The organism is Roseovarius sp. SK2 (assembly GCF_028807495.1).
GTDB classification, from domain to species: domain Bacteria; phylum Pseudomonadota; class Alphaproteobacteria; order Rhodobacterales; family Rhodobacteraceae; genus Roseovarius; species Roseovarius confluentis.
The window spans coordinates 56,721-171,812 of record NZ_JARAMK010000007.1 but is presented as its reverse complement, the minus strand read 5'-3'; the positions used below and the strand labels follow the sequence as shown (position 1 = coordinate 171,812).

The 115,092-nt window shown below is 63.6% G+C and carries 101 protein-coding genes, 2 tRNA genes, 1 pseudogene and 1 riboswitch (2 of these 105 running past the window's edge); of the genes and pseudogenes, 44 read left to right on the top strand and 60 right to left on the bottom strand.

The window, feature by feature from the left end:
* Both PVV74_RS14490 and PVV74_RS14485 read right to left on the bottom strand, forming a co-directional pair.
* Positions 1 to 1,280: the 5' portion of an MFS transporter gene (locus PVV74_RS14490; protein ID WP_274593696.1), read on the bottom strand. It extends 100 nt beyond the left edge of the window; 1,280 of the gene's 1,380 nt are visible here — the first part of the coding sequence; the start codon lies at positions 1,278 to 1,280; its stop codon lies beyond the left edge, outside the window.
* Between the two features lie 73 nt (positions 1,281 to 1,353).
* Positions 1,354 to 1,890: an acyl-CoA thioesterase gene (locus PVV74_RS14485; RefSeq protein WP_274593695.1), complete on the bottom strand. Its 537-nt coding sequence runs from the start codon at positions 1,888 to 1,890 to the stop codon at positions 1,354 to 1,356.
* A 240-nt stretch (positions 1,891 to 2,130) separates the two neighbouring features.
* Here PVV74_RS14485 and PVV74_RS14480 point away from each other — a divergent pair, with 240 nt between their 5' ends.
* From PVV74_RS14480 to yaaA, 3 genes are all read left to right on the top strand, one after another.
* The gene (locus PVV74_RS14480; RefSeq protein ID WP_152473387.1) at positions 2,131 to 2,439 is read left to right on the top strand and encodes a YggT family protein; all 309 of its coding nucleotides are present in this window, start codon (positions 2,131 to 2,133) and stop codon (positions 2,437 to 2,439) included.
* Between the two features lie 253 nt (positions 2,440 to 2,692).
* Complete coding sequence (gene recQ, locus PVV74_RS14475; RefSeq protein WP_274593694.1) at positions 2,693 to 4,732, top strand: DNA helicase RecQ; 2,040 nt, start codon at positions 2,693 to 2,695, stop codon at positions 4,730 to 4,732.
* A gap of 135 nt (positions 4,733 to 4,867) precedes the next feature.
* Positions 4,868 to 5,626: a peroxide stress protein YaaA gene (yaaA, locus tag PVV74_RS14470; RefSeq protein WP_274593693.1), complete on the top strand. Its 759-nt coding sequence runs from the start codon at positions 4,868 to 4,870 to the stop codon at positions 5,624 to 5,626.
* 427 nt (positions 5,627 to 6,053) lie between these two features.
* Here yaaA and PVV74_RS14465 read toward each other — a convergent pair whose 3' ends face one another.
* Complete coding sequence (locus PVV74_RS14465; RefSeq protein WP_274593692.1) at positions 6,054 to 8,234, bottom strand: response regulator; 2,181 nt, start codon at positions 8,232 to 8,234, stop codon at positions 6,054 to 6,056.
* 154 nt (positions 8,235 to 8,388) lie between these two features.
* Here PVV74_RS14465 and PVV74_RS14460 point away from each other — a divergent pair, with 154 nt between their 5' ends.
* The 3 genes from PVV74_RS14460 to pbpC are packed head-to-tail and all read left to right on the top strand — an operon-like array spanning position 8,389 to position 16,457.
* A complete protein-coding gene (locus PVV74_RS14460; RefSeq protein ID WP_274593691.1) occupies positions 8,389 to 13,830 on the top strand; it encodes an alpha-2-macroglobulin family protein in 5,442 nt (1,813 codons plus the stop codon).
* A gap of 13 nt (positions 13,831 to 13,843) precedes the next feature.
* Positions 13,844 to 14,422, top strand: coding sequence for a putative glycolipid-binding domain-containing protein (locus PVV74_RS14455; protein ID WP_274593690.1), 579 nt, complete (start codon positions 13,844 to 13,846; stop codon positions 14,420 to 14,422).
* A complete protein-coding gene (gene pbpC / locus PVV74_RS14450; protein WP_274593689.1) occupies positions 14,409 to 16,457 on the top strand; it encodes a penicillin-binding protein 1C in 2,049 nt (682 codons plus the stop codon). Before PVV74_RS14455 ends, pbpC begins: the two co-directional genes overlap by 14 nt.
* A 113-nt stretch (positions 16,458 to 16,570) precedes the next feature.
* On the opposite strand, the gene PVV74_RS14445 is transcribed toward pbpC, so the two are convergent.
* The 6 genes from PVV74_RS14445 to PVV74_RS14420 form a co-directional block, all read right to left on the bottom strand.
* Positions 16,571 to 17,746 carry an acetyl-CoA C-acyltransferase family protein gene (locus PVV74_RS14445; protein ID WP_274593688.1) on the bottom strand — a complete coding sequence of 392 codons (1,176 nt, stop codon included), beginning with the start codon at positions 17,744 to 17,746 and terminating at the stop codon, positions 16,571 to 16,573.
* A gap of 82 nt (positions 17,747 to 17,828) precedes the next feature.
* Positions 17,829 to 18,164 carry a J-domain-containing protein gene (locus tag PVV74_RS14440; protein ID WP_103763552.1) on the bottom strand — a complete coding sequence of 112 codons (336 nt, stop codon included), beginning with the start codon at positions 18,162 to 18,164 and terminating at the stop codon, positions 17,829 to 17,831.
* 9 nt (positions 18,165 to 18,173) lie between these two features.
* The gene (locus tag PVV74_RS14435; protein WP_274593687.1) at positions 18,174 to 18,875 is read right to left on the bottom strand and encodes a metallophosphoesterase family protein; all 702 of its coding nucleotides are present in this window, start codon (positions 18,873 to 18,875) and stop codon (positions 18,174 to 18,176) included.
* 42 nt (positions 18,876 to 18,917) lie between these two features.
* On the bottom strand, positions 18,918 to 19,529 hold the full coding sequence (locus tag PVV74_RS14430) for a dimethylsulfonioproprionate lyase family protein (RefSeq protein ID WP_274593686.1): 612 nt from the start codon (positions 19,527 to 19,529) through the stop codon (positions 18,918 to 18,920).
* Positions 19,530 to 19,766: 237 nt separating this feature from the next.
* The gene (gene serA / locus PVV74_RS14425; RefSeq protein ID WP_103763555.1) at positions 19,767 to 21,362 is read right to left on the bottom strand and encodes a phosphoglycerate dehydrogenase; all 1,596 of its coding nucleotides are present in this window, start codon (positions 21,360 to 21,362) and stop codon (positions 19,767 to 19,769) included.
* A gap of 88 nt (positions 21,363 to 21,450) precedes the next feature.
* The gene (locus PVV74_RS14420; protein ID WP_274593685.1) at positions 21,451 to 22,629 is read right to left on the bottom strand and encodes a phosphoserine transaminase; all 1,179 of its coding nucleotides are present in this window, start codon (positions 22,627 to 22,629) and stop codon (positions 21,451 to 21,453) included.
* Between the two features lie 604 nt (positions 22,630 to 23,233).
* Here PVV74_RS14420 and serB point away from each other — a divergent pair.
* The 4 genes from serB (at position 23,234) to PVV74_RS14400 (ending at position 27,735) form a co-directional block, all read left to right on the top strand.
* Positions 23,234 to 24,106: a phosphoserine phosphatase SerB gene (gene serB / locus PVV74_RS14415; RefSeq protein WP_274593684.1), complete on the top strand. Its 873-nt coding sequence runs from the start codon at positions 23,234 to 23,236 to the stop codon at positions 24,104 to 24,106.
* Between the two features lie 279 nt (positions 24,107 to 24,385).
* Positions 24,386 to 24,497: riboswitch (TPP riboswitch) on the top strand.
* Between the two features lie 31 nt (positions 24,498 to 24,528).
* Positions 24,529 to 25,521, top strand: coding sequence for a thiamine ABC transporter substrate binding subunit (thiB, locus tag PVV74_RS14410; protein WP_274593683.1), 993 nt, complete (start codon positions 24,529 to 24,531; stop codon positions 25,519 to 25,521).
* Positions 25,497 to 27,053: a thiamine/thiamine pyrophosphate ABC transporter permease ThiP gene (locus tag PVV74_RS14405; protein ID WP_274593682.1), complete on the top strand. Its 1,557-nt coding sequence runs from the start codon at positions 25,497 to 25,499 to the stop codon at positions 27,051 to 27,053. Before thiB ends, PVV74_RS14405 begins: the two co-directional genes overlap by 25 nt.
* Entirely contained in the window at positions 27,040 to 27,735 is a 696-nt protein-coding gene (locus PVV74_RS14400; protein WP_274593681.1) for a thiamine ABC transporter ATP-binding protein, read from the top strand. Before PVV74_RS14405 ends, PVV74_RS14400 begins: the two co-directional genes overlap by 14 nt.
* A 184-nt stretch (positions 27,736 to 27,919) precedes the next feature.
* Here PVV74_RS14400 and PVV74_RS14395 read toward each other — a convergent pair whose 3' ends face one another.
* On the bottom strand, positions 27,920 to 28,153 hold the full coding sequence (locus tag PVV74_RS14395) for a calcium-binding protein (RefSeq protein WP_103763560.1): 234 nt from the start codon (positions 28,151 to 28,153) through the stop codon (positions 27,920 to 27,922).
* A gap of 258 nt (positions 28,154 to 28,411) precedes the next feature.
* Positions 28,412 to 29,410 (bottom strand): asparaginase, encoded by a 999-nt coding sequence (locus PVV74_RS14390; protein ID WP_274593680.1) that lies wholly within the window; start codon positions 29,408 to 29,410, stop codon positions 28,412 to 28,414.
* 203 nt (positions 29,411 to 29,613) lie between these two features.
* Here PVV74_RS14390 and PVV74_RS14385 point away from each other — a divergent pair, with 203 nt between their 5' ends.
* Positions 29,614 to 30,141, top strand: a complete 528-nt coding sequence (locus tag PVV74_RS14385) for an invasion associated locus B family protein (RefSeq protein ID WP_371931667.1) — start codon at positions 29,614 to 29,616, stop codon at positions 30,139 to 30,141.
* Between the two features lie 13 nt (positions 30,142 to 30,154).
* Here the strand turns inward: PVV74_RS14385 and PVV74_RS14380 are convergent, their stop codons facing one another.
* Positions 30,155 to 31,111, bottom strand: coding sequence for an L-threonylcarbamoyladenylate synthase (locus PVV74_RS14380; protein ID WP_103763562.1), 957 nt, complete (start codon positions 31,109 to 31,111; stop codon positions 30,155 to 30,157).
* 133 nt (positions 31,112 to 31,244) lie between these two features.
* Between PVV74_RS14380 and PVV74_RS14375 the strand changes: the two genes are divergently transcribed.
* The 4 genes from PVV74_RS14375 (at position 31,245) to PVV74_RS14360 (ending at position 34,685) form a co-directional block, all read left to right on the top strand.
* A complete protein-coding gene (locus PVV74_RS14375; protein WP_103763563.1) occupies positions 31,245 to 32,960 on the top strand; it encodes an acyl-CoA dehydrogenase in 1,716 nt (571 codons plus the stop codon).
* The gene (locus PVV74_RS14370) at positions 32,960 to 33,994 is read left to right on the top strand and encodes an MBL fold metallo-hydrolase (protein WP_274593679.1); all 1,035 of its coding nucleotides are present in this window, start codon (positions 32,960 to 32,962) and stop codon (positions 33,992 to 33,994) included. Before PVV74_RS14375 ends, PVV74_RS14370 begins: the two co-directional genes overlap by 1 nt.
* Positions 33,995 to 34,007: 13 nt before the next feature.
* Positions 34,008 to 34,463: a hypothetical protein gene (locus PVV74_RS14365; protein ID WP_274593678.1), complete on the top strand. Its 456-nt coding sequence runs from the start codon at positions 34,008 to 34,010 to the stop codon at positions 34,461 to 34,463.
* An 84-nt stretch (positions 34,464 to 34,547) separates the two neighbouring features.
* Positions 34,548 to 34,685, top strand: coding sequence for an aa3-type cytochrome c oxidase subunit IV (locus tag PVV74_RS14360; RefSeq protein ID WP_103763566.1), 138 nt, complete (start codon positions 34,548 to 34,550; stop codon positions 34,683 to 34,685).
* A 96-nt stretch (positions 34,686 to 34,781) separates the two neighbouring features.
* Here PVV74_RS14360 and PVV74_RS14355 read toward each other — a convergent pair whose 3' ends face one another.
* On the bottom strand, positions 34,782 to 35,105 hold the full coding sequence (locus tag PVV74_RS14355; protein WP_274593677.1) for an AzlD domain-containing protein: 324 nt from the start codon (positions 35,103 to 35,105) through the stop codon (positions 34,782 to 34,784).
* Positions 35,105 to 35,818 carry an AzlC family ABC transporter permease gene (locus PVV74_RS14350; protein WP_274593676.1) on the bottom strand — a complete coding sequence of 238 codons (714 nt, stop codon included), beginning with the start codon at positions 35,816 to 35,818 and terminating at the stop codon, positions 35,105 to 35,107. Before PVV74_RS14350 ends, PVV74_RS14355 begins: the two co-directional genes overlap by 1 nt.
* Before the next feature lie 31 nt (positions 35,819 to 35,849).
* Between PVV74_RS14350 and fdhD the strand changes: the two genes are divergently transcribed.
* Genes fdhD through PVV74_RS14330 form a run of 4 tightly spaced genes read left to right on the top strand, consistent with a single transcriptional unit; the run spans position 35,850 to position 40,001 of the window.
* A complete protein-coding gene (gene fdhD / locus PVV74_RS14345) occupies positions 35,850 to 36,764 on the top strand; it encodes a formate dehydrogenase accessory sulfurtransferase FdhD (protein WP_425061782.1) in 915 nt (304 codons plus the stop codon).
* Positions 36,761 to 37,405, top strand: coding sequence for a molybdenum cofactor guanylyltransferase MobA (mobA, locus tag PVV74_RS14340; protein WP_274593674.1), 645 nt, complete (start codon positions 36,761 to 36,763; stop codon positions 37,403 to 37,405). The genes fdhD and mobA overlap by 4 nt, the downstream gene beginning before the upstream one ends.
* Positions 37,402 to 37,893 (top strand): molybdopterin-guanine dinucleotide biosynthesis protein B, encoded by a 492-nt coding sequence (gene mobB, locus PVV74_RS14335; RefSeq protein ID WP_274593673.1) that lies wholly within the window; start codon positions 37,402 to 37,404, stop codon positions 37,891 to 37,893. Before mobA ends, mobB begins: the two co-directional genes overlap by 4 nt.
* Complete coding sequence (locus PVV74_RS14330) at positions 37,890 to 40,001, top strand: molybdenum cofactor synthesis domain-containing protein (RefSeq protein ID WP_274593672.1); 2,112 nt, start codon at positions 37,890 to 37,892, stop codon at positions 39,999 to 40,001. The genes mobB and PVV74_RS14330 overlap by 4 nt, the downstream gene beginning before the upstream one ends.
* Before the next feature lie 105 nt (positions 40,002 to 40,106).
* Here PVV74_RS14330 and PVV74_RS14325 read toward each other — a convergent pair whose 3' ends face one another.
* From PVV74_RS14325 to PVV74_RS14315, 3 genes are read right to left on the bottom strand one after another with little or no spacing between them, the layout of a single operon-like run.
* Positions 40,107 to 40,730: a class I SAM-dependent methyltransferase gene (locus PVV74_RS14325; protein WP_103763573.1), complete on the bottom strand. Its 624-nt coding sequence runs from the start codon at positions 40,728 to 40,730 to the stop codon at positions 40,107 to 40,109.
* A 9-nt stretch (positions 40,731 to 40,739) separates the two neighbouring features.
* Positions 40,740 to 41,504 (bottom strand): CDP-diacylglycerol--serine O-phosphatidyltransferase, encoded by a 765-nt coding sequence (gene pssA / locus PVV74_RS14320; protein ID WP_274593671.1) that lies wholly within the window; start codon positions 41,502 to 41,504, stop codon positions 40,740 to 40,742.
* Positions 41,491 to 42,195, bottom strand: a complete 705-nt coding sequence (locus PVV74_RS14315) for a phosphatidylserine decarboxylase (RefSeq protein ID WP_274593749.1) — start codon at positions 42,193 to 42,195, stop codon at positions 41,491 to 41,493. Before PVV74_RS14315 ends, pssA begins: the two co-directional genes overlap by 14 nt.
* Positions 42,196 to 42,872: 677 nt before the next feature.
* On the opposite strand from PVV74_RS14315, the gene PVV74_RS14310 reads away from it, so the two are divergent.
* Entirely contained in the window at positions 42,873 to 43,736 is an 864-nt protein-coding gene (locus tag PVV74_RS14310; protein WP_274593670.1) for an aldo/keto reductase, read from the top strand.
* Between the two features lie 712 nt (positions 43,737 to 44,448).
* Here PVV74_RS14310 and PVV74_RS14305 read toward each other — a convergent pair.
* The 18 genes from PVV74_RS14305 to PVV74_RS14220 all read right to left on the bottom strand — a co-directional run bounded on the left by PVV74_RS14305 (position 44,449) and on the right by PVV74_RS14220 (position 63,542).
* Positions 44,449 to 46,233 carry an ABC transporter ATP-binding protein gene (locus tag PVV74_RS14305; protein WP_274593669.1) on the bottom strand — a complete coding sequence of 595 codons (1,785 nt, stop codon included), beginning with the start codon at positions 46,231 to 46,233 and terminating at the stop codon, positions 44,449 to 44,451.
* 154 nt (positions 46,234 to 46,387) lie between these two features.
* Complete coding sequence (locus PVV74_RS14300; protein WP_274593668.1) at positions 46,388 to 46,969, bottom strand: amino acid synthesis family protein; 582 nt, start codon at positions 46,967 to 46,969, stop codon at positions 46,388 to 46,390.
* Positions 46,962 to 47,804, bottom strand: coding sequence for a UPF0280 family protein (locus tag PVV74_RS14295; RefSeq protein ID WP_274593667.1), 843 nt, complete (start codon positions 47,802 to 47,804; stop codon positions 46,962 to 46,964). The genes PVV74_RS14300 and PVV74_RS14295 overlap by 8 nt, the downstream gene beginning before the upstream one ends.
* Positions 47,804 to 49,243, bottom strand: a complete 1,440-nt coding sequence (locus PVV74_RS14290; RefSeq protein ID WP_274593666.1) for a 6-hydroxynicotinate reductase — start codon at positions 49,241 to 49,243, stop codon at positions 47,804 to 47,806. Before PVV74_RS14290 ends, PVV74_RS14295 begins: the two co-directional genes overlap by 1 nt.
* Positions 49,236 to 51,914: a molybdopterin-dependent oxidoreductase gene (locus tag PVV74_RS14285; protein ID WP_274593665.1), complete on the bottom strand. Its 2,679-nt coding sequence runs from the start codon at positions 51,912 to 51,914 to the stop codon at positions 49,236 to 49,238. The genes PVV74_RS14290 and PVV74_RS14285 overlap by 8 nt, the downstream gene beginning before the upstream one ends.
* An 8-nt stretch (positions 51,915 to 51,922) precedes the next feature.
* Positions 51,923 to 52,774 (bottom strand): FAD binding domain-containing protein, encoded by an 852-nt coding sequence (locus PVV74_RS14280; protein WP_274593664.1) that lies wholly within the window; start codon positions 52,772 to 52,774, stop codon positions 51,923 to 51,925.
* A 132-nt stretch (positions 52,775 to 52,906) separates the two neighbouring features.
* A complete protein-coding gene (locus tag PVV74_RS14275) occupies positions 52,907 to 53,602 on the bottom strand; it encodes an ABC transporter ATP-binding protein (protein WP_274593663.1) in 696 nt (231 codons plus the stop codon).
* Positions 53,602 to 54,309, bottom strand: coding sequence for an ABC transporter ATP-binding protein (locus tag PVV74_RS14270; RefSeq protein ID WP_274593662.1), 708 nt, complete (start codon positions 54,307 to 54,309; stop codon positions 53,602 to 53,604). The genes PVV74_RS14275 and PVV74_RS14270 overlap by 1 nt, the downstream gene beginning before the upstream one ends.
* Positions 54,306 to 55,244, bottom strand: a complete 939-nt coding sequence (locus tag PVV74_RS14265; protein ID WP_425061780.1) for a branched-chain amino acid ABC transporter permease — start codon at positions 55,242 to 55,244, stop codon at positions 54,306 to 54,308. Before PVV74_RS14265 ends, PVV74_RS14270 begins: the two co-directional genes overlap by 4 nt.
* Positions 55,245 to 55,246: 2 nt before the next feature.
* A complete protein-coding gene (locus PVV74_RS14260; RefSeq protein WP_103763585.1) occupies positions 55,247 to 56,173 on the bottom strand; it encodes a branched-chain amino acid ABC transporter permease in 927 nt (308 codons plus the stop codon).
* Positions 56,174 to 56,211: 38 nt separating this feature from the next.
* The gene (locus tag PVV74_RS14255) at positions 56,212 to 57,498 is read right to left on the bottom strand and encodes an ABC transporter substrate-binding protein (RefSeq protein WP_103763586.1); all 1,287 of its coding nucleotides are present in this window, start codon (positions 57,496 to 57,498) and stop codon (positions 56,212 to 56,214) included.
* A gap of 84 nt (positions 57,499 to 57,582) precedes the next feature.
* A complete protein-coding gene (locus PVV74_RS14250; RefSeq protein ID WP_274593660.1) occupies positions 57,583 to 58,959 on the bottom strand; it encodes a hypothetical protein in 1,377 nt (458 codons plus the stop codon).
* A 115-nt stretch (positions 58,960 to 59,074) separates the two neighbouring features.
* Positions 59,075 to 60,007 carry a dimethylarginine dimethylaminohydrolase family protein gene (locus tag PVV74_RS14245; RefSeq protein WP_274593659.1) on the bottom strand — a complete coding sequence of 311 codons (933 nt, stop codon included), beginning with the start codon at positions 60,005 to 60,007 and terminating at the stop codon, positions 59,075 to 59,077.
* Between the two features lie 120 nt (positions 60,008 to 60,127).
* The gene (locus tag PVV74_RS14240) at positions 60,128 to 60,406 is read right to left on the bottom strand and encodes a YrhK family protein (protein WP_274593658.1); all 279 of its coding nucleotides are present in this window, start codon (positions 60,404 to 60,406) and stop codon (positions 60,128 to 60,130) included.
* A gap of 70 nt (positions 60,407 to 60,476) precedes the next feature.
* Positions 60,477 to 60,893: a BLUF domain-containing protein gene (locus PVV74_RS14235; protein ID WP_103763590.1), complete on the bottom strand. Its 417-nt coding sequence runs from the start codon at positions 60,891 to 60,893 to the stop codon at positions 60,477 to 60,479.
* Between the two features lie 56 nt (positions 60,894 to 60,949).
* Entirely contained in the window at positions 60,950 to 61,462 is a 513-nt protein-coding gene (locus PVV74_RS14230; protein ID WP_146050037.1) for a hypothetical protein, read from the bottom strand.
* On the bottom strand, positions 61,396 to 62,469 hold the full coding sequence (gene pheS, locus PVV74_RS14225) for a phenylalanine--tRNA ligase subunit alpha (protein WP_103763592.1): 1,074 nt from the start codon (positions 62,467 to 62,469) through the stop codon (positions 61,396 to 61,398). Before pheS ends, PVV74_RS14230 begins: the two co-directional genes overlap by 67 nt.
* 179 nt (positions 62,470 to 62,648) lie before the next feature.
* Positions 62,649 to 63,542 carry a fatty acid desaturase family protein gene (locus PVV74_RS14220; RefSeq protein WP_274593657.1) on the bottom strand — a complete coding sequence of 298 codons (894 nt, stop codon included), beginning with the start codon at positions 63,540 to 63,542 and terminating at the stop codon, positions 62,649 to 62,651.
* Between the two features lie 252 nt (positions 63,543 to 63,794).
* Between PVV74_RS14220 and PVV74_RS14215 the strand changes: the two genes are divergently transcribed.
* Positions 63,795 to 64,475: a hypothetical protein gene (locus PVV74_RS14215; protein ID WP_274593656.1), complete on the top strand. Its 681-nt coding sequence runs from the start codon at positions 63,795 to 63,797 to the stop codon at positions 64,473 to 64,475.
* A 333-nt stretch (positions 64,476 to 64,808) separates the two neighbouring features.
* Here PVV74_RS14215 and rplT read toward each other — a convergent pair whose 3' ends face one another.
* Both rplT and rpmI read right to left on the bottom strand, forming a co-directional pair.
* Entirely contained in the window at positions 64,809 to 65,174 is a 366-nt protein-coding gene (rplT, locus tag PVV74_RS14210; RefSeq protein WP_103763595.1) for a 50S ribosomal protein L20, read from the bottom strand.
* 12 nt (positions 65,175 to 65,186) lie between these two features.
* Positions 65,187 to 65,387 carry a 50S ribosomal protein L35 gene (gene rpmI, locus PVV74_RS14205; RefSeq protein ID WP_103763596.1) on the bottom strand — a complete coding sequence of 67 codons (201 nt, stop codon included), beginning with the start codon at positions 65,385 to 65,387 and terminating at the stop codon, positions 65,187 to 65,189.
* 214 nt (positions 65,388 to 65,601) lie between these two features.
* On the opposite strand from rpmI, the gene PVV74_RS14200 reads away from it, so the two are divergent.
* The 3 genes from PVV74_RS14200 (at position 65,602) to adh (ending at position 69,182) form a co-directional block, all read left to right on the top strand.
* Entirely contained in the window at positions 65,602 to 66,492 is an 891-nt protein-coding gene (locus tag PVV74_RS14200; RefSeq protein WP_103763597.1) for a cation diffusion facilitator family transporter, read from the top strand.
* 43 nt (positions 66,493 to 66,535) lie between these two features.
* A complete protein-coding gene (locus PVV74_RS14195) occupies positions 66,536 to 67,528 on the top strand; it encodes a GAF domain-containing protein (RefSeq protein ID WP_274593655.1) in 993 nt (330 codons plus the stop codon).
* A gap of 133 nt (positions 67,529 to 67,661) precedes the next feature.
* Positions 67,662 to 69,182 (top strand): aldehyde dehydrogenase, encoded by a 1,521-nt coding sequence (adh, locus tag PVV74_RS14190; RefSeq protein ID WP_103763598.1) that lies wholly within the window; start codon positions 67,662 to 67,664, stop codon positions 69,180 to 69,182.
* A gap of 43 nt (positions 69,183 to 69,225) precedes the next feature.
* Here adh and PVV74_RS14185 read toward each other — a convergent pair whose 3' ends face one another.
* On the bottom strand, positions 69,226 to 69,450 hold the full coding sequence (locus PVV74_RS14185) for a hypothetical protein (protein WP_274593654.1): 225 nt from the start codon (positions 69,448 to 69,450) through the stop codon (positions 69,226 to 69,228).
* 46 nt (positions 69,451 to 69,496) lie between these two features.
* Positions 69,497 to 70,942, bottom strand: coding sequence for a pyruvate kinase (pyk, locus tag PVV74_RS14180; RefSeq protein ID WP_103763600.1), 1,446 nt, complete (start codon positions 70,940 to 70,942; stop codon positions 69,497 to 69,499).
* Positions 70,943 to 71,059: 117 nt separating this feature from the next.
* On the opposite strand from pyk, the gene PVV74_RS14175 reads away from it, so the two are divergent.
* The 3 genes from PVV74_RS14175 to PVV74_RS14165 are packed head-to-tail and all read left to right on the top strand — an operon-like array spanning position 71,060 to position 72,556.
* Positions 71,060 to 71,830, top strand: coding sequence for an N-formylglutamate amidohydrolase (locus tag PVV74_RS14175; protein WP_274593653.1), 771 nt, complete (start codon positions 71,060 to 71,062; stop codon positions 71,828 to 71,830).
* Between the two features lie 48 nt (positions 71,831 to 71,878).
* The gene (locus PVV74_RS14170; protein WP_103763602.1) at positions 71,879 to 72,220 is read left to right on the top strand and encodes a 5-carboxymethyl-2-hydroxymuconate isomerase; all 342 of its coding nucleotides are present in this window, start codon (positions 71,879 to 71,881) and stop codon (positions 72,218 to 72,220) included.
* A 21-nt stretch (positions 72,221 to 72,241) separates the two neighbouring features.
* Positions 72,242 to 72,556, top strand: coding sequence for a DUF1244 domain-containing protein (locus PVV74_RS14165; protein ID WP_103763603.1), 315 nt, complete (start codon positions 72,242 to 72,244; stop codon positions 72,554 to 72,556).
* A gap of 282 nt (positions 72,557 to 72,838) precedes the next feature.
* On the opposite strand, the gene PVV74_RS14160 is transcribed toward PVV74_RS14165, so the two are convergent.
* The 4 genes from PVV74_RS14160 to PVV74_RS14145 form a co-directional block, all read right to left on the bottom strand.
* On the bottom strand, positions 72,839 to 73,702 hold the full coding sequence (locus PVV74_RS14160; protein WP_274593652.1) for a D-amino-acid transaminase: 864 nt from the start codon (positions 73,700 to 73,702) through the stop codon (positions 72,839 to 72,841).
* On the bottom strand, positions 73,699 to 74,664 hold the full coding sequence (gene dgcA / locus PVV74_RS14155) for an N-acetyl-D-Glu racemase DgcA (protein WP_274593651.1): 966 nt from the start codon (positions 74,662 to 74,664) through the stop codon (positions 73,699 to 73,701). The genes PVV74_RS14160 and dgcA overlap by 4 nt, the downstream gene beginning before the upstream one ends.
* 78 nt (positions 74,665 to 74,742) lie before the next feature.
* A complete protein-coding gene (gene dgcN, locus PVV74_RS14150; protein WP_274593650.1) occupies positions 74,743 to 75,744 on the bottom strand; it encodes an N-acetyltransferase DgcN in 1,002 nt (333 codons plus the stop codon).
* Between the two features lie 104 nt (positions 75,745 to 75,848).
* On the bottom strand, positions 75,849 to 77,135 hold the full coding sequence (locus PVV74_RS14145; RefSeq protein ID WP_274593649.1) for an MFS transporter: 1,287 nt from the start codon (positions 77,133 to 77,135) through the stop codon (positions 75,849 to 75,851).
* Between the two features lie 143 nt (positions 77,136 to 77,278).
* Here PVV74_RS14145 and PVV74_RS14140 point away from each other — a divergent pair, with 143 nt between their 5' ends.
* From PVV74_RS14140 to mdoH, 6 genes are all read left to right on the top strand, one after another.
* Positions 77,279 to 78,235, top strand: coding sequence for an HpcH/HpaI aldolase/citrate lyase family protein (locus PVV74_RS14140; protein WP_103763608.1), 957 nt, complete (start codon positions 77,279 to 77,281; stop codon positions 78,233 to 78,235).
* Between the two features lie 168 nt (positions 78,236 to 78,403).
* Positions 78,404 to 80,026 (top strand): thiamine pyrophosphate-binding protein, encoded by a 1,623-nt coding sequence (locus PVV74_RS14135; protein ID WP_274593648.1) that lies wholly within the window; start codon positions 78,404 to 78,406, stop codon positions 80,024 to 80,026.
* 235 nt (positions 80,027 to 80,261) lie between these two features.
* Entirely contained in the window at positions 80,262 to 81,626 is a 1,365-nt protein-coding gene (locus PVV74_RS14130) for a tetratricopeptide repeat protein (RefSeq protein ID WP_274593647.1), read from the top strand.
* Between the two features lie 45 nt (positions 81,627 to 81,671).
* A complete protein-coding gene (locus tag PVV74_RS14125; protein WP_274593646.1) occupies positions 81,672 to 82,982 on the top strand; it encodes an OpgC family protein in 1,311 nt (436 codons plus the stop codon).
* A complete protein-coding gene (locus PVV74_RS14120) occupies positions 82,979 to 84,511 on the top strand; it encodes a glucan biosynthesis protein (protein ID WP_274593645.1) in 1,533 nt (510 codons plus the stop codon). The genes PVV74_RS14125 and PVV74_RS14120 overlap by 4 nt, the downstream gene beginning before the upstream one ends.
* 2 nt (positions 84,512 to 84,513) lie before the next feature.
* The gene (mdoH, locus tag PVV74_RS14115; RefSeq protein WP_274593748.1) at positions 84,514 to 86,382 is read left to right on the top strand and encodes a glucans biosynthesis glucosyltransferase MdoH; all 1,869 of its coding nucleotides are present in this window, start codon (positions 84,514 to 84,516) and stop codon (positions 86,380 to 86,382) included.
* A gap of 7 nt (positions 86,383 to 86,389) precedes the next feature.
* Here mdoH and PVV74_RS14110 read toward each other — a convergent pair whose 3' ends face one another.
* Positions 86,390 to 86,857: a rhodanese-like domain-containing protein gene (locus tag PVV74_RS14110; RefSeq protein ID WP_274593644.1), complete on the bottom strand. Its 468-nt coding sequence runs from the start codon at positions 86,855 to 86,857 to the stop codon at positions 86,390 to 86,392.
* Between the two features lie 52 nt (positions 86,858 to 86,909).
* On the bottom strand, positions 86,910 to 87,698 hold the full coding sequence (locus PVV74_RS14105) for a hydroxypyruvate isomerase family protein (protein ID WP_274593643.1): 789 nt from the start codon (positions 87,696 to 87,698) through the stop codon (positions 86,910 to 86,912).
* An 85-nt stretch (positions 87,699 to 87,783) separates the two neighbouring features.
* Here PVV74_RS14105 and PVV74_RS14100 point away from each other — a divergent pair, with 85 nt between their 5' ends.
* Positions 87,784 to 88,824, top strand: a complete 1,041-nt coding sequence (locus PVV74_RS14100) for a zinc-dependent alcohol dehydrogenase family protein (protein WP_274593642.1) — start codon at positions 87,784 to 87,786, stop codon at positions 88,822 to 88,824.
* Between the two features lie 12 nt (positions 88,825 to 88,836).
* Here PVV74_RS14100 and PVV74_RS14095 read toward each other — a convergent pair.
* Positions 88,837 to 88,944, bottom strand: a tRNA-Ser gene (locus tag PVV74_RS14095).
* Positions 88,945 to 89,160: 216 nt separating this feature from the next.
* Here PVV74_RS14095 and PVV74_RS14090 point away from each other — a divergent pair.
* The 6 genes and pseudogenes from PVV74_RS14090 to PVV74_RS14065 form a co-directional block, all read left to right on the top strand.
* Entirely contained in the window at positions 89,161 to 90,357 is a 1,197-nt protein-coding gene (locus tag PVV74_RS14090) for a glycosyltransferase family 2 protein (protein ID WP_274593641.1), read from the top strand.
* Positions 90,358 to 90,375: 18 nt separating this feature from the next.
* A complete protein-coding gene (locus tag PVV74_RS14085) occupies positions 90,376 to 91,383 on the top strand; it encodes a lysylphosphatidylglycerol synthase transmembrane domain-containing protein (RefSeq protein WP_274593640.1) in 1,008 nt (335 codons plus the stop codon).
* On the top strand, positions 91,380 to 92,324 hold the full coding sequence (locus PVV74_RS14080) for a glycosyltransferase family 2 protein (RefSeq protein ID WP_274593639.1): 945 nt from the start codon (positions 91,380 to 91,382) through the stop codon (positions 92,322 to 92,324). The genes PVV74_RS14085 and PVV74_RS14080 overlap by 4 nt, the downstream gene beginning before the upstream one ends.
* Position 92,325: 1 nt before the next feature.
* Entirely contained in the window at positions 92,326 to 92,952 is a 627-nt protein-coding gene (locus tag PVV74_RS14075) for a class I SAM-dependent methyltransferase (protein ID WP_274593638.1), read from the top strand.
* A gap of 91 nt (positions 92,953 to 93,043) precedes the next feature.
* Positions 93,044 to 94,459, top strand: coding sequence for a DUF7056 domain-containing protein (locus tag PVV74_RS14070; protein ID WP_274593637.1), 1,416 nt, complete (start codon positions 93,044 to 93,046; stop codon positions 94,457 to 94,459).
* A gap of 263 nt (positions 94,460 to 94,722) precedes the next feature.
* Positions 94,723 to 94,866 (top strand): annotated as a pseudogene (locus PVV74_RS14065) (transposase); the annotation flags it as partial.
* 880 nt (positions 94,867 to 95,746) lie between these two features.
* On the opposite strand, the gene PVV74_RS14060 reads toward PVV74_RS14065, so the two are convergent.
* The 3 genes from PVV74_RS14060 to PVV74_RS14050 all read right to left on the bottom strand — a co-directional run bounded on the left by PVV74_RS14060 (position 95,747) and on the right by PVV74_RS14050 (position 98,164).
* Positions 95,747 to 95,823 (bottom strand) — tRNA-Pro (locus PVV74_RS14060).
* Between the two features lie 294 nt (positions 95,824 to 96,117).
* Positions 96,118 to 97,224, bottom strand: a complete 1,107-nt coding sequence (gene leuB / locus PVV74_RS14055; RefSeq protein ID WP_274593636.1) for a 3-isopropylmalate dehydrogenase — start codon at positions 97,222 to 97,224, stop codon at positions 96,118 to 96,120.
* Between the two features lie 55 nt (positions 97,225 to 97,279).
* On the bottom strand, positions 97,280 to 98,164 hold the full coding sequence (locus PVV74_RS14050; RefSeq protein WP_245890493.1) for a LysR family transcriptional regulator: 885 nt from the start codon (positions 98,162 to 98,164) through the stop codon (positions 97,280 to 97,282).
* A gap of 108 nt (positions 98,165 to 98,272) precedes the next feature.
* Between PVV74_RS14050 and PVV74_RS14045 the strand changes: the two genes are divergently transcribed.
* On the top strand, positions 98,273 to 99,205 hold the full coding sequence (locus PVV74_RS14045; protein WP_274593635.1) for an epimerase: 933 nt from the start codon (positions 98,273 to 98,275) through the stop codon (positions 99,203 to 99,205).
* Here the strand turns inward: PVV74_RS14045 and PVV74_RS14040 are convergent.
* From PVV74_RS14040 to PVV74_RS14015, 6 genes are all read right to left on the bottom strand, one after another.
* On the bottom strand, positions 99,169 to 100,188 hold the full coding sequence (locus PVV74_RS14040) for an endonuclease/exonuclease/phosphatase family protein (RefSeq protein ID WP_274593634.1): 1,020 nt from the start codon (positions 100,186 to 100,188) through the stop codon (positions 99,169 to 99,171). The genes PVV74_RS14045 and PVV74_RS14040 overlap by 37 nt on opposite strands.
* A gap of 41 nt (positions 100,189 to 100,229) precedes the next feature.
* Positions 100,230 to 101,069: a hypothetical protein gene (locus PVV74_RS14035; protein WP_274593633.1), complete on the bottom strand. Its 840-nt coding sequence runs from the start codon at positions 101,067 to 101,069 to the stop codon at positions 100,230 to 100,232.
* A gap of 362 nt (positions 101,070 to 101,431) precedes the next feature.
* The gene (leuD, locus tag PVV74_RS14030; protein ID WP_274593632.1) at positions 101,432 to 102,037 is read right to left on the bottom strand and encodes a 3-isopropylmalate dehydratase small subunit; all 606 of its coding nucleotides are present in this window, start codon (positions 102,035 to 102,037) and stop codon (positions 101,432 to 101,434) included.
* A complete protein-coding gene (leuC, locus tag PVV74_RS14025) occupies positions 102,037 to 103,440 on the bottom strand; it encodes a 3-isopropylmalate dehydratase large subunit (protein ID WP_103763626.1) in 1,404 nt (467 codons plus the stop codon). The genes leuD and leuC overlap by 1 nt, the downstream gene beginning before the upstream one ends.
* 320 nt (positions 103,441 to 103,760) lie before the next feature.
* Positions 103,761 to 104,462 (bottom strand): response regulator, encoded by a 702-nt coding sequence (locus PVV74_RS14020; RefSeq protein ID WP_274593631.1) that lies wholly within the window; start codon positions 104,460 to 104,462, stop codon positions 103,761 to 103,763.
* Positions 104,459 to 104,956, bottom strand: a complete 498-nt coding sequence (locus PVV74_RS14015) for a MarR family winged helix-turn-helix transcriptional regulator (protein ID WP_103763629.1) — start codon at positions 104,954 to 104,956, stop codon at positions 104,459 to 104,461. Before PVV74_RS14015 ends, PVV74_RS14020 begins: the two co-directional genes overlap by 4 nt.
* A 156-nt stretch (positions 104,957 to 105,112) precedes the next feature.
* On the opposite strand from PVV74_RS14015, the gene PVV74_RS14010 reads away from it, so the two are divergent.
* Complete coding sequence (locus PVV74_RS14010) at positions 105,113 to 105,979, top strand: branched-chain amino acid aminotransferase (RefSeq protein ID WP_103763692.1); 867 nt, start codon at positions 105,113 to 105,115, stop codon at positions 105,977 to 105,979.
* Positions 105,980 to 106,008: 29 nt separating this feature from the next.
* Complete coding sequence (locus PVV74_RS14005; RefSeq protein WP_274593630.1) at positions 106,009 to 107,397, top strand: citrate lyase subunit alpha; 1,389 nt, start codon at positions 106,009 to 106,011, stop codon at positions 107,395 to 107,397.
* Between the two features lie 54 nt (positions 107,398 to 107,451).
* Here PVV74_RS14005 and PVV74_RS14000 read toward each other — a convergent pair whose 3' ends face one another.
* The 4 genes from PVV74_RS14000 to PVV74_RS13985 all read right to left on the bottom strand — a co-directional run bounded on the left by PVV74_RS14000 (position 107,452) and on the right by PVV74_RS13985 (position 112,845).
* Positions 107,452 to 108,681: an ABC transporter permease gene (locus PVV74_RS14000; RefSeq protein WP_274593629.1), complete on the bottom strand. Its 1,230-nt coding sequence runs from the start codon at positions 108,679 to 108,681 to the stop codon at positions 107,452 to 107,454.
* 3 nt (positions 108,682 to 108,684) lie between these two features.
* The gene (locus PVV74_RS13995) at positions 108,685 to 110,424 is read right to left on the bottom strand and encodes an ABC transporter permease (RefSeq protein ID WP_211286150.1); all 1,740 of its coding nucleotides are present in this window, start codon (positions 110,422 to 110,424) and stop codon (positions 108,685 to 108,687) included.
* A gap of 90 nt (positions 110,425 to 110,514) precedes the next feature.
* Entirely contained in the window at positions 110,515 to 111,627 is a 1,113-nt protein-coding gene (locus PVV74_RS13990) for an extracellular solute-binding protein (protein WP_274593628.1), read from the bottom strand.
* Positions 111,628 to 111,741: 114 nt separating this feature from the next.
* Complete coding sequence (locus PVV74_RS13985) at positions 111,742 to 112,845, bottom strand: ABC transporter ATP-binding protein (RefSeq protein ID WP_103763633.1); 1,104 nt, start codon at positions 112,843 to 112,845, stop codon at positions 111,742 to 111,744.
* A gap of 424 nt (positions 112,846 to 113,269) precedes the next feature.
* On the opposite strand from PVV74_RS13985, the gene PVV74_RS13980 reads away from it, so the two are divergent.
* Complete coding sequence (locus PVV74_RS13980) at positions 113,270 to 114,457, top strand: M24 family metallopeptidase (protein ID WP_274593747.1); 1,188 nt, start codon at positions 113,270 to 113,272, stop codon at positions 114,455 to 114,457.
* Positions 114,458 to 114,613: 156 nt separating this feature from the next.
* Here the strand turns inward: PVV74_RS13980 and PVV74_RS13975 are convergent, their stop codons facing one another.
* Positions 114,614 to 115,092 carry the end of a leucine-rich repeat domain-containing protein gene (locus tag PVV74_RS13975; protein ID WP_274593627.1) on the bottom strand. 709 nt of this gene lie beyond the right edge of the window, so 479 of the gene's 1,188 nt are visible here — the last part of the coding sequence; its start codon lies beyond the right edge, outside the window; its stop codon occupies positions 114,614 to 114,616.

Here is a 115,092-nt window from a genome sequence, read left to right as displayed (position 1 = left end):
CGCGCGCTTCCGCTGATATACGTCACCAGACCGATCAATGCGGGGGCCACGAACGCCGTTGCCCGCCCCGACAGCCCGTAAAGACCAAAGCTTTCGGTCGGCACCGCCGGGTCCGTGTGGCGCACCATCAGCGACCGGCTCGCCGATTGCAGCGTCCCGCCCAGCCCCCCGATCAGGATACCGCAGCCGAAGAACACTATGTCCGGCAGGGCCGAGCCCTCCTCCAGCGGGATGCCGAAGAACATCGTGCGGTCCATGCTGACGATGGTGATGCACACCCCGATCAGGATCCACACCGCCACCACGATCACCGGCTTCGGCCCGTATCGCTTGTCCAGCCTGCCGCCGACCCAGCTGAAGGCCGCCGCGGCAACGGCGCTGACGATCCCGAAGATCCCCACCCTCACGATCGACCAGTCCAGCACCAGCGTCGCGTAAGTGCCCCCGAAACTGTAAAGCCCGTTCAGCGCGTCGCGATAGAACATCGACGATCCCAGGTAGGCCAGCAGGCTTTTGCGGTTGGGCAGGTTCGCCACCGATTTCTTCAGCAAAGCCATCGCACCGACGAACCCCGTACCCTTGGGCGCGGTGTCCGCATCTCGCACCCACAGGAAATAGGGGATCATGAACACCACGTACCAGGCCGCGGCCAGTGGCCCGACGATGCGCTTGTCCTCGTCCTGCGCAGCATCCAGCCCCAGCGCCGGTTCCAGCCCAACGATTGTGCGTCCCCCGTCCATGGTCTGAAAGAACACCAGCATGATCGCCATCGACGCCAGCCCGCCGAGATAGCCAAAGGCGAACCCGCTGCCCGATGTCGACCCCACGTCTTCCGCCGTCGCCACCGAGGGCAGTTGCGAATTGACGAAAATCAGCGCGTACTCCGCCCCGATGAAACCGATCCCGAACAGCACCAGCGCCAGCACCATGTTCGACCCGTCCGGCGCCGTCCACCACAGGCCCGCCGCGCCGACGACATAGAGCACCGAAAAGAAAACCATCCACGGAATACGCCGCCCGGCGGAATCCGCCATCGCGCCCATGATCGGCGCACCAAAGGCGATGACCAGCCCCGACAGCGCCAGGCACCATGACCACAAGGTCTGGGCCCGCGCATCCGCCGCCTCTTCTTCCAGCCCGGTACCAAGGAAATAGTTCGAGGCGACAGCCGCAAAGAACGGCCCGAACACGAAGGTCACCAACAGGGTGTGATAGGGCTGGCTGGCCCAGTCGAAAAAGAACCAGCCCCAGATCCGCTTGCGTGCTGAAACGTCTGCCATCTTGCCCCCTCGCCTCGCCGCGATCAAACGCGGTTCGGGGTCCGGTGGCAAGCCTTTCCTTGGGCTTTCCGCGTCAGTCCTGCATCGGCGGCCAGGGCCGCTTTGCATCCGCCTCGATCCAGGCGGTCACCCATTCGGGCGCCTCGGGCCGCTCGACCGTCTTGCCCAGCGCCGCCATCACCGTCTCGGGCGACACGATCCCGTCCTTGCCGGTCACGGCCGAGCGATAGACGATATGGTTGGCGCATTCGCCGTCGGACTTCCACATCGACTGTTCCAGATAGACGAACCGCGCGTCCCACCACACCGCGCGGGACCGCATCTCGACCGTTTCGAACATCCGGATCCGGCGGCGATACCGCACGCTCGCCCCCGCCATGGTCAGCCCCCAACGGTTCTTTTTCAGAACCTTCACCAGCCCCGCCCGCATCGCCAGCGGGATACGCCCAAGATCATACAGTGTCAGCGTCCGCCCGTTGTTCAGCTCCATCCACAGGTCGATATCCCACGGCAGGCAGACATGCCGCGACACGTGCGTGTCGGTCGGCGCCAGCGGCGGCGAATTGCGGTGCTTATAAAGCTGCCAGAACATGCGGACGACAGGATACATCGGGCGCTCCTTTTCCCGTTGGTCTTGACGCGGGCGCGGCATACGTCAACCACAACCTCGCGTAAAGCTTGCGGAATACCGCCATGACGCTTACCTGAAGCGTGCGGCCAAAAACCTGGATCGCAGTTATTGGTCGTGCGCAGCGCGACGATTGAGTGTTGCGCGCACCCTGCCTTTATCTGATACCTCAGGTTAACGGCAGGACGCTTTATTCCGCGCAGCAAGCAAGAGGTTCATCAGATGCAGGCAATCGCAGGTCCCATCGGGCTCATTCTGGACGTGGTGTTCTTCATCATGATCATCCACATCATCATGAGCTGGCTGATCAATTTCCAGGTCCTGAACCTCAGCCAACAGTTCGTGGCCCAGATCTGGTACGGCCTGAACCGCCTGCTGGAGCCGATCTACGAACCCATCCGCCGCATCCTGCCCGACACCCGCCCCCTCGACCTCGCGCCTCTGGTGGCCTTCGTCGCGCTGATTTCGCTGCGCGACTTCATCCTGCCGGAACTCCTGTGCAACGGGCGCCCCTTGGGCTACTGCGGATAGGCGCGCCATCGCCAGACCACGGGCTGGCGACCTGACAGGTCTTCAGGGCACTTTATCCCTGTCGCATCCGCAGAACTTCAAATCGACGCGCACACGTTACCCAATCGCCAGCCCGTCCGGGCGGTCTGGCGATGACGCGGCGGCCTTCGGCCTTGATTCCGCGCAACCAACGCTCATCCGGGACTTGTTTACGATTCCTTAGTGTGGGACTGTCACCCGTAAGAGCAGAAAACTAAAATCTTACAGGTTTCCCATGCAAAGCGCTGCCACGCTGCTGCAAGACGTCTTCGGATTCTCCGCTTTCCGTCCCGGCCAGGAAGAGATCGTCCAGACCGTCGCGGAAGGGTCCAACACCCTTGCCATCATGCCGACCGGCGGCGGCAAATCCCTGTGCTATCAACTCCCTGCCCTCCTGCGCGACGGCGTCACCGTCGTCATCTCCCCCCTGATCGCGCTCATGCGCGACCAGGTCCGCGCGCTCAGGGCTGCGGGGGTCGAGGCCGGCGCGCTCACCTCCGGCAATACCGAGGAAGAGACCCAGGCCGTCTGGGAGGCCCTCGACCAAGGCCGCCTCAAACTCCTCTATATCGCCCCCGAACGCCTCGCCGCCGGGTCCGCCATGGGGATGCTGCGCCGCATCGGTGTCAGCCTGATCGCGGTGGACGAGGCGCATTGCGTCAGCCAGTGGGGACACGACTTCCGCCCCGATTACCTGCGCATCGGCGAGTTGCGCCGTGCCCTCGACGTGCCGCTGGCCGCCTTCACCGCCACCGCCGACGCCGAAACCCGCGCCGAAATCGTCGAGAAACTGTTCGAGGGGCAACAGCCCGAAACCTTCCTGCGCGGCTTCGACCGGCCCAACATCACGCTCGCCTTCTCGGCCAAGGACAGCCCCCGCCAGCAGATCCTCAGCTTCGCCGCCGCTCGCAAAGGCCAGTCCGGCATCGTCTATTGCGGCACCCGCGCCAAGACCGAAACGCTGGCCAAGGCCCTGCGCGAGGACGGCCACAGCGCCTGTCACTATCACGGCGGCATGGACCCCGACGACCGCCGCCATGTCGAACACCGCTTCAGCACCGAGGACGGGCTGGTGGTGGTCGCCACCATCGCCTTCGGCATGGGGGTGGACAAGCCCGACATCCGCTGGGTCGCCCATGCCGACCTGCCCAAGTCGATCGAAGCCTACTACCAGGAAATCGGCCGCGCCGGCCGCGACGGCGCGCCCGCCGACACGCTCACGCTCTTCGGCCCCGACGACATCCGCCTGCGCCGGTCCCAGATCGACGAGGGCCTCGCCCCGTCAGAGCGCCGCGCCGCCGATCACGCCCGCCTGAACGCCCTCCTGGGCCTTGCCGAAACCCACGCCTGCCGCCGCCAGGCGCTCTTACGCTATTTCGGCGAGGACCCGACCCCCTGCGACAATTGCGACACCTGCACCACACCGCCCGAAACCTTCGACGGCACGCAGGACGTGCGCAAGGCGCTCTCGGCCATCCTGCGCACGGATGAATTCTTCGGCGCGGGCCACCTGATCGACATCCTGACCGGCAACGAAACCGACAAGATCCGCGCCCGCGGCCATGACGGCCTGCCCACCTTCGGCGTCGGCCGCGACACCGACCGCCGCACGTGGCAGGGGATCTTTCGCCAGATGATGGGTCACGACCTGATCCGCCCCGATCCCGAACGCCACGGCGCCCTGCGCATGACCGAACGGGCCATCCCGATCCTGAAGGGCGAACAGGACATCACCCTGCGCCGCGACACCCTCGCGCCCAAATCCCGCCGCCCCGCCGCCAAGACGCTGGTCGCCGAAGAGGACGCGCCGCTCCTGTCGGCGCTCAAGGCCAAGCGCCGCGCGCTGGCCGAGGCCGCGAGGATGCCCGCCTACATCGTCTTCAACGACCGCACCCTGATCGAGATGGCCGAAACCCGGCCCCGCACGCTCGACGACATGGCGCGCATCTCGGGCGTCGGCTCAAAGAAGCTGGAACAATACGGCGCTGCCTTTCTCGAGGTTATCAACGGCGAGGCCGAAACGATGCACCCCACCCGCCGCAAACTGGCGGGCCGCGAGACCGGCACGGTCTATGACCGCCTGCTCGAGGTGCAGTCCAACCTCCAACGCGGCGAGGACGGCATTGAAAAGCCGCTCTCGTGTTCCGCCAGCCTTCTGGCCCGCGTCGCCGCCTCGAAACCCCGCGACCTCGGCGACCTCGAACGCCTTTTGGGCGACAAAAGGACCGAGCGTTTCGGCCCCGCCTTTCTGGACGTTCTGCACGCGGCGGACTGAGGTGTTTCGAGGACAACATGACCAGAGTATCGCCAATGTCCCGAGAACGCCGAAGGCGTGACAGGGTATTGGCGATTCCATTTTTCCTCGAAACGCCCTAGATCCCCGGAAAGCTTAATTTCTCAAGGGTCACATATGCTCGTCGTCGTCTCGCCAGCCAAGAAAATGGACATGTCCCCGGCCGAGGGGATCCATCCCACCGGCCCCGCCTTCGCCAAGGACGCGCACGCCCTGGCCGACGTGGCCCGCGACCTCAACCAGGCCGATCTGAAAAAGCTCATGGGCATCTCCGACGATCTCGCGAAACTCAATGCCGAGCGGTTCAGCAATTTCGGCAGCCAGGACAAGAAGCCCGCCGCGCTCGCCTTCGCCGGCGACACCTACCAGGGGCTCGAGGCCGGGTCGCTCGATGCTGACGAACTCGACTGGGCGCAGGATCACCTACGCATTCTCTCGGGTCTCTACGGCCTCTTGCGCCCGCTGGACAATATCGAACCCTACCGTCTGGAAATGGGCAGCCGCCTCAAAACCGAGCGCGGCAAATCGCTCTATGATTATTGGGGCGACCGCCTGTCGAAGGCGCTCAACCGCTACGCCGAAGAGGTGGACACCGACATCTTGGTCAACTGCGCCAGCCAGGAGTATTTCGGCGCCGTCGACCGCGACGCGCTCAAGCTGCGGGTCATCACGCCCACCTTCCTCGACACCAAGAAGGGCGAGGCCAAGGTTATCAGCTTCTTTGCCAAGAAGGCCCGCGGCGCCATGGCCCGCTTCATCGTCCAGAACCGGCTGACCGACGCCGAGGCGATCAAGGATTTCGATTCCGGCGGCTACCGCTACGACGCCGCGCGCTCGACCGAGGATGAACCGGCGTTCATCCGTGGCGAGCAGTAGGGCGTTCTGCGCGAACGAGGATCACGGACTTTAGTGCGCCCGTTTAGGTTAGGGCAGAATATCTGGGTTGCGGACGAAGTGGACGTTATTTTCTGACGGTGAGGAGACGCGCATCGACGGGCCGTGGTGCGGCGAACCGACGATGGTGATGGGCATTTTATGCCTGCCAAGCACATCCAACCTGAGAGCTTTGCACTTCACCTGCCAAATCGCCGTGCCGGGGGACGGCCCGGCGATGCGCGGCGGGCTTCGCCCTTGTTCCGCGCGGGCGCTCTGTGACTGTAGCGACGAAGGGCTCACACCGGACCTTATCTGCAAAGAACACGAGCGTACGGTAGGACCAGCACCACCTCTCACTGACAGCCATTGTCTGCCAGACCTCAAACGCCAACCGAAAGCAAATGACCCCGCCCCTCCCCGACGCACCCTATGCCGCACTCTGCCCTTCCTCGGGCGGGCGCACGCCCACGGGGCAGGCCGCGATCACATGGTCGATCAGCGCCTGTTTCGACAGCGGCTTCGACAGGTAGTGATCGATCCCCGCTGACAGGATATCGTCCTCGTCGCCATCCATCGCGTGTGCCGTCATCGCCACGATAGGCACATGTACGCCGCCATCCGCTTCGATCTCGCGAATGGCGCGGGCGGCCTCCTTGCCGTCCATCTCGGGCATCGAGATGTCCATGAACACTATATCGGGCGCGAAAGACCGGAAGAACGCCACCGCCTCTTCGCCGTTCACGGCGAATTTCAGGTCGATGTCCAGCGCCTTGACCATCTTGGAAAAGACCAGCCGGTTGGTCTTGTTGTCCTCCGCCGCCAGCACGCGCATCACGCGGCTGGGTTCATTCGGCCCCTCGGGCGCGTCCTCGCCGCCCGGCAGCGCGCCCGAAACCTGCTTCAGTGCGGCGAAAAGCTCGTTGCGGGGGACCGGTTTCTGCAACAGCGCGTCAACGTAAATCCGGCCCGGGTCCTGATCCACGCTGCCGGTGTTCCCGCTCAACAGCAGGACCGGCGCCGCGTGTCCGGCGCCTTTCAGCGCCTCGGCCAGTTCGATCCCGTCCATCTGCGGCATCACGTGGTCGGTGATCACCAGGCTGACATCGTCGCCCATCACCTCCAGCGCGCGCACCCCGCTGTCGCAGCAAACGACCTCGACTCCCAGCGCCGCGAACAGCCGCTCCAGGATCGCGCGGTTCAGCGCGTTCGTCTCGACGATCAGCACCTTGCGCAACCCGTCGGGCACACTGAAATCCTGTTCCGCGTCCGGCTCGGCCAGCGGCAGTTCCACGGCAAATCCAAAGGTCGAGCCCTGCCCCTCGACCGAGTCGACCCAGATCTCGCCGCCCATCAACTTCACCAGCTTTTCCGAGATCGCGAGGCCCAGCCCGGTGCCTTCGAACTTGCGGTTGCTCTCGTCGTCCACCTGGTTGAACTCGCCAAAGATGTGCCGGACCTTGTCGTCGTGAATCCCGATCCCGCTGTCCTCTATCGTCACGTGCAGGTGCGCCGCGCCCTCGGTGCCGGCCTCCACGCCCACGACGCGCACCATGACATGCCCCTGCTCGGTAAACTTCACCGCGTTGCCCAGCAGGTTCGTCATGATCTGCCGCAGCCGCCCCGGATCACCCACGAACCGCGTCGGCAGGAACAGGTCGTAATCCACCAGAAGGTCGATCCCCTTGTCCCGCGCATTGGCCTGCATCAGCATGATCAACTCGTGAATGCAGCGTTCCAGGTCGAACGGCTCGTCATGCAGCACCAACTTTTCCGCCTCGATCTTGGAATAGTCCAGCACATCGTTGATGATAACGAGCAGCGCCTCGCCCGAATTCTTGATCGTGTTGGCGTAAAGCAGCTGTTCCTCGTCCAGCTCGGTATCCTTCAACAACTCCGCCATCCCCACCACGCCATTCATCGGCGTGCGGATCTCGTGGCTCATGTTGGCCAGGAAGGACGATTTCGCCCGGCTCGCCATCTCGGCCCTGCGCCGCGCCTCCTTCAGCCGTTCCTCATAGCGGATCGTGTCGGTGATGTTCAGCGCCAGGCTCACCACGTCGCCGGTCTGTCCGCGCTGGTCGATCAGCTTGATATAGGCCCCGTTCCACAGCCGGATGATCTCGGGCTCCGGCGCGACGGTCTGCCAGCGGTCCAGCATCTTTTCGCGCCACGCGGCGGGGTCCGCGTCTCCGATGTCGATAACACCCTCCTCGGTCACGCATTGCAGGATCTCGACATAGCTGATGCCCGGCTTGACGTCCTCCAGCCCTTCGAAAACACCCAGCCAGGCGTGGTTCGCGGCGATCATCCGGCTGTCGGCGTCGAAAAAGGCGAACCCGTCCTGGATCGTCTGGATCGAATGCCACAAGCGCCTCTCGGCGATGGCAACCTTTTCATTGGCGACGTTCAGGTCGGATTTCACCCGCGCGTTCTCGTCCCGCACGGTCTGCACCTCGGCGCGGGTCTCGACGATCTCCTCGCTCAGCGCACGGGCGTGGCGGCCCAGCTTGCGGTTCGCGGCCTGAAGCTCCGCCTGTTTCTGTTCCAGCAGACGTTCAGCGGCCAACCGGGCGCGCCGTTCCTCCGCCAGTTTGTTGGCAAGGCTCATGCCCCAACCTCCGCCGCTGCAGGTCACTCTTGGGGGCCAATCTCCCTTATTATGGTGAACAAGTACTTAAATCCTGACCCGGCTCAGGCGCGGGAATCGTTGTCTTGGCGCGGGGGGCGTGGCAGCATGTCGCCATACATTTAGGGAGGGCATCATGCTCCATCGCTTTCTCACCGCCATTTTCATCACCCTCACCGCCAGTCTCGCCGCCGGGCACGCCGCGGCACAGGATGCCGTCCCCGACCGGCGCGAGGTCGTGACCAAGGATGTCGACTTCTTCGGCTCCGATCTCGACCCGCTCTTCGACACCACGCTCGAGGCCTGCCGCAACCTCTGCTTTTCGAACAACGCCTGCCGCGCCTATACTTTCAACACCCGCTCCAATTCCTGTTTCCCCAAGAGCGCCCTGACCGAGACCAGACCCTACGAGGGTGCGATTTCCGCCGAGGTCTTCAACACGGACGCCCGCGTCCTGAACGACGCGCCCGCCCGCACCGCCGATCTGGATTTCCTCAGCCCCGGCGATCTGAACCAGGCGCGCGACCAAGCGACCGGAATCGGCGCGCGCCATCCCGGCGGGCAATGGGACGTCCCCGCCATGGTCAACGCCGCGCAGGACCGCATCGCGCAGCAGGATTACCTGAATGCCATGCGCTGGATGGGTGCCGCCGTGGCCCGCTCGGACGCCGCCGACCAATGGGCGGAATATGCCCGCCTGTCGCTGCTGATCCCGACGCAGAACAATTCCGAGAAACGCAATTACGCCGCCCGCGCCTTCCAGGCCGCGACCAACGCCTACCTCCGCGCGCCCAGCGATCCGGTGCGCATCAACTCCCTTCTGATCATGAGCGAGTCCTTGGAAGCACTGGGACGCGAACGCGATATCGTGCCCACCCTGCGCCTGGCCGAATCGATCCAGCCGCGCGACGACGTCATGACCGCGCTCGATGCCGCCATCGCCAAGTACGGCTTTCGCATCACCGATCACCGCGCCGACAGCGACAGCGCCCAGCCGCGCCTCTGCGCCGAGTTCTCCGAACCGCTAGTCGAGGCGGGCACCGATTACACGCCCTTCGTCCGCCTGCCCGATCCCGGCCTCGTGGTGCAGCCCGACGGGAACCAGATCTGCATCGCCGGCGTCCAGCATGGCGAGCGCTACCGCGTCACCTTCCGCGAAGGCCTGCCCGCCGCCAGCGGCGAGACACTTCAGCGCGACACCGAGATCACGCTTTACGTGCGCGACCGCTCCCCGCGCGTCAGCTTTCCGGGCCGGGCGTACATCCTGCCCAAGGCCGCCGACACCGCCCTGCCGATCGAGACCGTCAACCTCGACGAGGTCGAATTGCTCCTGCGCCGCGTCTCCGACCGAAACCTTTTGCGCACCATGCAGGAAGAGTATTTCGGCCGCCCTCTCAGTCAGTACCAGGAACGCCAGTTCAACGCCGAGATCGCCGAGGAGGTCTGGACCGGCACCGGCGAGGTGCAGAACACGCTCAACCGCAACATGACCACCCGCCTGCCGCTGGGCGAGGTGCTGGCCGACCAGCCTCCGGGCATCTACGCCCTGACCGCCAGCATCGAAGGCGCCGACAGCTACGACAACCCCGGCGCCACGCAATGGTTCGTTCTGACCGACCTTGGCCTGACCACGTTCAAGGGTAATGACGGCCTGCATGTTTTCGTGCGCGGGCTGGCCGATGCCCAGGCGGAATCCGGCGTCGAACTGTCCCTGCTGTCGCGCTCCAACCGCGTTCTGGGTACGGCCACGACCGACGCCCAGGGCCACGCGCTCTTTGCCCCCGGGCTGACCCGTGGCACCTCCGGCGCCGCCCCGGCTCTGGTGCTGGCCAAGGCGGGCGACGACGACATGGCCTTCCTGTCGCTCACCGACCCCGCCTTTGACCTCTCGGACCGCGGCGTCGAGGGCCGCCGCCCCGCGCCGCCCATCGACGTTTTCCTCGCCACCGATCGCGGTGCTTACCGCCCGGGCGAGGTGATCCACGCCACCGCGCTGGCGCGCGACAACGTGGCCGAGGCGATCCCCGGCCTGCCCCTCACGGCCATCCTGCGCCGCCCCGACGGCGTGGAATATTCCCGCCAGCTATCCGGCGACGACGATGCGGGTGGCCATGTCTTCACCCTGCCCGTCGGCACCACCGTCCCCACCGGCAGCTGGACACTCGACATCTTCTCGGACCCCGAGGACGAACCGCTGGTCAGCCGTACCCTGCTGGTCGAGGATTTCCTGCCCGAGCGCATCGACTTCGACCTGTCACTGCCCGATGGCCCCATCCGCCCCGGCGACACGCCGCCGCTGACCATCGACGCACGCTACCTCTTCGGCGCGCCCGGTGCCGGGCTGGTGGCGGACGGCAACGTGCGCCTCACGGCCCGCACCACGCTCGACGACTTCCCCGGCTACAATTTCGGCCGTCACGACGAACGGGTCGGCGCGCGCATCACCTACCTGCCCGGAGGCAAGACCGGCGCGGATGGCCAGCTTCAGATGGCCGCCGAAATGCCCGAATTCGATGTCACCGATCGCCCGTTCGAGGCCGACATCACCGTCACCCTGCAAGAAGGCTCCGGCCGCCCGGTCGAACGCAGGCTCAACCGCATGCTCGCCCCCGCCGGCCCCATGATCGGCATCAAGCCCATGGCCGACGGCGTCGTCGCCGAGGGCACCGAGGCAAGTTTTCAGATCATCGGCATCTCACCAGGCCTCACGCCCGTCCCGATGGACGTGAAATGGACGGTCAACCGCATCACCACGCGTTACCAATGGTATCAGGATTACGGCTCGTGGAACTGGGAGCCGATCACGACGCGCGAACAGGTCGCCACCGGCGACGCCACGCTGGGGTCCGATCCCGTGACCGTCTCCGCCCCCGTCGAATGGGGCCACTATGAACTGGTCGTCGAACGCACCGGCGGCGATTACGTGTCGTCCTCCACCGATTTCTACGCCGGCTGGTACGCCCCCGCCGACGCCAGCGACACGCCCGACACGCTGGAGCTGTCACTGGACCAACCCGAATACACCCCCGGCGACACCGCGCAACTGCGCGTCGTGCCCCGCTACGCCGGTACCGCGCTGATCACCGTCATGTCCAACCACGTCATCGAACGGCAGGCGGTCGAGGTCACCGAGGGCGAGAACACCATCCCGCTTTCCGTGACCGAGGACTGGGGCGCAGGCGCTTATGTCACCGCGCAAGTGATCCGCCCGATGAACGTCAGCGCAGGCCAGAACCCGGCCCGCTCGCTCGGCCTCAGCTACGCCAAGATCGCCCCGGGCGACAAACAGCTCTCCGTCTCCATCGACGCCCCCGACACCGCCGCCCCACGCGGGCCGCTGGACGTCACCGTCAACGTCGATGGGCTGGCCGAGGGTCAGACCGGCTATGTCACACTCGCCGCCGTCGACGTGGGCGTGCTCAACATCACCGGCTTCCAGTCGCCCGACCCGTCCGGGCACTACTTCGGCCAGCGCCGCCTCGGCGTGGAAATCCGCGACCTCTATGGCCGCCTTATCGACGGCATGAACGGCGCCGAAGGCCAAGTCCGCTCCGGCGGTGACGCGGGCAACCCCCTTTCCGGCACCCAGCCGCCACTCACCGAGGACCTCGTCGCCTATTTCACCGGCCCGCTGGAAATCGGCCCCGACGGCACCGCCCGGGCCAGCTTCAACATGCCCGATTTCAACGGCACCGTCCGCTTCATGGCCGTCGCATGGTCCCCCACCGCCGTGGGCCAGGCCGAGGACGAGACCATCGTCCGCGACCCCGTGGTCGTCACCGCCTCGCTGCCGCGCTTCCTCGCCCCAGGCGACGAAAGCCGCCTGCTGCTGGAAATCCAGCACACCGAAGGGCCGACCGGCCGCATGGGCCTCGACGTCAGCAGCACCGGGCTCACCCTCGGCGGCACCATCCCCTCGGGGCTCGAACTGGACGAACAGGAGAAATCCACGCTCAGTCTGCCCATCACCGCGGGAGACGTGGGCGACGCCACCGTGCGCATCGCCCTCACCACGCCCGATGGCAAGCAACTGACCAAGGAGATGCCGCTCGGCATCCGCGCCAACGATCCGGTCATCGCGACCACCCGCCGCTTCTCACTCGGCGCGGGCGACAGCTTCACGCTGGGTCCGGACGTCTTCACCGACCTGCGCCGCGACACGGCCAGCGCCATCCTCGCCGCCGGGCCGCTTGCGAAACTCGACGCGCCCCGCCTTCTGGCCGCGCTCGACCGCTACCCCTATGGCTGCACCGAACAGGTGGTCAGCCGCGCCATGCCGCTGCTTTATTTCAACCAGGTCGCAGCCGCGATGGGCCTCGCCTCCGAGGCGCAGGCACAGGAACGGATCGACCAATCCATCGCCCGCATCCTGACCCGCCAATCCTCCGGCGGCAGCTTCGGCCTCTGGCGGGCAAGTTCCGGCGATTTCTGGCTCGACGCCTATGTCGCCGACTTCCTGTCCCGCGCCAAATCCGAAGGCTTCGACGTCCCCGATACCGCCTACACCATGGCGATGGACAACCTGCGCAACCGCATCAACTACGCCCCCGACTTCGATCAGGGGGGCGAAGACATCGCCTACGCCCTCATGGTCCTCGCCCGCGAAGGCGCGGCCCGCATGGGCGACCTGCGCTATTACTCGGACGTCAAGGCACAGGCGTTCGCCACGCCCCTCGCACAAGCACAACTCGGCGCCGCCCTTGCCTTCTACGGCGACCAGACCCGCGCCGACCGCATGTTCGCCGCCGCGCAACAAAGCATCAACCAGACCTCCGGCGACGAAGGCCAGGTCTGGCGGGCGGACTATGGTACCCGCCTGCGCGACCGCGCCGGCGTGCTGACCCTTGCGACCGAGGCGGGCAGCACTGCCGTCAACGCCGACGCCTTGGCCAGCGCCATCACCGCCGAGGGCCCGCACATGTCGACACAGGAACAGGCGTGGTCCCTTCTGGCCGCCCGCGCCCTGCTCAGCGACCCGTCCGTCTCGGGCCTCTCGCTCGACGGCGAACCTGTCTCGGGCCCCTTCGTGCGCAACATCTCCGCCACGTCGCTCACGCCGCAGACCCTCACCAACACCGGCGCGAACGCCACCGACATCACGCTCACCACCCTCGGCGTGCCGCGGACGCCGCCCGAGGCCGGCGGCTACGGCTACGCCATCGAGCGCAGCTATTTCGACATGGACGGCACGCCGGTGGACCTGTCGACAGTGCCCACCGGCACCCGCCTCGTCACCGTGCTGACGGTCCGCCCGTTCGAGAAGGGCGAGGCGCGGCTGATCATCGACGATCCCCTGCCCGCCGGGCTGGAAATCGACAACCCGAACCTCCTGCGCTCGGGCCAGGTGACCGCGCTCGACTGGCTCGACCCGGCCACTACTGAGCATTCCGAGTTCCGCGCCGACCGCTTCATCGCCGCCGTCGACTGGCGCTCGGACAAGGCGTTCCGCCTTGCCTATATCGTCCGAGCTATCAGCCCGGGCAGCTATCACCACCCGGCGGCCTCGGTCGAGGACATGTACCGCCCGCAATACCGCGCGCGCTCGGCCACAGGGCGGATGACGGTCACCGCGGAATGACAGGCCAAGTAACATGACGGGCAAGACCGTCGCCACCATCACGTGGCGCGCCCTGCATTGCGAGGGGCAGGACACCTGCCGCCTCGCCCGTGCCGATCATGGCTGGTTACTGGTCGGCCACGCCCGTTTTCACGACGATGACGGTTTCGCCGCGCTGGATTACGTCGTGCGCTGCACCGAGGACTGGCAGACCCTCGACGCCGATATCGCCGGCACCCATGGCGAAAGCGAGGTCCGCCTGCATATCGACCACCGCAACGGGGAATGGCTGCTGAACGAGACACCGCAACCCGGGCTTGAGGACGCCACCGACATCGACCTCAGCTTCACGCCCGCCACCAACCTCATGCCCCTGCGCCGCCTTGCGAAACAGCAGGACGACACCCTGACCACCCGCGCCGCGTGGCTTTACTACCCCGCCGCGACCCTCGCGCCGCTGGATCAGACCTATCAACGTACGCATACGTATGGCGTCATGGAGTACCGCGCCGAACAAACGGATTACAGCACCACGCTCGAGGTCAACGACGCGGGCTTCGTCACCGACTACCCCGGCCTCTGGCACGCGGAAGACCAGCATGTTCCGCTTTGACCGCCTTCTCCTCCTTCTGGCGCTCACGCTCTTCGCCGCCGGCCTCGGCCGTGACAAGCTCGACCAGTGGATCGCCGCCACCGACCTGCCGCCCCTCCTGACACCGCTCTCCACAGAGGTCCGCGACCGCACCGGCACGCTCCTGCGGGTCTACACGGTCGAGGATGGCCGCTGGCGTCTCGGCGCCACGCCCGACGCCGTGGATGCGGGCTATCTCGACATGCTCATCGCCTACGAGGACAAGCGCTTCTACACCCATTCCGGCGTCGATCCCCGCGCCATCCTCCGCGCCACCGCGCAGGCCCTCTGGAACGGCGAAATCGTATCGGGCGCCTCCACCCTCACCATGCAGGTCGCCCGCCTGCTCGAGGACAGCGGCACCGGACAGCTCAGCGGCAAGCTCCGCCAGGCCCGCGTCGCGCTGGCGTTGGAGCGTCGTCTCACCAAGCGCCAGATCCTGCAACTCTACCTCGAACGCGCCCCTTTCGGCGGCAATATCGAAGGCGTCCGCGCCGCCAGCTACGCGTGGTTCGGCAAGGACCCGCGCCGCCTGACCCCCGCCGAATCCGCCCTCTTGGTGGCCCTGCCCCAATCTCCCGAATCCCGCCGCCCGGACCGCCACCATTTCCAGGCGGCCGAGGCCCGCGCCCGCGTCCTCGCCCGCGCCGAACGCGATGGCCTGCTCACCCCCGGCGCGGTCCAGGCCGCGCTGACCGAGCCGGTCCCCCACGCCCGCCGCGCCTTCCCCTCCCTCGCGCCGCACATGGCCGACCGCGCGCTCTCTGACGATCCCGCCCGCCTGCGTCACGACCTGACGCTCGACGCGCCCTTGCAAGAAGCGCTGGAACGCCTCGCCACACACAGCCTGCGCGACCTGCCCGCCGATGTTTCCATCGCCATGATGATCGCCGACCACCAGACCGGCGACATCCTCGCCTCTGTCGGCTCCGCCACCTATGGCATCGGCGACGCGCGCTCCGGCTTCGTCGACATGACCCGCGCCATGCGCTCCCCCGGCTCCACGCTCAAGCCGTTCATATATGCCATGGCCTTCGACCGCGGCCTCGCCCATCCACAGACGCTCATTCACGACCGCCCCGTCGCCTTCGGCACCTACGCGCCGCAGAATTTCGACGGCGCGTTCCGGGGCGAACTGACCGTGGCCGACGCCCTGCGCCAGTCGCTCAACATCCCCGTGGTCCTGCTGCTGGACGAGATCGGCCCCGCCCACCTGCTCGACACCCTGCGCCGCGCCGGCGTGCCCACCGACCTGCCCGGCGACCAGCCCGGCCTAGCCGTTGGCCTCGGCGGGCTCGGCGTGACGCTGGAAGGCCTGACCACCGCCTATGCCATGCTGGCAAATGGCGGCCAGACCCGCCCTCTGAACTGGCGCCAGGACGCGCCACAACATACGCCATCGAATGTTCTAAACCGCGCCGCCTCGTGGCACGTCACCGATATCCTCGCGGGTCTCGCACCGCCCCCCGGGGCGCCCAAGCGCCGCCTCGCCTACAAGACCGGCACCTCCTACGGCCACCGCGACGCCTGGGCCGTGGGGTTCGACGGCCGCCACGTCGCCGCCGTCTGGATCGGCCGCCCCGACGGCACGCCCGTCCCCGGGGCGTTTGGCGGGGACCTCGCCGCGCCCGTCCTTTTCGAGGCGTTCCAGCGCCTGAAACCCAAACCCGACGCCCTGCCGCCGCCCCCGCCCGAGGCGCTTCTCCTGCCCACCGCCCGCCTGCCGCAACCGCTGCGCCGTTTCGCCAGCCGCGACGCGGTGTTTCAACCGTCCGAGGATGCGCCCAAGTTGATCTTCCCCCCCGCCGGCGCCCGCCTGCCCATCCAGGATAGCCGCCTCACGGTCAAACTCCGCGATGGCAAGCCGCCCTTCACCTGGCTCGCCAACGGCACGCCGCAGAAAACCGGCACCCGCCGCCGCGAGGCCGAATTGACCGGCCTCGCCCAAGGCTATTCCAAGCTGTCTGTGATCGACGCGACGGGCCGCTCCAGTAGCGTCACCGTCTGGATCGACTGACGGCCCAATCCGCACCAAGAATTTTCGAAAATCCTTGCCCGATTTCTTGCAAGAAATCGTCCCGAAAATTGCAATTTTTCGCCGCGGAATTTTGCAAAATTCCGCGGCCGATGTCACATCCGCTCGATGGCTACGGCAATCCCCTGCCCGCCACCAATACACATCGTGATCAGCGCTTTTGTCCCGCCGATCCGCTCCAGCTCGTAAAGCGCCTTTACCACAAGGATCGCTCCCGTCGCGCCCACCGGATGCCCCAGCGCAATCGCGCCGCCATTGGGGTTCACCTTGGCGGTATCCAGCCCCAGCCCCCGGTTCACCGCAATCGCTTGCGCCGCAAACGCCTCGTTCGATTCGATCACGTCGAAAACCCCGGCGCTCAGCCCGGTCTTTTCCAGCAGTCGTTCCACCGCCGGCACCGGTCCGATCCCCATCACCTCGGGGCGCACACCCGCATGAGCATACCCAAGCACGCGCGCCTTGGGCTTCAGCCCGGCCTTCTCGGCCGCCTCCGCCCGGGCAAAGACCAGCGCCGCGGCGCCGTCATTGATGCCGCTGGCGTTTCCGGCCGTCACCGTGCCGTCCTTCTGAAACGCCGCACGCAACCCGGCCAGCCCCTCGGCGGTCGTCGGCTTGGGATGCTCGTCGGTCTCAAACGCCACCATGTCGCGCTTCACCCGAACCTCCACCGGCACGATCTGGCTGGCGAAGCGACCTTCCTCGATGGCCTTCGCCGCCCGGTTCTGACTTTCCAGCGCAAAGGCATCCTGATCTTCGCGGCTGACATCATGCTCGGACGCCACGTTCTCGGCGGTGACGCCCATATGCCCCGTGCCAAAGGGACAGTTCAAAGCCCCCAGCATCATGTCCAGCGTGCGCACGTCGCCCATCTTGGCGCCCCAGCGCTGGTCCGGCACGATGAAAGGCGAACGGCTCATGTTCTCGGCCCCGCCCGCGACGCCGAACTCCGCATCGCCCAGCATCAGCGATTGCACCACCGAGACGACCGCCTGCGCGCCCGACCCGCACAGGCGGTTCACGTTCATCGCCGGCGTGGTCTCGGGAATGTCCGCCTCCATCGCGGCGACCCGGCTCAGGTACATATCGCGCGGCTCGGTGTTGATGACGTGGCCGAACACCACGTGGCCGACCTGCCCCGGCTCCACGCCCGACCGCTCCAGCGCGGCCCTGGTGGCGATGGCCCCCAGCTGCGACGGCGGCGTGCCCGCCAGCGATCCGCCAAAGGTGCCGATGGCCGTGCGCGCACCATCCAGAAGTACGATATCCGTCATGAGAGCCTCCCTCGAAATGTTCGCCTCAGCATCGCGCCTGCGCCTGCACCCTGCAAGCGAAACGTCCCGTCAGCGCACGCTCTCAGGGCGCCATGAACTTGCGCCGCGCCTCCACGGCGATGGCGTAACGCTGCTCGAGGTCTTCTATCAAAGCCATTGCCACGTGCCGCGCCTCTTCCGACTCTGCGGCGCGCCATGTGGCCTTCGCCGCCTCCAGCAGCTTCTTCAGCTTGAATTCTTCCGGCAAGGCGCCGGCCTCGGCCATGATCCGAGCCGCGACCTGCGTGGCCATGTCCACATGTGCCATCCCGGACCGATCCGGCAGCGGCTTGCCCGCGCCCTCCGGCGAATCCAGTTGCCCCTCGGCGATCGCCTTGCGTATCTGCCGCTCGATCAACTGGTTGAATGCGCGGTCCATGCAGCTTCCCTAGTACGGCACCAGGGGCACCGGGCCATCTTCATCCAGGATCCACGCATCCCGCCCCTCGAACACGGCCAGTTGCAAGGGTCGCCCCCAGCCCGTGCCACAATCCAGCGCCACGCGGTTGCCGTGATGCTCGGGCGCATTGACCGGCGTGTGGCCGTGCACCACCAGCTTGCCGTGGTCGCGGGTGTCGTAAAGGAACGGCTCGCGGATCCACATCAGGTCCTCCGGCACCTGGCGCTCCAGCGGCGTGCCCGGCGAAATCCCGGCATGGCAAAGGAACAGGTCGTCCGTTTCATGGGTGTAGGGCAACGTGCTCAGGAATTGCCTATGCAGCCCCGGCACCTGCTCACGCCAGTCACCGCCATACGCCGGTGTATCCACCCCGTAAGAGGCCAGCGTTTCGCGTCCGCCAAGGTTGCCCTGCATCCACCACTGGAAGCGCCGAGGCTCCATCCGGCCTTCCAGCGCATCAAGAAACAGCTGGTCGTGATTGCCCCGCAGCGCGGTCCAGTTCCGTCCCTCCGCGATCCCGTCGATCAGCGTCTGCAACACGCCCCGGCTGTCCGGCCCGCGGTCGCTGTAATCGCCAAGGAACACCACCTTGGCATCGCGGCCCGCCTGTGCGTCGATCCGCGCCAGCGCGCGGTCCAGTTCAGAGCGATAGCCATGGATGTCGGGGATCACGTAAATCGGTTCGGTCATGGCACATGACTTAATGCACCACGCCCCGGCTGCAAACCCGTCTCAGGCGGCGAAGGCCCCGAACGCCTCTGCCCCGTGATGTACGCGGTAGCTGTCGATGCCGATATCCCCCGACCAGCGCCACAGGGCCACCACGCCCTCGTCGCCGGTCTGGCAGGCATGGGGCAGATAGGTCGAATGATGCACCGAATGCCCCGCCACCATCTCGCGCTGCGCGTCGCCCGCCGTCCACATGGCCCGGCCCGCGATGATCACGTAGGTTTCCACCGCGGCATGGGAATGCAGCCCGTAGCGCGTGTTGGGCCGCTGGTAATAGAGGCCCGCCCGCAGGGTCGGACAATAAAGCGGCGCGTCCGGTCCCATCAGGTCCACGACCGAGAACAGAGCCTCGTCCTCGGGTTTCATCTGGCTGGACACCGGGTTGTGGCCCCAGGGCAGCGTGTCATGCGCCGCCAAGGCCGCCCGTGCCACGGCCAAGGTCGATCCCGCGAGCAATCCGCAGATCGCGCCGGAGTCCCCCGGCGAATTGTTGGTCAGCGGCGCGACTTCGGTCGCCGACATCAGCGCCGCGGCGGTCTCGGTAGCACAGGCCCGCCCCTCGGCGCGGAACACCGCCGCCATCTCGGACAGGAAAAGCTGGAACGGATCGCGCATCGGAACCTCCTCGGTCTAATGCACCTGACGTATCGCGAACGGGCCGCGACGGCTTTCGCCGCAGCGACCCGGATATGGTCGTTTTTGTGGATGCCGCCTACTTCTGATCGAACTATATTAGCGCCGTACGCTGCAGGTCGGAGCACCGTCGCGCGGAATCTAGGCGCGGCTTTGCCGCGCAGCCGCGCGATCGCCAGACCGCCCCCCGGGCTGGCAATCTCGCGGCGACAAGACCCTTCACCCCACATCGAACTCCAGCGCACGGATCTGCTGGAACAGCCCCGTCTGATGCAGCTTCGCGATCACGTCATCCGGCACCGGCGCATCCACGTACAAGAGCGCAATCGCCTCCTCTCCCGCCTTCGACCGGCCCAGCGTAAAGTTGGCAATGTTCACACCATTGCCGCCCAGCGTCTGGCCAAGCGCGCCGATGATGCCCGGCTCGTCACGGTTCGTCGTATACAACATATGCTGTCCGATCTCGGCGTCGATGTTGATCCCCTTGATCTGGATGAAGCGTGGCTTGCCGTCGCTGAACACCGTACCGCCGATGGACCGCTCACGCTCCGCCGTCACGACGGTCAGCTTGATATAGCCCTCGAACGCGCCCGACTTGTCCTGCTTGGTGGTCGAGATCTTGATCCCCCGCTCCTTGGCGATGAGCGGCGCCGAGACCATGTTCACCTCCGGGTTCACCGATTTAATGATTCCCGCCACGGCGGCAGAGGTCAGCGCCTCCAGGTTCATCTGGCTCACGACACCATCGTAAAGCAGGTTGATCGCCTTGATCGGCTCGTCCGTCATCTGGCCGATGAAATTGCCCAGGTGATCGGCCAGCTTGATCCACGGCCCCATCACCTTGGCTTCCTCGGCGGTCACCGACGGCATGTTGAGCGCGTTCGTCACGGCCCCGGTCAGCAGGTAATCCGACATCTGCTCGGCCACCTGCAACGCAACGTTCTCCTGCGCCTCGCTGGTCGCAGCCCCCAGGTGCGGCGTGCAAACGACGTTGGGCAGACCAAACAGCGGGTTCTCCGTCGCGGGCTCCTCGGCAAATACGTCCAGCGCCGCGCCCGCCACATGCCCCGACTTCAGAAGATCGGCCAAGGCCGCCTCGTCCACCAGCCCGCCACGGGCACAGTTGACGATCCGCACGCCCTTCTTAGTCTTGCCAAGGTTCTCACGGCTCAGGATGTTGCGCGTCGCGTCGATCAGCGGCGTGTGCAGCGTGATGAAATCCGACCGCGCCAGCAGCGTATCGAGGTCCACCTTCTCGGCCCCCTTCTGCGCGATCTTCTCTTCGCTCAGGGTGGGGTCATAGGCGACCACCTTCATCTTCAGCCCCCGCGCCCGCTCGGCCACGACACCGCCGATATTGCCGATGCCAATGATGCCCAACGTCTTGTTGGTCAGCTCGACCCCCATGAACTTGGACTTTTCCCACTTGCCCGCATGGGTGCTGGCGCTCGCCTCGGGGATCTGCCGCGCCACGGCGAACATCATCGCAATGGCGTGCTCGGCGGTCGTCACCATGTTGCCGAAGGGCGTGTTCATCACGATCACGCCTTTCTTGCTGGCCGCCGCCTTGTCCACATTGTCGGTGCCGATCCCGGCGCGGCCGATGACCTTGAGGTTCTTCGCCGCGTCCAGGATCGTCGGCGTGACCTTGGTGGCCGAGCGGATCGCCAGGCCGTCATAATCGCCGATCACCTCGGCCAGCTTGTCCTTGTCCTTGCCCAGCTCGGGCATGAAATCCACCTCGATCCCCCGGTCGCGGAAGATCTGCACGGCGGTTTCACTCAGCTTGTCGGATACGAGTACTTTGGGAGCCATCTGTCTGGTCCTTCATCTTTGAATTCTGGGAATGGTGGGTTTGAAACCCACCCTACACATCCCGCGTAGGGTGGGGTTTCACCCCACCTCAAACGGTCTCGGACAGCGCCGCGATCTCGGCGTTGAACGCCCATTCGATCCACGGCATCAGCGCGGCCACATCGGCGGTCTCCACCGTGCCCCCGCACCAGATCCGCAGGCCCGGAGGCGCATCGCGATAGGCACCAATGTCAAACGCCACGTCCTCGGCCTCCAGCCGCTTGGCCACGGCCTTGGCGAACGCCGCCCCGTCGCTGATCCTATCGTCGGTGAACTTCAGGCAGACGCTCGTGTTCGACGCCGTCGCCGGATCCTTGGCCAGGAATTCGACCCAGTCATGCGTGCCGACGAAATCCGCCACCGCCTTGGTATTGGCATCCGCCCGCGCCATCAGGCCACTCAGCCCGCCGACCGAGCGTGCCCAGTCGAGCGCCAGCAGGTAATCCTCGACCGCCAGCATCGACGGCGTGTTGATCGTCGCCCCCTCGAAGATGCCCGCGTTCAGCTTGCCACCCTTGGTCAGGCGGAAAATCTTCGGCATGGGCCAGGGCGGCGTATAGCTTTCCAGCCGCTCCACTGCCCGCGGGCTCAGCACCAGCGTCCCATGCGCCGCCTCGCCGCCCAGAACCTTCTGCCAGCTGAACGTCACCACATCCAGCTTGTCCCACGGCAGGTCCTGCGCAAACGCGGCCGAGGTCGCGTCACAGATCGTCAGACCCTGACGGTCTGCCTTGATCCAGTCGCCATCCGGCACCCGCACGCCGCTGGTCGTGCCGTTCCAGGTGAAGACCACGTCATTGTCCGTGTCCACGCCGTCCAGATTGACAATCTCGCCATACTCGGCGGTCTTGACCTCGGCCTCCAGCTTCAGCTGCTTGACCGCATCCGTGACCCAGCCCGCACCAAAGCTTTCCCAGGCCAGCATCTCGACCTTGCGTTCGCCCAGAAGGCTCCACATCGCCATCTCGACCGCGCCTGTGTCTGACGCCGGGACGATGCCGACCTTGTAATCGTCGGGAATCCCCAGCACTTCGCGCGTGCCGTCAATCGCGGCCTTCAGCTTGGCCTTGCCCACGGCGGCGCGGTGCGACCGGCCCAGCGGGGCATCGGCAAGCTTGCTCAGGTCGAAAACGGGGGGTTTGGCACAGGGGCCGGAGGAAAAACGCGGATTCGCCGGAACGGCGACAGGTTTCGTGTCCGGCCGCGTGCCGGGTGTCTCAATAGCCATTGCTGCTATCCTTCCAGATAAGCGCCCCTCGTTGGGGAGGGGTGTCCCACCTTTTGGATTACGCTGGCCGCACCGGCCCCGCAAGAGGGAAAATCGCCAAGGCGCGGCGGTTTGCGGTCCGAAAGCGACCCCGGCGGCTATCATCGGAAACTTCGTCAAGAGAGGCTTTCATACTGCGCGAGTGACCCACGAATTGCGCTTAATGGTTGAATCGCACCGCAGCCTGCTTACTAAAATGAAGCTAAATGGGCATCAAAACATCGGCTGAATGAGGACGCCACAGTGGAGATCATTCTGGGGCAATTGATAACCTTCGTGCAGAAACGCGCCGGGACCAGTTTGTCGTCGAGAATCCTTGTATGGACCGTGATCGGGCTATCGTTGATCCTCTGCGGGTTGGCAACGTATATGGCGATACACAACAATATGGCCGCTTACTAGGGCGTTACTTCGCAAGCGGTCCACTGCCCAACGAATCCGTCGACATACGCTGACGACACTCGACCAACGCAGTAGAGATCGCGATGGAGTCGCGCGGCCCCCACCTAGAACCCCGCACCAACCTGCGCTATGCCGCATCCCAAGCGCAAAGCGGAGACGCCCCATGTTCACCACAACCCTCATCGCCCCTCCGGGCACGCTCGACCCGGCACTGGTCGAAAACTTGCGCAACGCCTGGGGCGGGTTCGACGCCCGCTGGCTCGCGCCCGACGAGGCGGCGGAGTTCGACATGGCCGCGCTCCCCGACAACCAGTGGGAGGTCTGGGACAACCTGCAAACCCTGCGCACCGACCTTGTCGTCCAACCGTCAGAAAACCGCCGCAAGCGCATGCTTCTGGCCGACATGGACAGCACCATGATCTGCCAGGAATGCATCGACGAGCTGGCCGACGAGGCCGGCGTCGGCGCTCATGTGAAAGACATCACCGCCCGCGCCATGAACGGCGAGCTCGACTTCGAAGGCGCCCTTCTGGAACGCGTCGCGCTGCTCAAAGACCTCGCCGAAGACGTCATTGAAGAGGTCCTCGACACCCGCATCACCCTCATGCCCGGCGGCGCCACCCTGCTGGCCACGATGAAGGCCCACGGGGCCTATACCGCCCTCGTCTCGGGCGGCTTCACCGCCTTCACCTCGCATATCGCCACGCTTCTCGGCTTCGACGAGAACCGCGCCAACACGCTGCTTGTCGAGAACGGCAAGCTCACCGGCGACGTCGCCCGCCCCATCCTCGGGCGCGAGGCCAAGGTGCAGGCGCTCGCCGATATCACCACCCGCCTCAACATCTCGGACATCGACGTGCTGGCGGTGGGCGACGGGGCCAACGACCTCGGCATGCTCGCCCGCGCCGGCAGCGGCGTCGCGCTCCACGCCAAGCCCTCCGTCGCCGCCGAATGCGATCTGCGCATCAACCACGGCGACCTCACCGCGCTGCTCTACCTGCAAGGCTACGACCGCAACGATTTCCAGATCCTGTAGAGTGGGCGAAAGCCCACGCGCACGTCTCGGCGACGAAACCTGGCGCACCCCGTCCCGGGCTCGCCCCGGGACCTCGCCGCCTCTCACCAGTCGCTGACCTGTTCCTCATCCGCCGCATCCCCGCGCGGCACGTTTACCCGGCCCTCCACTTCACCGGCACCGTTGCCATACCACCCGAATACCGACGCGATACCGACGTCATTTCGGGCCTTCCGGCAGCATTAACCTTCCGATTCGCCAATTCACCTTGTCCCTTCCCCGGCTTGCCCCTACGTTCCTGTTGAAACCTCGGGGTGTCGACCGGCCCAGACACGGCGACTGAGATGCACATAGCAAACCCGTTGAACCTGAACCGGCTGACACCGGCGGAGGGAAGGTCATGCACCCGCATCGCGCCGCCCCCTGCCGAAAGGGAGGATGCCATGAAACGCCTTGTTTTCACTGCGGGATGTCTGCTCACCGCCACGTCCGCGATGGCGCAGGACTCAAGCGGGACGCCCGAACTGACCGTCTATACCTATGACAGCTTCGTCGCAGACTGGGGCCCCGGCCCGCAGATCGAAGAGGCGTTCGAGGCCAACTGCAACTGCGACCTCAACCTCGTCGGCGTCGAGGACGGCGCGGCCCTTCTCGCCCGCGTCCGGCTGGAGGGACAGAATACCGATGCCGACATCGTCCTCGGCCTCGACACAAACCTGATCGCCGCGGCCAAGGACACCGGCCTTTTCGCCGAGCACGGCCAGTCCCCGGACCTCGATCTGCCGATTACCTGGGACGACCCGGTTTTCCTGCCCTACGACTGGGGCTATTTCGCCTTCGTCCACGACAAGGACATGGACGCGCCCAGCAATTTCAAGGCTCTGGCCGACAGCGACACCTCCATCGTCATCCAGGATCCGCGCTCTTCCACCCCCGGTCTCGGTCTGCTGATGTGGGTCAAGACCGCCTATGGCGACGAGGCCCCGCAAATCTGGGAGGGGCTTTCGGACAACATCGTCACCGTCACCAAGGGCTGGACCGAAGCCTACGGTCTCTTCCTCGAAGGCGAGGCCGACATGGTGCTCTCCTACACCACATCGCCCGCATACCACCTGATCGCCGAAGAGGACGACAGCAAGACCGCCGCCGCCTTCGACGAGGGCCATTACATGCAGGTGGAAGTGGCCGGAAAACTGGCCTCCACCGACCAACCCGAACTGGCCGACCAGTTCCTCGCGTTCATGCTGACCCAGGACTTCCAGTCCGTTATCCCGACGACCAACTGGATGTACCCCGCCAAGGAGCTCGAGGACGGCCTGCCCCAAGGATTCGACACCCTGATCCAACCGGAGAAATCCCTGCTTCTCAGCGCCGAAGAAGCCGCCGCCACCCGCGATGCCGCGCTCGATGAATGGCTGAACGCGCTCAGCCGCTAAGCGCCAGACCGGGATGGAGCGCCGCCGCCCTCGTGGCGGCGCTCATCTTCGGGGCGCTGCTGGCCGTCGCCCTGCGCGCCGAAACCGGGCGCGGCTTCAACGCCGCCGACTGGGCCGCCCTGCGCTTCACGCTGGTACAGGCCACCCTCTCGGCCTTGTTTTCCGTGCTGCTGGCCATCCCCGTCGCCCGCGCCCTCGCCCGCCGCCGGTTCCGGGGCCGCAGCCTGCTGATCGCCCTTCTGGGCGCGCCGTTCATCCTGCCGGTGATCGTCGCCGTTCTGGGCCTGATCGAGGTCTTCGGCCGTGGCGGCTGGGTCAGCGCGGCCCTGGGCACGCTCGGCCTGCCCCCGGTGCAGATCTACGGGTTGCACGGCGTCGTCCTCGCCCACGTGTTCTTCAACCTGCCCTTGGCCACCCGCCTTGTCCTGCAGGGCTGGCAGGAAATTCCCGCCGAGCGTTTCCGTCTCGCCGCCCTCCTGGGCATCGACGGCTGGTCGATGTTCCGGGTGATCGAACTGCCCATGCTCCTGCGCCTTGTCCCCGGCGCCTTCACCGTGATCTTCGCCATCTGTCTCACCAGCTTTGCCGTCGCGCTCACCCTCGGCGGCGGGCCGCGGGCCACCACGATAGAACTCGCCATTTACCAGGCGTTCAGGTTTGACTTCGATCTTGGGCGGGCCGCACTCCTGTCCGCCGTGCAGCTTGGCCTGACGGTTTTCGCCGGTGGCATCGCCCTCTGGCTGGCGCGCGGCGAAGGGTTCGGCTCCGGTCTCGACCGCGGCTTGCGCCGGTTCGACGGAAAAACGACCACCGCACGGTGCATTGACGCGCTGTTCATAGGTGTCGCGGCAGTCTTCCTGCTCGTGCCGCTCATGGCCATCGCTCTGTCCGGCCTGCCCGGCTTCGCCGACATGCCAGGCCAGGTCTGGACCGCCGCGCTCACCTCGCTCTGGGTCGCGGCGCTCAGTACCGTCCTGCTGCTCTGCATGGCGCTGCCGATGACCACCGCCATCGCGACCGAACGCGGCCGTATGGTGGAAATCGCGGGTCTCCTTGGCCTCGCCGCCTCGCCTCTGGTAATCGGCACGGGGCTATTCATCGCCATCCGTCCCTACGCTAATCCGCAGGCCTTCGCCCTACCCGTCACGGCGCTCGTCAACGCCATCACCGTCCTGCCCTTCGCCCTGCGCATCCTTGTTCCCCGCGCCCGCGATATCGTGGCGCGCCAAGGCTGCCTTGGCCTCTCGCTCGGCATGGCCGGACTGCCCTTCCTGCGCCATGTCCTGCTGCCCCGCTTGCGCCCGCAGATCGGCTTTGCCGCCGGTCTCGCCGCAGCCCTCTCGATGGGCGATCTCGGCGTCATCACGCTCTTTGCCGACCCCGACGTGGCCACCTTGCCGTTACAGATCTACCGCCTGATGGGCTCCTACCAGATGGAGGCCGCCGCCGCCGCTTCCTTCCTTCTGTTGATCCTGTCCTTCGGGGTCTTCTGGCTGCTTGATCGCGGAGGGCATCGTCATGCTGAAACTTGAGTCCGCCACCATCCGCAACGGCAGCTTCACCCTGACCTCCGACCTCACCGTGCCAGACAGCGCAACCGTCGCGGTGATCGGTCCCTCTGGCGCGGGCAAGTCCACGTTGATCGAGGGGATCGCGGGCTTCCTGCCCGTCACGCAGGGCCGCATCACGTGGGACGGCACCGACATCACGGGTCACCCCCCGGGCGCCCGCCCCGTCGCCATGCTCTTTCAAGAGGGCAACCTCTTTCCCCACCTGACGCTCGCGCAGAACGTGGGCCTTGGCCTGTCGCCCAACCTGCGCCTGTCGCAGGGCGACAAGACCCGCGTCACCGCGGCGCTGGAGCGTGTCGGCCTTGCCGGCATGGACACCCGCAAACCCGGCGAGCTGTCCGGTGGCCAGCGCAGCCGTGCCGCCCTTGCCCGCGTCATGCTTCAGGACAAGCCGCTGTTATTGCTGGATGAACCCTTCGCCGCGCTCGGGCCCGCCCTGCGGATGGAAATGCTCGACCTCATGGCCGAGATCGCGGGAGAAACCGGCGCGACCCTCCTGATGATTTCCCACGCACCAGAGGACGCCCGCCGCATCACGACGCAAGCCATCCTCGTCGCCAACGGCACCGCACATGCACTGCAACCGACCGCCGATCTTCTCGACGATCCGCCGCCGGTCCTGCGCGACTATCTCGGCTCCTGAGCCTTCAATTCAAAGGAAAAAGCGGCGCGGGCCTCAGAGAGGTCGGGCACAGATACGATCATCTGGGGAATGTGCCCGCCTGGCGGCCCGTGCCGCGCCCCGGGATTTTTAAAAGGTTCCGGGGTATCAAATGGGGCGTGCGCTCAGGATGGGAAAAACGCGCACGCCCCGGCCGAGTGGCGGCTTATGCCGGGAGGATGCCCGCCTCTTGCCCAGCGGCGATCTCGTCTTCGCTCAGCATGCCATCGGCGTCCGAATCCAGCTGCTCGAACGTGCCGGCCGGTGCTTCGGGCATCGCGGCCTGGAATTCTTCCATCGAGACCATGCCGTCGCCGTCGGTATCCGCATCCAGGGCGAAGGCCATCGCCGGAACGGTCAGGGCAAGCGCGAACGTCGCTGCAGAAAGTGTCTTGGTCATCTTTGGTTTCCCTTTTCTGGGTTTAGGTTGTCCGGGGCGTTGCTGCCCGCGGACCCTCAACATGGGCGCACCATTCCATCCCCGGAAGATCCGTTATCCGACAGGCGGTGATCGCGCGAAAACAGGCCCAAAGCGCCGGGTTTTCTCGGCACTGTGCTGCCGGCAATAGGCAGGGTCACGCCACGGCGCGGAAAGCAGCGCATCGCAGATGCGGCAATCGGCAGGATGTCGTCAAAAGCGCAGCGGTACCTTGAAGACTCAGACCAGCAGCCCGTCCACCGGCTTCACGATTCCCGTCCGGACCTTGCGACGGTTGAGGATCGGCGCGTTCATGAATTTCAGGGTCGCCGGATGCTCGGCCTCCAGTACCCCGATCCGCACCAGCAGGGCGGCGATCGTGCAATTGGCCGCCCGCGTGCTGCCATCAGCGGCCTTCAACGCGATCCCCAGCTTCTTCGTGGGCGCAATCGCCACGAAAAAGCCCTCGGCCCCGGTCTTCAGCGCCACGGGCTCGTGGCAGGCCTTCATCAGCTCGGTACAGGCGCGCTTCTCGCCCGCCACAAGCAGCGGGTTGGCAATCATCGCCTCGCGCAGCCGCACCGCCGCATCCTGCCGCGCACCGCCGCCTGTCGTGGCGTTGGCGAACCAGCCCATCGCCCGGCCGATTCCCCGCATCGTGGTGATCGAATTCGGCGCGTTGCAGCCATCGGGGGCAAAGCCCGGGCTGCGCTCTCCGGTCAGTTCTTCGAACGCCTCGAAACAGGCCCGCTGCACCGGGTGGTCGGGGTCGACATAGTCAGGCCCGCCGTTCAGATGCTTTGACAGGGTCATGAAACCGGCGTGTTTGCCCGAACAGTTGTTGTGCACCTGGCAGGGCGATCCGTCGGTCTTGATCAGGTGGTTGAACGCCTCCCGGTCCTGCGGCATCTGCGGCCCGCAGCGGAAGTCGTCGTCGCTCAGGCCCAGCCCGTGAATCCACTCGTTCACCGCCTCCGTATGCACCGCCGCGGCCTGGTGTGACGCACAGGCCAGCGCCAGCTGCTGCTGGGTAAGGCCAAACGCATCCGCCGCGCCACTGTCCACCAGCGGCATCGCCTGGATCATCTTGGCCGAGCTGCGCGGATAGATCACCGCATCCGGGTCCCCCCACGCCTCGATCACCTCGCCCTGCCCGTTACAGATCACGGCATGGCCCAGATGCAGGCTTTCCACGATGTCTCCGCGCCAGATTTCGGTCAGGGGAACAGCATTGGTCACTTGGGGCCTCCGGTCGTCAGGCAGGTCGTCTCGGCGCGTCATTCCTGCGGCGAAAATTCGCCAATTGCACCTTTCATGTCTCGCGTGTTTCAGGCTAGTATTGCAATGTCGAGAAAGAAATGGCTGCACGTGCAGAAAATTCCGTCAGGGGATGGGGCGGCCTAAGGACAATTGAGGTTAAGGACAGCTTGGAGGCTGGACAAATGGGATCACTGAAAGCATTCGGCATCGCCGGGGCCCTTATGGCCATGGTCGCGTCGGGCGCAAGCGCACAAGACGAAAGCACCAATCAGGTCGCCGCGAAAACCGCGTGGAGCGTGTTCGAGGATTCCGATCCGAAAGAATGCTGGGCCGTCAGTTCGCCAACCGAAACGGTCAATACGAAGGATGGGCGTGTTGTCGCCGTTCGCCGTGGCGACATTCTGATGATGACGTTCTTCCGGCCCGATGCCGGCGTGAATGGCCAGATCACCTTTACCGGCGGCTACCCCTTTGCGGGCGGCTCGACAGTGAACATCAATATCGGCGGGTCCGAGTTCGAGATGTTCACCGAAGGCGAATGGGCCTGGCCCGCCAGCGCGTCGGACGACGCCAAGATCATCGCGGCGATGAAACGTGGCGCCGATGCTGTCCTGACCGCCCGCTCCTCGCGCGGGACGGTCACCAAGGACACGTTCTCGCTCTTGGGCTACACCGCCGCTCTCGAAGAAGCCGAGAAACGCTGCCAGTAAACGCTGCGCTGCGTTAACCGATAACGTCGCGCGGCGCCGCCGCGCGGCGCAAGCGGTCGTTGATCGCGCGGCCCAGGCCCGTGTCGGGAACCGGCGCCACCGCAATGCCTGTCGCACCTTTCGCATCCAGCGCGTGAAGCGCCGCGAACAGGCTCGCCGCCGCTTCCACCAAGTCGCCAGTGGGTGACAGGTTCAGATCGCTTTCCATCGGCCCGAAGCCCAGCATCACCTCGCCCGCCGCCGCCTCCGTCGCGTTCAGACGGACTGCCGCCCCCGGCGCGTAATGCGAGGTCATCTGCCCCGGCGCGGTCAGCGTGCCGCCCTCGGCGTGCCGCTCCAGCGACGTGCCCAGCGCGGCCTCGATCGCCTCGGCCGGTATGCCCCCGGGTCGCAACAGGGTCGGCGCGCCCTCCAGCCCCAGAATCGTCGATTCCAGCCCCACGTCACAGGCCCCGCCCTCGACGATCGCCTCGATCCGGCCCGACAGGCCCGCCGCTACATGCGCGGCCTCGGTCGGGCTGATCCGGCCCGACGGGTTGGCCGAGGGGGCCGCCACCGGCCCGCCGAACGTCCGCAACAGGGCCTGCGCCACCGGATGCGCCGGCACCCGTACCGCCAGCGTCGGCAGCTCCGCCGTCACCAGCGGCGACAGGCCCGCATCGCCTCGGATCGGCAACACCAGCGTAATCGCCCCGGGCCAGAAAGCCGAGGCGACGATTTCCGCCGCATCGGACCACGCCACCAGCGTCTTCGCCGCCGCGATATCCGGCACATGCACGATCAGCGGGTTGAACCGGGGCCGCCCCTTGGCCTCGAAGATCCGCGCGACGGCCATGTCGTTCCGCGCATCCGCACCCAGCCCGTAGACCGTCTCGGTCGGAAAGGCGACAAGCCCGCCCTCGCGCCAGACCTCTGCCGCCTGCGCGTAGCCGTCCGCATCAGGGGACAGGTGTCTTGTCTCAAGTGTCATGGTCGGTCTGACGCCGCGTTTCGGTTGCCGTGAAGGGCCGTTGCAATAGAGTTGCCCCAAGACCCACGACACAGTTACAGATGCGCGTGCCGGATTCCAAGCCGCGCCGCCTATCGCCATTCGGGAGATACCGATGCCCTACCGCGCCCCTGTCGAGGATTTCCAGTTCCTGTTCGATCACGTGGTCGGCCTTGACCGCGTCACCGCCACCGACCGCTTTGCCGAGGCGACGCCGGATGTGACGGCTGCCATCCTGTCCGAGGCCGGCAAGCTGTGCGAAGAGGTGCTGGCCCCGCTGCAACGCCCCGGCGACCTGCATCCCGCGAAACTGGAAAACGGCGTTGTGCGCACCAGCCCCGGCTATGCCGAGGGTTACAAGGCCATTGCCGAGGGCGGCTGGGTCGCCATCGCCGCCGACCCCGAGCATGGCGGCATGGGCCTGCCCATGACCGTGACCACGGCCGTGAATGACATGATGTCGGCCGCCTGCCTGTCCCTGCAACTCAGCCCCTTGATGACCCAGGGCCAGATCGAGGCGCTGGAGCACCATGCCAGCGACGCGCTCAAGCAGACCTACCTGCCCAAGCTGGTCAGCGGCGAATGGACCGGAACCATGAACCTGACCGAGGCGCAGGCCGGCAGCGACGTCGGAGCGCTTTCCACCAAGGCCGTGCCCAACGACGATGGCACCTACGCCATCACCGGCCAGAAAATCTATATCAGCTGGGGCGACAATGATTTCACCCCGAATGTCTGTCACCTCGTGCTGGCCCGCCTGCCCGACGCCAAACCCGGCACCAAGGGAATCAGCCTTTTCCTCGTGCCGAAATTCATCCCGGACGAGAACGGCGAGCCGGGCCGCGCCAATGACCTCAAGGTCGTCAGCCTGGAACACAAGATGGGCCTGCATGGCAGCCCCACCGCGGTGATGCAGTATGACGGCGCGACCGGCTGGCTGGTGGGCGAGGAACATGACGGGATGCGCGCCATGTTCACCATGATGAACAACGCCCGCCTCGGCGTCGGAACGCAAGGCGTCGGCGTGGCCGACGGCGCCTACCAGCACGCGCTGGCATATGCGCAAGACCGCAAGCAGGGCCGCAGCACGATAGAGAACGGCACCGGCACCATCATCGACCACGCCAACGTGCGCCGGATGCTGGCCACGATGAAGGCCGAGACCTTCGCCGCCCGCGCCATCGCGCTCACCTGTGCGGCCGCCATCGACATGGAAACCGCCACCGCCGCGCCCGACTGGGCCGCACGCGCCGCCTTCCTCACCCCCATCGCCAAGGCGTTCGGCACCTATACCGGCATCGCGGTGGCCAACATGGGCATCCAGCTGCATGGCGGCATGGGCTTCATCGAGGAAACCGGCGCCGCGCAATACCTGCGCGACGTCCGCGTCACCGCAATCTACGAAGGCACCAACGGCATCCAGGCGATGGACCTCGTGGGCCGCAAGCTGATGGACGGGGGCGAGGCCGCCTATGCCATCCTCGACGAGATCGAAAGCACCGCCGAAGCCGCCCGCGCCAAGCACCCCGAGCTGGCCGAGCCCGTCTGGCAAGCCACCGAATCCCTGCGCGAGGCGACGGAGTGGATGGTCGCCCAGAACGACATGAACAACCGCTTCGCCGGCGCTGTGCCCTTCCTGCGGGCCTTCGCGCGCGTCCTTGGTGGTCACGCGCACCTGCTGGCCGCGATGCACGACACCGATGGCACCCGTGCCCGGCTGGCGCGGTTCTACATCACCCGCATCCTGCCCGAGGCGCAGGCGCATATTGCCCACGCCACCGCCGGGGCCGACGACCTCTACGCCCTCGCCCCCGAGGACTTTGCCGCCTGATGGCCGACGGAAGCAAGATCACCACCCCCTGGGAGAGCGCACCGGAGCACGGCGCGGCGGTCGAAGTGGCCCCCGGCATCCTCTGGATCCGCCTGCCCCTGCCAATGGCGCTTGACCACGTCAACATCTACGCGCTGGACGAGGGCGACAGTTGGACCATAGTGGATACCGGCGTGCGCACCAAACGCTCCATCGCGCTGTGGGAGGACGTGCTGACCGGGCCGCTGAAAGGCAAACCGGTCTCCCGCGTGATCCTCACCCACCACCACCCCGACCATATCGGCATGGCGGGCTGGCTGATGGACCGCTTCGGCGCGGACCTCCTGATGACCCGCACCGCCTACCTGATGGCCCGGATGCTGATCCTCGATGTCGAGGATCGCCCCACGCCACAGGCGCTTGAATTCTGGCAACGCGCGGGCATGGACCCCGAGATCTATGAGGCCCGCAAGAACGACCGACCGTTCAACTTTGCGGACAGCTGCGCGCCCATCCCGGTTGGCTACACCCGCCTGCAACAGGGCGGCACGCTCACCGCCGGCGGCCGAACCTGGGACATCCATGTCGGCCACGGCCACGCGCCCGAGCATCTGACGCTCTGGTCCCGCGACGACGCGCTTGTGATCGCGGGCGACCAGATCATCTCGTCGATCAGCCCCAATATCGGCGTCTACCCGACCGAGCCCGACGCCGACCCTTTGGGTGAATGGCTGGACAGCTGCGAACGCCTGTCTGCGCTTGCCAGACCCGATCAGCTGGTCCTGTCGGGTCACAAGCTGCCCTTCACCGGTCTGCCCACGCGGATGCGCCAACTGGCCCACAATCATCACCACGCCCTGGAACGACTGGAAGCCCATCTCGAAACGCCGCGCACGGCCGCCGAATGCTTCCCCCCGCTCTTCAAGCGCAGGATCGACAGCGGCACCTACGGCCTTGCACTGGTCGAGGCGGTTGCACACCTGAATCATCTGTATCAGGCTGGCCGCATCACGCGTCATCTGAACCCGGAAGGTGCGTGGCTCTGGAAGGTTTAAGGGGTACGCCAAAATGGACGAAGTGATCGAAACGACGGCAGAGTATGCCGAGAGCGCCGTTCTCGCCCGATGCCACGAGGTACATGTCGATCCGAACACACCCTGTACAGAGATTCCCGACAACCTGATCAATGAGAACGCCGGAAGCGCCAAGAGCCCCGCACAATGGGCCTACGAGCGGCTGATTCTCTACATCCAGAACTTCGAGAAGACGCTCGACAACGAGCACGAGGTCGCCATGGGATTTGCTGGCGGCGGCCCCGGCACCCTGCGCATCGAGGGCATGGGCTATTTCGATCCCGACATCGTCACCTTCTACGGCTCAGATCCGTCGGGCGCCAAGACTCAGCTGATCCAGCATGTCAGCCAGCTTGGCGTGATGCTCCGTGCCCTGCCCAAACCGCCCGAAACATCTGAGCCGGCGCGTATCGGCTTCCGCCTTGCGCAGGATCTGGAAACGTCTGCCTGACTGCGACGTTCCGGGCCGTGACAGCCGCTTTGAAATCCGTTATCCAGTCGCGAACAGTGACAACCGCACACGAGGATCGGGATCATGGCCAACGAACACAAGCACGGCGAAATGGATATCAGGGTTCAGGAAAAGACCTTCGAGGGCTTCCTGAAGGCATCGACCTACGTCGCGGCCGGCTCCATTATCTTTCTTATTCTGCTGGCGATGATAAACATCTAGGCCGCGCGTCGGCGAACCGACAGGAATGCGACGCCCCCGCAGGACACTGAGGGGGCGTTTTGTTATGTGACGCCTGCCCCGCAAAAGCGCGCCACGTCACCCCACCAGGTACAGCATCAGGTAAAGCGCGACACCGCCCGATAGAATCGCCGCGATGATGTTGCGGGTCCATCCCCCCACCACGACAGTGACCGCAGCCGCCACCAGCCGCGCCGGGTCCGGCTCTCCGTTCGTGGCCGCGGGCCACAAGACCAGCGGCGCCACCAGCCCGGGCAGGATCGCAACCGCGGTATAGCGCAGATGCCTGAGCAGCCATGGCGGCAGCGGCCTGTCCCCGACGATGCCGATGAAAAAGAACCGGAGCAGGTAACTGCCCAGCCCAAGAAGGACGATCACGGTCCAGACGGTTGCGGTATCCATCACGCGCCCCCGTCCGGGTGTGTGCGCCGCTCGATCTCGGCGCCCGTCATCATCGCGGCAATCCCCGCCACGAAGAGGCCGAGGTTATAGGGCAAAAAGGCGAAGATCAGCGCCCCCACGACCGAGACCAGCGCCGCCGCCAGGTGCGCCCGCGTGCGCAACATCGGCATGATGATCGCGATGAACGTGATCGGCACCGCGAAATCCAGTGCCATCCAATCGGGGATCGAACTGCCCAGCACCGCGCCGATGCCCGTGAACAGGTACCAGAACGGGCAGACCGGTACGACCGTCCCCCAGAAATACAACAGCTTCTGGCGCAAGGCCCAATCCCGGTTCTCTTCGAACCGCATATGCGCCAACGCATAGCTCTGGTCGACGATGAAATACGCGGCCAGCGCCCGGTGCCACAGCGGCGCGGCCCCCAGATAGGGTGTCAGCGCGGCGGAATACATCGCCATCCGCAGGTTCACCGCCAGCGCCGAGGCCAGCACCAGGATGACCGGCGCATTGTCCACCATCAACGCCAGTGCCGTGAACTGCGCCGCCCCCGCGATGACCGCAAAGGAAAAGGTCAGCGCCTCCAGCACGTTCAGCCCGGCCTCGGTCGCCACCACGCCAAAGAGCGTGGCAAAGGGTGACACGACCAAAACAAAGGGGGCCGCATCGCGTACCCCTTTGAAGAAAATCGACTTGTCGGTTTCCGTTGTCATCCGAACATCTTACGTTACCACTTACCCTAGGATGCCTATCCTGCAATTAGAGGGACCGCAATTGGCGAAGACCGACACTCCGAACGCGTATATCATCGCTCCCGACCCCAAGGCACCGCGCCTGACACGGTCCGTGGAAGGCGTGGACCATGACGGCAATCCGACGAATATCGCGGTGGTCGAGGAACGGCCTCTGACGATTTTCCTCAACGGTCAGGAAATCGTGACCGCCATGACCATCGGCGACTACCCCGACTACCTCGCTCTCGGCTTCCTGAGAAACCAGGGGATGCTCAAGGACGACGAGACGATCAAGGGCGTCGACTATGACGAGGATCTCGAAACCGTCGTCGTGCGCACCGATGGCGAAACCACCTACGAAGAAAAGCTCAAGAAAAAGACCCGCACCTCGGGCTGTGCCGTGGGCACCGTCTTCGGCGACATGATGGAGGGGCTGGAGGACACCACCTTGCCAGACCTGCGGGTCAAGACCTCCGACCTTTACGCGCTCGCCAGCACGATCAACCGCACGCCGTCCCTGTACCTGGAGGCCGGGGCGATCCACGGCACCGTGCTCTGCCAGGGCGACCGCCCGCTGGTTTACATGGAGGATGTCGGCCGCCACAACGCCGTCGACAAGATCGCCGGCTGGATGCTGTCGGAAGGCGTGTCACCCGACGACAAGCTGCTCTACACCACCGGGCGCCTGACCTCGGAAATGGTCATAAAGACCGCGCTGATGGGCATCCCCGCCCTCGCCTCCCGCTCCGGCTTCACTGCCTGGGGGGTCGAGATCGCCCGCGAGGTGGGCCTCACCCTTATCGGCCGGATGCGTGGCCGGCGTTTTGTCTGCCTTGCGGGCGAGGAACGTCTGGTACGCGACGCAGACCCGTCCTCAATCCCCGATGAGGACAAGAAACACCGCCGCAAAAGCGCCGACGCATGACCAAGCCTTTGGGCGTGATCCTCGCGGGCGGCCTCGCCACGCGCATGGGCGGTGGCGACAAGGGCCTGCTGCCCCTGAGCGAGGGCACGATCCTGGATCAGGTCATCGCCCACCTCGACCCACAGGTGGCGGGCATGGCCCTGAACGCCAACGGCGACCCCGACCGCTTCGCGCATCTCGGTCTACCGGTCCTGCCCGACCCCCTGCCCGATTTCCCCGGGCCACTGGTGGGCGTGCTGGCCGGTCTCGACTGGGCCGCGACGCAAGGCGCCGACACCATTGTTACCGTCGCAGCAGACACGCCGTTTTTTCCCGAAAATCTCGTATCTCACCTGACCGAAACCGCGGCAGACATGACTCACCCGCTCGTTCTCGCCGCCACGCCGCGTGGCGCGGACGAGAAAACCAAGTCCATGTCCCGCTCCGGCCTGATCCGCCATCCCACCTTTGGCCTCTGGCCCACAGCCCTGCGCGACGACCTGCGCGCGGCCCTGCTGGACGGGCTGCGCAAGGTCGTCCTCTGGACCGAAAAGCATGGCGGCCGCGAGGCGCTGTTTGACATCCCGGGCGATCCGTTCTTCAACGTGAACACGCCCGAGGATCTCGCCCGCGCGCAGGACATGATGAAAGACCGCAGATGAAACTATACGGTGTCGTAGGGTGGAAGAACGCCGGCAAGACCGGCCTGATGGAACGCCTCGTGACCGAAATCTCGGGTCGCGGCTTGACCGTTTCCACCGTCAAGCACGCGCACCACCGCTTTGACGTCGACCACCCCGGCAAGGACAGCCACCGCCACCGCGTTGCCGGCGCGACCGAGGTGCTGCTCGCCTCCCGCGCTCGTTTTGCCCTGATGCACGAGCTGCGCGACGAGGACGAACCCTCGCTCGACACGCTTCTTTCCAAGCTCTCCCCGGTCGATCTCGTGCTGATCGAAGGCTACAAGCGCGACGCGCATCCCAAGGTCGAGGCACACCGCTCCGTCACCGGCAACCCGCTGATCGCACCGGACGATCCGACGATCCACGCCGTGGCCAGCGACACGCCCCTCGACCTCGATCGCCCCGTCTTCGACCTCGACGACACGAAAGCTATCGCAGATTTCATCTTGACACAGGTCGGCTTGTGACCCCGTACGACACGGTCGCAATCATCGACTGGTCCGGTGGCAACGACACCGGCGCCCGTCCGCGCAAAGACGCGATATGGCTCGGCCTCACCCGCGACGGAAACGATACCGCACCACAATACACACGAAACCGTATTGAAGCTGAAGCCCTACTCGCCAACCTCATCGAAACCGAGACCGCCGCCAACCGTCGCCTCTTCATCGGCCTCGACTTCCCCTTCGCCTATCCCGATGGCTTCGCCCGCGCACTTGCCGGCACCGATGACCCGTTCGCCGTCTGGAGCTGGCTGGACAGACATATCGAAGACAGCCCCAAGACCAACAACCGTTTCGACGTCGCCGGCCTTGTCAATCGAACGCTCGGCGATGGCATCGGCCCGTTCTGGGGCAATGGTCGCCCCAATCACGATGTTCCCGGCTTGCCAAGGACCAAACGGACCTACCACAACCCCTTCCCCGACCGCCGCGCGGTCGAAAAGCAGGCGGAGGGCAGCTTCACGTGCTGGCAACTCTCCGGCGCGGGCGCCGTTGGCGGCCAAGTCCTTACCGGCCTGCCCATCCTGCACCGTCTGCGCCAACGCTTCCCCGGCCTGATCGCCACATGGCCCTTCGAGCCTCTCGACAAACCCGTCGCCCTCGTCGAGATCTGGCCCGGCCTCATCAATCGGATCGTCAAAGAGGCCGAGGCAAGCGGCGGCATCCGCGACGCCCACCAGGTGCGTCTGCTGGCCCGTGCCGTCGCCCGCTTGCACCCCGACGCGCTGGCCGCCATGCTGGACGTTAACGCCCCGGTCGAAGGCTGGATCATGGGGCTGGAACACGAGGACAAACTGATGGCCACCGCCGACGATACCCTGCGCCCCCCACCCCTGCGCGACGACTGTTTCGCGCTGCCTGCCGGCGTGGACTGGACCCCGGTGGACGATGCCCTCGCCATGCTGCAGGACAGGCTGCACCCGGTCGTTGCGACCCAAACCCTACCGCTCACCGATGCACTTGGCCGCATCCTTGCCGCCGATGTGACGGCCAAACGGGCCAATCCCCCCCATGCAAACACCGCCGTCGACGGCTACGGCTTTGCCCATGCCAGCCTGACGGAAGGCGACCAGACCCTGCCACTCACGCCCGGCCGCGCCGCCGCTGGCAAGGCGTTCGAGGGGACCGTGCCCCCCGGCCATGCCATCCGCATCCTAACCGGCGCCGCCCTGCCACAGGGCGTCGACACCGTGATCCTGCAAGAGGACGTCACCGCCAGCGAAACCGCCATCGCCTTTCGCCCAGGCGTCAAACCCGGCGCGAACACCCGCAAGGCGGGCGAAGACGTCTTGGCCGGCGACACGATCCTGCCGAAGGGCCGCAAGCTCACCCCCGCCGACCTCGCGCTCCTTTCCGCGACTGGCAACACCGACCTCGCCGTCCACGCCCCCCTGCGCGTCGCGGTCCTGTCCACCGGCGATGAACTGGTCGAGCCGGGTGCGTCCGCGGCACCCGGCCAGATTTTCGACGCCAACCGCCCCATGCTTCTCGGCCTGACCGAACGCTTCGGCTTCACGCCCGTAGACCTCGGCCGCGTTCCCGACGACCGCGAGACCCTCCGCACCGCGCTCGACAGGGGCGCGGCACAGGCCGACGTCATCCTGACATCCGGCGGTGCCTCCTCGGGCGACGAAGACCACGTCTCGGCCCTGCTGAACGAGACCGGCGCCATGTCTCAGTGGCGCATCGCCGTCAAACCGGGCCGCCCGCTCGCGCTCGGGCTCTGGAACGGCACACCCGTCTTCGGCCTCCCCGGCAATCCGGTCGCCGCACTCGTCTGCACGCTCGTCTTCGCCCGTCCCGCGATGGGCCTCCTCTCGGGCCAGGGCTGGCACCGTCCACAGGGCTTTTCCCTGCCCGCCGCCTTCTCGAAATCCAAGAAACCCGGCCGCCGCGAATACCTGCGCGCCCGTGTAACAGACGGACAGGCCGAAATATTCAAATCCGAAGGCTCCGGGCGCATAAGCGGCCTGAGCTGGGCCGACGGGCTGGTCGAACTTCCCGACCACGCCGTCACGATCAGTACCGGCGATCCGGTCACCTACATCCCCTTCGCCAGCTTTTTCCACTGAGCGGATCTTGACCCGACCCGTGGCGCAAGCCTGTTTTGGGGCCAAACCGGATGGTCCAGAAACCTGCAGCCTCTGCTCCGCAGGTTCGCCCGAAGCAGCCATGTACTACTGGTCTGACGCTTTCTCCAACACGAGGAAAGTCATCATTCCAAGGGGTGGCAATGGCTTTTGCACGTCGATCTTGAGACATTCCTGGCCAAGCACGGTTTCGATCTCGAAATCGGAATGCCACCCGATAACATTGGCCACTGGCGCCAGCATTTTCTCCAGAACGGAAAGCACGCCTGTCTGCCGCACGAAATGGTTCGTGATCACCACTTTACCGCCCGGTTTGCAGACCCGGCCTATTTCGCGCATCACGCGCTCGGGCTCGGGAACGACCGACAGGACATGCATCGCTGCGACCGTGTCGAAGTGATTGTCCGGGAAATCAAGGGTGCGGGCATCCATCTGCCGCAATTCCCTGACATGCCCCAGATTCAGGCGCTGCACCTTGTCGCGGGCCTTGGCAAGCATCTCTTCGCTGAAGTCGATCCCGCTGACTTGCATCGCCGGGTCATAATGCTCGAGCGCAAGCCCCGTGCCCACGCCCACCTCGAGAACGGTGCCGGGGCGGGTGTTGATATACTCTACCGCACGCTTCCGGCCGACGTTCGTCACCGCTCCGAATGTCCTGTCGTAGATTGGGGCCCACCGGGCGTAGGACGTACTGACGGCGTTGATATCCATGCGTTCTCCTTACTTGCCGAACTCTCGCGCCTTTGTCACGGCGGACCATGCCACCATGATCAGATAGCACGCGGACAGCACAGACAATGCAATCCAGGTGAATGTAAAGAAGGCGGCCCCGGCCAGGACGACGCCGACCAGGAAAAACTTCACCCTTGCCCGCGAAATCGACACGCCCTTGAGCGACAGTGTCGGCACGGTGCTGATCATCAAAAGGCCGACAAGCACCATGTAGATGCAGATTGCGAAGCCGGGCAGTTGCACGGTCTCGAATGCGAACGACAAGAAGAGCGGTACCATGACAAGCACCGCACCGGCCGGCGACGGCACCCCCGAGAAGTGGGCGCTCGGCCCCGGCGCCTCCTCGACCTTGTGATCGACATTGAAACGGGCCAGCCGGATGACGCAGCAGACCGTGAAGAAAAGAACGAAAATCCAGGCCGCACTGCGGATCTCCTGCAGGCCCCAGAAATACAGGATCAGTGGCGGCGCGACACCGAAATTGAGGAAATCCGCCAGCGAATCGAGCTCCGCGCCGATCTTGCTGTCGCTACGCATCAAGCGCGCGACCCGGCCATCGACGCCATCCAGCACGCAGGCCAGCAGCACAAGCTGCACCGCAAAGATGTAATCCGCCTGCACCGCGAACCTGATGGACGTCATCCCGGCACAGATCGCGGCAAGCGTGATCAGGTTCGGCAGCAGCTGGACAAGCGCGGCGTCGTTTCTTTTCCTGCCGGCGTTGTTCCGTGGGGTCTGGTTATCTCGTGGCATCAGGCACTTTGAGGTCCGCCAAAACGGTTTCTCCGGCGATCATGGTCTGCCCCACGCGAACCGAGGGCATAACACCTTCGGGCAGATAGACGTCCAGCCTGGAGCCAAACCGGATCAGTCCGAATCTTTCCGAGGTCGACAGGGTATCACCCGGCTGGACAAAACACACGATCCGCCGCGCCACCAGCCCCGCAATCTGTACGACGGCAACGTCTCGTTCATCCGGCATGCGGATGCGCAGGCTGTTGCGTTCGTTGTCCGCGCTGGCCTTGTCCAGCGAGGCATTGAAGAACTTGCCGGGCCGATAGGCGACCGCTTCGACCCGGCCACCGACGGGCATACGGTTCACATGGCAGTTGAACACGCTCATGAAGACGCTGATGCGGGTCAGGGCCTCGCCAGGCATCCCCAACTCCTCGGGCGGGACCGCTTTCTCGATCAACGAGACGATGCCATCCGCGGGGCTGACGATGATACCGCTTCGCGACGGCGGCACGCGCTCGGGGTCGCGGAAGAAATAATAGCACCAGACCGTAAGCCCAACACCGATCCACCCAAGGATGTCGGCTACGAGAAACAACAGGAGGGTCGCCGCGGCAAAAATCGCAACGAACTTTCTACCTTCCGGATGCATCGGTTTGATAAATGTATCGAGCATTCGCATGGAGGTTTCCCGTGTCCGCTGAGTGATCCCGCGTTATGGAGCCCGTCAGCCACAACTTCAAGCCCAAGAGCAAGTCCGGGGTATATTCGACCGGCGCAAGACTGGTCGCTGCGAGTCACCAAAGAACACTCCAGGGCCGTCGAATGTGGCCCGGTCTCAATAGGGGCGGTCTAAAGATTGACTTGTAGGCACGTCCCTTGGCCGACCTTCAGTCCCGGCACGGCACCCTAAAGATAGACGGGCCCTGAGCCACCCCCAAAATCTGGACACTGACTGGAAATGCAAAGAATTCAAGCGGCTCTTTTGACCATTTATCCATGCGGCAAAGGAGAACGCAGACTTCCTCCGGGCCGCCACCGTTCGAGCGCCGTTGATTGTCGACAGCGCAGTCGCGTCATTGATGAAACCCGCTCATGTGTGACGTGCATCAGAAGCCTATTACATTCCGCCCCGAGGCGCATGATGTCCTGTCTCGTAACGGAGCGAAGTTCCGCTCCCTTCTGTCGAGGAGATTCTGCATGAGAGATGCACCGACCGCCACGCTGCTTACCGGCCTCGCCCTTCTTTCCGCAACCGCCACGGCGCGGGGCGCCGTCGCCAACTCGACCGACTGAGAAACGGCGGTCCCTCCGCTCGACAGCCAGACAGGCGGTCCCGTCCGGATCGAGCGAGCCGACCGACACCATGAAGAAAGGAAACCCACCATGATCCTGCAAAGCACCTACACCCTGTCCAACGGCGTCGAGATCCCAAAGCTGGGCCTTGGCACTTGGTTCATCGACGACGACAAGGCTGCCGATGCGGTGAAGGCTGCCGTCGAGATCGGCTACCGCCACATTGACACCGCCCAGGCCTATGGCAACGAACGCGGCGTGGGCGACGGCGTCCGCAACGCCTCCGTGCCCCGCGAGGAACTCTTCGTGGTGACCAAGCTGGATGCCGGCATCAAGGACTACGAGACGGCCAGGGCCTCGATCGACAGCTCCCTGAAGACGATGGGCCTCGACTATATCGACATGATGATCATCCACAGCCCCCAGCCCTGGGAAGATTTCGGCGGGTCCGACCGCTATTTCGAAGGCAACCTGGCGGCGTGGAAGGCGCTGGAAGAGGCGTATGAGGCGGGCAAGCTGCGCGCGATCGGCGTGTCGAACTTCCAGAAGGAGGACCTCGACAACCTGCTCGACAACGCCACGGTGAAGCCGATGCTGAACCAGATCCTCGCGCATGTCAGCAACACGCCCTTCGACCTGATCGACTACACCAGGTCCAAGGGGCTCGTGGTAGAAGCCTACTCACCCGTCGGCCACGGCCAGATTCTCGACAACGCCGAGATCGCCGAAATGGCCGGCAAGTACAGTGTCAGCGTCCCTCAGCTCTGCATCCGTTACCTGCTGCAACTGGGCCTGCTGCCGCTGCCGAAAACGGCAAACCCCGATCACATGCGCAACAACGCCGATGTCGACTTCGAGATTTCGGACGCCGACATGGAAACCCTAAAGAACGCGAAGCCCATCGAGGATTACGGCGACGCGAGCGTGTTCCCGGTCTACGGCGGCACGATGTAATCGGAATACCCCCGGCTGCGATACGCGGCCGGGGGCGATGATCGAGACTGCAAAGCCTTGATGCATGCGGAGGGCGGAACTTGGGCTCTGCCATTTGCATTTCGTGGTGCAGTTTAGGTGCTGTCAGGGTTCGGATCTAGCTGAACGCTATGAGCCCTTATGAGACATCTATGTCGAGCACCCAGCCGATTAACAGCCGCGAAGCGGCTTGACCATCGTCAGCCCCTCCCTCGGGCTGGCGATTTGGCTGGGGCCGGCCGCACCGATCATTCCGAGGATTTATTTGGCAGGCATACGCAGACCGCAATCGCCGGGACAAAACCGAGGAAATCGAGCTTGATGCACCAGACCTGACGGTGTTTGATCGGCGGTCCGGGTATTTTGCGGCACCTGGTTTTTCATGGCCCGACTTCATGGCGAATGACCCCGACAGGGCGCGGATTCTGACTGGCTACCGGCAGGTCAAGGTTACGGATCGCGCCGTATTATGGTGGCAATTCCGGAGCAGGCTTAATGCATACGCCTTGTTGTGCCAATCGACGGCATGGCCTTGGGAAAACGCCAACTCGTATAGCGGGCGACAAGCTCCGGAGGCATCCGGAACCATCCACGCGCGCATCCATCCCACGATAAGGCGTCACATCTGCAAGTCGTCCGAGGCGGAGGCCCAGCGCCGACGCCGAGACAAATCTGCGCGGCACCGCCGCACCGATTACCTGCCGTCATAGCCTTTTTTCTGCGCCTGGTAGAGCCGCGCATAAAGCCCGTTCTCGGCCAGCAGTTCTTCGTGCCGGCCCATCTCCACCAACTGCCCCGATTCCAGCACGAAAATCCGGTCAGCCTCGGAGATGGAACTCAGCCGGTGCGCCACCACGATCGTCGTCTTTCCCTTGGTCAGCCGCGCCAGCGCCGACTTGATGCGTTCTTCCGTCGCCTGGTCCAGCGCCGAGGTCGCCTCGTCCAGCAGCAATATCGGCGCATCCCGCAGGAAGGCCCGCGCAATCGCGATTCGCTGCTTCTGCCCGCCAGACAGTTGTGCCCCCTTTGGACCCACCGGTGTCTCGCCCCGCGCGCGGATCAGGTCGGCGATTTCCGCATCCTCGGCCGCCTGCCAGACCTGCGCGTCGCTCGCGTCGGGGTTCACGTAGCGGATATTGTCCCAGATAGATGCATTGAAGATCACGATATCCTGCGCCACCACGGAAAACGCGCCGCGCAGGGCCGCCACCTGCAACTCCCGTATGGGCGTGCCACCGAACGTGATGTCGCCGCCCTTCACATCGTAAAGCCGCGACAAGAGCGACAGGATCGTGGTTTTGCCCGACCCCGTGGACCCCACGATGGCCGAGACCTTTCCACCCTCGAATCCCATGCTCAGCCCTTCAAAGAGCGGTTGATCGGCGGAATAGGAAAAGCTCACATTCTCCAGAACGATATCGCCACCCGTGTCGAACGACGTCTTCGCATCGTCCGCGTCCCGGATGCTGGACTCCTGGTCGTAAAGGTTCCGCACCCGGTCCAGCAGCACGAGGTTCGACTGCAATCCGCCAAAGAACTGCGCCAGCAGGCGTGCCGGGTCGAAGACCATCACCATCCCCAGAAGGAAGGTAATGATCCCCGCACCGTCCACGTCGTAGTCCGGCGACAACACCATGTATCCGCCACCCCCGATCACCAGCACGTAAACGAAGGCCGAGCTCAGGTCGATCGAAGGCAAAATCAGGGCCTGGGTCACCTGCACCCGGTTCATCAGCCGCCGGATCGCGTCGGTGCCACGCATCAACCGGTCTTTCTCGACCTCTTCCTGCCGGGCGATCTTCACGGTGCGCATCCCGTTCACCGTCTCCTCGATGCCGTTCATGTAGCCGCCCAGCGCCTCTTCGGCCTCGCCCTGGGCTTGTTTTACCCGGTCGGATACGAAGTTCATCACCATGATGATGAACGGCAGCACCACGATGGCTGACACGAACAGGGTCGGGTTCTTCCAGATGAGATATCCTGACACCACGATCACGGTCACCGCGTCCCTAAGGGCACCGGCCACGCCAAGGCCCACGAACAACCCGATCTGCTGCGTCTGCGTCACCAGCTTCTGGATGATCTCGCCTGATTTCGTCCGCTCGAAATAGGCCAGGTCCAGCGACATCAGGTGCCCGATCAGATCCCGCCGCATCTCGTAGATTGCCTGGTTTGATATCTTGATCGTTATCATCGGCGCCAGGAAAGACACCAGGCCTCGCGTCGCGAACAGGACAAAAACCACGACACAGACCTCGATCAGGTCCCGCATCGCGCCGGACTCGAAAATCACCCGCAGGCCGTCTTCGGTCATCGCCAGAAACTGCTGATAGACCAAGCCCTGCACGAGGATCAGCAACAGCACCAGCAACAGCTTGCCGGAATGCTTGCGCAGGTAACCGTGCCAGAACCACCGCATGTTCCGCTTGTCCGCCGCGCTGTAAAGCGGCTGGCGTTTCTTCGCTGGGGTATCGCTCATTTGGGCTGCAATCCGATCGCTTCTCAACCGAGGCCTATAGAGGGTTCAATCCCAAAGGTCAGCCCCCCGCGTCGACGCCCCCTTTTCCTCTGGCCAAAAATATCCTGGGGGAGTCCCGGGCCTGCCCGGGACGGGGGCAAAGCCCCCAATACCTTCAGCGCAACCCGTCCTCGCCCTTCACCTCATCCACCGTCAACCCGCCCATTCGGTCATGGATACGCCCGCCACGGCTCATGGCCAGCACGAACAACAGTTCATCGGCCCGCGGCCCGTCCGGCAGGCCCACTTCCATGCCGTCGAAATGACTACGCACATAGGCTGCATTGATATGACCGAGCGGCACGTCGATCCGGCTGCCCGGCCCGCCCTGCTTCATCGACGAAGGCACGATCGCCTTCGCCTCGCCCAGCCGCGCGCGCATCGCGTAACCGCCCGGCACGTGCCAGAGCGCCGTATGCTCCAGCTCGCCGGCCTCACCCGCCATGGCAGCCTTGCCATAGCCGTCGATGCCCCCGATACCGCCCATCGCCTCGATCAGCCGGTCGGTCATCATCAGGCCCAGCGGCTTCAGGTCCTCCATGGCCGACTGCAGATGCTCGGCATAGGTCCCGGCAAACGGGTTTTTCACCAGAGCCGCCATCGCGGCGCGGCGACGCGGCAGGTCCGCGACCGGCCCACCGTCATGGTGGATCTCCTCGACGAACAACGCGGTCTTGCGCAGGGTGAAATCAGGCATGTTCAGGGTCCCTTTCTTCGATCATGACAGTCTCGCCAACGGTCACGCAAGCGCCCCGCAGGCTCAGGCAGGCGGCCTGAATGATCCCGCGCGCGACCAGTCTCGCGGCATAGCTGCGCCCGGCCTCCAACGCCGTCGCGATCTCGCAAACATCCAGCGTGCCGACCTCCTGCGTCACCGCGCGCGCGCCAAGATCACTGTCGGGCGACAGGTCACAGGCCGGAACGCGGACGATCGCCGGATGCCCCGGCAGGTCCACGGCATTGGCGATCATCGTCGCGGCGGCGTCCGCCGTTGCCGCACCTTGCGCCAGCACCGTCACCGCGTCAGCAATCCCCAGCGAATGGCTCCGCCCACCCGCGCCCGAGGTTGCAACGCCACGCACCGGATCCCCCGCCCGCAAGGTGACAGTGCCCGGCACCGGGCTTGCGATGGCCGCCGTCATCGTCTCGCCCGGTGCGATGTGAAACGCCACGTCCCCGCCGTTGTTTACATACCCCTTGGACACCCCCGGCCCTGCCAGCACGGCGGCCAGGATCGTTTCCGCCCCCGCGCCCGCCACTGCCGCCATCGGCGTGACGAAGTCAGGCGCGAAGGGCCGGACTGCCTCGACCATGCGCTGCGCCGTCTCGGCCTCGACCGGCCCGCCACAGGGACGGCGCAAGCGCGGCAACTCCGCCACCAATTCGTCCAGCAACGCCCCGAATCTCGCCACCGCTCTTTGAAACGCCGCGTCGCGTCCCGCGCCCTCGACACCCACGATCATGTCGATCGGCCCGTGATGCAGGTGCAGCCGCCGCCCATCCGGCAGCCAGTTCGCCTGCGGCCCCGACATCAATCGCGCTCCACTAAACGCACCGCACTGCCGTATTCGCCGCCATGCTTCAGGATATCGCTCACCGTCCGCACAGCCGCGTCATGCCCGCCCAGCGCCCGGTAATCCGCGCGGCTCAGCGTGAATTCCAGCGGCGCCACCAAGGCGGGCGTCGGCACATGCCCAAACGATCCTTCCGGCATCGTCAACACGTCGACCATCAACGTGATCCCGCCCCCGGGCCAGACAAAGGCCGGCGCGCCGCCACAGGTCACACGCGTCTTCAGCGCTTGCACAGATCGGGTCAGCTTCACCGGGTTCTGCGTCACGCCCGACCGCAGCGACCCGCCCGCACCCGCCTGGAACATCACCGTGCAAAGCGCCGGTTCGCAATTCTCGGCAATCAACTCCACCGACGGCTTCAAAACCTCTGGCAAAGCCGCCTCTTGCGGCCGCAAATCATCGTCCAGCACGTAATACCCGTGATGCTCGCCCGTCGTGCTGACCATCAACAGGGTCAGCCCAGGCCGGGCGCCCTTCTTCTCCAGCCACGGGCTCAAGATCGCCAACGGATCGTCCAGGTCCGTCCCGCCCCAGCCCTGCCCCGGCTCGGCCACTTTGAAATACCGCCCCGGCGTCGACCGGCGCCCCTTGATCCGTATCCCCGTATCCGGCCAGCCCAGCACCTTGCCCGCCTGGTGCTCGCTGACCACTCCGGTGATATGGTCGTCCACCACAACCACCTCATCCACCAGCCCGCGCCACTGGCTGGCGAACATGCCGATGGTGGCCGAGCCACAGCCGACACGCATCCGTTCCTCGCGCTGACCGTTGACCACGGGTGCCTGCCCCGCCTGCACCACCACGGTCGCGCCGTCGTCGATCTCCAGCTCCACCGCCTCGCGGTTGCACAGCCGCAGAAGCGCATCACAGGTCGCACGTCCCTCGGGTTTGCCGCCCCCGGTCAGATGATCCACCCCGCCCAAAGACAACATCTGCGAGCCATATTCCGACGTGGTCACATGCCCCACCGCCTCGCCGCCCGCGCGCACGGTGGCGGCCTCATGCCCGAGGTGGCGGTCCGTGTCGATCTTCACCTTCACCCCGCAATAGGAATAGATCGCCTCGGTCACCACGGTGACGAAATCGGCCCCCTCCACCTCGCGGCTGACGATGAACGGCGCGGGCTTGTAATCGGGATAGGTCGTGCCCGCCCCCACACCACTAACGAACACCTCCTCGCCGCCCAGAACCTCACCATCCCATTCCGGCCCAAGGAACGGCTTCACCGCGTCCCCCTTGGCAACCCTACGGTCAAGTATGGTCAGCGGATCACAGCGCACAATCCGGCCATCCTCGTTGGCATAGCGATCGCACGCCCCGATCTTGCCCGGCGCGATGTAGCACATGACCGGACACGCATCGCAGCGGATCTTCTCCTCGCGCCCGCGCTCAGCCATCTCCGGCCTCGCGGATCGCCGCCAGCACGCGATGCGGCAACGCGGGCAGGCGCGTCACCAGCGCCCCGGTCGCGTCCCGGATCGCGTTCAATATCGCGGGGGCGGTCGGGATCAGCACATGCTCCCCCAGCCCCTTCGCCCCCATCGGCCCCTCGGGGTCCGGCACCTCCAGGAAAATCGTCTCTATCTCCGGCATATCGCCCGTCGTGGGGATCAGGTAATCGTGCAGGTTCTCCGTCCGCCCCGGAATGAATTCCTCCATCAGCGCCAGTCCCAGCCCCTGCGCGATACCGCCCTCGACCTGCCCTTCGGCCAGCTGCGGGTTGATCACCCGGCCCAGATCATGCGCCGCCGTGACCTTGTGCACCTTCACCGTGCCAAGGCCCATGTCCACCGACAGTTCCACCAACTGTGCGCCATAGCCATAAACGGCATATGGAACCCCCTGCCCGTCCTCGTCCAAGGGCTGGGTCGGCGGATCATAGCTTTCCTCGGCGCACAGGACATAGCCATGCGCCTGCTCGGAAAGCGTGGCCAGATCAATCACTTGCTCCCGCGCGCCGTCGCTCACGCGCAGAATGGCGCCCTCAAGGTGCAGAACCGCCTCCGGCCCCATATTCGTCTGCTTCAGGATCAGCGCCCGCAATGCCTGCCCGGCCCTCAATGCCGCGCTTCCGGTCACGTAGGTTTGGCGCGACCCGGATGTTTTCCCGCAATCCGGCGTCAGCGCGGTATCCGCTCCGATGATCTGCATCTGCGCCAGCGGCAACCCCAGCGCATCCGCCGCGATCTGCGGGATTACCGTGTTCGATCCCTGCCCGATATCCACCGCCCCCTGGTGCAGGCACAGCCGTCCATCGCGCGTCAACCCGATCCGAATAGTCGACGGATTCGCGATCGCCGTATTCCCGCAGCCATACCAGCAGGAGGCGATGCCAACCCCATGCCGGACGCTCCCGCCCCTCGCATTGGCCCGCTCGGCCCTTTCCAGCGCATCTGTCCAACGCCCTTCCAGCGCTTCCAGGCAAGCCGCGATTCCCACGCCATTAAGAGTCTGGCCGAACACCGTCGCCTGCCCGTCGCGCAGCGCGTTCAGCTTGCGAAAGGCCAGCCGGTCCATCCCCAGCTTGCCTGCCAGGTCGTCGAACAGCGTCTCCTGCATGATCGCCGCCTGCGGCACGCCGAACCCCCGGAACGCGCCGGAGATCGGCTGATAGCTGTAATTCGCCCGCGCCTCGGCGCGGTAATTCGGGATGAAATAGGGCCCCGAGGCGTGGACCGGCACGCGGCCCGCCACGGTCGGCCCCCAGCTGGCATACGCCCCCGTATTGAAATCTCCGTCGAAGTCCATCGCCACGATCCGCCCGTCGGCATCGGCGCCAAGGGTGCAGCGCATGTCCGACGGATGCCGCTTGGTGGTCGCAGCCATGCTTTCGGCGCGGCTATAGATCATCCGCGCCGGTTGCCTGGTCTTCAGCGCCACCAGACCCACCAGCGGCTGCAACGATACGTCCAGCTTGGAACCGAACCCGCCACCCGTGGCCGCCGGTATGATCCGCACGGCCTCCGGCGGCAGGCCCAGCACCGCGGCGGTATCGTCGCGATCCATGATGGGCGCCTGCGTGCAGGCCCGGATCACCAGCGTCTCACCCTCCATCCATGCGACGCCTGCCTCGGGTTCGATATAGGCGTGCTCGACATATCCCGTCTGCATCGCGCCGCTGACGGTAAAGGCGGCGTCCTGCACCGCTTGCCGTGCCGCGCCCCGCCGGACCTTGCCGGCGATCAACAGGTTGTCGGGATGCGCATCGTGCACGAGCCGGTCCGCCGGGTCCTCGCGCCACGTGATCGGAAAGTCCGACAGGTCCAACGCCTCGACCACCGAAGGCTGACCGGCGATCAGCGCCACCGCTTCGCCCGCCAGCCGCGCGCGGTCCTCCGCCAGCGCCGGCTGGTCCCGAAACACCGGGATCACGCCAAAGCGGTTGGTCCCGGCGATGTCCTGCGCCGTGAACACCTGCACGCCTCGCGCCGCAGCCCAGTCCGCGACCTCTCCGAACTGAAAGGATACAGGTGCGTATGGTGCGCGCACCGCCCGCACCAGCAAAGCACCGTCCGGCACGTGATCCGCGCCATAGGCCTCGGTCCCGTCCACCTTTGCGGCGCCGTCCAGTCTTGCGACGGCCGCGCCAACGGCCTCTCCGGCGTCGGGCATCGGCGCCACGTCGCCGGGAGCGGCATCCAGCACCGCATCGATGATCTTGGTGTACCCGGTGCACCGGCACAGCACGCCCCCCAGGGCCTCCTCGACCTCGGCGCGCGTGGGCTCCGGCAAGTCGCGCAGGAACGCTTCCGCCGTCATCACCATGCCGGGTGTGCAGATCCCGCATTGCGCCGCCCCGTGCCGCAGAAAGGCTTGTTGCAAAGGCGTGTGCGTCTGCCCCTCGATCGTCTCGATCTTTCGCCCCGCCGCCTGACCCAGCGGCGTCAGACAGGCACAGACCGGGGCACCGTCCAGCAACACGGTGCAGGCCCCGCAATCGCCTGCGTCACAGCCCACCTTCGTGCCGCGCAGGCGAAGGCCGTCGCGCAGGACCTCCGACAATCGCCGCGCCGGATCGGCGGGCAGTACGTGGCGTTGCCCGTTTACCGTCAGCGTGCACGTGTCCATCGGACGGTTCACGACACACCCTCTGCGCCGACAGCATCCGCCACCGCCCGGCGCAAAAGTTCCGTCGCCGCGTGCCCGCGATAGCCAGCCGTCGCCCGGATGTCGTCCAGCGGCGACAAGGCCGCGCAAACGGCATCCTCGGAAATGACATCTGGAAGCGTATGGTCTGCCGAACACCCCCTCACCGCAGCCTCTACCTGCGGCAACCGCGTGGCCACGGCACTACACGCCCCCACGGCCAGCGCCGCGTCGCTGATGCGCCCACCTTCCACGACCAACCGCACCGCGACCATAGCGATGGAAATCACCAGGTAGCGCCGCGCGCCAAGCTTGAGAAACCGCGACCGTCCGTTCAGCGCCGATCGCGGCACGTGAACACTTGTAACGATCTCGCCGGGGTTCAGCGCCGTGCGGCGCGGCCCGACAATGAAATCCTTCAATGGCAATCTCCGCACGTCCTCGCCCGAGACCAGTTCCACCTCTGCGTCGAGCGCCAGCAGGCACGGCACCCCGTCCGCCGCGGGCGAAGCGTTGCAAAGATTGCCCGCGATCGTCGCCGCGTTCTGAATCTGGACCGAGCCGACCTCCCGCGCCGCCTGTTTCAGCATGTCGCAGGCCGGTGGCAGCTCCGCTTTCAGGATATCCGCCCATGTCGTCGCCGCCCCGATGCGCAAACCCTCATCGGTCACGGCGACCCCGCGCAAACCGGCCAGCCCGGTGATATCCACCATAGGCCCCTGCAGCGCCCGCGCGCCCGTCGCCGGGAAAAGGTCGGTACACCCCGCCGCCACGCGCCCGCCGCTCTGCGCCAGCAGCGCCAGCGCGTCGTCCAGGGTTTCGGGCCGTGTGTATCCAGTCACGCCGCTCTCCATGTCGGGGTGCAGATATCGTGCGACGCGGTGTTTCGTCCTGTCAACTCAAAGCGTTTTGCCTTTGACCCGAGGCATCAGCGAAAGGCGAACCCGTGCAACGATGGAATGTTGCGCCGCCTTTCAGACCCCTACATAGCGGTCCACGATCGAATGATCCTGCCGCAGGGCCTCCGCGCTCAGCACCTCGCCGTTCCGTCCGTTCTCGATGAACGCCACGCGGTCGGCCACCGACAGAACCGCATCCACCCGCTGCTCCACCAACAGAATTGCCACGCCCTGCGCGCGCATCTTGACGATCACCTGCCGGATCGCCTCGATCATCGAGGGCTGCAACCCCTCGGTCGGCTCGTCCAGTAGCAGCGCCTTGGGTTGAATGCACAACGCCCGCGCCGTGGCCAGCATCTGCTGCTCTCCGCCCGACAGGGTCTGCGCCGGCTGGTCCATCCGCTCCCGCAACCGGGGAAAGAGGTCCAGCACCTCGTCCAGAACATCCTTGCCCGCGCCGCGCACCTGCAAGCCGATCTCAAGGTTCTGCGCCACGCTGAGGCCCGCAAACAGCCGACGCCCCTGTGGGATATATCCGATGCCCGCGCGCGGCACCTCGTGCGCGGGCAGGCTGCCGATATCCTGCCCATCCAATGTGATCCGCCCGGACATCAGCGGCAACAGCCCCATGATCGTCTGCATCGTGGTGGTCTTGCCGGCACCATTGCGGCCTAGCAGGCAAAGGATCTCCCCCGCCTCGACGCGCAGCGACAGGTCGCGCAGCACCTGCGCCGCGCCATACCCCGAATTGACCCCTTGCAGTTCCAGCATCATCCGGTCCCCAGATAGGCCGCCTGCACGTCGGCATTCTCGTGGATCTGCTGCGGCGTGCCCTCGGCCAGCATCTCTCCGAAGTTCAACACACTGACCGTGTCGGCGGTCTCCATCACCACTTTCATGTTGTGCTCGATAAGCAGGATCGTCGTCTCCCCTGCCAACGCGCGGATCAACGCCTTGAACGCGTCGATCTCGCCCTCGGACAGGCCCTGCGTCGGCTCGTCGAGGATCAGCAGGCGCGGCGCCTGCACCAGCCCCATCGCGATCTCCAGCAGCCGCTGGTGCCCATAGCTGAGGTTCCCCGCCTCCTCGTCCGCCTGCCGCTCCAGACCAACGCGGCGCAGCGCTCCTCTCGTAGCATCGCCCACCGCGCGGCCCTGCAACCGCCGCCGCGCCGCCAGCGCCACGTTCTCCTGCACCGGCAGACGCGGAAAGATCGAGGTGATCTGGAACGTATAGGCCATCCCCTTCATAATGCGCTTGTGCGCGGGCAACCGGGTGATGTCTTCGCCATCGAACGTCACCGTCCCCGATGTCGGCGAGATACGTCCACAGATCATCCCCACCAGCGTCGTCTTGCCCGCCCCGTTGGGGCCAATGAGCGCCCTCACCTCGCCTTGTGGCAGGTCAAAATCCACATCCGTGACCGCCTGCAACCCGTCGAACGACTTGGACAATCCCCGCACCTTGAGCAGCATCACGGCAACCCTTTCCACAGCCGCCGCCGCACTTCCCCGGTCAGGCCCTGCGGCGCGAACAGCGTCAGCGCCACCAGCGCCACGCCCGCGATCAGCATGTAGGCCGAGGTCACGCCGGAACTGAGGTCGATCAGGTAGAACATGAAGAGCGTGCCCACGAACGGCCCCAGCACCGTGCCCGCACCGCCCAACAGAACCCACAAGAGCGGAAAGATCGAATACTGCACCGAGCCGAATGTCGCCCCGGCATAGCCGAACAGCAGCCCATAGAACGCTCCCGCCGCCGCCGAGATCGTCCCCGACACCACCATCGCCCCCAGCTTGTGCGCGTAGGTATCGTAGCCCAACATCCGCACCCGCTCCTCGTTCTCGCGGATGGCAATCAGCGTCCGCCCGAACCGGCTCTGCACCAACCACAGCGACAGCAGGAAGCAGACCGAAAACAGCCCCCATGCCGCGAAATACCGCGCCGTCGGGTCGCTCAGGTCGATCCCCCACAGCACCCTCTGCGCCTGCTGTATCACGAAGCCTTCATCGCCCCGCGTATAGTCCCCGAAATACAGGATCGTCAGGTACCCCGCCTGCGCGAACATCAGCGTCACGATCATGAACGCCACGCCCGCCGTGCGCAGCGCCAACAGCGCCAGCCCGCCAGCCACCAGCGACCCCGCCACGATCCCCACGATCAACGCGGGCGCAGGCGTGAACCCAGCGTGCTGAATGGTCAGCCCCATCCCGTACATGCCAGCCGCAAAGAACAAGGCGTGCCCAAGGCTCAACAGCCCCGTGTAGCCAAACAGAATATTATACCCCACCGCATAACTGGCCAGCACCATGATCCGCGCAATATTCCCGTGATGGTACGCCGGCAGCACGAACTGCAACGCGAACAGCACCACCAACAGGCCCAGATGAAGACCTAGAACACGCCCGCCCATGTTCATGCCGTTCTGGTCCCGAACAGGCCCTGCGGCCGGAATACCAGAACCAGCCCCACCAGCAACGTCGCGAGAATTTTCGCCAGCGTTGGCGAGAAGAAGACCGAGATGATCCCGTCGCTCAACCCAATGAACAAGGCGGCCAATACCGTGCCCGGAAGGCTCCCCAGCCCCCCGATGATCACCACGATAAAGGCCAGCAGCAACGGCTCGACCCCCATCAGGTAATGCGCCTGCTGGATCGGCACGATCAGTACCGCGCCCAAAGCTGCCAGCGCCGCGCCGATCCCGAAAACAAGCGCATAAACCCGCTCCACCGGGATGCCAAAGGCCAGCGCCATGTCCCGATCCGCCTGCGTGGCGCGCATCAACAGGCCGATCTTCGTGCGCGCCATCATCGCCCAGACCCCGCACAGCACCGCGCCCGCGGCGAAGATCACGAACAGCTTGTAGGACGTGATGCTCCACCCCCACGGCTGCGCCATGCCGAACAGCGTCTCGAACCAGTCGAACCACGGCAGCTCGACCCTTGTATTAAACGGCGCCTCCACAGGCCTCGCTTCGGGGCCATAGGTCATCAACGTCAGTTGCTGGATGATATAAAGCAAGCCGATCGTCGCCACGATCGTCCGCTCGGGATCATACTCAATACGCTTAAGTATGGTCACATCCGCCGCCGCGGCCAGCACCCCCACGACCAGCGGCGCGATCACAAGTGCTGCAACAAACCCCAGCGCCGGATGCCCGCCCACCATCTGCGCCACGTACCAGGCGATCACCGCACCCAGCATGTAGAATTCGCCATGCGCGATGTTCACCACCCGCATCACGCCAAAGACAAGGCTCAGGCCGACGGCGGTCAGCGCCAGCACCGCCGCCGTCACCGCGCCTTCCAGCGTGGCGAGGATAAGATGAGGTCCGAATTCCATCAGGTCAGGTCACACGCCCCGGCCCGCCGCGCAGGGCGTCAAAGCGGCTGCGTGGTGTAATCCACCTCGTCCGGATACAGCGTGTCGTCGATCGACGTCGTGTGCACGCGCACCAGCCGCCCGTTCTCGACCCGGCTGATATGCTGATGCCCGAACACCTGGTGCGTCTTGCCGTTGAACCGCTTGGCCCCCTGCGGATGCGCCTGGCTTTCGGGCATCTCGCCCATCGCCTCGACCGCCTCGATCAGCTTGGCGCGGTCCAGCGGCCCGGCATAGCCCGACGCCTCCATCCCGGCCTTGATGACGTGCAGCGTCTCCCAGCAGCCGAACATATGCGCATAGGTCGACACGTCGCTCGGGTCGTTGACCGACGCGCCGTTCTCGTCCACGCCCACCGCCTCGCGATAGAACTTCTCGTGCTCGCTCTGGTCCTCCTGCGCGTAACGCGGCATCCCTTCCCAGAAATACGTCCCTTCCAGAAACTCCAGGCCCGGGCTGGAAATATCCACCGCCTCCAGGCTGTCGATAAAGCCAAAGATCTCCGGCCCCTGGTCGCCGAAGAATTCGCCCAGCTCCTTCACGAATGTCAGCACCGCAGGGCCGACCATCACATGATACAGCACCTCGGTATCGCGCGGAATCTGCGGGAAATACTTGGTAAAGCTCGTCTCGCTCGGCGGAATCGCGATCTGCTCCAGCACCTCGCCCCCCTGCTCCTTGATCGCGGCGGAAAAGAAATCCCGGTGATCGTGGCCGAATGCGAAATCGGGGAAAATCATCGTGACCTTCTTGCCAAGGTTCTCCGACACGTAGGGCGCCATTGCCTGCACCTGGCTCTTCACATCGGTGATGCCGGGTTGCAGCGTATAGCGGTTCAGCATTCCGCTCGCCACGTGGTGCCCTTCCGATACCACGAAATAGGGCAGCTTCAACTCGCCAGCCCGTGGCGCGGACCCGATCACAACATGCGAAAACAGCGTGCCGAAACCCACGTCACAGCCATGCTGGTTGGCGAATTTCTCCACCACCTCGGCGCCGCGCTTGGGGTCCGTGCCGTCATCCTCTGCAATCAGCTCGATCATCCGGCCATTGATCCCGCCGCCATCGTTGATCAGCTTGACCGCCGCCTCGGTGGTGCGCCCGTACCAGCGCCCATAGGCGGCGCCGATGCCGGTGCTGTGCTGCTGAAACCCGATCTTGATCGGCTCCGAGCTTTGCGCCTGCGCATACCGCGCCCAAAGCGGAAGGCTCGCGGCTCCGGCGGCGGCCCCGGCCAATGTCTTCAGCGCGCCACGGCGCGACGTGGCCTTTTTCTGATTGGTCATCACGACCTCTCCCTGTTTCTCGATATGGATTGGCCCGATCCTGCGAAGCCTGCCCCGGTTTGTCCAGCGTTTTAAACCAGCGCCTTACCCCCGTGGCGACGCCAGAAGCCACAACCCGAAGAACGTGTAGGCCACCATGAACACCGCCAGCGGCGCCTGCCCCAGCACGGCCCGCCGCCGATCGGCCCGGTCCCGCATGGCCAGTGCATGCGCCATCAGGATCGCAACGACATGCCCCACCACCACGGCCCCGGCCTGGCTCAGCCAGATCCGCCGCACGGTATCCTGCGTATTGAAGAACCCGGTGGTCACGTAAAACCCGTCCATGCCCAGAAAATGGGCGCCACTGGACAGAGGATCGTCCAGCATCTGCACCACGTACTGAACCTCCACAAGGAACGTCGGCAAGTAATGCGCCACGTGATAACCCAACGCGATCGGCAGGATCGACGGCGCGAAAAGGCAAAACGCCGCACGCAGGCGCCGCCCCGTCCCGGCGATCCGCTCCCCCAGCCACAGGCAAGCCGCGAAAACCGTCAACAGCCCAAGATTCGCCACCACCAGCCCGATCAGGTTCGGGACCACCACCGCCGACCGCCCCGGAAACTCCAGCGGGTTGACCCCGATCACACCCATCCACCAGAAGGTCTCGTTCAGCCCGTCGAAACTGCCCGTCCCGAGCAGCAGCACCATCAAAACGGCCAAGGCCAAGGGCGGCGCCCGCCGCATCACGCCCTGCCACCCCCACAAGCCCAGCGCCAGGCTCCCGCGCACCGGGGCAAGCACCCCCATGCGCCCATAGGCCCGCATCATCACCGTCACCATCTCGCCCCGCAGCAGGAACGCCGGCCCGAACAGCAACACCCCGAACAGCACCGCGTACCAGTAAAGCCCCACGACACTGGCCAGTCGCGCCGGATCGGCCGGCGCCGGATCGCACAAGAGGAACGCCGCAAAGGCCAGGAAAAGTCCCACAGCAGGCCAGTATCCCCACCTGCGCGGGTACCGCATCAAGGGCCTGATCCCGGTCCACCGCGCCAAAACCGCGACCACCCCCGTCCAGGGGTTCGTCCAGCGCCAGTGATTGCCGAAAAGCCCTTGCAGACTCACCAACGCCACCCACCACACCGTCCACAGCAAAAGCGGCATCGGGTTTTCCATAGGCGTGCGCGGCCCTGCAAAGCCCTGCCAAACAGCAAAGGTCAGCACCCCGGTCGCCAGCAGACTTGTCGCATGCCGCCATGCCCAGCGCGGCCGCCGCACCAACGGCACCGGCGAAAACACCGCCTCCCCCGCCCGCGCCGGCAACACCGCCAGCAGCAGCACCGTCAGGACAACACTCGCCACCCCCGCCGAGATGTAGACATCCGTCGGCAGCAACAACACAAAGCTCTGCTCCGACGCATGCGCCGATGCCATCCCGCCCCAGAACAGGACGAGGCAAACCAGCAATCCGCGCATCACGATCTCTTCTTCTGGCCCAAAATACCCCGGGGTGAGCGTTGAAACGCAGTTTCAACGTGAGGGGCTGGCCCCTCCTCCCACGAATCGAGCGTGGCGCAGCCACTCATTCAGGTCACCCCGGGTCGCGGATCAGGCTCTGGCACATGCAATGCACGCCGCCGCCCCCTTGGGTGATCATGCTCAGGTCCGGGTCAAAAATCTCGAATCCCAGCGCCCTCAGCTTCTCTTTCAGCGTTTTCGACCCTTCCGGCAACAGCACCCGGTCCTGCCCCAGCGCCACCACGTTGCAGCCCAGCGCGATCGTTTCCTGGAACGGCACCTCGACGATCTCGATATTCTTCGCCCGCAGCCAGTCCACGATCTCGGGATCGGTGCAGTCAGTGCAGACAGCAGCCAACTTCGGCGCCAGCATCACCACCATCAGGTCGATATGCACATAAAACGGGTCGATATCGGCCAGCTTCACTTCCCAGCCCTCGGCCTCCATCCACGACGCCACCTGGCGTGCGCCCTGCTCCATGGTCCGGCCTTCCTCGCCTTCCCAACCGATCAGGACGCAGCCCGGCTCGATCACGTTGAAATCGCCCCCCTCGAAGGTGCCCGCCGTGACGAAATCGTAAATCGGAACCCCAAGACCCTGGTAGGTCTCGATCGCCCGGAAATTCTCGCCCCGGCGCCAGTATTGCGACATATGCGTGATGATCGCGCCATAGGGCGTCATGACCGAACTGTCCCGAGCATAGACCTGGTAGGGCAGCTCCGGGTCCGGCACGTGCGTGTGCACCGCGACGCCCGCACTTTCATAGGCGCTCACCATCTCGGCATGCTGTTTTTTCGCAATGTTAGGGTCGAATTCGATCCCCCGCCGCAGCGTCTTCTTGCTCACCGAGGATGTCTTCAGCCATCGGTAATTCTCGATCGGCCCCAGCAGGACCGATCGCAACGTGCCATAATCGCTATCCGCACCCCAGTCGTTCAGCCTGGGCGTGCCACCGCCCTCGCGCCGCGCGCGCAGAGTGAAATTGTCTGCCGGTTGATCTTTCATGTGGACTCTCCTTTGCGCGAAAGGCTGAGCCGATGCCGCGCCCAAGTCAAGCGCGACCGCGCCACCGCCGCCGTGGCCATTGTCCATTGCGCAAAATGAAGCCATCGCAGGGACAAAACCCTAAGGCTCGTACCGCTCCGCCAGGTCCTCGGTATCCCCGATCGACGCCAGCTTCACCTCCCGGATCAGCTTCAGCGTCGGTTTCAGGCAGAAGAACACCGAGCCCACGATAAAAAGCCAGATCGCCGCGGTCTCCGTCTCTTTCCACAGAAACAGGATCGACCCGATCAGGAACGAGAACGCCGCGACGAAATCCGCCAGCGTGTGCAACAGCTCGAATACCGCGTAAAGCCGCTGTGTCTCAGCGCTGACGTGGCGCTTGTCCTTGAACATCTGCATGGGGTGCCTCCGGGGTTCGACAGTCGCGCCCTAGAAAAAGCAAGCTCGCACGTTTGGCAAGACTCAGACCCTAATCCTGCGGAAAAGGCACAACGCCATCCGCCGCCAGCCGATTGAAAAAGCCCAGCACCTCGTCCTCGGTCGCCCGCTCGACCGCGCCCGCGCGCACCGCCTCGCGACTCCAGACCCAGGATTGCGCCGGGTCATCCCGCATCGCCCAAGCCGGAAACAGCCGTGTCCGGATCGTCCGCTCCATCAGCTTGCGCGGCTCCACGTGGCGGTCATCCTGTCTTATCCGGGCGTAACAGTCTCGAACGGCCTTGTCCGGCCCTTCCAGCAATTGCAGGTACAGATCCGCCCGACAGATCAGCGCCCCGGTGATATCATCGCGTTCATTGCACCGCCGCGCATCCAGCAGGATACCGGCCAGCATCGCGTCGTCATATCCGAAGGGGCGGGAGGCATAGATCAACTGGGTGAGCGCCATGGCGGGGCTCCTTTCCCGCACAGCCTAGGCGACAGCATCACAACTGTCCACGCGCCTCACGCGCCGCGCTTTGCCCGAAACACCTCGGCATTGGGAAACTGCCCCGCGCCACGATTCAGCTTCAGGTCGTCGCGCATCTTCACGTTCAGCTCGACCAGCTTTGCCTCCAGCGCCTGTTTCGCCGCCTCGATCCGCGCCGCGCCTTGGCCTTCGCTCCTGGCATGGTGATACGCCAGCACCGCCTCAAAGGCCTCCGTGCTGGCCCGCATCACCGCGACCGACGCGATCACGTCAATCGCCTTGCCCTCCCCCGGCGCACGCTCCGGCAGATCCTGCCCATGATACAGGGCGTGCGCCATCTTATGCAATTGGGTCAAATGCTCGGAATAGAGCCTGATCCGCGCCTCAGTCAGCCGCCGAAACGCCCGCGTGACCTTGACCGCGATATAGGCCACAAGCGCCGCAATCACGCAAAGAAGCGCAAGAATGCCCTGCCCGACGCTCAGCGGCTCAAGCCCCCATGCAGCGTCGGCACATCCAGCGCCGCAAAGCCATAGTGCCGCAGCCACCGCAGATCACTGTCGAAGAACGCCCGCAGGTCCGGAATGCCATATTTCAGCATCGCGATCCGGTCGATCCCCATGCCGAATGCAAAGCCCTGCCACTCGTCCGGGTCGATCCCGCCCGAACGCAACACATGCGGATGCACCATGCCGGACCCGAGGATTTCCAGCCAGTCGTCGCCTTCCCCGATCTTCAGCGTGCCGCCCTCCCACGAACACCGGATATCGACTTCCGCCGACGGCTCGGTGAACGGGAAATGCGACGCGCGGAACCGCAGTTCGACCTCGTCGACCTCGAAGAACGCCTTCACGAACTCTTCCAGAACCCATTTCAGGTTCGCCATGCTGATGTCCTTGTCGATGGCCAAGCCCTCGACCTGGTGGAACATCGGCGTGTGCGTCTGGTCATAGTCGGCGCGATACACCCGCCCCGGCGCGATCACCCGGATCGGCGCGCCCTGCGCCTGCATCGCGCGGATCTGCACCGGGCTGGTATGCGTGCGCAGCACATGCGGCGGGCGGTCGTCGCCTTCCGCGCGGTGGGTATAGAACGTGTCCATCTCGGCCCGCGCCGGGTGGTGGCTGGGGATGTTCAGCGCGTCGAAATTGTACCAGTCGCTTTCGATCTGCGGCCCCTCTGCCACGGCAAAGCCCATGTCCGCGAAGATCGCCGTGACTTCCTCGGTCACCTGGCTGATCGGGTGAATGGTGCCCTCGCGCCGTGGCCGCCCCGGCAAGGTCACGTCCAGCCATTCGCCGCGCAGCCGTTCGTCCAGCGCGGAATCCGCCAGCGCCACCTTCTTGGCCGCCAGCGCGCTGTTGATCTCGTCCTTTAGCGCGTTCAGCTTGGGCCCCATCTCCTGCCGCTCTTCGGGCGTCATCTTGCCCAGCTCGCGCATCTTCAGCGCGACCTCGCCCTTCTTGCCGACGGCCTGCACGCGCAAATCCTCCAGCGCGGCCTCGTCACCGGCCTCGGCAATGGCTTTCAGGTACTTGTCTCTCAGGTCATCCATGTCGTCTGTCCGGCCAAATCCATCGGGCCGGGGTTACCCCGCCTGACGCGATTGCGCAAGCCGCGCCTGCCTGCCCGCGCCTCAGGGCCGTTACAGCTCCTACATCCGCCGCATCAGGTCCGGGTCCGGCTCCTGCCCCGGCCTGATCTGGCGGGCCATTTCCTCGGGCATCCGTTCCATCAGCTCTTACGAAAACCGCTTGTGTAGTCTCTGTTGAAGGCAGCATAGCCCTCTGACGTGACACCGTGATGGCCCTGCATCATCCCGTGCAATTCCGGCAGCCGGTGAAACGGCACCTGCGGCAGGGCATGATGCTCTGTGTGATAGGGCATGTTCCACGCCAGGAACCGCACGAGGCGATTTGTGTAGGTCGTCCGGGTGTTCCGGAACATGTCCGCGACGAAGGCGCAGCGCCCGTGTTCCGCCAGCAGGTAGAGCCGCAGGAAAGGTTGACCAAGCAACGCGGGGAAGATCCAGGCCCAGAACAGCACCGGCGTCACCGGCAGGCTTGAAAACGCCAGCGCATAGATCGTCAGCATCACCCGTGCCTCCCTCACCACGCGCGGCCGCGCGCGCTCTGGCACGTAATCGCCCGGATCACCGCCCACCGCATTGCGCAGGGTCTGCCCGATCATGGCCCACCAGAACGGCAGACCGGTCACATGCCACACATACGCGCGCCAACTCTCGGGCTTCGCCCCGGCCAAAAGCTCGGGGTCCTTGCCGGGGATGTTGGTGTGCCGGTGGTGCGCCAGGTGAAAATACCGGAACCACTCGAATGGCTGCACGATCAGCAGGCCACAAACCCGCCCGACCCATTCATTCAGCCATAGCGTTCGAAACGGCGTCTTGTGCGTCGCCTCATGCTCCAGCGTGAACAGGAAACAGATCGCGATTCCCTGCGGGATCAGCAGCGCCCACCACAGCGGCCCGCCCAGCCCGATCCAGACACCGAACAGCACGATCAGCCCGAAATGCAGCGCCAATCGGAACAGGCCGGGCGCATTCTCGGCCTCGGCCAGCCCGGCCAATTTGTCTCGCGGCAAGGCGGCGATGAACTCCCGGTGATCCATGCGAAAAGCCTAAAGCGTTTCGCGAAAAACCTGAATCACAGATTTTCACGAAACGCAGTGCTTCGCTCAGTCGTTGCACGCGTTCCGCCTTTTGCTGATGCCTCGGGTTAAGAGCGGAACGCTTTGGGCAGCCCGTCGCGCTCCGGCAAGGGGAGAGCGCCGGCGCCCGCTCACGCACGGGTTACTTGACACCCCCAACGACGAACCATAGCGCAGGCGGGCAAGCTTTTTACTTAACACTAGCAGATCCCCATGAACAATCTTTCCCCCGTGGACCAGTTCCTTTTCGGGCTCATGAACGCCAGCCTTCTCTTTACGTTGGTCTACTGGATACTGGGCTTCGACATTCAGTTCGCCACTGGCTTCGCCATCGAGGACGGCCCCGTCGAGTACGGCACTGCCGTCATGCTGTTCGTGTCGGCGCTGGAGCTGGCGTGGCAATCCGCGCGCCAGTTCCGGAAAGGCCAGGCGCTTGCCGGGGTCTGCCTGTCGATCTACGCGCTGATTTTCGTTTTCGGCACGGGCGAAGAGATATCCTGGGGTCAACGCATCCTGGGGCTGGAGACGCCCGACTCCCTCCGCGAGGTCAACTTCCAGGATGAGATCACGCTGCACAACATCGTGGTGGGCGGCAAGCAGCTGACCAAGACGGTGTTCGGCAGCGGGCTGACCATCGCGATCCTGCTCTACCTGCTGGCATTGCCGGCACTTTATGGCAAATCCCGCCTTGTCACGCGCATTGCGGACCGTCTGGCATGGCCGGTGCCGTCATGGCGTCACGGAATCATGGGCGTTATCGCCAGCGTGGTAATGCTGGTGGTCGAGATCCCCCGCCAATGGGAGGTGTACGAATTCGTCTTCAGCCTGCTGACCACGTCGATCTTTCTGGCGCCGGCCAACACCGCCAGGTTCGAACGGTCTGCCGCCACCTGAGCCGCAACTACGCGCCCGCCCTATACCGGGCCAGTGGAAATCAGGCCGCTGACTTGCTGCGCAATGCGCGCACTTCGCGGTCATGCGCCGCCAGCAGCCGCTTGGCCTTTTCACTCAATTCGGATTGCCCGTCGCGGGTCTGCACGATGGTGCGTACCATGTTTCTGCCTCTTGGTTTTCCGTCCTTTTCGAACCGTTGTGTCAAAAGGCATCGCACATCTTTGCGGGGAGAGTATGGCAAATTTTAGGAAATTGTTAACGGATACGGCACAAAGAAAAACGCCGCCGGGCGTTCCCGACGGCGCTCATTTTCTTGTCCCTCGAACGGCAGGCTTACGCGGTCAGCGCGCCTTTTGCCTGTTCCACGATGGCGCCGAATGCGGCGGGTTCGTGCACGGCCAGATCGGCCAGGACTTTGCGGTCCACTTCGACACCGGCCAGCGACAGGCCGTTGATGAAACGCGAATAGGTCAGCGATTCGTCATGGGCGCGCACGGCGGCGTTGATCCGCTGGATCCACAGCGCGCGGAAATTCCGCTTGCGGTTCTTGCGGTCGCGCGTCGCGTACTGGTTGGCCTTGTCCACGGCCTGCGCCGCCACCTTGAAGGTGTTCTTGCGGCGACCGTAATAGCCTTTCGCGGCTGTGGTGACTTTCTTGTGACGGGCGTGGGTGACTGTCCCACCTTTGACTCTTGCCATGTCTCAAACTCCTCAGCGTGCGTAAGGCATCATCGGCTTGATGATACCTTCATCAGCCTTGCAAAGCGTCGTGGTGCCACGCGCGTTGCGGATGAACTTGTTGGTGCGTTTGATCATGCCGTGGCGCTTGCCGGCCTGGCCAGCCACCACGCGGCCCTTGGCCGTCACCTTGAACCGCTTCTTGCAGCTCGATTTCGTCTTCATCTTGGGCATTTCCGGCTCCTCTTGATGGTCGGTCTTATGCGCGACTCGGCATGCCACTTCGGCCGGCCGCGCGAATGAGAGCGCCGTATAGGACGACAGCGTACATAAAGCAAGGGGCGTTTGCCGCCGGATCAGTCGTCAGGGACCCCTGCCGCATGACGGGCGCTTGCCAACCGTCACGGGCAGGGCTAGACCGGATTTTCCCAGCCTAGGGAGACGCCCCGTGTCCACCACTCTCCGGCTCGCCATCGGAAGCATTTTCGTCGGCGCGCTCGTCCTCGCGATCAAAACCCTTGCCTGGTGGCTGACAGGCTCCATCGCCCTTCTGTCCGACGCCCTGGAAAGCACCGTCAACGTGGCCACGGCCATCGCGGCGCTCATCGCCATTCGCGTCGCGGCGCGCCCGGCCGATTCCTCGCACCCTTACGGCCATCACAAGGCCGAGTTCTTCAGCGCCGTGCTCGAAGGCGTCATGATCATCATCGCCGCGCTGGTGATCCTGCGCGAAGCCTACCACGGCTTTCTCAACCCCGTGGCGCTGGACCTGCCGATCGAGGGGCTTCTGATCAACGGCGCCGCCACCATGATCAACGCGCTCTGGGCCTGGGTGCTGATCAGCCGCGGGCGCCTCAACCGCTCGCCGGCGCTGGTGGCCGATGGCAAGCACCTGCTGACCGACGTCGTCACCTCCGCCGGCGTCGCGCTCGGCGTCCTCATGGCCCTGGTCACGGGTTGGTGGGTGCTCGATCCGATCATGGCGGCCATCGTCGCGGTCAACATCCTGTGGTCCGGCTCCAAGGTGGTGCGCGAATCGCTCAGCGGCCTGATGGACGAGGCCGTCTCGCAGGAAACCCTGGACACCGTGCGCGAGATCATCGCGACCCAGGCCGGCGGCGCGGTCGAGGCCCACGACCTGCGCACCCGCCATGCCGGGCAGGCGACCTTCATCGACTTTCACCTCGTTGTGCCCGGAGAGACCACCGTCTTCGACGCGCACGAGATCTGCGACCGGGTCGAGGCCGCGCTGAAAGAGGCGGTCGAGGGTGCGCGGATCACGATCCATGTCGAACCCGAGCACAAGCAGAAGCATTCCGGCATCGTCGTTCTGGACTGACTGGGGCAGGCACGCCAGACGTGCCATTTGCGCGAAATCCCCGTTGCCCCTAACATCGCGGAACGGGAGGACAGGCACGCTGGACAAGAAAACCCATATCGACAAGGTCGTGAGCGCGGTCAATTCGCCCTCTGCCGCCGCGCGCTCGGCGCTGGCGGCCTCGTGGCACCGCTCGATGGAGCGGCACGGACTGGATCCCGCTGCCCCCGCGCAGGGCCAGCGCGTCGATCACAGCGTCGTGGACGAAAGCCGCGCACGGCTCGACCGCTTCATGACCATCGCCGCCCCCAAGCTCGATCAGCTCTTCGGCCTTGTCGGCCTTTCCGGCTGCGGCGTGCTCCTGACCGATGAAAGCGGCATCATCCTCGACCAGCGCTGTTCCGACGGCGACCGTACGACCTTCGAGGACTGGGGCCTGACCGTCGGCGCCGACTGGAGCGAGGCCGCCGAGGGCACCAACGGGATCGGCACCTGCCTGACCGAGAAGCGCCGCATCACCATACACCGCGACGATCACTTCCTTGCCCGCAACATCGGCATGAGCTGCATGGACGCGCCGATCTTCGGCCCCGACGGCGGACTTCTGGCCGCGCTCGATGTCTCCTCGGCGCGCGTCGACCAGACCGAGGCCTATAACCGTTTGATCGCCGCCATGGTCGACCAGACTGCCCACGCGATCGAGGCGGATTTCTTCCGCGCCTCCTATCCCAAGGCCCGCATCGTCGTCGCCGATTCGGCCGACGGCGGGGCGGCGACCCTCTTGGCCGTGGATGGCGACGACATCGTGGTGGGTGCCACCCGCGAGGCCCGCAAGGCGCTTGGCCTCTCGCCCAGCGGCACCTTCACGCCGCGTCCGGCATCGGACATCTTCGGGTGCGAGGACGGCCCCCGCGGCTTCGAGAAGGCCGAGCGCGCCGCCGTCGTCCGCGCCCTGACCCGTGCCAATGGCAACGTGTCCGAGGCCGCCCGCGCTCTGGGAATAGGCCGCGCCACCCTCTATCGCCGCATGAAACGGCTGGGTCTGGACGACACCTGACCGCACCTGTCTCAGTTCTGAGACACAAGCGCCCTATCACCGTTTGACCCCCTCCTGACGAATCGCCTCGCGCACGGCACCCCTGTCCTCACGACTTCGGGCGGAGGACCCGAGGCGACCAGGAGGAACCAACATGAACGAACTCACGCAACTCTCGGCGGAATTCCAATCGCCGTTCAAATCCCGCTACGACAACTTCATCGGCGGCAAATTCACCCCACCCGTGAACGGCAAGTATTTCGACAACGTGACCCCGATCACCGGCCAGGCGGTCTGTGAAATCGCCCGGTCCGACGCCGCCGACGTGGACCTGGCGCTCGACGCCGCCCATGCCGCGAAAGACGCCTGGGGCCGCACTTCGGCCACCGAACGCGCCAACATCCTGCTCAAGGTCGCCGATCGGATCGAGGAAAACCTCGACCTGATCGCCGTGGCCGAGACTTGGGACAACGGCAAGCCGATCCGCGAGACCGTCAATGCCGACATCCCGCTCGCCGTCGACCACTTCCGCTATTTCGCCAGCGTCCTGCGTGGGCAGGAAGGCGCGATGTCCGAGATCGACGCCGACACCGTCGCCTATCACTATCACGAGCCGCTGGGCGTCGTGGGCCAGATCATCCCGTGGAACTTCTCGGTTCTTATGGCGGCATGGAAGCTCGCCCCGGCGCTGGCTGCCGGCAACTGCATCGTCCTGAAACCGGCGGAACAGACCCCCGCCGCGATCATGGTGCTGATGGAGGTCATCGCCGATCTTCTGCCCGATGGCGTGCTGAACATCGTCAACGGCTACGGCGCCGAGGTGGGCGCGGCGCTCGCGAAATCCAACCGCATCGCCAAGATCGCCTTCACCGGCTCCACCCAGACCGGCCGCACGATCATGCAATACGCGACCGAGAACCTCATCCCGGTCACGCTGGAACTGGGCGGCAAGTCCCCCAATATCTTCTTCTCCGATGTCATGGCCAAGGACGACGCCTTTCTCGACAAGGCAATCGAGGGCTTCGTGCTCTTCGCCTTCAACCAGGGCGAGGTCTGCACCTGCCCCAGCCGCGCCCTGATCCAGGAAGACATCTATGAAGAGTTCATCGCCCGCGCCATCGAACGGGTGAAAGCCATCAAGCAGGGCGATCCTCGCCTGATGGACACGATGGTCGGCGCCCAGGCCAGCCGCGAACAACAGGACAAGATCCTCAGCTACCTTCAAATCGGTGTCGAGGAAGGCGCCGAGGTGCTCGCCGGCGGTGCGGCGGCGCAGATGGACGGCGAACTGTCCGAAGGCTACTACATCCAGCCGACCATCCTGAAGGGCCACAACAAGATGCGCGTCTTCCAGGAAGAGATCTTCGGCCCGGTCGTCTCTGTCACAACCTTCAAGGACGAGGCCGAGGCGCTGGCGCTGGCCAATGACACCATCTACGGTCTTGGCGCCGGTGTCTGGTCGCGCGACGCGAACACCTGCTACCGTTTCGGGCGCGGCATCCAGGCCGGGCGCGTCTGGGTCAACAACTACCACGCCTACCCGGCCCACGCGGCCTTTGGCGGCTACAAGCAATCCGGCATCGGGCGCGAGAACCACAAGATGATGCTCGACCACTACCAGCAAACCAAGAACATGCTGGTCAGCTACAACCCCAACAAGCTGGGTTTCTTTTAGGGCAGGGTTCGGGGCGGCACAGCGTGTCGCCCCTTGTTCCATGTCAGGTCAGGTACCGCGCCACCACCTGGACAAAGACGTTGGGGATCTCGTTGATTTCGTATCCGCCCGGCTTGTTCCCAACCGCCCAGAACACCATCAGCCCCGACGAGATGATCGTAATCGCCGCAACCCGCGGCGCATGCCCGTCAGACAGTGCCGACAGGATCGACGGGATTGAAAAAACGCCCAGAACCAGGCCGATGATGAAAATAAGATCGGGATCCATTTCAAAGATCCTCCATGAACTGCTCTGCGCAATAGTATAGCGCAGTTCAGTCCTGGTCGGTCGAAGAAAGTTCCTTTTGGTTACAAGGCGCTACCCGCAGGATATTGGTGGTCCCCGGCACGTTGAACGGCACGCCCGCAGTCACGATCACAAGGTCGTCCTCGGTGGCATAGCCTTGTTTCAGCGCCGCGCGCGTGGCGTTCTGCACCGCCATCTTGAACCGCGTCAGTTCGGGCGTCATCACGCAATCCGTCCCCCAGTTCAGGGTTAGGCGCCGCGCGGTTTCGCGCACGTTCGTCATCGCGATGATCGGCACGCGCGGCCGCTCCCGCGCGGTCAACAGCGCGGTTGTCCCGCTTTGCGTGTAACAACAGATCGCCGCGACCTGCGTTGTCTCCGCAATTTCCCGCGCGGCGGCGACGATGCCATCGGCCACCGTGGTCCGGTCCGCCTTGCGCGAGGCTTCGATGATCTCGGTATAGGTCGGGTCGTCCTCGACCTCTTGTGCCACGTTGTCCATCGTCTGCACTGCCTCTACGGGATAGTCGCCCGCCGCCGATTCCGCCGACAGCATGATCGCGTCCGCCCCTTCGTAGATCGCGGTCGCCACGTCGCTGACCTCGGCCCGCGTCGGCATCGGGCTTGCGATCATCGATTCCAGCATCTGCGTGGCGATGATCACCGGCTTGGCCGCGGCCCGGCACTTGCGCACCATGCGCTTTTGCAACGGCGGCACGTTCTGCACGGGCAGTTCCACGCCCAGATCGCCCCGCGCCACCATGATGCCGTCCACCTCGTCCAGGATCTCGTCGAAATCGGTCACCGCAGAGGGTTTTTCCACCTTCACCATGATCGCCGCCCGTCCGCGCACCAGCGCGCTGGCCTCGATCACGTCCCGTGCCCGTTGCACGAAACTCAGCGCCAGCCAGTCCACCCCCAGCTCGCAGGCGAATTCCAGGTCGTCGCGGTCTTTCTCTGTCAGCGCCGCCAGCGGCAGCACCACGTCCGGCACGTTCACACCCTTGCGGTCGGAAATCGTGCCGCCGGTAATCACCTCGGTTTCGGCAAAGTCAGTGCCGCATTTCGTCACCTTCAGGCGAATCTTGCCATCGTTCACCAACAGCCGCGCACCGGGCTTCAGCGCCTGGAAAATCTCGGGATGCGGCAGGTTCACCCGGTCGATCGTCCCTTTCGCCTCGTCCAGGTCCAGCCGGAAAGACGCGCCTTCCTCAAGCTCTTCCGACCCGTTCTCGAACGGCCCCACGCGCAGCTTCGGCCCCTGAAGGTCGGCCAGGATTGCGATCGGGCTGTCCATCTCCTCTTCGACACGGCGGATGATCTCGTGCTTGGCGCGAATATCGTCCTGCGTGCCGTGGCTCATGTTCAGCCGGAACACGTCCGCCCCCGCTTCGTGCAGCGCGCGGATGGTTTCATAGGTCTCCGATGCCGGGCCCAGGGTGGCCACGATCTTCACGTTGCGATGGCGTCTCATGTCTGTCCTTACCTTTATGTTCAGCTTGCGTTAGCGCTAAACTTACAGAGGGTTTATTACCCAATTCCCATTTCCTGACAACTGACATAAAAGTGGTGGTCAAGAGATGACATCACCATGACATATCGACCGTTTTTTACAGAAGGGGCAAATCGTCCCTCCCGCTGGCTCGTGACCTGCGATCATGCCGCCAACACCGTTCCGCCCTTCGTGAACGGCGGCTCGCTCGGGCTCGATCCGGCGGACATGGCGCGCCATATCGCCTATGATCCGGGCGCCGCCGGGGTTGCGCGTGCGTTGGCCCGTGCGCTCGGCGCACCGTGCATCATGACCAACTTCTCCCGGCTCGTGATCGACCCCAACCGGGGCGAGGATGACCCGACCCTCGTGATGAAACTCTATGACGGGACCATCATTCCCGCCAACCGCCATGTCGGCCCGGCCGATATCGAACAGCGGCTAAACGCCTTGTATAGACCCTATCACAGCGAATTGGCCCGCATGGCGGCACGGCAGGACGACACGATCATCGTCTCGATCCACTCCTTCACCCGCCAGCTTCAGGGCCGCCCGCCGCGGCCCTGGCACATCGGCGTGCTCTATGCCACGGACGAGCGCCTGACCCGTCCGCTGATCAACCGAATGGCGCAAGAAACAGACATCTGCGTAGGCGAGAACGAGCCCTATGGCGGCCACCTGCCCGGCGACGCCATCGCCCGTCACGGCATCGCCTATCAGCGTCTCAATGCCCTGATAGAACTGCGCAACGACCTCATCATCAGCGAAGACCAGCAAACCGCCTGGGCCAATCGCCTTGCTCCCATGCTGATTGAAGCGGCTGGTCATGCCGGTGCCGAATTAGAGACTGTATCACCTCAACCGGGCTGATTCACTTCAACCGCCCTCACGCTCATCCCTCACGTCAGGAGACGCCCCGTGCCGCACATCATCATCGAACATTCCGGCGGATTGGAAGACAGCCACGACCTTCAAGCGCTTTGCGGCGACCTTTGGGAAAAATTCGCGGGTCACCATAGCGTCAGCGCACCCGACACCGTGCGCACCCGCACCATCGCCGCCACCGCCTCGCGCATCGGGGTCGAGCCACAAACCTTCGCCCACGCCACGCTCCTCCTCCTGCCCGGCCGCAGTGACGCTGTCCGTGCCGAACTGGCGCAACTGACGCTCGACACGCTTCAGGCCCACCTGCCGGACGTCGGCAGCCTGACCGTCCGGTTGGATGATATCCAACAGCCCTATATGAAGCGTATGCTCTGACTCAAAAAGGAGACCCCGGAAATGGACGATCAAACCCGCATCGAACTTGAGGCCGCCGCGTTCCGCACCCTGCGTGAACACCTGATGGAAAAACGCACCGACGTGCAGAACATCGACATGATGAACCTCGCCGGCTTCTGCCGCAATTGCCTCAGCCGCTGGTACCAGGAAGCCGCGAACGAGCGCGGCATCGACATGACCAAGGACGAGGCGCGCGAAATCTTCTACGGTATGACGATGGACGAGTGGAAAGCCAACTATCAGACCGACGCCTCGGACGACAAGAAAGCGGCGTTCGACAAGTCCTTTGCCGAAAACGTGGGCTCCAAGACCTGAGGTCATGAGGCCCGCCCGCGAGATGCTGTCGCACTTCAACAACGCCGGCGCGGGCCATATCGGCCTCACCCATGTCCCCACGAAGAGCGGTCTTGTCTGCGGGCCAGATCGACCCCGGTGCCAAGCGCTTCGAAGGACGGGAACGCTGCTTCATCGGTCAGATCGGCCCCAGAGCACCGGACGGTCGGTCAACGAACGCGATTTGCGGATTATACCGTCGCGATACCACCCAGATACCGACGCGATACCGACGTGGGTTTCCAGCGTTAACCTTCGATTCGCTCAGACCGCGACTTTCCGGCTTTCCTCGATGTAGATTTCCCGCAACCGCGTCGCCACCGTGCCGGGCGTCCCGTCGCCAAGGGCCACACCGTCGACTTCCACCACCGGCATGACGAAGGCACTGGCCGAGGTGACGAACGCCTCGTCGGCCGCCTTGGCCTCGTCGACGCTGAAATTCCGTTCCTCCACCTGCATTTGCGCCTCTTCGGCAAAGCGCAGCACGGCGGCCCGGGTGATCCCGTGCAGGATGTCGTTCGACAGCGCGCGGGTGATGATCTTGCCGTCCTTGACGATATAGGCGTTGTTCGAGGTGCCCTCGGTCACGAACCCGTCCTGCACCATCCACGCGTCATCGCAACCGGCTTTCTTGGCCATCATCTTGCCCATCGACGGGTACAGAAGCTGCGTCGTCTTGATGTCCCGACGGCCCCAGCGCATGTCCTCTACAGTGATGATCTTGATACCTTTTTTCGCCACGGGGTTATCCGCCAGACCGGGCTTCGACTGGGTGAACAGAACCACGGTCGGCGGCGTGTCGGGATCGGGATAGGCAAAGTCCCGGTCGCGAGGCGCACCCCGCGTGATCTGCAGGTAGACAAGACCGTCATCGATCTCGTTCACCCGCACCAGCTCGCGGTGGATGTCCAGCAGATCATCCAGCACCGCCGGGTGCGGCATGTCCAGCTCGTCCAGCGACCGTTGTAGACGGCGATTATGACCCTCGAAATCGATCAGCTTGCCGCCCAGCACGCTGGTCACCTCGTACACCCCGTCCCCCATCAGGAACGCCCGGTCGAAAATCGAGATTTTCGCTTCGTTCTCGGGCAGGTAATCGCCATTCACATACACGGTCCGCATCGTCATCCCCATAGCTTTGCGGTGGGCGGATGCACCCCGGCCGCGTCGAAAATCAAAGGTTCGTCCCGGTCTTCGGCCAACAGAAGCGGGCCGTCAAGGTCGGTCACCGTCGCACCCTGCGCCACCAGCACCGCGGGCGCCATCGCAAGGCTCGACCCGATCATGCAGCCCACCATCACGTCATACCCTTCGGCCAGCGCCGCCTCGCGCAGCGCCAGCGCCTCAGTCAGCCCACCGGTCTTGTCCAGCTTGATGTTCACCATGTCGTATTTGCCCCTCAGCCTGGGCAGGCTAGCGCGGTCGTGACAGCTCTCATCCGCGCAGACCGGCACAGGCCGCTCCACGCCCAGCAACGCGTCGTCTTCCCCCGCCGGCAAAGGCTGTTCCACCAGCGCCACGCCCAACCGCACAAGGTGTGGGGCAAGGTCGGCATAGACTTCGGCACTCCAGCCCTCGTTGGCATCCACGATGATTTTCGCATCGGGCGCGCCGGCACGTACGGCCTCCAGCCGCGGCATGTCATCGGGCGTACCCAACTTGATCTTCAGAAGGGGCCGATGCGCGTTCTTCGCCGCCTGCTCCCGCATCTTTTCGGGGGCATCCAACGATAGCGTATAGGCCGTGATCTCAGGCCCCGGCGCGGGCAATCCGGCCACGTCCCACACCCGCTTTCCGGCCTGTTTCGCCTGCAAATCCCACAGCGCGCAATCCACCGCGTTCCGCGCCGCACCCGCCGGTAACAGTTCGTAAAGCTTTTCGCGGGAAACTTCCTCGGGCAGGCTCTCGATTTGCGCCGTCACGCTGTCCAGCGTCTCATCATACCGCGCATAGGGCACGCATTCGCCCCACCCGGTGATGCCGCCTTCGGTCACGCGCACGGTCAGGACCTTTGCCTCGGTGCGCGAGCCCCGGCTGATGGTGAACACCTGCGCCAGTTTGAACACATCGCGCGTCACGGAAATCTGCATCAAAAACGGCCCCTTCTCCTGGCCAGAAATATCCCCGCCGGAGGCATCCATCACACGCAACCGGCATCAGCGGTTGGATCAGAAAGCCTCCAGCGCGTCCACCAGCTTGGCCGATCCAAAGCGATACGGGTCCGTCGCGGGCAGCCCCATCTCGTCCTCGACCTTTGCGAGGTAAGCCTTCGCGTCGTCCTCGCTCATGTGCTGGGTGTTCACCGAAACACCGACGACGCGACAGTCCGCATTCGCAATCTGTGCCAGCGGCAACGCGGTGTCCCGCAGCGTCTGAAGGCTGGGCAGGCTATAATCCGGCAGACCGCGCATGTGCGTGCGCGTCGGCTCGTGGCACAGAATCAGCGCATCGGGCTGGCCGCCATGGATCAGCGCCATGGTCACCCCGGAATAGGACACGTGAAACAGGCTGCCCTGCCCCTCGATCAGATCCCAGTGATCGTCGTCATTGTCCGGCGTCAGGTACTCGACCGACCCGGCCATGAAATCGGCGATCACAGCATCCAGTGGCACGCCGTCGCCCGTAATCAGGATACCCGTCTGTCCCGTGGCGCGAAACGCGGCCTTCATGCCGCGTTCATGCATGTCCCGCTCCATCGCCATCGCCGTGTACATCTTGCCGACCGAACAATCGGTGCCGACCGCAAGGCAACGCTTGCCGCTGCGTTTCTTGCCATCCGCGATCGGATAGCGCACCGACGGCACGCGCACGTCATGCAGCGTGCGGCCATGCTTCTGTGCCGCTGCCACAAGGTCCGCCTCGTGCTTCAGCAGGTTGTGCAGGCCCGACGCGATGTCATAGCCCATTGCAAGCGCCTCCAGCAGCACTTCCTTCCATTTGTCCGATATCACGCCACCGCGGTTCGCCACACCGATCACCAACGTCTTGGCGCCCGCTTCCCGCGCCTCGGCCAGCGACATGTCCGTAAGGCCTAGGTCAGCCCCGCATCCCGGCAACCGGATCTGACCCGTCGCGTATTCCGGTCGCCAGTCCCGAATGCCAATAGCGACCTTGGCCGCCAGCATGTCAGGCGCATCGCCGAGAAAAAGCAGGTACGGGGTCTCGATCATCTCGCAGTCCTTTCCGGAATCAGGTTTGCACAATGGTGCGATGAATCCCGTTGTATTTGGTACCAATTTGGCCGCCGATGACCGTAGCGCGACAAGATTTCTTGTCATCTTGCGAATTTTTCAGCAGATTCTTGCGTCCCGGGGTCGGATGCATCTACCCGCCCCTCCAACTCATCCGACAAGGTCTCGGCCTGCAGCAGCCCGGGTTGCGGCACGCCGAGAACGCCCATCGCCTGGACGGAGCCGGTTTCTTCTGGCGGCTCGGACGAAACCCGCCGGGCAATGGCGATTCCAGCCACCACGACGCTTGTCGTGAAGATGAACAATTGCAGGCCCCGCCCATCCATCATGGAAATCAGGTTCGGCCCCAGCAACATGCCGCCGAACTGTCCCAGTTGCAGCAGGAACGCCATCGTTCCGCTTGCCGCCACGATCTGTCCGGGGCTCAGGTGGTCATTGGCATGCGCCGCCAGCACGGAATACACCGGCAAGGACACCGCCGCGATGACCGAAAAGCCCAGAACGATCCGCGACGGCGCCGTATCCACCGCCATCCAGAGCGCCGCAGCCGCGGTGATCAGGGCCAGCCCCATGACGACGAACCGCCGGTCCACGTGGTCCGCAATCCAGCCAACGGGATATTGCACCACCGCCGCCACGATCATCGCGACCACTAGCGCGCCCGAGGCCTGCGCCTCGGAAAACCCGCTGCGCAGGGCATAAAGCGGCAAGGCGATGAACCACGAAACCACCCCCGCGCCCATGATCACGATCCCCAGCACGGCCATCGGCGACACGCGGTAGAGCCTGGCGACCGGCATCCGTTCCGGAGCGGTATAATCCGGGGCCCGATTATTGGACAAAAGCAGCGGCACGAACCCCACCGACAGCAGGATCGAGGCAAGCCCGAAGAGCATGTTTCCCGTCGGGTCCGGCAAGCCCACCATCGCTGTCCCCAGCGCCGGCCCGGCCGTCTGGATAATGAAATAAACCGAAAGTATCTGCGCCCGAAGACGGTTTTCGGCCTTGGCGTTCAGCCAGCTTTCGGTGATCACGTAGAGGCCCGGAAAACAGAACCCCGCCAACAGGCGCATAACGCTCCAGCTGATGGGATCGCTGGTCAGAAGATGCGCGATCGCGGCCACCGACACCATCGAAGCCAGCGCCGAGAAGACGCGGATATGCCCCACTTTCTCGATCAGTCGCGGCGTGATGACCGTACCGGCCAACGCCCCAAGTGGATAGCATGCCTGCATCATCGCGATGGAAAAGTCCGAAAACCCGATCCCCGCGCCGCGAATCGTCAGCAACGTCACCAGCAGCCCGTTGGCCACCATCAGCATCGTCATGCCCAGGAACAGGGCCCAGTTTTCCAGCAAGGCGCGTCTCATGCAGCCATGCTAATCGGTGAGCGATGCCGCGACCGCGCGTTTGCGACGCGAGAAGGTCGTTGTCATCTGCTTGCCAATGCCCGCGCAATTTTATAGCTGGTCTGCGACGTGGTTTCGCAACAATCTGACCAAAGGATCACAATATGAGTTTCCGCCCGCAACCTCCCGCACCCGCGCGCCCCAACCGCTGCCAACTCTTCGGCCCGGCCTCCAACCCCAGCCTGTTCGAGAAGATGGCCGCGTCGAAGGCCGACGTCATCAACCTCGACCTCGAAGATGCCGTGGCGCCATCGGACAAGGACCAGGCCCGCAAGAACGCCATCGAGGCCATCAACGACATCGACTGGGGCAAGAAGACCCTTAGCGTGCGCATCAACGGCCTTGATACCCAGTATTGGTACAAAGACGTCGTCGATCTGCTGGAGCAGACCAATGGCCGGCTGGACATGATCATGATCCCCAAGGCGGGATCGGGCGATGATATCTACGCCGTCGACGCGCTGGTCAGCTCGATCGAGATGGCCATGGGCCACAAGAAGCGTATCGCCTTCGAATGCATCATCGAAACCGCGATGGGCATCTGCCATGTCGAGGATATCGCGCAAGGCAGCCCCCGGATGGAGGCGATGAGCCTCGGCGCCGCCGACTTCGCCGCCTACATGGGCATGCAGACCACCGGCATCGGCGGCACGCAGGAAAATTACTACATGCACCGCAAAGGCGAGAACTACTGGGTCGACCCGTGGCATTGGGCGACCGCCAAGATCGTCGCCTGCTGCCGCACCCATGGCCTTCTGCCGGTCGATGGCCCGTTCGGCGACTTCTCCGACCCCGAAGGCTTCCGCGCGCAGGCATTGCGTGTGCTGACGCAAGGTATGGTCGGGAAATGGGCGATCCACCCCAGCCAGGTCGAGGCGTGCAACGAGATCTTCACCCCGACCGAGGAAGCCGTCACCGAAGCGCGCGAGATCCTTGAGGCAATGGAAGAAGCCAAGAAGAAGGGGCTAGGCGCGACCACCTACAAGGGTCGCCTGATCGACATCGCCTCGATCAAGCAGGCCGAGGTCATCGTCAAATCGGCAGAAATGATCGAAGACTGACCTGCTATCGCGCTGGACAGGACGGCCCCCGGAATTTCGTGGGCCGTTTTATTTTGAAGATCCCGCTTTCTGACGCATGCGTGATTACAGTTTTACAAATGTCACGGGACATCCCATTGCGACTGCGGCTAGGCTCCGCCACAGGACCAACCGCTTCAAGGACAGACGATGACGACTCCCCCGCTTCGTGCCGCCGACATTCTTGCTCAGCGACTTTACCAGGCGGGGTGTCGCCACGCGTTCGGTATGCCAGGGGGCGAAGTCCTGACCGTCGTTGACGCGCTCGAAAAGGCAGGCATCCGGTTCACGCTGGTCAAACACGAAAACGCCGGCGGGTTCATGGCCGAGGCGGTACATCACCGCGACGGCGCACCTGCGATCCTCGTCGCCACCGTCGGGCCCGGCGCCATGAACGGCGTCAACGTCGTCGCCAACGCCGAGCAGGACCGGGTTCCGATGATCGTGCTGACCGGATGCGTCGACGCGGACGAGGCGCTGACCTACACGCATCAGGTCCTTGACCACCGCGCCGTCTTTGCCCCGATCACCAAGGCAACATTTCAACTGACGGCCGCCGGGGCCGGCATCGTGGCCGACAAGGCCGTGTCGATCGCAACCGAGCCGCGATGCGGGCCGGTCCTGATCGACGTGCCGATCAGCGTGGCAGATACGCGCGTTTCGTCCGATATCCCGCGCCCCGTTCGACCCGCCGCATCGCCCGTTGCCCCCAGTGGCGCCGACGCCGCGCGTGCGCGCAAGGCCCTGGCCGAGGCGGAGCGCCCTGTCGCCATTGTCGGCCTGGATGTACTCCAAGACAGCTCACATACTGTGTTGCGAGCCTTTCTGGAACAGTTCGGCATTCCTTTCGTCACCACCTACAAGGCCAAGGGAGTCCTGCCGGAAGACCACCCGCTCTGTCTCGGCGCTGCGGGCCTGTCGCCATTGGCCGACACGCACCTGCTTCCGCTGGTTGCCCGGGCGGACCTTGTCTTATGCATCGGGTATGACCCGATCGAGATGCGCACCGGCTGGCGTAACGCCGTCGACCCGGCGCGGCAGACGGTTATCGACATCGCCGCTGTACCCAACACCCACTACATGCATCAGGCAACGCTGAACTTCGTCGGCCATACCGGAGAAACGCTCGAGATGCTGGCCCAGAATACGGCGGTCCGCGAGACTTGGGCGGACGGCGCGCCAGACAAGTCGCGGGCGGCCTTGGCCGACGCCTTTCCGCATGGCGATGACTGGGGCCCCGCCGCTGTCATCGCCGAAACCCGTGCAGTGATGCCCGATACCACGCTTGCCACTGCCGATAGCGGGGCGCATCGGATTCTCCTCAGCCAGATGTGGCGCTGCAGCGAGCCCCGCGGTCTGATCCAATCCTCGGGTCTTTGCACGATGGGGTGCGCCGTGCCGATGGCCATTGGCCTCAGGATCGCCGAGCCGGACAGGCCCATCATCAGCTTTTCCGGCGATGCGGGCTTTCTGATGGTCGCGGGGGAGCTCGCGACCGCGTCGGAGCTGGGGCTGACACCGATCTTCCTTGTCTTCGTCGATGCCAGCCTTGCGCTGATCGAGCTGAAACAGCGACAGCGACAGATGCAGAACCAGGGCGTCGACTTCGCTCGGCACGATTTCGCCGCCATGGGCCGCTCTTTCGGCGGCGCGGGTCACACTGTGCGTAACCGAGCCGAATTGCGCGCGGCGCTGCAGGAGGCGCAGTCCTGCAAGACGTTCACCGTGATCGCAGCCGAGATCGAACCGGGCGGGTATGACGGACGTACCTGACCCTGTTAGCTCATAATTTTGTAACATTCGCCCAAAAAACCGGCGAATTTACACCCATATCGGGGTATTTCCGCCGAGAGGTACGATTTTTAGGCGACTTTTCGCAATCGCACCCCAATCTCGATACACGAAGCTTCACCAATACGTTAGCGCGAACGATACCGTTGTGTGCCTGACTTATCTGTTTGTTAAGCAGGTTCAGCGGGGCGGTCCCGCGTCAATTACGGAAGAATTTATGAAGTCCGATGTTTTCGATCAGCCCGTCTGCCTGACAAAGGAAAACGCCGTTGAGGCTTGGAACAATACGATGCTGGGTTTTCTCGCCCATGCGGCTGTCACGCCCAAGCATCTTGGCAAGGTGCTGGAGATCGAGCCTGATTTTGCGCTCGGCCATGCGGTCAAGGGCATGTTCTACATCCTGCTTGGCCGCCATGAACTTCTCCAAACCGCGCACGAGGCTCGCGCAGCAGCGCTCGAAGCGCTGGAAACCGTCGGGGCGACGACGCGGGAGCGCAAATACGTCCACGCGCTTGGCGTTTGGCTAGATGGCCGGCCAAGTCATGCCATAGCACTTCTGGAAGAGGTCTTGACGGCTCAGCCGCAAGATGCGCTTGCGATGAAGCTCAGTCACGCCCTGCGCTTTCTTCTTGGAGATTCCAGCGGAATGCGTCGGTCCATTGAGCGGGTGCTTCCGGCCTATGGCCACGATCATGCCGCAAGAGGCTATCTTCTTGGCTGCCATGCCTTCGCGCTCGAAGAGACCGGCGACTACGAGAAGGCGGAAATCGCGGGGCGGCAGGCGCTCTGGATGGCGCCGGATGACGCGTGGGGGCTTCATGCCGTGGCACATGTGCATGACATGACGGCGAATGCCGCGAAAGGTCTCGACTGGCTGACAGGCCGAGAAGCTGCCTGGGCGCACTGCAACAATTTCAGGTACCACGTTTGGTGGCACAAGGCGCTGATGCATCTCGACCTTGGCCAAGTGGACGCTGTTCTGAACCTCTATGACACCCGGATCCGCAGCGACCGGACAGATGACTACCGCGACATCTCGAACGCAACCTCTCTGCTGATGCGGCTGGAGCTGGAAGGCGTGAATGTCGGCAACCGGTGGGAGGAGCTGTCCGAGCTTTGCGCCAACCGCACCGAGGATGGTTGCCTGATCTTCGCTGACCTGCACTACCTGATGGCATTGACCGGCGACAAGCGGCCCGGCGCGACGTCGCGGTTGCTGCAAAGAATCGCACAGGATGCCAAGTCCAACTGCGAGATGGGCAACCGTATGAGCGACCCCGGCGTCGCCGCTGCACAGGGGCTGGAGGCGTTTGGCGATGCGCGATACGACGCTGCGTTTCTCAACCTAGCACAGGCACGAGACGGGATGCAGCGCGCCGGCGGCAGCCACGCGCAGCGCGACGTGTTCGAGCGCATGACGATCGATGCCGGAATTCGCGCCGGGTACTTGGATCAGGCCGAAGCAATACTAGATGATCGACAGTCCAAGCGTGCGGGGCGCGAAGACGGATATACCGCAGCCCGCCGTGCGCTGATCGCGTCGGGTCGTGGCGGGTATGAAACAACCTCATTGCCGGCCTAATAGATCACGATCGACTCCCGGTTTATAACAAGAAAGACCAATGCCATGGCGACCATTTCGCCATCATCCGATTACCAAGAAACGGTCGAGGCTCCTGCCGTCAGCGCAGCGCCCGTGGCTACACTGCGCGATCCCAGGCTGGATTTCTTCCGCGGCATCGCGATGTTCATCATCCTTCTGGCCCACACGCCCGGAAATCTCTGGACAAAGTGGCTTCCCGCGCGCTGGGGGTTTTCCGACGCCACCGAGATGTTCGTCTTCTGCTCCGGCATGGCGTCGGCCATCGCCTTCGGCAAACTGTTCCAGAGCAAGGGCCTCGCCATGGGCACTGCCAGAATCGCCTTTCGGGTCTGGCAGGTCTACTGGGCGCATATCGGCCTCTTTTTCGTCGTGCTGGCCTGCATGCTTGCCCTGCCCTACCTGGGTTTCACCTTGCGGGACTACGTCAGCCAGCTGAATCTGCCGCCGTTTCTCGATAATATCGAAGGCAACATGATCGGCCTCATGACGCTGACCTATGTGCCCAACTATTTCGATATCCTGCCCATGTACCTGGTGATCCTCGCGATGATCCCGTTCATGATGGCCCTGTCGCGGCTTCATCCCCTCGCAGTACTGGGCGCCAGCGTCCTCATCTGGTGCACAGCCAATGTCGAGATGCTCGAACTTGTCAGCGATACCGACGTCACGCCGCTGCAACTGCCCGCGCAACTCTGGTTCCCCGAAGGCAAGGATGAGCGCCCCTGGTTCTTTAACCCGTTCGGCTGGCAGCTGTGCTTCTTCACCGGTTTCGCGCTGATGATCGGCTGGTTGCCCCGCCCACCGGTCAACCGCCTGTTGATCGGTGCCGCCACGGCTTACGTGCTCTTTTCCTTCGTCTTTTCCTCTGTCGGCATGCGTGCCTATGACTGGCAACCGGCTTGGTGGGACAGCATCCGCAGTTGGCAGTGGGAGACATATCGCGACTTTGGCGCGCTGCGCAGCAAAACAGAATTCGGGCTGTTTCGCTATCTTCACCTGCTCGCACTTGGCTATCTCGGCTGGGTCGCTGTGGGCGAAGGGGGCAAACACCTCCGGGTCGGACAGGTTTGGTCCTGGGTGGTAAACAACATCATCATGAAGGTCGGCCAGCAATCGCTCGCTGTCTTCGTGTTCTCGATGTTGCTCGCGCGGCTGCTGGGTGTCTGGCTTGACGAAACGTCGACGCTGGATGGTGACGACCTCGTCCGCAACCCATGGACCAACGCGTTCATCAATCTGGTCGGTTTCGGTCTGCTCGTTGCCTGCGCCTACACAGCAGCCTGGTTCAAGTCGACTCCTTGGAAACCGCGCAAACCGACAAGGTCACCAATATGAACCGTGCTTTCTCGCTTTCGCGCCGCCAACTTCTGGGTGGGGTCGCGGCTTCGGCACTTTGGCCCATTGCGACGCGGCACGCAGCCGCCACCGACGGGCCCGTGCCTTTCAGCCGTGAGATGGTGATCGAGTTGGCGCGGCAAAGGTCGCAGCAGGACTACGCGCCACGCGACACCATACCCGAAGATTGGCGAGCGCTGACCTACGACCAGTATCGCGACATTCGTTTTCCTCGGGACCATGCGCTCTGGGCCGACACGGACCGCTCCTATAATATCGATTTCTTCGCGCCGGGCCTCTATTTTCCGCGCGCCGTCAAGGTCTTTTCGGTCGAAGACGGCATGGCTCGCCCGGTGACGTTCGACCTTGCGATGTTCGACAAGGGCGACCTCGTGCCGGACCTGACCAAAACCGCTGAAAGCCTAGGGTTTTCCGGGATCCGCCTACGCACCGACCTTGGTCACCCGGAATACAAAACCGAGTTCTGCGTATTTCAGGGCGCCAGTTACTTCCGCGCCATCGGCATAGGGCAGACCTACGGGTTGTCCGGGCGGGGTCTGGCGCTGAACACCGCCGGTCCCGAGGGCGAGGAGTTTCCCGAGTTCATCCAGTTCTGGCTGGAAGCGCCCGGGTCAGATCAGGAAAACATGGTCGTGCATGCCCTCATGGACAGTCCCAGCGTGTCCGGGGCCTATCGTTTCGACATAACGCCCGGCGCAGCCAGCGTGATGGAGGTCGAGGCAACGCTTTTTCCGCGTGTCGAATTGAACAATGTCGGCGTTGGGCCGTTAACATCCATGTTTCTCTACGATCAGACCAATCGCAGCCGCTTTGACGATTTCCGCCCCGCGGTGCATGACACCGACGGGTTGCAGATGATGAACGGCAATGGCGAGATGATCTGGCGGCCACTGGCCAACCCGACACAGCTTCAGGTTTCCAGCTTCGTCGATACCAACCCGCGTGGATTCGGGCTGATGCAGCGCGCCCGCAAACTGTCTGATTTTGCTGATCTCGAGGCCCTTTATCACAACCGGCCCGGCCTTTGGGTCGAACCGAAAGGCGACTGGGGTCGGGGAACGGTGACGCTGGCGGAAATTCCGACACAGGAAGAGATCTACGATAACATCGTCGCCTATTGGCGACCGGCCGACCCCATGCCAGCGGGCCAGCAGGTGGATCTGTCCTATCGGCTGACATGGGCGGCGGAGGCACCCGTGCAAGGCGACATGCCCCGCGTGCTGAACACCGCCATGGGCAAACGCGCCTTTGGCGAAGGCCGGGTCGTCGTGATCGATTTCGAAGATAACCCGCTCTTCGATGACGGGCCGGACGAGATCGACGTGCATATCCATTCGCCGCAAGTCGAGGTCAGCGACGGCGTCCTGCAGCGCAACCCGGCCACGGGCGGGCTGAGACTGGCGTTCAATTTCGACCCCGGCGAACGCGGACATGTCGAACTCCGCGCACAATTGCGCAAGGACGGACAGAACGCATCCGAGGTGTGGCTTTACAGGTGGACAGCATGAGTATGAACGACCTTCGCGTAATGCCGCCACTGGCCCCGCTCGACATGCCCGAGCAGGATCTCGACGTTTGTTACGCAGATCCCAAGGCGCCCCCTGCCCGGCCGGAAGAACGCGTCACGCTTTGGCGTTGCGTGGTCTTCATCCCGGCGATTCTGGCGACCATCGGCTTCATCTGGTTCATGTGGGACTGGTTCGGTGTCGATGGCATCACCTGGGTCGAGGGCACTCTGCTGGGCCTGATGTCTTTCAACGTGTTCTGGCTCTGCTTGACGGTCACCACGGTCTTGCTGGGGATCGGCTCTCTGACACAGGCGCTGAAGCGGCCCGGTCATCCACGACCTCTGAAGGTGGCGCTGTTGATGCCGATCTACAACGAGGTGCCGTGGTATGTTCTCGGCAACGCCCGTTCCATGCTGGAAGAACTGAGGGCGCGCGGCGGTCCGCATGAATACGCCATGTTCATCCTTAGTGATACGAGGGACGACGCTATCGCCCGTGCGGAACAAGATTCCATCCGCTCGCTTCAGGCCACGCTGTCTCCGGGGCTGCGCATCTACTATCGCAGACGCGCCGAGAATACCGACCGCAAGGTCGGCAACATCACGGACTGGGTGCAGAACTGGGGCGCCGACTGGCCCGCCATGCTGGTGCTGGATGCTGACAGCCTGATGTCCGGCCGCGCGATAGGCCGCCTGACCGATGCGCTGGCACAGGATCCGGGCGCGGGCCTCATTCAAAGCTGTCCGCAACTGATCGGTGCCAACACCGTTTTTTCCCGGATGCAGCAGTTCGCCAACGGCGTCTATGGCACCGCCCTCGCCGAGGGGCTGGCCCGCTGGACCGGGCAGGAAGGCAATTACTGGGGTCACAACGCGATCATCCGCACCGAGGCCTTTGCGGCCAGCGCCGGCCTGCCGCACCTGCGTTCGCTGACGGGCCGCGATCAGTTGATCATGAGCCACGATTTTGTCGAGGCCGGTCTGTTGCGCCGGGCCGGGTGGGGCGTGCGGGTCCTTCCGCGCATCCGCGGCTCTTACGAGGAAACGCCGCCGACGCTGATCGACCACATTCAACGAGACCGCCGCTGGTGCCAGGGCAACTTGCAGCACCTGCGCCTTCTCTCGACGCGCGGCCTGCGGACCGCATCGCGCTTTCACATGTTCCACGGCGCGATGAGCTATCTCGCGTCGCCGATCTGGTTCGCGCTCCTGGTGATGTGGGCGCTGATGGGCCAGGGCGGCGAAAAGTCCGTGCTGACCTACTTCCGTCCCGACAACCCGCTGATGCCGGTCTGGCCCGAGATGACCGAGGCGAAACACGTCCTGATCATTGCCCTTATGTATTCTCTGCTCTTGCTGCCGAAACTACTGGGCATCCTGGTGGTCCCGCTGACACGGTCGCGCTTTGCCGAATACGGTGGGCCATGGCGTTTCGCGTTGTCATTCCTGTCCGAACTCGCGCTATCCGTCGCCTATGCGCCTATCCTGATGGTGCAGCAGATGATCGCGGTCTTCCGCACCGTGTTCGGCCTGCAAAGCGGCTGGAGCCCGCAACAACGCGATGGTGGCCGCTACGGCTTGGGCACCTTGCTGATCTGCCATGCGCTGGAAACGGCAAGCGGTGTCCTGCTGGTCGCCGGCATGGCGGCGGGGCTGGTGTCGCTTTGGCTGCTTCCGATCGCGGTCAGTCTTGTTCTGGCGGTTCCCCTGTCGGCCCTCAGCGGCGTGTCGCTGAAGGGCCTGGTGTCCAAGTGGATGGGAACAAAGGAACTATGGCGCGAACCCCCGATCACCCAGGCCGCGCGGCATTACCGCGCCGAACTGAAGCAGGCTCTGGAAGGCAAGCCACCCTCGCGGCAGGCTGCGGAATAACCGAGGCTCAGCTGTCGTAGGCTGTTACCGGCAAACCCGTTTCGATCCAGCCCGGCCCGACGGACGAACCCAACATGCCTTCGGGTACGTTGATGACCCGGGTATATCCTGCCTCGGTCAGGGCAATGCTCAGCCGTGCGGAACGGACGCCACTCGCGCAGATCAAGGCGATCGGCACATCCTTGCGTGCGCCCGTCAATGCATCCAGATGGGCAATGAACCCGGCATCCCGCATGTCGATCGGATGGGCACCCTGGCCAATACCGGTGCGCGTCCATTCGTCGGGCCGGCGAATATCAACAAGGATGATCTCGCCGGCCTTCGCCGCATCAAAAGCGTCACGGACCGAGAGCGCAGCACCGTCGAATTGCGGCCTCGGCCAGACCGCCCAGCCGAGAGCCGCCGCCGTGCCAACCCCCAAGCCTGCCCCCAGCAGGGCACGGCGAGAGAGGCGCGAGGCGGCTTTTCCTGTCATCTTTTTCGTCCTGAAGCGTCCGCACTAAACATATCTCGCCACTGTGCACCTGTCATGGTCCGCCGCCTCGTCGCACAACACGTTCGCGTGCACGGGCAAGCCAGCCAAGCGATGTCTCGGTGTCACCTTGGGGCCTGTACTCCGCGCCCAGTGGGCGGTTCCAGCCAAGCGCGTCGATTTCGCGGAACACCATGTCATAGTCGAGATCGCCGTGATCCGGCCCACCCCGGTCAGGCACGGCAGCGAACTGAATATGCCCGATATCAGACAGGACCGCGCGCAGGCGCGCGATCATATCGCCCTCGACCCGCGCCACGTGGTAGCAATCGAACATGAGCTTCAGGTTCGGCGCGTTCACGTCCGCAATCACCTGCTGCGCATGGTCGGTGGATTGCAGAAAATAGCCGGGAGCGTCGAACGGGTTGATCGGCTCGATCAGGATGGTCCTGTCGGATGCGATGTCACACGCATAGGCAAGGTTGTCCCTGAAAACCGATCCGGCCTTTGCCCCCTCCGCCCGGCCTGCCATGACATGGATCGCCTCGGCGTCTGCAGCGCGAGCGTAGTCTACAGCTGCATCGATGGCGGCGCGCGCGTCCGCCGCGCGTCCCGGCAGGGCGGTCAGGCCGAAATCCCCGGCGGATACGTTGCCCCGAGCGGTGTTCAGGCCAAGAAGGGGCAGTCCCGTCTCGTTCAACGCGTCACGCAGAGCCTCGGGCGGCGTGTCGTAGGGCCAATGACATTCCACCGCATCGAAACCGGCCCGCGCGGCCGCACGTACGGCCTGCGGCAAATCCAGCCGCGACCAAAGGAAACCCAGATTGGCGGAAAACCTCGGCATGAGACCTGCTTGACCCGCTTTTGCATAGAGGACGACCCTGCTAAATCACAACCATAGATGACGCATTGACCCAAGGGAAAACACCATGAAGGCCGTGTTGTTCGACCAGTTCGGCGTCACGCCGAAGATCGCAAATGTTCGGGACCCGACACCGGATGGCAAGGGCGTTGTCATCGAGGTCGGCGCGACGGGAGTGTGCCGCAGCGATTGGCACGGCTGGATGGGCCACGATCCAGACATCACGCTTCCCCATGTTCCCGGTCACGAACTGGCCGGTCGGGTTGCGGCGGTCGGGCGCGAGGTGCGGCGGTGGAAAGTGGGAGACCGTGTGACGGTGCCGTTCGTCGGCGGCTGCGGCACCTGCCCGGAATGTCACGCGGGCCATCAGCAGGTCTGCCACAACCAGTTTCAGCCCGGGTTCACGCACTGGGGGTCCTTCGCGCAGTATGTCGCTATCGGGCAAGCCGACCTGAACTTGGTGGCCCTTCCCGACACGATGTCTTTCGAAACCGCGGCAAGCCTTGGCTGCCGGTTCGCAACCGCCTTCCGCGCGGTGGTCGACCAGGGACGTGTCCGGGCGGGCGAGTGGGTCGCCGTGCATGGCTGCGGAGGTGTGGGACTTTCGGCTCTTATGATCGCGCGGGCAATCGGGGCGCAAACGGTCGCCATCGACATATCAGAAAACAAGCTGACCCTCGCCCGAAGCTGCGGCGCGACGCATACGATTGACGCCACCGCGGCTGGCGACGTGGTCCAAGCAGTGCGCGACATCACCGACGGTGGCGCGCATGTGTCGCTCGATGCGCTTGGTCACCCGACGACATTCTTCAACTCGGTCTCGAACTTGCGCAAGCGTGGGCGTCACGTGCAGATTGGCCTGCTTTTGGCGGAACAGGCCACGCCGGCCGCCCCGATGGCGAAAGTGATCGGCGACGAGCTTGAAATCCTCGGCAGCCACGGGATGCAAGCGCATCGCTACGATGCCATGCTGGCGATGATCCAATCCGGCTTGCTGTCTCCCGATAAACTTATAGGCGACCGCATTTCGCTCGAGGCATCCATCGACGCCTTGACGGGAATGGACAACTTCGCCGGCATTGGTGCGACCGTCATTACCGAATTCTAAAGGAATTCTGATCGGAGTGAGAGGATTCGAACCTCCGGCCCCTGCCTCCCGAAGACAGTTCGGAAACCAAAGTTATAGAAAAACAAGACATTTTAATTGCTCATAACTTCGTATTACCCCAGAAATCCGTCAGATATCTGGGACGGTACCAGAAACATCGGACCTGCATGCTTAGCATCTTTGAGCCGCTATTCCACGTCAGCATTTTTTGCATGCCTCACGCAATCTCGCTCTGAAAACCCAAAATCAGTACAGGTTCAGCCCAAATCTTGACACAAGATCCATTAAAAAGAAACGAACCGTTTCGCGGTTTAAATTTCAGCTTGTGAGGGGCTAATGAAGAACGAAACAATCTCTGTTGCATTTGTCCTGCCATGTCTCAACGAGGTTGCGACGCTGGAGAAGTGCATTCTCAGAGCGCAGGTCGCTCTGGCAGAAATTCGTGAGAAGTTTGGCCTTTCCGGCGAAGTGATCGTTGCTGACAACGGCAGCACCGATGGCAGCCAGGACATTGCCCGACGCGCGGGCGCAAGGGTCGTGGATGTGCCGGAACGCGGCTACGGCGCGGCGCTGCTCGCCGGGTTCGGCGCGGCGAAATCGCAATATCTCGTCATGGGCGATAGCGATTGCTCCTATGACTTCGTCGAGGCCGTCCCGATGATCGAAGAGCTTTTGAACGGTGCCGACTTGTGCATGGGCAACCGGTTTCGCGGCGGCATCAAACCCGGCGCAATGCCGTGGAAAAACCGCTACATCGGAAATCCGGCCCTTTCGGGTCTCCTAAGGTTTCTCTTCAAGACCGACATCGGCGACGCCCATTGCGGCCTGCGCGCGCTGACTGCACCCGCTTTGGAGGGCCTTAACCTGTCGTCATCCGGAATGGAGTTCGCCTCCGAAATGCTCCTGAAATCCGTCTTGCTGGATTACCGGATCGCGGAAGTGCCGGTCACCCTGTCGCCGGATCAGCGCGGCCGCGATCCGCATCTGAATCCTTGGCGCGACGGGATGCGGCACCTCATCTACATGCTTTTGCTCAGCCCAAGCTGGCTCTTCATGGTGCCTGGCCTCGCGCTCGGAGTGCTCGGGCTTGTATTGATGACCGCCCTGCTGTCCGTCGGGGGCGATGACTTGGTGCAAATCGGCTTCTTCTTCTTTGGCAGCCACTGGGCCGTCATGGCCAGCGCCGCAATGGTCATCTCCGTGCAAACGATCATCATGGGGTTGTTCGCCCAGCTCTACAATTACAAGGCACTGATCCGGCGGCCCAGCAAACGGGCCATAGCCTTTCTCACTGCGTCACGGCTCGAATACTGGCTTCTGGCCGGCTTGTTGTTGATCGCGGGCGGCCTTGCGTGGATCAGCACCATCACGCTCGGCTGGATTGCATCCGACTATGCTGGCCTCAGCGCGATGCGGTCGATGATCGCAGCAGGAACGATGTGCGTGATCGGTGCGCAGGTATTCTTTGCCGGTTTCCTGATGTCGGTGGTCTCCGGCAACCGCTCGCAGCATCTGTATGCAGCAAGTGTCTGACCAAAGCTGGCAGATGCGATGATGAAGCAGGCAAATATCATCGACGGAGCCGAAACAAGACAAAGCCAGCTGTGGATCGCGCTGGCCGTCACGGTCGGCGCGGTACTGGGGATCGTGGCCCTCTTCTTTGCCAGCGAAGCGTCCTTCCCCAGTCTTGCGGCCCTGTGCGCCCGCGTCCCCCTTTGGACCTATGGCGTCGTTGCCCTTGGCCAGGCGACCATCGTATTGCTGGCGGCTGTCCGCTGGCGCGTGTTGCTGAAAGCCGTTTCGCCCCGGGGCGAAACCTTGGCCCTCCGACATGCAACCGCGGCGACGACATCGGCCGCCATTGCAGGACAGTTTTTGCCGATCCAGCTTTGCACCCCGGTAATTCGCGCATGGTTCGCGGCGCGTTTCGATATCCCTGTCCTGAGATCCCTGGGCACGTCGGCATTGGAGCAAACCTTTCAGCTTCTCGTGCTGGTCAGCGCAGCAGGCCTGAGCGTCTTGTTACTGCTGCCAACACCCGGCTGGGTTTTCGATGCGAGTGCCGCGATCCTGTTCATGACCGCCCTGGTCTTCTTCGTCCGATTATCAATTCAGCTGGCGTCGAAACTGCTTACACATATCGCGGATCGTGGGGCGCTACTTCTGACGCGTTCCGCCGATCGTCTGCGCCTGGGCGTCGAAAGGGCCGCGCAGCTGCCCGACCACATCCTGACATCGGTCACCGCACTGAGTCTTCTTGGGTATGCTGTCCTTGCCGCGCTGAATGTCCTGCTGCTCAGCACCATCGCGGGCGTGGACATCCTGCCACTTCTGATCGCTTATCCGTTGGTTCTGTTCCTTATGTCGCTGCCCGTGTTCCCCGGCGGGCTTGGCGTGGTCGAAGCGACATGGGCGGGCGTCCTCGCGCGCGAAGGCCTGCCCTTTGATCAGGCGGTCGAAGCCGCTCTGGCGTTGCGGGTGGTCTCGACCCTGGGCTTCTTCCTAATCGCGCCGCTGCTCCTCGCCGACCTCCAGCCACGCAGGCGGAGCGCGCCATGACCCGGCCCTGGCTTTCTGTGATCATGCCGATCTTCAACGGCCATGCGACTCTGGACACAGCGCTGTCATCGCTTGCAGGGCAATGCGATGGGCTCGAGATCATCGCCGTCGATCAAGCGTCAACCGATGGCAGTCGCGATCTGCTACAGGCGGCGCAAATCCGTCTTCCGATCCGGATCATCGACAATCCCGACGGCAGTTCGTGGACCGAGAACACCAACATCGGCCTGCATGAGGCCCGCGCACCGCTTATCACCATGCTGCATCAGGACGATGTCTGGTCGCCTGGGCGCGCCGCGCTTCTCAAAGACATGGCCGGCCGGCATGAAGAGGTCGACATTTGGGCGCATGGCGCTGACCTCATTGACGAACACGGGGCAACCGTCGGTCAGATGTGCCCACCATTCGGGACGGCGCGCCGTGTTCTGACGTCCGAAGAGGCGATGTCGCACCTGATCGTGCAAAACACCCTGGCGCTGCCCGCTGTCATGTTCCGGCGCGATGCCGCGCTACACAAGGGCGGTCTTGATGAGGCACTTTGGTACACTGCGGATTGGGATCTTTGGCTGAGCCTTGCGCGAAACGGTTTGGCCTGGGATCCCGGACACGCCTCGGCGTTCAGGATTCACGCGAACTCCCTGACCATGACCGGTTCGCGGAACTTGCAGTCCTTCAAACGCCAGTTGGAGATACCGCTCGACCGGCATCTCGTGCATCTGCCGGACCGGCTCAGGCGGCGCGCCCGCAGACGCGCGGAGGCAGCCAACGCGCTCAACGTCTGTTTGGCGGGCCTGCATCACCGCAGTCTTCGCGGTGTTGGTTCAGCCCTTCGAAAGGCCTTCATGCTTGGCCCTAACGAATGGAGTGATTTTCTCATGACAACACAGATCGTGAACAGGTTGGCGCCCCGGATGAAGCTGGCAATGAAAAAAGGAACATGACATGGGATCTATCGGAGCAAGCGTAAGACGTGCCTTTGGTCCCTATGAGAGGCAGGTTTCGGAACTCTACCGCCGTGTTTTCATCGACCTGGAGAATCTGGCGGACTGTATCCAGGACTGGGCAGATCCGACCGCCATCTGTGAAATCGGCTGTGGCGAGGGAGCATTGGCCGAACGCCTTTGCCGGGACTTTCCTGATGCGTCCTACCTGGGCATCGACATCGCCCCGCAACTTGGACGCATGTATGACGGCGATCGTGCCGAATTCCGCCAGATCGACGCACAGGACCTGGCCGAAGAACGCAGCGGACAGTTTGATCTGGTTGTCCTCAACGATGTCATGCACCATGTGCCGGTCGGTATCCGCGCGGACATCCTGCAAGCCGCGAAAAAGCTTTTGGTGCCCGGCGGTGTTCTGGTGTTCAAGGACTGGCTCAGACGCAGCACGCCCATTCACGCGGCCTGCTATGTGGCCGACGTCTATATCGGTGGCGACAAGAACGTCGCCTACATGGCCATGGAAGAGCAACGGGAGCTGATCGCTTCGGTGTTCGGGCCCGAAGCGGTCGCGGCGGAGCAATCGATCAGACCCTGGTCTCAGAACCACGCCTTCAAGGTTGTCAGATAGGCCATTGGGGATGACGGCAATCACGTGCATCCAACCTCCGGGGCTCAGTCACGAACAAAGGCTTACGTTTGCGATAAGGCTGTTCATCCTGGTGAAAATCGCCGCCTTGTTTGTGCTGGCGATCAACACACGCTTTGTGATGGATGAGTTTTGGCACTTCACCCAGCCTGTATATCTGTTCGACGGCACCTTCGACACGATATGGCCCAAGAAAGCGGTTGGCTACGCGGTCTTCTACGAACTGTCCCACCTGATCGGCTGGGATGCGACATCTATGCTGATCACGGGCCGGTTGACCACAGCCTGCCTTTCGCTGGCGTTGATCGTGTGCATCTACAAATGCGCCCGCGCCTTGGGCCACGAGCGTATCACAGCGATCCTGGCAGTGGCGCTCCTGCTCAGTTTCAGCAGCTATATCGAGCGCGGATTCCGACTTCGGTCCGAGCCGCTCGCCACGCTGTTTGCGGCTTTGGCCGTGCTGGTCGTCATCCGATATGAAACCGACCGTGCCAAGACCCTTCTGATCGCGGGGTTGCTCAGCGGGTTGGCCTTCGTGACGACGCAGAAATCGGTCTATTTCAACTTTGCCCTGGGGGCCGCTTTGGTGGTCGATGCCCTCTGCATGCGCTCTGCCTCGCGCGCGTTCTTTCGCGGAGGGCTGCTCATTCTCGGCTGGGCCGGTGCCATACTCTTCTACGGCGCCCTGCTCGGCGGCACCGCGATGCCGCAGGTCCTGAAGATGCTTTTCCTCGGGCCGGTCGAACTCGCCCTCCATGGTGGCAGCTACTATGAAGGGCTGGATGCCTTTGTCTGGCAGACGCTTTTGCGCAACGCTGTGCCGTACGCGCTGGTGTGCCTTGGCCTTGTCCTGTCAGCTGCGCGTATTCTCAAATGCGACAGTGCAGCGCGGATATTTCTTGTCCACGCGGTCCTGCTGACCGGGCTTGTCTTCTTTCACAACCAGACATGGCCCTACGTGTTCTCAATGGCGCTGCCATTCCTGGCGGTCTTTGGTGCTGTTGCCGTGACAGTCCTGCTGCGGCAGGGGGCAAGCCGGTCCGCAATGGCGCTGGTCATCCTGTCGGTGATCGCCGTACAGAGCATCGTGCGCAATGTGCAGTACCTGGGCCACGACAATCTCGCTCAACTCGCACTCGTGCAACAGGCCGAAGCGCAGCTTGCGCAGGACGAGACATATTTCGACGGCATCGGCATGATCCCGAGCCGCCGTATGGAGCCCCGCCTGTGGCTCGATGCCCAAGCCGTTCGTGAAACGAACGAAAAAGGGCGGAATTCCACGCTCTACGGCGCATTACTCCGTGCCGAGCCTCACCTTGTGATTGCGACGTATCGCACAGACGGGTTGAGCTCCGTATTCGGTGATGCTCTGAATACGACATACGGCTTCCTAACTTCACATATTTTGCTGCGGCTCGAAGCTAATCGGATCCTGACACCTCCAAAGGCCGAGCGGGCTCCGCTCTTCAACGGTATATATACCGATTGATATCTGCTGCGTACGGATGCGTGTTTCATGTTTAGACATGCTCATCTTGCGTTTTTCGAGTTCGTCAGTACATTCTGGAATATCTGCCTCGTGCGGATTAGATCTTGTGAATGTTGGCTTTTCAGCGCCTATATTGCTCACGATCAGCACATAAAAATTTCCGCGTAACGGTTTTTGCTTACTGATCTGATCCCCGCAAACTGGACCGTCTGAAGCTGGAGTTTTCCGCTATGATTCCCTGGCTGGGAGAGGAGCGGAATCGCATGAAGGCATCGAAGTTTTCGGTCGCGCAGAAAGCATTCATCATCAAGTACGGCGAGGAAGGCACGCTGGCGTCTGAGATCTGCCGCAAGACAGGCATCAGCCAGGCGACCGATTTCAACTGGAAGAAGAAGTATTCCAACATTCAAGCGTTTTGTTCTGTATGATCGACGCCGCCGACACGTTCTCTCGCAGGCAACCAGCGTAACTTGGCTACCAGTCTGAATTTCCAACCTTCCAGCCAATTCCCCTTCAGCGGCATGAACCAACTGCTAATTGACCTGCTTGGATACCTTGGAAGGAGGTTCTTCAAGCCGTCGGGGGACCCGCGACGAGGTAGCCCAGCTCATTCGTGCGGCACGCAAATCACCAAGGACGCGATACCTCGCGAAGTTCATTCTAACGGCCCTGTACACTGGATCCCGAAAATCTATGATCCTCGGCCTCGGTTTCATTCTTCACTTTTATGGTGGCTATGTGGGTTTCCGAACCGCAAAGCTTCACCGCAAGGGGAATGCCCAAAAGCAGACCAAGAAGAATGCGCCGACCATTCCGATTCCGGATCGGCTGCTCCGCCATTTCTAGTGGTGGCAAAAGAATGGTGCGAAATGGGTTGTCGAGATCGAAGGACATCGCGTTGCAGGCATAAAGAACGATTGGGAAACCATGGGACGCCGGAGGTCACGCCTCACACATTGCGACACACCGCGATCACCTGGGCCATGCAGGGCGGTGCGAATGCCTGGCACGTATCAGGCTTCTTCGGCGTAACGATGGACACGCTCGAGAAGTATTACGCGCACCACCATCCGGACTACGTTAAGACAGCTGTCAACGTGGCCAACAACATGGGCAAATCATGCGTCTCCTACGGGCAGGTCAACGCTGCGCGTCACGCCAGCCTGCCTCCTATCGAGAAGCGGCAGACGCCACCATAAGACGAGGTCAGTGTCGCATTTCTGGGACGCGTCCCAGATAAAAACATATCCTGAAAAACTTAAGGGCCCCTCGAGGCCCTTATTTTATTGGTCGGAGTGAGAGGATTCGAACCTCCGGCCCCTGCCTCCCGAAGACAGTGCTCTACCAGGCTGAGCTACACTCCGACCGTGAGACAGCCGATTACAGAAGCCGCATTTCCTTTGCAAGGGCGGAATCGCGTGGTGGGCTCTCATCGGCTTGCCGGAGCCGTTTGCAAGAGCGCTCACAACCTTCCGCTTTTATGGGCCTATCGCCTTAGAACACCATAAGGCAGGAAACATGCCGCGAAGCATTCAGCAGGTCGATTACGTGCCGTTCTTGCTTTTGCGTCGCCGCGTAGACCCTGTAATGCGACAAGCACGCCCGTCAAAGAAGCAGGATATCCGGCTCCAATTCCGGGCGATACTCCCGCGTATCGATCAAAGACCGTCGGACAGCGCGGCGACGATTGCATCGCCCATTTCGCTGGTCGTCACCGGCTGTACGCCTTCCTCACCCAGAAGGTCCGCCGTGCGCAGGCCATCGGCCAGAACTTTCTCGACCGCGGCTTCAAGGCGTGTAGCCTCGTCGCCTTGATCGAAGCTGTACCGCAGCGCCATCGCAAAGCTGAGGATACAGGCAATCGGGTTCGCCTTGCCCTGCCCCGCGATATCGGGCGCCGAACCGTGCACGGGCTCGTAAAGCGCCTTGGGCCGACCATTGGCCATCGGCGCCCCGAGGCTGGCCGAAGGCAGCATCCCAAGGCTGCCCGTCAGCATCGCGGCGGCATCCGACAGCATGTCGCCAAAGAGATTGTCGGTGACGATCACATCGAACTGCTTGGGCCAGCGGCAAAGCTGCATCGCGCCCGCATCAGCGTACATATGGCTCAGCTCGACATCCGGATAATCCTCGTCATGCACCTTCTGGACCACTTCGCGCCACAGGATGCCCGACTCCATGACGTTGGCCTTCTCCATCGAACAGACCTTGTTCGACCGCCGCCGCGCAAGTTCGAAGGCCGACCGCGCGACGCGGTCGATCTCGGATTCGGTGTAGCGTTGGGTGTTGATACCGACCCGCTCGTTGCCTTCCTGAATGATGCCGCGCGGCTCACCAAAATAGATGCCGCTTGTCAGCTCGCGCACGATGACAATGTCGAGCCCTGCAACGACATCTTTCTTCAGGCTGGAAAAATCCGCCAAGGCGTCAAAGCACTGTGCCGGGCGCAGGTTGGAATAAAGATCCATCTCCTTGCGCAGCCGCAACAGGCCGCGCTCCGGCTTGACCGAGAAATCCAAGTTGTCGTATGTCGGTCCGCCGACCGCGCCCAAAAGCACCGCATCAACAGATTGCGCCTTTTCCATCGTGTCGTCATGCAGCGGCGTGCCGTGCTTGTCATAGGCCGCGCCGCCGACAAGATCCTCGCTTACGTCAAACGCCATGCCGCGGTTGGATCCGAACCAGTCGATCACCTTACGGACTTCGACCATGACCTCGGGGCCGATCCCGTCGCCGGGCAGAATAAGAAGCGAGGGGGTACTCATGCGCGATCCTTTCGAAACTCTCTTTTCCATCGCCTAGCCTGAGCCGCGGGGAGGGTCAAGAAAGGTAAGGCTTCAATCCCGTTGCAAGAGCCTGCCAAACCACGGCAATCCTTGGTGTGTGTCGCAGCGCCTGATGGGTGGCGAGCCAGACCGGAAGGCTTGGCAGATCGATATCGAAATCGAGATCTTCGACATCATCGTGAAGCTTGCCCAGCGCCTTCATGCCAAATCCGATACCGCATCCCGCGCGGACCAGTTCCCAACCCACCGTGTGGCTGTCGCATCGAAAGGCAAACATCTCGCGCGAGGCGGGCATGTCACGTTCCTGCATGCCGCGAATGATCTCCTCGTTCCGGTCATAGCCGATCAGAGGATGGTCATAGAGGTCCTTGAAGGTGCGCGGTCGTCCTGCGCTGTGCAGGTAGGCGCGGGATGCAAACAGGCCAAGCGGGAAATCCCCAAGGTGGCGCGCCACCAGCTCGAGCTGTTCCGGGCGATACATGCGCACCGCGATATCGGCCTCGCGGAACAAAAGGTTTTCGGTGCTGTCCGAAGGCATGAGGTCAATGCTGATTCCGGGATGCTCGGCCCTCAGCCGCGCCAGGATCGGCGGCAGAATATAGACCGACACCGTCTCGCTTGCGGTAATTCGCACCGCGCCGGCGGCCTGTGTCTGTTGCCCGGCAGCGGTAAGCTCGATCTCGACCATGGCGCGATGCATTGCGCGTGCGGGTTCCAGCAAGGATTGGCCGCTTTCGGTCAGGTCCAGGCCCTTTGCTTTGCGGTGGAACAGAACTTGGCCAAGCTGCTCTTCCAGCTGTCGGACTTGGCGTCCAAGCGTCGGTTGGCTGGCCCCCAACAGCCGGGCCGCGGCGGAAAGCGATCCCTTTTCCGCCACCGCAAGGAACGCGCGGACGAGCGACCAATCCAGATCTGACATGCGGCTTACCATTCATGAATGAATACCTTATGAGCAACATTTGGCAATTCCTATTCCCGCTCAATTATCTAACGTGGCGTAAATCATCGTCGCGCGAGGGATGAACAGATGCAGAAAACCGTTCTTATTTTGGGTGCCACGGGGCGATTTGGGCGCCACGCCACCGACGCGTTCTGGAATGCCGGCTGGACGGTGCGTTTATTCGACCGCGCGCAAGACGACCTGACGACCGCGGCACGGGGTGCCGATATCATCATGGTCGCGTGGAACCCGCCGTATCACCTCTGGAAAGGTCAAGTCCCCCTGCTTCACGCCAAGGTGCAGGCTGCCGCGCGGGCTTCTGGCGCTGCGGTGGTCTTGCCGGGAAATGTCTATGTCTACCCGCCCGACGCCAAGGCACCGTGGAGCGAAGGGACAAACCACGCCGCGCCCGCGCCGTTGGGGCGCATCCGACAGGAAGTGGAACAGGGCTACCGTGACAGCGGCGTGCAGACGATCCTTCTGCGCGCGGGTGATTTCATTGACACTGAACCGACAGGCGGCTGGTTCGACAGGGTTCTGATGTCGCGCTTTGACCGGGGACAGATTCTTTACCCCGGTGATCCCGATGCGCTGCATGCCTGGGCCTTTCTACCCGACCTTGCGCGAGCGGCCGAACACCTTGCGCGGCAGAAGCTCCGCCTGGGAAGTTACGAGGAAGTCATATTTCCGGGATACAGCGTGACGAGCAGGCAAATTGCCGATCTTCTGTCGCAGGTTTCACGCCGCAAGATCATGGTGCGACGGATGTCATGGATACCGCTTCGGCTGGTTGCGCCGGTCTGGCCCATGGCAAAGGGCTTGCTGGAGATGCGCTATCTTTGGGACACTCCCCACAGCTTGCGGTCCAAGCGCCTGTCGGAGCTTTGCCCAACCTATCGCGATACTGATGTGGAAGATGCGCTCCGCCAGGCTGCCGCGCCATGGTTGAGCCGCGTCCGACACGCGCGCTGCGCTCAGTTCTGTCACTTCACCAAAAGGTCGACCCAAACCAACCTGTGACGGCTTGCTTCCGCGATGTCCGTCTCGGTGTCGTGAGCCACTATCCCGCTGTCCAGGATTTCCAGCTCGGCGGATGGCAGGACATAGCTGACCCGAAGCGATCCAGGCACGGGCGCAGGCCAGTCCACCGTGTCAAGGCGCGGGTCGCCTGTATGGGCCTCGCCCTGTCTCAAGCCGCCGCTACGCATCGGCGTCGGATCCCGGAGCCGGTCATCCGAAAGAAGGCGCCGGATTGCCTCTTTCCGCCCTTCGCCGTCAATCGGGTTGAGGTTGGCGTCGCCGGCTAGAACGAAGGGCGCGTCGGGTGCCTGATCCAGCCTGCCATCGAGATAGTGAAGCCAAAAGATAATCTCGTCATGGTTCCTGCGTCCGTTCCGATCTTCCGGCCCGTCAAACACCGGCGGGCTGGCGTGAAAGGTCAGAACGCGCAGGGTCGCGTCGTCCACCTGGATCGGGACGTCCCAATGCGCCACGGTTGAAAGGCGCTGAATCGCGGCGACATCTTTAGGCAAAAGCGGTGTCCCATCCTTCAATGTCAACTGCGCATCAGGCGTGTCACGCCAAAGGTAGCCACTGAAGTCCCGCACCTTGCCGGTAAGGATGGGGAACCGCGACAGCACCGCCATACCGCCCTGTCCTGCGAACTCTCCGTAGCCTTGTGCGTCCCTGGCACGGCCCAGCCGTCCGCCTCCGTCAAGGTCCAGCCCCGTCACCATTCCAGCGTTTGGGCGCAGGGCAAAGATATAACGCAGATTGAGACCGTGATGGGCAATTCTGTCACTCAGCGCCTGCAAGGCGGCCAAGTCATGGTCATAGTCGATGTCTTGAAGCGCGATGATATCCGGCTGCGCCTGCGCGATGACCCGTGCGACAGCCTCCGCCTGCGGATCTTCCTCGGACAGGATATCGCGCAGCAAAAGTCCCGGACCATTCCGGGCCAGCTCGGTGTTGAATGTTGCGATGCGAACCAACGTTTCTGCCATCGCGGGCCAAGCGCCAAGGGACCCGATCAGAATGCCGGCGATCAGGCGTTCTGCAATTCCTCGGCCTCGGCCTTGGCGTAGACGCGCCGGCGCTTTTCCTCGATCAACTCGGCCACGCGCATAAGGGCGATGCCACGCATCAAGATGCTTGCAGGAAGAAGGGCCCATACGGTCATCATCCAGATCAATGTTTGCTCGCTCTGGAACGACACCGGCTCGATCACCAGCGATGCCGCCTTCACGATCGCTGGAATCAAGAATGGCAGCAAAGCTCCTAACACAATGTTAAGACCTGAATCGCGCCGCAGCCGGTCCACGATGTCGCCCCCGCGCGTGGGATCGAAAAGCGGCAGGTTCACCCATACGTTGAACGCGCCGTTGCGCATCGGCCACCCCAGGAGCCGCACCAGCGTGACGAAGACCAGTATCATGACCAGCGACACGCTGTAGGCGACGTCTGCCGCGATCCGCACGCTATTGGCAAGCTCCAACGTCGCATCTGGCGGCAACATCAGCACGACAAGACGCACCGGCGAGAACGGAAAATCCATCGCATTGCCGATTGCCTGGGCGAAATAGGTGATGATCAGCGTGATCGGGCTCGGCTCGATCTTGCCGCGCGCGATCAGCGACAGCATGACAACCACCAAGACCAGCGCCAGGAACTTCAACCGGTTGAACGGTGGGGCGAACCGGAACTCGACAATGCTCGGGTAACGGCCAAAATACTCGATGAACGTCAGAAACGAGAAGAGCAGCGCGATCACCACGACGATCTGTGCCGTGTCCGTCGCGACCGACGGCAGCACAAGTGCCGGTGTTGCCACCAGCAAAGCCACGAGTATTGCACGCGTCAGCGCGCTGATGATCTGCGAAACCACTGCCCGGTTCCCTTCCAACTGGCCTGACCCGGTTCGATGCCGTGCCATTGTTCCAACTTGGGTCCGTCGATTATGACGGCTTGCCTCATTCTTGCCCAATTTTTGCCTTCTTTCACCATCCGGCTCAAGATACCAAGTCTTTAGAGTTAGAATTTCCGGCGATTTGATGGTAATTGTGGTGCCAGATTGCATCAATTTGCTGCCCGGTTTGAGGCACTGTGGTGTTCACACCCTACATGTAGGGGTATCTCGCTAACCCCCCACAATAATTGATTAATATAAGTTGTGGTTTTAATTAATGTTTTAAGAACTGGATTGCGCCGGCCACTCAATGCCGCCGGCGCACTGCTGTCAGTTCGGGATCAGACCCAAGGGCGTTCCGTCGCAGCCTTCGATTCGAACGCATCGATCGACGCGGCCTTTTCCATTGTCAGACCGATATCATCGAGCCCATTCAGCAGACAGTGCTTGCGCCAGGGGTCCACTTCGAATCCGATCGTGCCACCATCCGGGCCGGTGATTTCCTGATTTTCCAAATCCACGGTCAGCACCGCGTTCGACCCACGCTCCGCGTCATCCATCAGCTTGTCCACCTCTTCCTGCGGCAGGACGATGGGCAGGATGCCGTTCTTAAAGCAGTTGTTATAGAAGATGTCGGCGAAGCTGGTGGAGATCACGCAACGAATACCGAAATCGAGCAGCGCCCAAGGCGCGTGCTCCCGGCTCGAGCCACAGCCGAAATTATCGCCGGCCACGATGATCTTGGCCTCGCGATACGCGGGCTGGTTGAGAACGAAATCCGGGATCTCGTTGCCATTGTCGTCATACCGCATCTCGTCGAACAGGTTCACCCCCAGCCCCGACCGCTTGATCGTCTTCAGGAACTGCTTGGGAATGATCATGTCGGTGTCGATGTTGACCAGCGGCATCGGCGCCGCGACGCCTGTCAGTTTCACGAATTTTTCCATCAGTTCATCTCCCGGATGTCGGTCAGCTTGCCGGTCACCGCCGCCGCCGCGGCCATCGCCGGGCTCATCAGGTGCGTACGCCCGCCGCGGCCCTGCCGGCCCTCGAAGTTACGGTTGGACGTCGCGGCGCACCGTTCCCCGGGCTGCAACTGGTCCGGGTTCATCGCCAGGCACATGGAACAGCCCGCAAGCCGCCATTCAAAGCCCGCATCTGTAAAGATCTCGGCCAGACCTTCCTCCTCTGCCTGCGCCCGTACAAGGCCCGAGCCCGGCACGACCATCGCCCGCTTCACCTTGATCTTCTTGCCTTTCAGTATCTCGGCGGCAGCGCGCAGGTCTTCGATCCGACCGTTGGTGCAGGAGCCGATGAAGACCGTGTCGATCTCGATATCCTTCAGCTTCTGACCCGCTTTGAGACCCATGTATTCCAGCGCGCGCTTGGCTGCCTCGGTTTTGCCGCCACTGAAGCTCTCGGGCGTGGGCACCTCGGCGTCGATCGGCAGTACGTCCTCGGGGCTGGTACCCCAAGTCACGACCGGCGCGATATCCTCGCCCTTGATGGTGATCACCTTGTCCCAATGCGCGTCGTCATCGGAATACAAAGTCTTCCACCAGGCCAGCGCCGCCTCCCACTGCGCGCCTTTCGGCGCGTGAGGACGGCCCTTGATGTATTCAAAGGTCTTTTCGTCCGGCGCGATAAGGCCAGCGCGGGCGCCGCCCTCGATCGCCATGTTGCAGACGGTCATTCGTCCTTCCATCGAGAGGTCGCGAATCGCTTCGCCGCAATACTCGATCACGTACCCTGTGCCGCCCGCCGTTCCGGTCAGGCCGATCACCGACAGCGTAATGTCCTTGGCGGTCACACCGGCAGGCAACTTGCCCGTGATCTCCACCTTCATGTTCTTCGACTTGGTCTGGATCAGTGTCTGGGTCGCCAGAACGTGCTCGACCTCCGACGTGCCGATCCCGTGCGCCAGCGCACCGAACGCGCCATGGGTCGCCGTGTGGCTGTCGCCGCAAACCACGGTCATGCCCGGCAAGGTCCAGCCTTGTTCCGGGCCGACAATGTGAACGATCCCCTGCCGCACGTCGCTGACCGGGTAATAATGGATGCCGAAATCCTTGGCGTTCTTGTCGAGCGCGGCCACCTGGATGCGGCTGTCCTCCGGCATGGCTTCGGGATTGTCGCGGCCCTCGGTGGTCGGCACGTTGTGGTCCGGCACGGCAATTGTCTTGTCCGGCGCACGCACCTTTCGGTTCGCCATACGCAGCCCTTCAAAGGCCTGCGGACTGGTCACTTCGTGTACCAGGTGCCGGTCGATATAAAGCAGGCTGGTGCCATCCTCGGCCTCATGTGCCAGGTGGGCATCCCAGATCTTGTCATAGAGTGTCTTGGGGGACATTGGTCCTCTCCCGTCGTGTCAGTGAAATCTCAAAATGGCAGGTATCGGCACCGCCCTATAGGCGCGCCAGAACCGTGCAGGCCGCACCGAAAAAACGCCAGGGCAGGCGCGCACGATCGTCTATGTCGAAAATCCGTATCATGAATGTCAGATACAACCCCGCTCCGAGTCTATCAAGGGCACAACGAAACAGTGGTCCGAACCGTCCCTTCTTCTGGCCGTAAATTTCCCGGGGATTCGGTTGAAGCCGCGCTTCAACCCTGGGGGCTGGCCCCAATTCACCAAACCTGCGCGGCGCAGCCGCTCCTTCCGATCGCGCCTCAGTCCGGGGCCAGCATGTACCCTTCGCCGCGCACCGTCTGCAAATAGCGCGGCTGTTTCGGGTCGGCCTCGATCTTGCGCCGCAACCGGGTGATCTGAACATCCACCGCGCGTTCCTGCGCCTGCCCCTTGTCGCGCCCCAGATCCTCGACCAGCTTGGTGCGGCTGACCGGCTCGCGCAGGTTCTCGGCGAAGATGCGCATCAGCTGAACCTCGGTTGCGGTCAGCCGGACAAGGTCTTCTCCGCGCATCAGTTCCGACCGTTCGATATCGAATCGCACCGGTCCCATGCTCAGCACCTTCGGTGCGGTATGCTCCGGCAGGGGTTCAGGCATCCGGCGCAAGATCGCGTTGATCCGCAACAGCAATTCCTTGGGCTCGAACGGCTTGGCAAGATAGTCGTCCGCTCCGGCCTCCAGCCCCGCGATGCGCTCGTCGGTCTCGCCCTTGGCGGTCAGCAAAAGGATGGGAGTCTCTATCGTCTCACGCAGCGCCCGCGTCAGCGTCACGCCATCTTCGCCCGGCATCATCACGTCCATCACGATCAGGTCGAATTCAAGCCCCGACAACACGCGGCGCGCATGGCTTGCGTCCCGCGCGACCGAGACCAGAAACCCATTGCGCGCAAGGAACTTGCGCAGAAGATCGCGGATGCGCTCGTCGTCATCGACGATCAGCAGATGCGGCGCCGGATCGTTCATGTATCTGCCTCCCGGATCGCATGGTACTTCCGCCGCATATCCGGGTCCATCATTGCTTCCAGCACCTGCCGGAATCCCGCCACGGCCTCGGGGCCCGCCTTGCGATAGGCCGCCCGCATCCGGGCCCTTTGCGCATCGGACAAGGTCTGTTCCAGTCCGCGCCCCTTGTCCGTGAGGGTCAGGTGCCGTTCCCGCCGGTCCGTCTTGCCTTGCTGGCTTTCGACAAGTCCATCCTCGATCAACGTCCGCAGCACCCGGTTCAAGGATTGCTTCGTGACGCCCAGTATCCCCAAAAGGTTGTTCACGGTCGTGCCGGGACGACGCGCGATGAAGTGCAGCGCGCGGTGATGTGCTCGGCCATAGGCCATCGTGGCAAGAATACGGTCCGGGTCGGCGGTGAACCCGCGATAGGCAAAGAACATTGCCTCGATCCCCTGGCGCAGCTGTTCATCCGTCAGAAACAGCAGGTTTTCGCCGCTATGCACCTCGGCCATGTTCGTCCTCCCGTCGCCTTGGCTGCCAAGATACGTCAGCCTTGTTGACATTCCAAGATCAAACTGGTAGCGAATCGCAGTTTATGCGCAATTTTATGTCCACTTCGGACGTTTCTAGCGCAACAAATGAAAAGAGTCTGGGCTGAGGAGGCGAAAATGGCAGCGTATGACGATCGCGACGGCAAGATCTGGATGGATGGCAAACTGGTCGAATGGCGGGACGCGAATGTGCATATCCTGACCCACGGCCTGCACTATGCCAGTTCCGTGTTCGAAGGCGAGCGGTGCTACAACGGCAAGATCTTTGAGAGCCGCAAGCACTCGGAACGTCTGCATTATTCTGCCGGGCAACTGGATTTCGAGATCCCCTATACAGTGGACGAGATCGAAGCCGCCAAAATGGAAGTACTGCAAGCCAACGGGTTCGAGAACGCCTATGTCCGCGCGGTCGCGTGGCGCGGCGCGGGCGAGGATATGGGCGTCGCATCGGCTCGTAATCCCGTTCGCCTGGCCATCGCCGCCTGGGAATGGGGCGCCTATTACGGTGACGCCAAGATGAAGGGTGCCAAGCTCGATATCTCCAAGTGGAAGCGGCCCAGCCCCGAAACTATCCCCAGCCACGCCAAGGCGGCCGGTCTTTACATGATCTGCACCCTTTCGAAACACGCCGCCGAGGCGAAGGGCTGTTCGGACGCCATGATGTTCGATTATCGCGGCTACGTGGCCGAGGCGACGGGCGCCAACATGTTCTTCGTCAAGGACGGCGAGGTGCATACGCCCGATCCCGATTGCTTTTTGAACGGGATCACGCGCCAGACGGTCATCGGGATGCTGAAGGACCGCCAGGTCAAGGTGCACGAGCGGCACATCATGCCCGAGGAACTGGAAGGTTTCGAGCAATGCTGGCTGACCGGCACCGCCGCCGAGGTCACGCCCGTGGGCCAGATCGGTGATTACAATTTCGAGGTCGGCGCGCTGACTCGCGACATCGCGGAAAGCTACGAAAAACTGGTGCGCGCTTAGGTCTTGGCCTTCGCGTCGCAGACGACCGCATGAGCGTACGCACCGCAATTTCGGCCGCAGGCCTGGCTGACGGTGCGACGCTGTCGTTTCACCATCACCTGCGGAACGGCGACGACCTGATGCGCGAGGTCCTGCAGATCTGCGCCGAAGAGGGCCTGCGCAACCTGCACATCGCGCCCTCTTCGCTCTTTCCCTGCCATGCGGCACTGATCCCTTTCGTGAAAGACGGCACCGTTACACGGATCACCACATCCTACATGAACGGGCCTCTCGCCGAGGCGGTACAGCGCGGCCTTCTGCTTCATCCGGTCCGTCTGCAAACCCATGGCGGGCGGGCTGAGGCCATTGCCTCAGGCCGACTGAAAATCGACGCGGCGTTCATCGCCACTCCGGCGGTGGACGCCAAACGCAACCTCGGCGGCGCCGCCGGCCCGAACGCGTGCGGCCCGCTGGGATACGCCATGGTCGATGCCGCCCATGCCCGCTTTGTCACGGCGGTCACCGATCATTATGTCCATGACCTGCCACGGGTTTGCATCCCGGCCGAGCAGGTCGATCTCGTGGTCACCGTCGACAGCATTGGTGATGCGCAGCAGGTGGCGTCTGGTACGACCGCCCGTGCGCCGTCTGCCAAGGGTCAGGCCATCGCCGACCTGGCTGCCCGCCTCATTGCATGCAGCGGCCTTCTGAAAGATGGGTTCAGTTTCCAGACCGGCGCTGGCGCGACATCTCTTGCAGTCGCACGCAGCTTGGCGCCCGTCATGGCCGAACGCGGCGTGGTTGGCGCTTTCGCGGCGGGCGGCATCACCGGGCCACTGGTGCAAATGCTGCATTCCGGACTCTTCCGCCGTCTGCTTGACGTTCAGGCCTTCGACGGAGCCGCCGTGACCTCCTATGCCAATGACACCGCGCATCACGCGATGTCCGCGTGGGACTACGCGAGCCCTGCCAATCCCGACAGCGCGGCCTCCCGGCTTGACGTGATGATCCTCGGCGCGGCAGAGGTCGACATGAATTTCAACGTGAACGTGACCTGCACCAGCGACGGGCGCATCATCGGCGGATCGGGCGGCCATGCCGACACCGCTGCGGGCGCGAAGCTGGCCATCGTGACAACCCCGCTTTGCGCCGGCGGATTTCCCAAGCTGGTCGAACGCCTGACCTGTCTCACCACTCCGGGCAGTACCATCGGCGCCGTGGTTACGGAAGAAGGCATCGCCATTTCCTCTGCGGCCCCGGAACTGGCGCGGGCCGCGAAGAGCGCCGGGTTGCCGCTGTCATCGCTCGACGAGCTGCGCCACAAGGCCGAAGCGCAGGCCACGCAACGTGCAGCGCCGAAATTTGCGGACCGGGTTATTGCCGAATGCGAAGCGCCGGACGGCAAACTTATAGATCACGTGCGCGCGCTTGTACCTTGAGCAAAAGAAAAGCCGGGCAAGCAGGCCCGGCTTCTCCTAAAGTTATCGTCAGGTTCAGCCCGGACTCAGCCCGCGCAGACGCTCGGACCGGCGGCGCAACAGCTCCACCGTCGTCAGCAGCAGGATCGAGATCGTCACGAGGATCGTCGCCGCCGCAAGAATGGTGGGCGAGATCTGTTCGCGCAGGCCGGTAAACATCTGCCACGGCAGCGTCTGCTGCTGCGCCGAGCCGACGAACAGCACCACGACCACCTCGTCAAAGGACGTGATGAAGGCAAAGAGCCCGCCAGAGATCACCCCCGGCAATATCAGCGGCATTTGAACCCTGAAGAACGTCGTCACCGGGTTCGCGCCCATGTTGGCCGAGGCCCGTGTCAGCGAGCGGTCAAAGCCAACAAGTGTTGCCGTCACCGTGATGATTACGAACGGCACGCCCAGTGCCGCGTGCGCCAGGATAACCTTCACATAGCCCACGAACGCTTGGTCGAGGTTAAGATTCGCCTCCAGCCAGTTGCCCAGCGGCGCGTAGAAAAAGAACATGCCGGTGGCCGAGATGATCAGCGGCACGATCATCGGCGAGATCAGGATTGCCATGATCGCCTGTCGCCCGGGAACGTGGCTTTGGGAAAGGCCGATGGCAGCCAGTGTGCCGAGGCTTACCGAAATGAACGTGGCGAAAGGCGCGATGATCAGCGAGTTTTTCAGCGGCGTCATCCACTCGTCGGTCCCCAGGAAGTCGCGGTAGTGCTTCAGCGAATAGCCCTGGGCCTGGAAATTCAACATCTCGGGCGTGAAGGTAAAGAAGTTCTCGGCATTGAAGCTGAGCCACATCACGGGGATTAGCGGCGCTATCAGGAAGAAGAACACGAAGCCACAGATGAAAAGGAACGTGTTGTGCCACAGTACCTGTCCTGGTGTGTAATAGATCGGTACGTTCTTGCGGTAATCGCCGGTGTCGAGCCAGTAGGCGAACCAACTGAGCACCGCGCCGATGATGACACCGGAAATCGCCGCGCCAAGACCGCCGGCAAGAAAGCCCGCGACAGCGAAAGCTGCGATTATACCCCAACGGGTTTGAGTGCGCTGGCCCGACATCTGATGCGCCAGCGCCGCGATACCCGCCCCGATCACCGCGCCGACCAGCGCGCCAAGCCACGGCTGGCCGTAAACATTACCCGCGACAAAGCCGAACATGGCGCCCAGAACTGCCGTCAGCGGCAAGGTGAACCCGGTCAGCGGCGGGCGCGGAATGGTGACTGTGTAGCCATCGTCTTGATCGGTCATGACCTAGCCCCCCAACTTGACGTTATCGATGCCCACGATCCTGTCGTAGCACCAGTAGAGCACCAGCACGACGACCAGCAGGATCGTTCCCAGCGCGGCCGCCAGACCCCAGTTCAGCGAGCTGGAAATGTGGTAAGCGATCCGGTTCGAGATGAAGACACCGTCGGTTCCGCCCACGATCTCGGGCGTGATGTAGTACCCGATCGACAGGATGAACACGAGGATCGAGCCCGCGCCAATGCCCGGCACCGATTGCGGGAAATAGACTCTCCAGAAAGCGGTCACGTTCGTCGCGCCTAGCGATTTCGCCGCCCGAAGGTAGGACGGCGGGATTGTCTTCATCACCGAGTAGAGCGGCAGGATCATGAACGGCAACAGGATATGCGTCATGGCGATGATCGTGCCCGTCGCGTTGTTCATCAAGATTAATCGGTTCGCGTCATCCACGAAGCCCAGCCAGACGAGGATCTCGTTGATCACGCCCTGTTGCTGCAACAGCACCTTCCACGCGGAGGTCCGTACCAGCAGTGAGGTCCAGAAGGGCAGCAGAACAAGGATCATCAGCACGTTCGCCGTGCGCAGCGGCAAATTGGCGAGGATCCACGCCACCGGATAGCCCAGCAGGATACAGCTGCCGGTGATGACCAGCGACATGTAAAGCGTGCGCATGAACAGCTTGATGTAGATCTGCTGGTTCTCGGGCCGTGCCTCGACCCCGTCGAAGCCCAGCTGGTAGTCTGCGGCGTTCAGGAAGTAGCCCGATGTGTAGGGCGACTTGTACACGTTGATCGTTTTCCAAGTCTGCGGGTTGCCCCAGCCCTCATCGATCTCGAGGAACGATTCCTTGAAATTCTGTTGCGGCTGATCGGCCAGCATCTCCTGCGCCGCGCGAAGTTCCTCGGCGCCAAAGCCATTGTAGGAGGACACGTCGGCACCGGCCTGCAGTTCTTCGATCAGGGCAATCTTCACAGATTCCCATGGCTCTTCCTCGGCCACCACGTCTTCTTCGGCGATGGCCGTAAAAACCGCGAAGCTGGCGTATTCGTAGGCCGTTCGCGGGAGAAGCGCGGAAATTTCCGCGCCGGGCAGGAAGCCGGTGCCGCCTGTGAACGCGTCGCCCGTCAGGGCTCGCAACCGGGCACGGGCACGGTCCAGCACGTCCTGGTCGGTGTTCTCGGCATTCTCACCGCCGCGCATCAGGTCGAACCAGAACGCCTCATTATCCCAAGTGTCCTCGGCCAGATCCTCGAGCGCGTCGATCTGGTCTTCGCCAATCTCATCAAGGTCGCGCCCGACGGAGCGGAACTGCGAGGACAGGCCGGTTTGTTCGTAGTTCAGGCGCGTGCCCAGCTTGGTGTGTTCCTTCGCCTCGGAGGCGAGGAACAGGTCATAATAAAGCGCCTCGTAGACGGGCTCGTCCGGCAGGTCGCTTGCATTCGGATCCCACTCGGAAATCACGCTGACCGTCTGCGGCAGTGTGTCCGGTACAATCGTGTTGTCGACCGAACGCAACAGCATTGAAACGATGGGAACGATAAAGGTAACCAGAACGAAGATCAGAAGCGGGGCGATCAGCAGCAGCGCCCGCATCTTCTGTCGGCGCAAGGTGCGCGAAAGACTTTTCTTGAGCGGTGTGCCGTCTGCGGCCAGAACCGGGCCGCTGTCGTTGCTGTCCGCAATGCGTAGCCCATCATCTGGCGTGGGCGCCGCCTTGCCGGTCGTGGCGTCAGTCACATCGCTCATAAAGTCCCCGTCGGCAGATTGTTGATTTGTTTTTCTTATCGGTGTGGAAGGGCCGCGCGCGGCCCTTCCAGGTAGCTTCAAGCGGACCGCTTATTGCGCCAGCCACGCCTGGAATTTGGCGTCGATGTCATCGCGGTAGTCAGCCCAGAACTCGTAGTTGTAGAGGAACGTGTTCTCGGCGTTGTCCGGGTCGGTCGGCATGTGCGGAGCCATGTCGATGCCCAGTTCCGCGTGCTGACCCACCAGCGGTGCCGAGGAGGCACGGGCCGGACCGTACGAGATGTACTTGGCCTGGTCGGCCAGACGCTGTGTGTCGGTCGCGAACATGATGAAATCCTTGGCGCGGGCCAGGCGATCCTCGGGCAGGCCCTCGGGGATGATCCAGCCGTCCAGGTCAAAGACCTGCGCGTCCCACATCATGCCGATCGGCTGATCCTGCTCTTCGATCGCGGCAAAGAGACGACCGTTGTAGGTCGAGCCCATGAAGACTTCGCCATCGGCCAGAAGCTGCGGCGTGTCGGCACCGGCGGACCACCAGATCACGTCGTCCTTGATGGTTGCCAGCTTGTCCAACGCCTGTTGCTGACCTTCAGCGGTGGCCAGAACGTCGTAGACTTCTTCTTTCGGGACGCCGTCACACAGCAGCGCCCATTCGACGTTGTTGATCGGGCGCTTTTCAAGCGCGCGCTTGCCCGGATAGGTTTCCAGGTCGAACACGTCGCAGATGTCGTTCGGCGCTTCCACGCCTTCCGGCACCATGTCGGTGCGATAGCCGAAGGTGGTCGAATAGACGATCTGCGGGATGAAGCAGTCACCGACCAGCAGTTCACCGAAGTCTTCCTCGGCCGAGGTTCCGTCGGGTGCCGCGGCCAGGTCTTCTTCGGGGTCGATTTCCATCGCCAGGCCTTCGTCGCACAGGCGCAGCGCGTCAGCGGCCACGACGTCGACGACGTCCCAGGTGATGTTCCCGGCCTCGTCCATCGCGCGCAGCTTGGCCACGGCCTCGTTCGAGCTTTCGTCCCAGATCACTTCCAGGCCTTCGTTCATTTCCTGGTAGGGGTCGGTATACGCGTTCTTCTGGCTCGCCTGATAGGCGCCGCCCCAGGACACGACGGTCATCGAGTCGGCCATTTCCTGTGCGTGAGCCGACGCGGCTGCAACCGTCAGTGCGGTTGTGGCCATGAGTGTTTTCGTCAGTTTCATGTCATACTCCCAAAAGTACTCCCGTTTACCTTTCGGGCCCCATGTCACGGGAACAACATGCGGACCTCGTTCTATCCGGGCTAGCTCAGAGGCCCGCCCGAATGCCTTAAACTCCTAGTTCGCATCCAGTGCGCGGCAATCTTCGGGCAGCCAGCCGATCTCGATCGTCTCACCCGGCTTGAGCCGCGTCTGGTCCGGCGCGTTCCGCGACTTGATCACGAAATTGTCGTTGCCCGCCACGCTGAGACGCGTGCGGAAGATGTCACCCATATAGATGAATTCCAGCACTTCGGCCTTGATCGTATGAGTGCCTTCCTTGAGGCGCTTCTTGTCGAATTCGACACGTTCAGGCCGGATCGAGACGCGGGTACGTTCGCCTACTTCGCTGACGTTGACCGGCTTGCAATCGATGATTCCACCATCGTCCAGCTGCACCTGAGCGAGACCGCCCTGGATCTCCTTGACGGTGCCTTCCAGCGTGTTGTTCTCGCCGATGAACTGCGCGACGAAGCTGTTCTGCGGGCTTTCGTACAGCTCGTCCGGTGGCGCAAGCTGCTGGATGCGGCCATCGTCGAACACCGCGACGCGGTCCGACATTGTCAGTGCCTCGGTCTGGTCGTGGGTCACGTAGACCGTGGTGATGCCAAGATCATGCGCCAGATTGGTGATCTCGAACTGCATGTGCTCACGCAATTGCTTGTCGAGTGCGCCCAGTGGTTCGTCCATAAGCACCAGCTCGGGCTCGAACACCAGAGCGCGGGCCAGCGCGATCCGCTGTTGCTGACCGCCCGAAAGCTGGGCCGGACGTCGGCCACCGAAGTCGCCCATCTGCACCATGTCCAGCGCCCGCTTGACCTTGGCCTCGCGGTCGGACTTGCCGATCTTGCGCACTTCCAGCGGGAAAGACAGGTTCTCGGCCACGGTCATGTGAGGAAATAGGGCGTAGTTCTGGAACACCATGCCGATGCCACGCTTGTGCGGCGGGATATCGTTGATGGAAACGCCATCAAGCAGAATGCGGCCGTGGGTGGCGGTTTCAAACCCCGCCAGCATCATCAGGCAGGTGGTCTTGCCCGACCCGGACGGCCCGAGCATGGTCAGGAACTCGCCCTTGGGCATGGAAAGGTTCAGATCCTTCACGACAAGCGTCTCGCCGTCGTAGCTTTTCTGAACGCGATCAAATGCGACGAACGCATCGCTCGCTTGCGCTTCGGTCAAGAGTGTCTCCCCATCGTTTTTGTCCGCGGTTTCCCCGCGCTTTGCTTGGAATAAAGCTAGTTTCCGCCGCTGATGCAAGCAGACTCATAAACTCATCCGGCTCGATATACGCTTGAAGGCAAATCGCCTGCATCTGCCCAGTAAAAAGTCACTTTTCCCGTGTTTCACGCTGTATCGCGTCGAACGACGCTCAAAAATTCATCGAAATCCGCGGCTTGTCGCGGTCTGGAACGCCCGGTTTCGCAGGGGTTCGACGCGTCATTCGGCCGATACAAAGGGCCGGAGCCGCACCCGCGCGCAAGATTACTTCGTCGGTCGGTCACAACGTTCTGAAGCGAATTTTTTGCGTGCAATCCCCTGAATTGGGATGCAGGCTCGACACGCTGCGGATGTTCCATCCCGCCCGACGATGATGAGGAGCACCATCACAATGAAAGACCTGCCCTTTACCCCTGTCGAGTACGACCGCCGCTTGAAACGGGCCCGTGCCGCGATGGAAGAGCGCGGCCTCGACGCCGTTTTCATCACCGATCCGTCCAACCAGAACTGGCTGACCGGCTATGACGGATGGTCCTTCTACGTGCACCAGGGGGCGATCCTGACGATGGACGGCCCGCCGCTTTGGTGGGGCCGGCACATGGACATGCTGGGGGGGCGCAGGACCTGTTGGATGGAGCACGATTTCATCCTTGGATATGGCGACCATTTCGTGCAGTCGACCGAACGCCATCCGATGCAGGATCTGGCGGAAGTGCTCAAGCGGTACGGGCTGGAAACCGCGACGATCGGCGTGGAAATGGAGAACTATTACTACTCCGCCAAGGCCCATGCCGTGCTGTGCGAGGAAATGCCGAAAGCCAAGATCGTCGACGCCACGACGCTTGTGAACTGGCAGCGGATCGTCAAATCCGAAGAGGAGCTGGTGTTGATCCGCAAGGCCGCCCGCATCTCGGAAAAGGTGATGCGCACCGCCATCGACATGGCGGAGCCCGGGCTGCGCAAGAACGACCTTGTGGCCAACATCCTGAAGACCGGGATCGAGGGCGTGGACGACGACTGGGGCGACTATCCGGCGATCATGCCACTGACCCCTTCGGGCCTTGATGCCACCGCCGCGCACCTGACGTGGAACGGCAATCCGATGCAGGCCGGCGAGGCGACTTTTTTCGAACTTTCAGGGTGTTACCGCCGTTATCATGCGCCGCTGTGCCGGACGGTTTTCCTTGGCGGCGAGCCGCCGCAGGACATTCGCGACGCCGAGAGAGCGCAGCTGGAAGGCATCGAGGCGGGGCTGGAAGCGGCGCGCCCCGGCAACCGCACCTGCGATATCGCGCAGGCCCTTCTGGATGTTCTGGCCAAGTACGAAATCAAGCGCGAAGGGCGCATGGGCTACCCTGTCGGCGTCAGCTATCCACCCGACTGGGGCGAGCGGACGGCGTCGATCAGGTTGGAGGATGACACGGTGCTGGAACCCGGCATGGTGTTCCACTTCATGCCGGCCCTCTGGATGGATACCTGGGGTCTGGAGACGACCGAGACGATCCTGATCAACGAGGACGGACCGGCGGAATGCCTGTGCAACATGCCCCGGCAGATGTTCGTCAAGGACTGACGCGAATCAGCCGGCGGGAACCACGGTAAACGCTGGCTGAGACGCCGAAATGGCACGTCGGTATCGCGTCGGTATCCGGGTGGTATGGCGACGGTGCCATGTTCGGCATCCTGGCGGGTTTGCAGAGCGTACGGCGCATCGAGCCGGCGTTTACGTTTACTGCCGTACCGTGATCCAATCGCGGCCCAGAAGCGGACCGATATCGGCCCGATCCGCATCCTTGAGCTCCAACGTCCTGAGCTTGGGCAGGTCAGCAATCGGGGTCAGGTCGCGCACCGGCGTCGCGCTTAGATCGAGGCGGGAGAGCTCGGGCAAGCCTGACAAGGGCACAAGGTCGCTCACCTGCGTTTCGCTGAGATAGAGCCTGTTCAGGGACTTCATGCCCGAAAGGGACGAGAGATCCGACACCGCCGTTCGATCCATGTCGAGGGTCGTAAGTTGGGTCATCCCGGCGAGCGGCTTGATATCGGTGACGGCGGCGCCGCCGAGGTAAAGCGAGCGCAGCTCGGTCAGATCCGACAGCGGCGACAGGTCGGACACCGGCATGTCCCGAAGCGACAGGGTGTTCAACCGCGTCAAGCCTGCCAGCGGCGACAGGTCAGCCACCTCCGTCTGTTCCACCACCAGTTTGACCA

Excerpts from the sequence above, each read along its gene's own strand:
- PVV74_RS14485 (WP_274593695.1), bottom strand. The coding sequence starts at position 1,890 with ATGTATCCTGTCGTCCGCATGTTCTGGCAGCTTTATAAGCACCGCAAT.
- PVV74_RS14480 (WP_152473387.1), top strand. The coding sequence starts at position 2,131 with ATGCAGGCAATCGCAGGTCCCATCGGGCTCATTCTGGACGTGGTGTTC.
- recQ (WP_274593694.1), top strand. The coding sequence starts at position 2,693 with ATGCAAAGCGCTGCCACGCTGCTGCAAGACGTCTTCGGATTCTCCGCT.
- yaaA (WP_274593693.1), top strand. The coding sequence starts at position 4,868 with ATGCTCGTCGTCGTCTCGCCAGCCAAGAAAATGGACATGTCCCCGGCC.
- PVV74_RS14465 (WP_274593692.1), bottom strand. The coding sequence starts at position 8,234 with ATGAGCCTTGCCAACAAACTGGCGGAGGAACGGCGCGCCCGGTTGGCC.
- PVV74_RS14460 (WP_274593691.1), top strand. The coding sequence starts at position 8,389 with ATGCTCCATCGCTTTCTCACCGCCATTTTCATCACCCTCACCGCCAGT.
- PVV74_RS14455 (WP_274593690.1), top strand. The coding sequence starts at position 13,844 with ATGACGGGCAAGACCGTCGCCACCATCACGTGGCGCGCCCTGCATTGC.
- pbpC (WP_274593689.1), top strand. The coding sequence starts at position 14,409 with ATGTTCCGCTTTGACCGCCTTCTCCTCCTTCTGGCGCTCACGCTCTTC.
- PVV74_RS14445 (WP_274593688.1), bottom strand. The coding sequence starts at position 17,746 with ATGACGGATATCGTACTTCTGGATGGTGCGCGCACGGCCATCGGCACC.
- PVV74_RS14440 (WP_103763552.1), bottom strand. The coding sequence starts at position 18,164 with ATGGACCGCGCATTCAACCAGTTGATCGAGCGGCAGATACGCAAGGCG.
- PVV74_RS14435 (WP_274593687.1), bottom strand. The coding sequence starts at position 18,875 with ATGACCGAACCGATTTACGTGATCCCCGACATCCATGGCTATCGCTCT.
- PVV74_RS14430 (WP_274593686.1), bottom strand. The coding sequence starts at position 19,529 with ATGCGCGATCCGTTCCAGCTTTTCCTGTCCGAGATGGCGGCGGTGTTC.
- serA (WP_103763555.1), bottom strand. The coding sequence starts at position 21,362 with ATGGCTCCCAAAGTACTCGTATCCGACAAGCTGAGTGAAACCGCCGTG.
- PVV74_RS14420 (WP_274593685.1), bottom strand. The coding sequence starts at position 22,629 with ATGGCTATTGAGACACCCGGCACGCGGCCGGACACGAAACCTGTCGCC.
- serB (WP_274593684.1), top strand. The coding sequence starts at position 23,234 with ATGTTCACCACAACCCTCATCGCCCCTCCGGGCACGCTCGACCCGGCA.
- thiB (WP_274593683.1), top strand. The coding sequence starts at position 24,529 with ATGAAACGCCTTGTTTTCACTGCGGGATGTCTGCTCACCGCCACGTCC.
- PVV74_RS14405 (WP_274593682.1), top strand. The coding sequence starts at position 25,497 with ATGGCTGAACGCGCTCAGCCGCTAAGCGCCAGACCGGGATGGAGCGCC.
- PVV74_RS14400 (WP_274593681.1), top strand. The coding sequence starts at position 27,040 with ATGCTGAAACTTGAGTCCGCCACCATCCGCAACGGCAGCTTCACCCTG.
- PVV74_RS14395 (WP_103763560.1), bottom strand. The coding sequence starts at position 28,153 with ATGACCAAGACACTTTCTGCAGCGACGTTCGCGCTTGCCCTGACCGTT.
- PVV74_RS14385 (WP_371931667.1), top strand. The coding sequence starts at position 29,614 with ATGGGATCACTGAAAGCATTCGGCATCGCCGGGGCCCTTATGGCCATG.
- PVV74_RS14380 (WP_103763562.1), bottom strand. The coding sequence starts at position 31,111 with ATGACACTTGAGACAAGACACCTGTCCCCTGATGCGGACGGCTACGCG.
- PVV74_RS14375 (WP_103763563.1), top strand. The coding sequence starts at position 31,245 with ATGCCCTACCGCGCCCCTGTCGAGGATTTCCAGTTCCTGTTCGATCAC.
- PVV74_RS14370 (WP_274593679.1), top strand. The coding sequence starts at position 32,960 with ATGGCCGACGGAAGCAAGATCACCACCCCCTGGGAGAGCGCACCGGAG.
- PVV74_RS14365 (WP_274593678.1), top strand. The coding sequence starts at position 34,008 with ATGGACGAAGTGATCGAAACGACGGCAGAGTATGCCGAGAGCGCCGTT.
- PVV74_RS14360 (WP_103763566.1), top strand. The coding sequence starts at position 34,548 with ATGGCCAACGAACACAAGCACGGCGAAATGGATATCAGGGTTCAGGAA.
- PVV74_RS14355 (WP_274593677.1), bottom strand. The coding sequence starts at position 35,105 with ATGGATACCGCAACCGTCTGGACCGTGATCGTCCTTCTTGGGCTGGGC.
- PVV74_RS14350 (WP_274593676.1), bottom strand. The coding sequence starts at position 35,818 with ATGACAACGGAAACCGACAAGTCGATTTTCTTCAAAGGGGTACGCGAT.
- fdhD (WP_425061782.1), top strand. The coding sequence starts at position 35,850 with ATGCCTATCCTGCAATTAGAGGGACCGCAATTGGCGAAGACCGACACT.
- mobA (WP_274593674.1), top strand. The coding sequence starts at position 36,761 with ATGACCAAGCCTTTGGGCGTGATCCTCGCGGGCGGCCTCGCCACGCGC.
- mobB (WP_274593673.1), top strand. The coding sequence starts at position 37,402 with ATGAAACTATACGGTGTCGTAGGGTGGAAGAACGCCGGCAAGACCGGC.
- PVV74_RS14325 (WP_103763573.1), bottom strand. The coding sequence starts at position 40,730 with ATGGATATCAACGCCGTCAGTACGTCCTACGCCCGGTGGGCCCCAATC.
- pssA (WP_274593671.1), bottom strand. The coding sequence starts at position 41,504 with ATGCCACGAGATAACCAGACCCCACGGAACAACGCCGGCAGGAAAAGA.
- PVV74_RS14310 (WP_274593670.1), top strand. The coding sequence starts at position 42,873 with ATGATCCTGCAAAGCACCTACACCCTGTCCAACGGCGTCGAGATCCCA.
- PVV74_RS14305 (WP_274593669.1), bottom strand. The coding sequence starts at position 46,233 with ATGAGCGATACCCCAGCGAAGAAACGCCAGCCGCTTTACAGCGCGGCG.
- PVV74_RS14300 (WP_274593668.1), bottom strand. The coding sequence starts at position 46,969 with ATGCCTGATTTCACCCTGCGCAAGACCGCGTTGTTCGTCGAGGAGATC.
- PVV74_RS14295 (WP_274593667.1), bottom strand. The coding sequence starts at position 47,804 with ATGTCGGGGCCGCAGGCGAACTGGCTGCCGGATGGGCGGCGGCTGCAC.
- PVV74_RS14290 (WP_274593666.1), bottom strand. The coding sequence starts at position 49,243 with ATGGCTGAGCGCGGGCGCGAGGAGAAGATCCGCTGCGATGCGTGTCCG.
- PVV74_RS14285 (WP_274593665.1), bottom strand. The coding sequence starts at position 51,914 with ATGGACACGTGCACGCTGACGGTAAACGGGCAACGCCACGTACTGCCC.
- PVV74_RS14275 (WP_274593663.1), bottom strand. The coding sequence starts at position 53,602 with ATGCTGGAACTGCAAGGGGTCAATTCGGGGTATGGCGCGGCGCAGGTG.
- PVV74_RS14265 (WP_425061780.1), bottom strand. The coding sequence starts at position 55,244 with ATGGGCGGGCGTGTTCTAGGTCTTCATCTGGGCCTGTTGGTGGTGCTG.
- PVV74_RS14260 (WP_103763585.1), bottom strand. The coding sequence starts at position 56,173 with ATGGAATTCGGACCTCATCTTATCCTCGCCACGCTGGAAGGCGCGGTG.
- PVV74_RS14255 (WP_103763586.1), bottom strand. The coding sequence starts at position 57,498 with ATGACCAATCAGAAAAAGGCCACGTCGCGCCGTGGCGCGCTGAAGACA.
- PVV74_RS14250 (WP_274593660.1), bottom strand. The coding sequence starts at position 58,959 with ATGCGCGGATTGCTGGTTTGCCTCGTCCTGTTCTGGGGCGGGATGGCA.
- PVV74_RS14245 (WP_274593659.1), bottom strand. The coding sequence starts at position 60,007 with ATGAAAGATCAACCGGCAGACAATTTCACTCTGCGCGCGCGGCGCGAG.
- PVV74_RS14240 (WP_274593658.1), bottom strand. The coding sequence starts at position 60,406 with ATGCAGATGTTCAAGGACAAGCGCCACGTCAGCGCTGAGACACAGCGG.
- PVV74_RS14235 (WP_103763590.1), bottom strand. The coding sequence starts at position 60,893 with ATGGCGCTCACCCAGTTGATCTATGCCTCCCGCCCCTTCGGATATGAC.
- pheS (WP_103763592.1), bottom strand. The coding sequence starts at position 62,469 with ATGGATGACCTGAGAGACAAGTACCTGAAAGCCATTGCCGAGGCCGGT.
- PVV74_RS14220 (WP_274593657.1), bottom strand. The coding sequence starts at position 63,542 with ATGGATCACCGGGAGTTCATCGCCGCCTTGCCGCGAGACAAATTGGCC.
- PVV74_RS14215 (WP_274593656.1), top strand. The coding sequence starts at position 63,795 with ATGAACAATCTTTCCCCCGTGGACCAGTTCCTTTTCGGGCTCATGAAC.
- rplT (WP_103763595.1), bottom strand. The coding sequence starts at position 65,174 with ATGGCAAGAGTCAAAGGTGGGACAGTCACCCACGCCCGTCACAAGAAA.
- rpmI (WP_103763596.1), bottom strand. The coding sequence starts at position 65,387 with ATGCCCAAGATGAAGACGAAATCGAGCTGCAAGAAGCGGTTCAAGGTG.
- adh (WP_103763598.1), top strand. The coding sequence starts at position 67,662 with ATGAACGAACTCACGCAACTCTCGGCGGAATTCCAATCGCCGTTCAAA.
- PVV74_RS14185 (WP_274593654.1), bottom strand. The coding sequence starts at position 69,450 with ATGGATCCCGATCTTATTTTCATCATCGGCCTGGTTCTGGGCGTTTTT.
- pyk (WP_103763600.1), bottom strand. The coding sequence starts at position 70,942 with ATGAGACGCCATCGCAACGTGAAGATCGTGGCCACCCTGGGCCCGGCA.
- PVV74_RS14175 (WP_274593653.1), top strand. The coding sequence starts at position 71,060 with ATGACATATCGACCGTTTTTTACAGAAGGGGCAAATCGTCCCTCCCGC.
- PVV74_RS14165 (WP_103763603.1), top strand. The coding sequence starts at position 72,242 with ATGGACGATCAAACCCGCATCGAACTTGAGGCCGCCGCGTTCCGCACC.
- PVV74_RS14160 (WP_274593652.1), bottom strand. The coding sequence starts at position 73,702 with ATGACGATGCGGACCGTGTATGTGAATGGCGATTACCTGCCCGAGAAC.
- dgcA (WP_274593651.1), bottom strand. The coding sequence starts at position 74,664 with ATGCAGATTTCCGTGACGCGCGATGTGTTCAAACTGGCGCAGGTGTTC.
- dgcN (WP_274593650.1), bottom strand. The coding sequence starts at position 75,744 with ATGATCGAGACCCCGTACCTGCTTTTTCTCGGCGATGCGCCTGACATG.
- PVV74_RS14145 (WP_274593649.1), bottom strand. The coding sequence starts at position 77,135 with ATGAGACGCGCCTTGCTGGAAAACTGGGCCCTGTTCCTGGGCATGACG.
- PVV74_RS14140 (WP_103763608.1), top strand. The coding sequence starts at position 77,279 with ATGAGTTTCCGCCCGCAACCTCCCGCACCCGCGCGCCCCAACCGCTGC.
- PVV74_RS14135 (WP_274593648.1), top strand. The coding sequence starts at position 78,404 with ATGACGACTCCCCCGCTTCGTGCCGCCGACATTCTTGCTCAGCGACTT.
- PVV74_RS14130 (WP_274593647.1), top strand. The coding sequence starts at position 80,262 with ATGAAGTCCGATGTTTTCGATCAGCCCGTCTGCCTGACAAAGGAAAAC.
- PVV74_RS14125 (WP_274593646.1), top strand. The coding sequence starts at position 81,672 with ATGGCGACCATTTCGCCATCATCCGATTACCAAGAAACGGTCGAGGCT.
- PVV74_RS14120 (WP_274593645.1), top strand. The coding sequence starts at position 82,979 with ATGAACCGTGCTTTCTCGCTTTCGCGCCGCCAACTTCTGGGTGGGGTC.
- mdoH (WP_274593748.1), top strand. The coding sequence starts at position 84,514 with ATGAACGACCTTCGCGTAATGCCGCCACTGGCCCCGCTCGACATGCCC.
- PVV74_RS14110 (WP_274593644.1), bottom strand. The coding sequence starts at position 86,857 with ATGACAGGAAAAGCCGCCTCGCGCCTCTCTCGCCGTGCCCTGCTGGGG.
- PVV74_RS14105 (WP_274593643.1), bottom strand. The coding sequence starts at position 87,698 with ATGCCGAGGTTTTCCGCCAATCTGGGTTTCCTTTGGTCGCGGCTGGAT.
- PVV74_RS14100 (WP_274593642.1), top strand. The coding sequence starts at position 87,784 with ATGAAGGCCGTGTTGTTCGACCAGTTCGGCGTCACGCCGAAGATCGCA.
- PVV74_RS14090 (WP_274593641.1), top strand. The coding sequence starts at position 89,161 with ATGAAGAACGAAACAATCTCTGTTGCATTTGTCCTGCCATGTCTCAAC.
- PVV74_RS14085 (WP_274593640.1), top strand. The coding sequence starts at position 90,376 with ATGATGAAGCAGGCAAATATCATCGACGGAGCCGAAACAAGACAAAGC.
- PVV74_RS14080 (WP_274593639.1), top strand. The coding sequence starts at position 91,380 with ATGACCCGGCCCTGGCTTTCTGTGATCATGCCGATCTTCAACGGCCAT.
- PVV74_RS14075 (WP_274593638.1), top strand. The coding sequence starts at position 92,326 with ATGGGATCTATCGGAGCAAGCGTAAGACGTGCCTTTGGTCCCTATGAG.
- leuB (WP_274593636.1), bottom strand. The coding sequence starts at position 97,224 with ATGAGTACCCCCTCGCTTCTTATTCTGCCCGGCGACGGGATCGGCCCC.
- PVV74_RS14050 (WP_245890493.1), bottom strand. The coding sequence starts at position 98,164 with ATGTCAGATCTGGATTGGTCGCTCGTCCGCGCGTTCCTTGCGGTGGCG.
- PVV74_RS14045 (WP_274593635.1), top strand. The coding sequence starts at position 98,273 with ATGCAGAAAACCGTTCTTATTTTGGGTGCCACGGGGCGATTTGGGCGC.
- PVV74_RS14040 (WP_274593634.1), bottom strand. The coding sequence starts at position 100,188 with ATGGCAGAAACGTTGGTTCGCATCGCAACATTCAACACCGAGCTGGCC.
- leuD (WP_274593632.1), bottom strand. The coding sequence starts at position 102,037 with ATGGAAAAATTCGTGAAACTGACAGGCGTCGCGGCGCCGATGCCGCTG.
- leuC (WP_103763626.1), bottom strand. The coding sequence starts at position 103,440 with ATGTCCCCCAAGACACTCTATGACAAGATCTGGGATGCCCACCTGGCA.
- PVV74_RS14020 (WP_274593631.1), bottom strand. The coding sequence starts at position 104,462 with ATGAACGATCCGGCGCCGCATCTGCTGATCGTCGATGACGACGAGCGC.
- PVV74_RS14015 (WP_103763629.1), bottom strand. The coding sequence starts at position 104,956 with ATGGCCGAGGTGCATAGCGGCGAAAACCTGCTGTTTCTGACGGATGAA.
- PVV74_RS14010 (WP_103763692.1), top strand. The coding sequence starts at position 105,113 with ATGGCAGCGTATGACGATCGCGACGGCAAGATCTGGATGGATGGCAAA.
- PVV74_RS14005 (WP_274593630.1), top strand. The coding sequence starts at position 106,009 with ATGAGCGTACGCACCGCAATTTCGGCCGCAGGCCTGGCTGACGGTGCG.
- PVV74_RS14000 (WP_274593629.1), bottom strand. The coding sequence starts at position 108,681 with ATGACCGATCAAGACGATGGCTACACAGTCACCATTCCGCGCCCGCCG.
- PVV74_RS13995 (WP_211286150.1), bottom strand. The coding sequence starts at position 110,424 with ATGAGCGATGTGACTGACGCCACGACCGGCAAGGCGGCGCCCACGCCA.
- PVV74_RS13990 (WP_274593628.1), bottom strand. The coding sequence starts at position 111,627 with ATGAAACTGACGAAAACACTCATGGCCACAACCGCACTGACGGTTGCA.